The organism is Fontimonas sp. SYSU GA230001 (assembly GCF_040066175.1).
In the GTDB taxonomy this organism is placed as follows: domain Bacteria; phylum Pseudomonadota; class Gammaproteobacteria; order Nevskiales; family Nevskiaceae; genus Solimonas.
In genome coordinates this window covers 1-98,914 of the sequence record NZ_JBEAAM010000006.1, presented here as the reverse complement: position 1 = coordinate 98,914, position 98,914 = coordinate 1, and the positions used below count along the sequence as shown (strand labels likewise).

Below are 98,914 nucleotides of genomic sequence, written 5' to 3'. Positions count from 1 at the left end.
TCATCCTCCGATGATCCCGCCGCCCCGCCGGCCTTTCAGGCTCACTTCACGTTGGAATCACGCACCCCCTTCAGGCTCATGTGTCATTGGAAGAGGCTATTCCTTGACGGAGCGGGGTGTCGCGCGGACAATACGCGGCCCTTTCGGGGCCTCGTGCCCTGTCGGGACGGCGGAGGGGTACTCAAGCGGCCAACGAGGGCAGACTGTAAATCTGCTGGCTAACGCCTACGTAGGTTCGAATCCTACCCCCTCCACCAGTTGGCGATGTTTGGTAGAGAGTGCAGGGTTGCATCCTGAACGGAGCGACGCTGGCGGCGCGGCAGGATTCGAGCCTACGTCAATCATTGACCGGTTCGACGACTCCGCGCAGCGGGGTCGATCATCGGCGCGTAGCGGCGATGACCCGGAGGGCGAGCGGCGAGAGCCGCGAGTGATCCTACCCCCTCCACCAGTTGGCGAAGTAGAGCGCGTGAAGCGGGTGTAGCTCAATGGTAGAGCAGAAGCCTTCCAAGCTTACGACGAGGGTTCGATTCCCTTCACCCGCTCCAGTGGACGCCGCGAGGCGTCATCCCCGCGGAAGCGGGATCCAGTTTCAGATGTGCAGCGGTAGCGGTAAACGATAAGCCCACCTAGCTCAGTCGGTAGAGCACACCCTTGGTAAGGGTGAGGTCGCTGGTTCGATTCCAGTGGTGGGCACCAGATTTCGCGGCGTGGACACCGGCGGGGGCCGGTTTCCACGCATGGGTTTTTTCTTGGTCATAAAGTGGTCCACTGACAATCGGAGCCTGAGACATGTCGAAGGAAAAGTTTGAACGCAAGAAGCCGCACGTGAACGTGGGGACGATCGGGCACGTGGACCATGGCAAGACGACGACGACTGCGGCACTGACGAAGGTGTCTGCGGACAAGTTTGGTGGGACGTACGTGCCGTACGACCAGGTGGCGAAGGCGTCGGAGTCGCAGGGTCGTCGTGACGCGACGAAGATTCTGACGATTGCGACCTCGCACGTGGAGTACGAGACGGCGAACCGTCACTACGCGCACGTGGACTGCCCTGGGCACGCGGACTACGTGAAGAACATGATCACGGGGGCTGCGCAGATGGACGGCGCGATTCTGGTGGTGTCGGCGGTGGACGGTCCGATGCCGCAGACGCGCGAGCACGTGCTGCTGGCCAAGCAGGTGAACGTGCCCAAGATCGTGGTGTGGCTGAACAAGTGCGATCTGGTGGAAGACGCCGAGCTGCTGGACCTGGTCGAGATGGAAGTTCGCGACCTGCTGAACAAGTACGGTTTCGACGGTGACAACACGCCGGTGATCCGTGGTTCGGCGACCAAGGCGATCGCGGGCGATCCGGCGTGGGTGGCGAAGCTGGAAGAGCTGTACGCTGCGCTGGACACGTGGATTCCGGAGCCGCAGCGCGAGATCGACAAGCCGTTCCTGCTGCCGATCGAGGACGTGTTCTCGATTTCGGGCCGCGGCACGGTGGTGACGGGTCGTATCGAGCGTGGTCTGATCAAGGTGGGCGAGGAAGTCGAGATTGTCGGCATCCGTCCGACGCAGAAGACGACGATCACGGGCGTGGAGATGTTCCGCAAGCTGCTGGACCAGGGGCAGGCGGGCGACAACGTGGGGCTTCTGCTGCGCGGCACGAAGAAGGAAGACGTGGAGCGCGGGCAGGTGGTGTGCAAGCCTGGCTCGATCAACCCGCACTCGAAGTTCGAGGGCGAGGTGTACGTTCTGACGAAGGAAGAGGGCGGACGTCACACGCCGTTCTTCAAGGGCTACCGTCCGCAGTTTTACTTCCGCACGACGGACGTGACGGGGTCCGTGGAGATCAAGCAGGAGATGGTGATGCCTGGTGACAACGTGCAGATGACGGTGGAGCTGATCAGCCCGATCGCGATGGAAGAGGGCGTGCGCTTCGCGATCCGCGAGGGCGGCCGCACCGTCGGCGCCGGCGTCGTCACCAAGATCCTCGCGTAACGGCGGGCCTTTTTTGACTTGTGGGCGCGGATTCCATAGAATCCGCGCCCCTTTTTGGCTTTCCGCGGTACACACGCTAGGGCGGTAGCTCAACTGGTAGAGCGGCGGTCTCCAAAACCGCAGGTTGGGGGTTCGAAACCCTCCCGCCCTGCCACGCGTGCGAGCTTCCCCTTTGCGGGCCGCGGTGCCGGAACGAGTGCATGGACGTCCAAACCGCTGAACCAAAAGCCGCTTCTCCGCATCGGGATACGGCTCTGCTGAGCGTTGCCGCCGCTGCCCTGATCGGCGGCATGTTCGCCTTCTATTACTTCGAAGGCCAGTTCAACGCACTGCTGCGCACCCTGATGCTGCTCGCTGCCGCTGGCGTCGCAGTCGCGCTGGCCTACCAGACCGTGCTCGGCAAGACCATCTGGGGCTATGTCGTCGGCTCGCGGGTCGAGCTGCGCAAGATCACCTGGCCGACACGCCAGGAGAGCCTGCAGGCGACGTTGATGATCGCCGTGGTCGTGCTGGTCATGGCGCTGCTGCTGTGGGGGCTCGATTCGCTGCTGCTCTGGGGTGTCGAAACCCTGACCGGCCGGGGAGCCTGAACCGATGGCCATGCGTTGGTACGTCGTGCACGCCTATTCTCAGTACGAGAACAGCGTGATGAAGGCCCTCAAGGAGCGCATCGCGCGCGCCGGTCTGCAGGACCAATTCGGCGAGATCCTGGTGCCGACCGAGGAGGTCGTCGAGATCAAGGACGGCGTCAAGCGCAAGACCGAGCGCAAGTTCTTCCCGGGCTACGTACTGGTCCAGATGGAAATGAACGAGGACACCTGGCACCTGGTCAAGGCCACGCCCAAGGTCATGGGCTTCATCGGCGGCACCGCCGACAAGCCGGCGCCGATCTCCGACAAGGAGGCCGAGAAGATCCTCAACCGCGTCACCGAATCGGTCGAGAAGCCGCGTCCGAAGACGCTGTTCGAGCCGGGCGAGGCGGTGCGCGTCAAGGAAGGTCCGTTCGCCGACTTCAACGGCGTCGTCGAGGAAGTCAATTACGACAAGAACCGCCTGCGCGTCGCGGTCCTGATCTTCGGCCGGTCCACGCCGGTCGAACTCGAGTTCTCTCAGGTCGAAAAGTCCTGAAAGCGGTGATTGCGGCCGGACGGCCGCAATCGTGATTCCGGGGAGCCTGCAACAGGCGTTCGCACCCACCTAGGAGTAGTCATGGCAAAGAAAGTCACGGCCTACATCAAGCTGCAGATCCCTGCAGGCAAGGCCAATCCGGCACCGCCGGTCGGTCCGGCGCTCGGTCAGGCCGGCGTCAACATCATGGCGTTCTGCAAGGAGTTCAATGCAGCGACGCAGAAGCTGGAGCCGGGCCTGCCGACTCCGGTCGTGATCACGGTCTATTCGGACAAGAGCTTCACCTTCATCACGAAGACGCCGCCGGCGACGACGCTGATCAAGAAGGCGATCGGCCTGGAGTCCGGTTCGCCGACGCCGCATACCAAGAAGGTCGGCAAGATCAGCAAGAAGCAGATCGAAGAGATCGCCAAGATCAAGATGCCGGATCTCAATGCCGGCAGCATGGAGGCGGCGTGCCGCCTGATCGCCGGTTCCGCCCGCAGCATGGGCGTGGATGTCGTGGAGTAAGCCATGGCGAAGATCACGAAGCGTCAAAAGGCCGTTGCCGGCAAGGTCGTGCAGGGCAAGAACTATCCCCTCGACGAGGCCATCAAGCTCGTCAAGGAATGCGCCACCGCGAAGTTCAAGGAGTCGGTGGACATCTCGGTCAATCTGGGCGTCGATGCCAAGAAGTCCGACCAGAACGTGCGCGGCTCGACCGTGCTGCCGCACGGCTCGGGCAAGAGCGTGCGCGTCGCCGTGTTCGCGCAGGGCGCCAAGGCCGAGGAAGCCAAGGCGGCCGGTGCCGACGCGGTCGGCATGGATGACCTCGCCGCCGCGATGAAGGGTGGCGATCTGAGCTACCAGGTGGTGATCGCCGAGCCGGCCGCGATGCGTGTCGTCGGCGGTCTGGGTCAGGTCCTCGGCCCGCGCGGCCTGATGCCGAACCCGAAGACCGGCACGGTGACCCCGAACGTCGCCGAAGCGGTGAAGAACGCCAAGGCCGGTATGGCCAAGTTCCGCACCGACAAGGCCGGCATCCTGCACTGCTCGATCGGCGCCGCGGCGTTCGACGCCGACAAGATCAAGGAAAACCTGATCGCGGTCATGCGCGACGTGCGCAAGGCCAAGCCGGCGACGTCCAAGGGCGTGTTCATCAAGAAGCTGACCCTGTCGAGCACGATGGGGCCCGGCGTGCGCGTGGACGTCGGTACGCTGCCGGAGTGATTCAAGGACGGGGTCGCAAGACCCCGTTTGAAAGTGATTCGAAGTGTGTGGCGTCAGCCGCACGTCGAAGACCGTATGTGGGATGGAAGGGCTGCACGCGTCCGGACATTAAAGGCCGCGAGGCCGCATACGCAGACGGTGTGCTCAACGCACCGTAAAGGCGGGTCGGAGCCGCGAGGTGCCGGCCCATTTATGGAAAGAAGCAACTAGGAGTTCTGATGGCTCTCAGGCTGGAAGACAAGAAGGCCCTGGTTGCGGAAGTCAACGAAGTCGCCAAGCGCGCGCTCTCGGCCGTTGCGGTCGAGTATCGCGGCCTGTCGGCCGGCAAGTTCGACGAACTGCGCAGCAAGGCGCGCCAGAGCGGCGTGTACCTGCACGTGGTCAAGAACACGCTGGCCCGGCGGGCCGTGGAAGGCACCGAGTTCGAGTGCCTCAAGCCCGCGCTGGTCGGCCCGCTCGTACTGGGGTTCTCGCTCGAGGATCCGGGTTCGGTCGGCCGCCTGTTCAAGGACTTCGTCAAGGCGAACGAAGTGATGGTCGTCAAGGCCGTCGCGGTCGGCGGCACCCTCTACGGTGCCAAGGATCTCGACCGTCTGGCGACCCTGCCGACCAAGGAGCAGGCGATCGCCATGCTCATGGGCACGATGAAGGCCCCGGTCGGCAAGTTCGTTCGTACCTTGGCCGAGCCCACCGCCAAGTTCGTCCGCACGGTCAAGGCCGTGGCCGACAAACAGGGCGCGTGAACGCGTTGACTGACGTTACCAAAATTACGCTTTACACACTTTATTGGAGTTTTTGAAACATGGCTACGAAGGAAGAGATTCTTGACGCGATCGCGAAGATGTCCGTGATGGACGTCGTCGAGCTGGTCAAGATGATGGAAGACAAGTTCGGCGTCACCGCCGCGGCGCCGATGGCCGTCGCCGCCGCCGGTCCGGCCGCTGCTGCCGCCCCGGTCGAGGAGAAGACCGAGTTCACGGTGGTCCTGGCTGCGATCGACGCGGCCAAGAAGGTCGGCATCATCAAGGTCGTGCGCGAGCTGACCGGCCTGGGCCTGAAGGAAGCCAAGGATCTGGTCGAGGGCGCGCCGCAGACCGTCAAGGAAGGCGTCGACAAGAAGACCGCCGACGACATGAAGAAGAAGCTGGAAGAAGCCGGCGCGAAGGTCGAGCTGAAGTAAGTTGTCGGCTTTTTGCCAAGTCAGAGGTATTCCTGGCCGGGGGCGCGGTGCCCCCGGTCGGGTTTTCCGTTTTCGCGGGTCGAGAATGGGGAATCGGGAATTCTAGAAGCGCCGGCTTTGACGATTCCCGATTCCCGATTCCCGATTCCCAAGCTGTAAACCGAGGTTGAACTCATGGCCTACTCGTTCACCGAGAAGAAGCGCATCCGCAAGGACTTCAGCAAGCTGAAGGAAACGCTGGAGATCCCTTATCTGCTTTCGACGCAGATCGATTCGTATCTGCAGTTCCTGCAGGCCGACCTCCAGCCGTCCAAGCGCCGCGACGTCGGTTTGCAGGCGTCGTTCAAGTCGGTGTTCCCGATGGAGGCCTACAACGGCTCCGCGCGCCTGGAATTCGTCAAGTACCGGTTCGACGAGCCGCCGTTCGACGAAAAGGAATGCCGCGTGCGTGGCATGACCTACGCCGCGCCGCTGAAGGTCACCGTGCGCCTGGTGATCTTCGACCGCGAGTCGAAGGAGAAGCGTGTCAAGGACGTGCGCGAGCAGGAGGTTTATCTCGGCGAAGTGCCGCTGATGACCGATCACGGCACCTTCATCATCAACGGCACCGAGCGCGTCGTCGTCTCGCAGCTGCATCGCTCGCCGGGCGTGTTCTTCGACCACGACAAGGGCAAGACCCACAGCTCGGGCAAGCTGCTGTTCTCCGCGCGCATCATCCCGTATCGCGGCTCCTGGCTGGACTTCGAGTTCGATCCGAAGGACAACCTGTTCGCGCGCATCGACCGTCGCCGCAAGCTGCCGGTGACGATCGTGCTGCGCGCGCTGGGCTACAGCAACGAACAGATGCTGGCGCTGTTCCACGAGCAGAACACGTTCCGCCTCGAGGACGAGGGCGCCAGCCTGGAGCTGATTCCCGAGCGCCTCAAGGGTGAGAAGGCGCAGTTCGACATCACCGACGGCAAGAAGGTCCTGGTCGAGCAGGGCAAGCTGATCACGGCCCGTCACATCAAGCTGATCGCCGACGCCGGTCTCAAGCGCCTGCACGTCCCGGACGCCTATCTCGAAGGCAAGATCATCGCGCGCGATCTGGTCAGCAAGGACGGCGAGATCATCGCCGCGGCCAATGCCGAGATCACGGCCAATCTGCTGGCGAAGATCCGTGAAGCCGGCATCAAGGAGGTGCAGACCCTGTACGTCAACGACGTGGACAAGGGGCCGTACATCTCCACCACCCTGAACATCGATCCGACCAAGACCAAGCTCGAAGCGCTGGTCGAGATCTACCGCATGATGCGCCCCGGCGAGCCGCCGACGAAGGATGCCGCCGAGACGCTGTTCCACGGCATGTTCTTCTCGCCGGAGAAGTACGACCTGTCCGCGGTCGGCCGCATGAAGTTCAACCGCCGCCTGCGCCGCGACGGCGTCGAAGGGCCCGGCGTGATCTACGACGGCGAGCTGTTCTCGAAGTTCACCGACGATTTCTCCAAGGGCCTGTTTGCCAAGTTCGGCAAGGAGCACTCGGACATCATCGACGTGATCCGCGAGATCATCGCGATCCGCAACGGCGAACAGCAGACCGACGACATCGACCATCTCGGCAACCGGCGCATCCGCGCGGTCGGCGAGATGACCGAGAACGTGTTCCGCACCGGCCTGGTGCGCGTCGAGCGCGCCGTGCGCGAGCGCCTGGCGCTGGCCGAGGCCGAGAACCTGACGCCGCAGGATCTGATCAATGCCAAGCCGGTCAGCGCGGCGATCAAGGAGTTCTTCGGGTCCTCGCAGCTGTCGCAGTTCATGGACCAGAACAACCCGCTGTCGGAAGTGACGCACAAGCGCCGCGTCTCGGCCCTCGGACCGGGTGGCCTGACGCGCGAGCGTGCGGGCTTCGAAGTCCGCGACGTGCATCCGACGCATTACGGTCGCGTCTGCCCGATCGAGACGCCGGAAGGCCCGAACATCGGTCTGATCAACTCGCTGGCCTGCTATGCGCGCACCAACGAGTACGGCTTCCTCGAAACCGCCTACCGCAAGGTCGTCGATGGCAAGGTCACCGACCAGGTCGAGTACCTGTCGGCGATCGAGGAAGGCCGCTACGTCATCGCGCAGGCCAACTCCGAGCTGGACGCCAAGGGCCACTTCAAGCAGGACCTGGTCTCGGTGCGCTTCCAGAACGAGTTCACGATGATGGCGCCCGACAAGGTCCAGTACATGGACGTGTCGCCGCGCCAGATCGTGTCGGTCGCATCCGCGCTGATCCCGTTCCTCGAGCACGATGACGCCAATCGCGCGCTGATGGGTTCGAACATGCAGCGCCAGGCGGTGCCGACGCTGCGCTCGGAGAAGCCGCTGGTCGGCACCGGCGTCGAGCGCCGTGTCGCGGTGGACTCCGGCAACGCCATCCAGGCCAAGCGCGGCGGCGTCGTCGAGAAGGTCGATGCGGCGCGCATCGTCGTGCGCGTCAACGACGACGAGACGCAGCCGGGCGAGGCCGGCGTGGACATCTACAACCTGGTCAAGTACGTCCGTTCCAACCAGAACACGTGCATCAACCAGAAGCCGATCGTCAAGCCGGGCGACCGCATCGCGCGCGGCGACGTCGTCGCCGACGGCCCGTCCACCGACCTCGGCGAACTCGCGCTCGGCCAGAACATGCTGATCGCGTTCATGCCGTGGAACGGCTACAACTTCGAGGACTCGATCCTGATCTCGGAGCGTGTCGTCGAGGAGGACCGCTTCACGACGATCCACATCGAGGAGCTGACCTGCGTCGCGCGTGAGACCAAGCTCGGACCGGAGGAAATCTCCGCGGACATCCCGAATGTCAACGAGGCCGCGCTGCGCAAGCTCGACGAATCCGGCATCGTCTATATCGGTGCCGAGGTCAAGGCCGGCGACCTGCTGTGCGGCAAGGTCACGCCCAAGGGCGAGACGCAGCTGACACCGGAAGAAAAACTGCTGCGTGCGATCTTTGGCGAGAAGGCGTCCGACGTGAAGGACACCTCGCTGCGCGTGCCGGCCGGCATGGACGGCACCGTCATCGACGTGCGCGTGTTCACCCGCGAGGGCGTGAAGAAGGACAAGCGTGCGCTGGCGATCGAGGAGGCAGAGCTCGCCGCGGTGCGCAAGGATCTCGCCGACCAGCAGCGCATCTTCGAGGACGACATCTACGACCGTCTGCGCAGGATCCTGCTCGGCAAGGTGGCCGACGGCGGTCCGAGCAAGCTCAAGAAGGGCGCCAAGGTCGATGCCGCGTACCTCGACTCGATCGAGCGCGACAAGTGGTTCGAGATCCGTCTCGCCGACGATGACGCGCAGAGCCAGCTCGAAGCCGCCAACAAGCAGCTCAAGGACATGCGCTCGGAGTTCGACAAGCGCTTCGAGGACAAGAAGCGCAAGATCCAGTCGGGCGACGAGCTGTCGCCGGGCGTGCTGAAGATGGTCAAGGTGTACCTGGCCGTGAAGCGCCGCATCCAGCCGGGCGACAAGATGGCCGGCCGTCACGGCAACAAGGGCGTCATCTCGATGATCGTCCCGGTCGAGGACATGCCGCACATGGACGATGGTACTCCGGTCGACATCGTGCTCAACCCGCTGGGCGTGCCTTCGCGCATGAACATCGGTCAGCTGCTCGAAGTACATCTGGGCTGGGCGGCCAAGGGCGTGGGCAAGAAGATCGACGAGATGCTGCAGCAGCAGCGCGCCGTCTCCGAGCTGCGCAAGTTCCTCGACCAGCTGTACAACAAGACCGGCAAGGGCCAGTCCAAGGTCGATCTCGCCTCGCTGACCGACGGGGAGATCGTCAATCTGGCGAAGAACCTGACCGGCGGCGTGCCGGTCTCCACGCCGGTGTTCGATGGCGCCGACGAGGACGAGATCAAGCAGCTGCTGGAGCTGGCCGGCCTGCCGCAGTCCGGCCAGGCGGTCCTCACCGACGGTCGCACCGGCGAGCCGTTCGCGCGTCCGGTGACGGTCGGCTACATGTACATGCTCAAGCTCAACCACCTCGTCGACGACAAGATGCACGCGCGTTCCACCGGCCCGTACTCGCTGGTGACGCAGCAGCCCCTGGGCGGCAAGGCGCAGTTCGGCGGCCAGCGCTTCGGCGAGATGGAAGTCTGGGCGCTGGAAGCCTACGGCGCGGCGTACACGCTGCAGGAAATGCTGACGGTGAAGTCCGACGACACCAACGGCCGCACGCGCATGTACAAGTCCATCGTCGATGGCGATCACCGCATGGTCGCGGGCATGCCCGAGTCGTTCAACGTGCTGGTCAAGGAAATCCGCTCGATCGGTCTGAACATCGAGCTGGAGCAGAACCAGTAAGGCGTCCGGGCACAAGGAATCTCAGGAGTCACCATGAAAGATCTGTTCAACCTGATCCGCAACCCGGAAGAGGCCGAGGACTTCGATGCCATCCGCATCGGCCTCGCCTCGCCGGAGACGATCCGCTCGTGGTCCTACGGCGAAGTCAAGAAGCCGGAGACGATCAACTACCGCACCTTCAAGCCGGAGCGCGACGGCCTGTTCTGCGCCAAGATCTTCGGGCCGATCAAGGACTACGAGTGCCTGTGCGGCAAGTACAAGCGCCTCAAGCACCGCGGCGTGGTCTGCGAGAAGTGCGGCGTCGAGGTCACGGTGGCCAAGGTGCGTCGCGAGCGCATGGGCCACATCGACCTGGCATCGCCGGTCGCACACATCTGGTTCCTGAAGTCGCTGCCCAGCCGTATCGGTCTGCTGCTCGACATGCCGCTGCGCGCGATCGAGCGCGTGCTGTATTTCGAAGCGCACATCGTCGTCGATCCGGGCCTGACGCCGCTGGAGCGCGGCCAGCTGATGACCGAGGAGGACTACCTCAACGCGGTCGAGCAATACGGTGACGACTTCGACGCGCGCATGGGCGCCGAGGCGGTCCACGACCTGCTGAAGAACATCGATCTGCAGAAGGAGGCCGCGAAGCTGCGCGAGGAGCTGGCCGGCACCAACTCGGAAACCAAGATCAAGAAGTACGCCAAGCGCCTCAAGCTGATCGAGTACTTCATCGCCTCCGGCAACCGTCCCGAGTGGATGATCATGACGGTGCTGCCGGTGCTGCCGCCGGATCTGCGTCCGCTCGTGCCGCTCGACGGCGGCCGCTTCGCGACCTCGGATCTGAACGATCTGTACCGTCGCGTGATCAACCGCAACAACCGTCTCAAGCGCCTGCTCGAGCTGACGGCGCCGGACATCATCGTGCGCAACGAGAAGCGCATGCTGCAGGAGTCGGTGGACGCGCTGATCGACAACGGCCGTCGCGGCCGTGCGATCACCGGCACCAACAAGCGCCCGCTCAAGTCGCTCGCCGACATGATCAAGGGCAAGCAGGGTCGCTTCCGCCAGAACCTGCTCGGCAAGCGCGTGGACTACTCGGGACGCTCCGTCATCGTCGTCGGTCCGACACTCAAGCTGCACCAGTGCGGTCTGCCGAAGAAGATGGCGCTGGAGCTGTTCAAGCCGTTCGTGTTCTCGCGCCTGCAGCGTCTGGGGATCGCCACGACGATCAAGGCGGCGAAGAAGATGGTCGAGCGCGAAGAGGCCGTGGTGTGGGACTCGCTCGAAGAGTGCATCAAGGAGCACCCGGTGCTGCTCAACCGCGCACCGACGTTGCACCGCCTCGGCATCCAGGCATTCGAGCCGGTGTTGATCGAGGGCAAGGCGATCCAGCTGCATCCGCTGGTCTGCACCGCGTTCAATGCCGACTTCGACGGCGACCAGATGGCCGTCCATGTGCCGCTGTCGCTCGAAGCGCAGCTCGAGGCGCGCGTGCTGATGATGTCCACCAACAACATCCTCTCACCGGCTTCGGGTGATCCGATCATCGTGCCGTCGCAGGACGTCGTCCTCGGTCTGTACTGGATGTCGCGCGAGCGCGTCGGTGCGCCGGGCGAGGGCATGGTGTTCGCGGACGTGGCCGAAGTGCACCGCGCCTACGAGAACCGCCAGGTCGATCTGCAGGCCAAGATCAAGGTCCGTCTCAAGGACTACAGCGAGGACGGCAAGGAGCTGTTCCGTCTAATCGAGACGACCACCGGCCGCGCCCTGCTGTCCGAGGTGCTGCCGGCTGGCGTGCCGTTCAGCGTCATCAACAAGACGCTGACCAAGAAGGAGATCAGCCGCGTCATCAACTACGTGTACCGTCGCTGCGGCACGAAGGACACGGTGATCTTTGCCGACCAGATGATGTACACCGGCTTCCGCATGTCCACCAAGGCGGGTATCTCGTTCTGCCTGGACGACATCATGATCCCCGAGGAAAAGGCCAGGATCCTCGAGGCGGCGGAGGCCAAGGTCAAGGAAGTTGACGACGAGTACAACCAGGGTCTGACCACCGGTGGCGAGCGCAAGAACCGCGTCATCGACATCTGGTCGCGTGCCAACGACGACGTCGCCAAGGCGATGATGGCCAAGATCGGCAAGGAGAAGGCGAAGACGCGCGACGGCAAGGAGGTCGAGCAGCCGTCGTTCAACTCCGTGTTCATGATGGCCGACTCCGGTGCGCGTGGCTCTCAGGCGCAGATCCGTCAGCTCGCCGGCATGCGCGGCCTGATGGCCAAGCCGGACGGCTCGATCATCGAGACGCCGATCACCGCGAACTTCCGCGAGGGTCTGAACGTCCTGCAGTACTTCATCTCGACGCACGGTGCGCGCAAGGGTCTGGCCGACACCGCGCTCAAGACCGCGAACTCGGGTTACCTGACGCGCCGCCTGGTCGATGTCGCCCAGGACATGGTCGTCACCGGCGAGGACTGCGGTACCGAGCAGGGCCTGCTGATGATGCCGATCGTCGAGGGCGGCGACGTGCTCGAAGCGCTGCGCGACCGCGTGCTCGGCCGCGTGACGCTGCGCGACGCGCACAAGCCGGGGACCGACGAGGTCGTGATCCCGGCCGGCACGATGATCGACGAGAAATGGGCCGACGTCCTCGAGAAGAACTCGATCGACGAGATCTGGGTGCGTTCGCCGATCACCTGCGAGCTGCCGTTCGGTGTCTGCGGCAAGTGCTACGGTCGTGACCTCGCGCGCGGTCATCTCGTCAACATCGGCGAGGCGGTCGGTGTCATCGCCGCGCAGTCGATCGGCGAACCCGGCACGCAGCTGACGATGCGTACCTTCCACGTCGGCGGTGCCGCGTCGCGTGCGGCTTCGGCCGATGGCGTCGATGCGCGGGCGGCTGGCACGGTGCGCGTGCACAACATCAAGACCGTCAAGAACGCCGAAGGCAATCTGGTCGCGGTGTCGCGTTCCGGCGAAATCGGCCTGATCGACGCCAACGGCCGCGAGCGCGAGCGTTACAAGATTCCCTACGGCGCGACCCTGCTGGTCAAGGATGGCGACGAGGTCAATGGCGGTCAGCGCCTGGCCAAGTGGGATCCGCACACCCATCCGATCGTCACCGAGCTGGGCGGCTTCGTGAAGTTCCAGGACTTCCAGGAAGGCCTGACCGTGACCCGCGAGACCGATCCGCTGACCGGTGTATCGACACTGGTCATCACCGACGCCAAGTCGCGCGGTTCGGCGGCCAAGGACCTCAAGCCGACCATCATGCTGGTCGATGCCAAGGGCAAGCAGCTGACGTTCGCCGGCACGGACATCCCGGCTGCGTACGCACTGCCGCCCAAGGCGATCATCACCGTCGAGGACGGCGACGAGGTCAAGGTCGGCGGCACGATCGCCCGTATCCCGCAGGAAGCGTCGAAGTCGCGCGACATCACTGGCGGTCTGCCGCGAGTCGCCGACCTCTTCGAGGCGCGCAAGCCCAAGGAACCGGCGGTGCTCGCCGAGACCACCGGCACCATCAAGTTCGGTACCGGCACCAAGGGCAAGCAACGCATCAAGATCGTCCAGGCCGACGGCAACGAGGCCGAGATCCTGGTGCCGAAGTGGGTGGAGATCCGCGTGTTCGAAGGCGAACACGTCGAGAAGGGCGAAATCATCTCCGACGGCGAGCCGAGTCCGCACGACATCCTGCGCCTGCAGGGCGTGGTCGCGCTGGCGAACTACCTCGTCAAGGAGATCCAGGACGTCTACCGCCTGCAGGGCGTGAAGATCAACGACAAGCACATCGAGACCATCGTGCGGCAGATGCTGCGCAAGGTCGAGATCACCGAGCCGGGCGACAGCAAGTTCCTGCAGGGTGAGCAGGTCGAGATCTTCCAGGTGCTCGCGGAGAACAAGCGTCTGGCGGCCAAGAACGAGCGCGGCGCACGCTTCGAGCGGCAGCTGCTGGGCATCACCAAGGCGAGCCTTTCGACCGAGTCGTTCATCTCGGCGGCGTCGTTCCAGGAGACCACGCGCGTGCTCACCGAAGCCTCGGTGCGCGGTTCGCGCGACGAACTGCGCGGCCTCAAGGAGAACGTCATCGTCGGCCGTCTGATCCCGGCGGGCACCGGCCTCGCCTACCACGAGCAGCGGCGCAAGTCGCGCGGCGGCAGCCTGCTGGCCGATCTGCAGGCCTCCGTGCTGAGCGGTACCGGCGGCAGCTTCGAAGCCAATGCCGGCGAGCGCCTGGCGGCGCGCGCTGCGGCGGTGGACACCGGCAGCGACGAGGGCGACGAGGGGGGCGCCGACGAGGCAGCGGAGGAGGGTGGCGAGGAGTAGAGCCTCGACACGTACTCTGTGGTGATTCGAAACCCCGGCTTCGGCCGGGGTTTTTTGTGGTCGCTCGGTTTGGATGGACGGGCGTTGGTTTCGCCCCTGCCGGGGCGAGTTACTTTTCTTTGCTTGTGCAAAGAAAAGTAACCCAAAGAAAGCACACCCCGAGTCGGCGCCCGCTGCGCGGGTGCCCGCACTGCGCGGCGTGCTCGGCAGGCGGACCGACGGCACATCCCGGTGCCGGCGGTCCTTGCGCGGCATTCATGCCGCGCACAGCCTGCGCGCGCCGCTCCGTTCGGCGCTTCCTAGGGGGGCGAAAACGCCCCTCACCCTAACCCACTCCCCGCACGCGGGGAGAGGGAGTTTTCTTGGGCGGCGTAGCCGCTGCTGTTGATGTTGGGTCCCCTTTTGCGAGCGCCGGCCGCTGTGTCGCGCGCAGGGGTTGAGCGGCCATGGATGGCCGCGAAAGCGCCGTCACGGCAGGACGCCGTGTCGGCGCGGCCCCGAGCACGTCACTGCGGCCGGGGACCGGCGCAGCCGGCGATCGCGACAGGGGTGTCCTTTCTTTTCGCCTCTTTTCTTTGGACAAGCAAAGAAAAGGGGCTCGCCCCGGCAGGGGCGCAATCAAGGCCAGCGAGAGCCAAGAATCGTGCAAGTGAGCAATGCGCCATTTCAAACCGTAGGCACTTGATTTTTGCCACGCAATCGCCGTTGACTCTGCCCCCGCCGGCCATTATGATGCGCGCCCTTTCCCGACGGCCCTCAGCGGAGGGTGCGTCTTTTCTTTGTCAAGCCGGGAAGTTCTCAACGTGCCAACAGTCAATCAGTTAGTGCGCAGCGGCCGCAGCACCATCAAGGTCAAGAGCAAGGTGCCGGCGCTCACCGGCTCGCCGCAGAAGCGCGGCGTGTGCACGCGCGTCTATACGACGACGCCGAAGAAGCCGAACTCGGCCTTGCGCAAGGTCTGCAAGGTCCGCCTGACCAATGGTTTCGAAGTCATCTCCTACATCGGCGGCGAAGGCCACAACCTGCAGGAGCACTCGGTCGTCATGATCCGTGGCGGCCGTGTCAAGGATCTTCCCGGCGTCCGCTATCACACGGTGCGCGGCGCGCTTGACTGCGCCGGTATCGACAAGCGCCGCCAGGGCCGTTCCAAGTACGGCGCCAAGCGTCCCAAGGACGGCGCGGCTGCCGCGAAGAAGTAAACGGGCTTTGCCCGAGTAAGGCGCGGCGCCTGCCGCGCCTGAAGACCACCGAAGGAATCCATCATGTCCCGTCGTCGCAAACCGGAAGCCCGCAAGGTCCTCCCCGATCCGAAGTTCAAGAGCGAGCTGATCTCCAAGTTCGTCAACATGGTCATGGAGAGTGGCAAGAAGTCCGTCGCCGAGAAGATCGTGTACGGCGCGCTCGATCAGGTCGTCGCCAAGAAGAAGATCGAATCACCGGCCGAGTACCTGCAGAGCGCGTTCGACAACGTCGCGCCGATGGTCGAGGTCAAGTCCCGCCGGGTCGGTGGTGCCACCTACCAGGTGCCGGTCGAAGTGCGTGCGTCGCGTCGTACCACGCTGGCGATGCGCTGGCTGATCGAGGCCGCGAGCAAGCGCGGCGAACAGGGCATGGAAGACCGTCTCGCGGGCGAGCTGATGGACGCCGCCGAAAACCGCGGCGCCGCCGTGAAGAAGCGCGAAGACACCCACAAGATGGCAGAGGCCAACAAGGCCTTCTCGCACTTCCGCTGGTAACACCGAATCCGGGGCCGGGCCGCAGGGCTTGAGTCCCGCGGCCCTGACGCCCTTTCACCGAGTTCTCCTATGCCCCGCACGACGCCCATCGAGCGCTACCGCAACATCGGCATCTCCGCGCACATCGACGCCGGCAAGACCACGACGACCGAGCGCGTCCTGTTCTATACCGGCGTGAACCACAAGCTCGGCGAAGTGCATGATGGCGCCGCCACCATGGACTGGATGGAGCAGGAGCAGGAGCGCGGCATCACCATCACCTCCGCGGCCACGACGACGTTCTGGCGCGGAATGGCGAATCAGTTCGAGCAGCACCGCATCAACATCATCGACACGCCGGGACACGTGGACTTCACGATCGAAGTCGAGCGTTCGATGCGCGTGCTCGATGGCGCCTGCATGTTGTACTGCGCGGTCGGCGGCGTACAGCCGCAGTCGGAGACGGTGTGGCGCCAGGCCACCAAGTACGGCGTGCCGCGCCTGGCGTTCGTCAACAAGATGGACCGCACCGGCGCCGACTTCTTCAAGGTCTATCGCCAGATGAAGGAGAAGCTGCGTGCCAACCCGGTGCCGATCGTGATTCCGATCGGTGCCGAGGAAAACTTCAAGGGCGTGGTCGATCTGATCAAGATGAAGGCGATCATCTGGGACGAGGCGTCCCAGGGCATGAAGTTCGACTACACCGACATCCCGGCCGACCTCCTCGACCTCGCCAAGGAGTGGCGCGAGAAGATGGTCGAGTCCGCGGCCGAGGCCTCGGAAGAGCTGATGAACAAGTACCTCGAGGAGGGCGACCTCAGCGAGGCGGAGATCAAGGCGGCACTGCGTCAGCGCACGATCGCGCTCGAGATCGTCCCGATGCTGTGCGGTTCGGCGTTCAAGAACAAGGGCGTGCAGCGGATGCTCGACGCCGTCGTCGAGTTCCTACCGTCGCCGGTGGACGTGCCTGCCATCAAGGGCATCGACGCCAACACCGAGCAGCCGGTCGAACGTCACGCGTCCGACGATGAACCGTTCTCGGCGCTGGGCTTCAAGATCATGACCGACCCCTTCGTCGGTCAGCTGACCTTCATCCGCGTCTATTCCGGCGTGCTGAAGAAGGGCGACAGCGTCTACAACTCGCGCAGCGGCAAGTCGGAGCGCATCGGCCGTCTGGTGCAGATGCACGCGAACAACCGTGACGAGATCGAGGAAGTGCGCGCCGGTGACATCGCCGCCTGCGTCGGACTCAAGGAAGTCTATACGGGTACCACGCTGGCCGCGGCCGACAAGCCGGTCGTGCTGGAGCGCATGGAGTTCCCCGAGCCGGTGATCAGCCAGGCCGTGGAGCCCAAGACCAAGGCCGACCAGGAAAAGATGGGCATTGCGCTGAACAAGCTGGCCCAGGAAGATCCGTCGTTCCGCGTCAAGACCGACGAGGAAACCGGGCAGACGATCATCTCTGGCATGGGCGAGCTGCACCTGGAAATCCTCGTCGATCGCATGAAGCGCGAGTTCAAGGTCGAGGCCAACGTCGGCGCGCCGCAGGTGGCCTACCGCGAAACCATCCGCAAGTCGGTCGAGGCCGAAGGCAAGTTCGTCCGTCAGTCCGGCGGCCGCGGCCAGTACGGTCATTGCTGGCTGCGCCTGGAGCCGCAGGAGCCGGGCAAGGGCTATGAGTTCGTCAACGCCATCGTCGGCGGCGTCATTCCAAAGGAGTACGTCCCGGCGATCGACAAGGGTATCCAGGAGGCGATGAAGAACGGCGTCGTCGCCGGTTACCCGGTCGTCGATGTGAAGGTCACGGTGTTCGACGGCTCGTACCACGACGTCGACTCCAACGAAATGGCCTTCAAGATCGCCGGCAGCATGGGCTTCAAGGAGGGCGCCGCCAAGGCCAATCCGGTGATCCTCGAACCGATCATGGCGGTCGAGGCGGAGACGCCGGAAGACTACATGGGCGATGTCATGGGCGACCTCAACCGGCGCCGTGGCGTCATCCTGGGCATGGAGGACAACTACGGCGCCAAGATCATCAAGGCCGAGGTGCCGCTGTCCGAGATGTTCGGTTACTCGACGCAGCTGCGCTCGATGTCGCAAGGCCGCGCGACATACACGATGGAGTTCAAGAAGTACCAGGAGGCGCCGGCGAACGTGATCGCGGCGCTGACCAAGAAGTCCTGATTCAGTTAACCCGTAGGGCGGCTGCGGCCGCCGATTGATCGACGGCGGGCAACCCCCGCCCTACAACCGAGGTAGAGAGCGATGTCGAAGGAAAAGTTTGAACGCAAGAAGCCGCACGTGAACGTGGGGACGATCGGGCACGTGGACCATGGCAAGACGACGACGACTGCGGCACTGACGAAGGTGTCTGCGGACAAGTTTGGTGGGACGTACGTGCCGTACGACCAGGTGGCGAAGGCGTCGGAGTCGCAGGGTCGTCGTGACGCGACGAAGATTCTGACGATTGCGACCTCGCACGTGGAGTACGAGACGGCGAACCGTCACTACGCGCACGTGGACTGCCCTGGGCACGCGGACTACGTGAAGAACATGATCACGGGGGCTGCGCAGATGGACGGCGCGATTCTGGTGGTGTCGGCGGTGGACGGTCCGATGCCGCAGACGCGCGAGCACGTGCTGCTGGCCAAGCAGGTGAACGTGCCCAAGATCGTGGTGTGGCTGAACAAGTGCGATCTGGTGGAAGACGCCGAGCTGCTGGACCTGGTCGAGATGGAAGTTCGCGACCTGCTGAACAAGTACGGTTTCGACGGTGACAACACGCCGGTGATCCGTGGTTCGGCGACCAAGGCGATCGCGGGCGATCCGGCGTGGGTGGCGAAGCTGGAAGAGCTGTACGCTGCGCTGGACACGTGGATTCCGGAGCCGCAGCGCGAGATCGACAAGCCGTTCCTGCTGCCGATCGAGGACGTGTTCTCGATTTCGGGCCGCGGCACGGTGGTGACGGGTCGTATCGAGCGTGGTCTGATCAAGGTGGGCGAGGAAGTCGAGATTGTCGGCATCCGTCCGACGCAGAAGACGACGATCACGGGCGTGGAGATGTTCCGCAAGCTGCTGGACCAGGGGCAGGCGGGCGACAACGTGGGGCTTCTGCTGCGCGGCACGAAGAAGGAAGACGTGGAGCGCGGGCAGGTGGTGTGCAAGCCTGGCTCGATCAACCCGCACTCGAAGTTCGAGGGCGAGGTGTACGTTCTGACGAAGGAAGAGGGCGGACGTCACACGCCGTTCTTCAAGGGCTACCGTCCGCAGTTTTACTTCCGCACGACGGACGTGACGGGGTCCGTGGAGATCAAGCAGGAGATGGTGATGCCTGGTGACAACGTGCAGATGACGGTGGAGCTGATCAGCCCGATCGCGATGGAAGAGGGCGTGCGCTTCGCGATCCGCGAGGGCGGCCGCACCGTCGGCGCCGGCGTCGTCACCAAGATCCTCGCCTGACGTTTCGAGCTTTACTTTTCGCAGGGGCGCGAATAGAATTCGCGCCCCTTTTGTTCCACGCTCTTTAATCCGGAAGACACAGCATGGCCGCGACCAGCCAATCTATTCGCATCCGGCTCAAAGCGTTCGACCACCGCCTGATCGACAAGTCGGCGAAGGAGATCGTTGAGACCGCGAAGCGCACCGGTGCCGTCGTGCGCGGGCCGATCCCGCTGCCCACGCGCAAGGAACGTTTCACCGTTCTCGTTTCGCCGCACGCCGACAAGGATGCGCGCGACCAGTACGAGATTCGTACGCACAAGCGGCTCATGCAGATCGTCGATCCCACGGAGAAGACCGTGGACGCGCTCTCCAAGCTGGACCTGCCCGCGGGCGTCGAAGTCCAGATCTCGCTGAATTGAGGAGGCGGACATGACGATCGCAATCGTGGGCCGCAAGGCCGGCATGACCCGGGTTTTCACGGAAACCGGCACTGCCATTCCGGTGACGGTGATCGAGTGCACGCCCAATCGCGTGACTCAGGTCAAGACCGTCGAGAACGATGGTTACCGCGCGGTGCAGGTCACCGTCGGTGAGCAGAAGGCCAGCCGCCTGAGCAAGGCGCAGGCGGGCATTTACAAGAAGGCTGGCGTTGCGGCCGGCCGCGGACTGTGGGAGATCCGCCTCGACGACAACGAGGGTGCGGACCTGCAGGCCGGTTCGGAGATCAAGGTCGGTGCGTTCGACGGCGTCAAGGCCGTGGATGTCACCGGCGTCTCCAAGGGCAAGGGCTTTGCGGGCGTGCAGAAGCGCTGGAATTTCGGCGGCGGACGCGCGACGCACGGCAACTCGCTCTCGCACCGCGCCCCTGGCTCGATCGGTCAACGTCAGAGCCCCGGCCGCGTGTTCAAGGGCAAGAAGATGGCCGGCCACATGGGCTCCGACCGTGTGACGGCGCTGAATCTCGACCTGGTCAAGATCGATACGGAACGCAACCTCCTGCTGGTCAAGGGGGCTGTGCCGGGCGCTACGAATGGCGATGTCATCGTGCGCCCCACGGTGAAGGCGTAAGGCTCACTGGGGAAAAACGGCAATGGATATTCAACTGCACAACAGCACCGCCAAGCTTTCGGTATCGGACGCCGTCTTCGGCGCCGAGTACAACGAGCCGCTCATTCACCAGGTCGTGACCGCGTACCTCGCGGGCGGCCGCGCCGGCACCAAGGCGCAGAAGAGCAAGGCGATGGTTTCCGGCGGCGGCAAGAAGCCGTGGAAGCAGAAGGGCACCGGCCGCGCGCGCGCCGGCTCGATCCGCTCGCCCCTGTGGCGCGGCGGCGGCAAGACCTTCGCGGCCGTGCCGCGCGATTTCTCGCAGAAGGTCAACCGCAAGATGTACCGCGGCGCCATCCGCTCGATCGTCGCCGAGCTCAACCGTCAGGGACACCTGATCGTCGCGGAGTCGTTCCCGGTCGATGCGCCCAAGACCAAGTCCCTGGTCGAGCGTCTGAAGTCGATGTCGGCCGACGACATCCTGATCGTCACCGGCGAGCTGGACAAGAACCTGTTCCTGTCGGCCCGCAACATCCCGCACGTCGCCGTCTGCGACGTCGAAGCGATCAATCCGGTCGTGCTGCTCAGCCACGAGAAGGTGCTGATGACGGCGGACGCGGTCAAGAAGCTGGAGGCCTGGCTGCAATGAGCAAGTACAAGACCGCGACCGATCGCCTGCACCAGGTCATTCTAGGTCCCGTGATCTCGGAAAAGAGCACGCGCGTGGCCGAAAAGGCCAACACGGCGGTGTTCAAGGTCGCCCGCGACGCCGAGAAGCCGGAAATCAAGAGCGCCGTCGAGCAGCTGTTCAACGTCAAGGTGAACGACGTGCGCACGCTCAACGTCAAGGGCAAGAACAAGCGCTTTGGCCGCTTCGAAGGCAAGCGCTCCGATTGGAAGAAGGCTTACGTCACGCTCGCCGAGGGTCAGGAGATCGATTTCCTGGCCGGCGCGGCGAACTGAGAGGATACGGACCATGCCATTGGTCAAACTGAAGCCGACGTCGCCGGGCACGCGCCACCAGGTCAAGGTGGTGACGCCGGGCCTTTGGAAGGGTGCGCCGCACGCTGCGCTGCTGGAGAGCCAGAAGTCCACGGGTGGACGCAACAACAATGGCCACATGACCACGCGCCACAAGGGCGGCGGTCACAAGCAGCACTATCGTCTGGTCGATTTCAAGCGCACCAAGGACGGCATTCCGGCCAAGGTCGAGCGCGTCGAGTACGATCCGAACCGTTCGGCGCACATCGCGCTGCTGTGCTACGCCGACGGCGAGCGCCGTTACGTGATCGCGCCGCGCGGTGTCGCCGAGGGTGACGTCTTGCAGTCCGGTACGGACGCGCCGATCAAGCCGGGCAACGTGCTGCCGCTGCGCAACATCCCGGTCGGTTCGACGATCCATTGCGTCGAGCTGCGCCCCGGCAAGGGCGCCCAGCTGGCGCGTTCCGCCGGCGCCAGCGTGCAGCTGGTCGCCCGCGAAGGCCAGTACGTGACGATCCGCCTGCGTTCGGGCGAGATGCGTAAGGTGCTCGGTGAGTGCCGTGCCGCCATCGGCGAAGTCAGCAACAACGAGCACAACCTGCGCCAGTACGGCAAGGCCGGCGCCATGCGCTGGAAGGGTATCCGCCCAACGGTGCGTGGTGTCGTCATGAACCCGGTCGATCATCCGCACGGCGGTGGCGAGGGTCGCTCCGGTCAGGGCAACCCGCATCCGGTGACGCCCTGGGGGCAGCAGACCAAGGGCCTCAAGACCCGCAAGAACAAGCGCACGCAGAAGTTCATCGTGCGCAGCCGCCACTCGAAGAAGTAAGCAGGTAACGACATGTCGCGTTCCGTCAAGAAGGGTCCGTTCGTGGACCACCACCTCGCGAAGAAAGTCGAGGAGATGGCCTCGCAGCGCGTGAAGAAGCCGATCAAGACCTGGTCGCGCCGCTCGATGATCACGCCCGATTTCGTCGGCCTGACCATTCAGGTGCACAACGGCAAGCAGCACATGCCGGTGTTCATCACCGACAACATGGTCGGCCACAAGCTCGGCGAGTTCGCGCCGACGCGGACCTTCAAGGGTCACGCGGCCGACAAGGCGACCAAGTGAGGCCCGCCATGCAGACGCAAGCCATCCTCAAGTTCGTCCGCCTGTCGCCGAAGAAGGCGCGTCCGGTCGCCGATCTGGTGCGCGGCAAGAAGGTCGATGAGGCGCTGAACATCCTCAAGTTCTCGACGCGCAAGCCGGCCAAGGTCATCCGCAAGGTGCTGGAGTCGGCCATCGCCAACGCCGAGAACAACCACGGCGCCGATGTCGATGAACTCAAGGTCGCCGAGATCTTCATCGATCAGGGGCCGGTGCTCAAGCGCATCATGCCGCGCGCCAAGGGGCGGGCGGATCGCATCGTGAAGCCGACTTCGCACATCACCATCCGCGTCAGCGACGGGAACTGAAGCCATGGGTCATAAAGTCAATCCGAACGGGTTCCGCCTCGGCGTCACCACCAAGTGGACGTCGAACTGGTACGCGGAGCGCGGCGCCTACGGCGATACGCTGCTCAAGGACATGGCGGTGCGCGAGTTCCTGAGCAAGAAGCTGGCGCAGGCGTCGGTGTCGCGCATCCAGATCGACCGCCCGGCGAAGTCCGCGCGCGTCACGATCCACACCGCGCGCCCCGGCATCGTCATCGGCAAGAAGGGCGAGGACATCGAAAAGCTCAAGCAGGAGGTCGCCAAGATCATCGGGCTCAAGGCCGATTCGGTGCACCTCTCGGTCGAGGAAATCCGCAAGCCGGAACTCGATGCCAAGCTGATTGCCGACTCGGTCGCGCAGCAGCTCGAGCGCCGCATCATGTTCCGCCGTGCGATGAAGCGCGCGGTGCAGAACGCAATGCGTATCGGCGCCGGCGGCATCAAGATCCAGGTCGGCGGCCGCCTGAACGGCGCCGAGATCGCGCGCACCGAGTGGTATCGCGAAGGCCGCGTGCCGCTGCACACGCTGCGCGCCCACGTGGACTACGCGGTCGGCGAAGCACGCACGACCTACGGCGTGATCGGCGTCAAGGTGTGGGTGTTCACTGGCGAAGTGTTCGACGGCGACCGTCGCCATGATCGTAAGGACGAGGCCGCCGAGGCCGCTGCGGCCTAAAGACGGAGAAGACTGCAATGCTGCAGCCCAAGCGAACGAAATTCCGCAAGCAACGTAAAGGCACGAACACCGGCCTGGCGCTGACCGGCAACAAGGTCAGCTTCGGCGAGTGGGGTCTGAAGACGACCGAGCCCGGCCGCATCACCGCGCGCCAGATCGAAGCCGCGCGCCGCGTGATCACGCGCTACATCAAGCGCGGCGGCAAGGTCTGGATCCGCATCTTCCCGGACGTGCCGGTGACCAAGAAGCCGCTCGAAGTCCGCATGGGTTCGGGCAAGGGCAACGTCGAGTACTGGGTTGCGAAGGTGCAGCCCGGCAAGGTGCTGTACGAGATGGAAGGGGTGGACGAGACCACCGCGCGCGAGGCTTTCCGCTTGGCGGCTGCGAAGCTGCCGGTGAAGACCTCGTTCGTCAACCGGACGATCATGTGATGAAGGCCCAGGAATACATCAAGGCCCTGCGCGGCAAGGACGCGAAGGCGCTCGGCGAGGAACTGGCGGCGCTGCGCAAGGAGCAGTTCAACCTGCGCATGCAGCAGACCACCGGCCAGGGTGGCAAACCCCATCTGGTCAAGGACGTGCGCAAGAAGATCGCGCGTCTGAAGACCGTCATGGCCCAGCAGGTGAAGGCGTGATGAGCGAACAGACCGAAAAGAAGACCGAGCGCCGCATCGTCGGCCGCGTCGTCAGCAACAAGGCCGACAAGACCATCACCGTGCTCGTCGAACGCAGCGAGCGCCATCCGGTCTACGGCAAGATGCTGCGCCGTTCGACGAAGCTGCGCGCGCACGACGAGAACAACGAGTGCAACGAGGGCGATCTGGTCGCCATCGTCGAGACGCGTCCGCTGTCCGCGACCAAGCATTTCCGGCTGGTCGAGGTTCTGCAGAAGGCGAGCGCGCTGCAGCAGCAATCCGCCGGAGCCTGACGCCATGATCCAGCAGGAATCCTATCTGGTGGCCGCCGACAACAGTGGCGCGCGCGTGGTGCAGGTTATTCAGGTCAAGGGTTCGACCTACCGGCGCTATGCCGGCGTGGGCGATCTCATCAAGGTCACCGTCAAGGACGCGATCCCGCGCGGCAAGGTCAAGAAGGGCGAGGTGCACGACGCCGTCGTCGTTCGCACCAAGTTCCCGATCAAGCGCGCCGACGGGTCGGTGATCCGTTTCGACAGCAACGCCGCGGTGTTGGTGTCCAACAAGCTGGAGCCGCTGGGCACCCGCATCTTCGGGCCGGTGACGCGCGAACTGCGCGACCGGTTCATGAAGATCGTGTCGCTGGCTCCGGAAGTTCTGTAAGGGGCACGGGAATGAACAAGATCCGCAAGGGCGACGAGATCGTCGTCATCGCCGGCAAGGACAAGGGGCGCCGCGGCAAGGTGTCGCAGGTCCTGGCGAACGGCAAGCTCGTCGTCGAAGGCGTCAACGTCGCCAAGAAGCACCAGAAGCCGAATCCGAATGCCGGCATCGCCGGTGGCGTCGTCGAGAAGGAGATGCCGCTCGACGTGTCGAACGTGATGCTCTGGAATCCGAAGACCAGCAAGGGCGATCGCGTCGGCTTCCGCTTCGAGGGCGAAGGCGAGAAGCGCCGCAAGGTGCGTGTCTTCAAGTCCAGCCAGGAACTGGTGGACGGTTAAGGGCAGTCAATCATGGCCAATCTGCAAACCCTTTATCGCGAGAAGATCGCGCCGGAGCTCGGCAAGAAACTGGGCCTCAAGCCCATGGAAGTGCCGCGTATCACCAAGATCACGCTGAACATGGGCGTGGGCGAGGCGACGACCGACCGCAAGGTCATCGAGAACGCCGTTGCCGACATGACGGCGATCGCCGGCCAGAAGCCGGTCGTGACCAAGACGCGCATCGCCATCGCGGCGTTCAAGGTCCGCGAGAACTACCCGGTCGGCGTCAAGGTGACGCTGCGCCGGGAGCGCATGTACGAATTCCTGGAGCGCCTGATCAGCATCTCGCTGCCGCGCATCCGCGACTTCCGCGGCATCTCGGCGCGCGGCTTCGACGGCCGTGGCAACTTCAACTTCGGCATCACCGAGCAGATCATCTTCCCGGAGATCGACTACGACAAGGTCGATGCGCTGCGCGGCATGAACATCACCATTACCACGACGGCGAAGACCGACGAGCAGGGCAAGGCGCTGCTCGACGCATTCAGCTTCCCGTTCCGCAAGTGAGGCAGTAGACCATGGCCAAGACCAGCATGATCGAACGCGAGAAGAAGCGCGCGAGCCTCGCCAAGCGTTACGCGAACAAGCGCGCGAAGCTCAAGGAGATCATCTCCAGCACGACGGCTTCGATCGAAGAGAAGGACGCCGCCGTCGTCTCGCTGCAGAAGTTGCCGCGCGACTCGAGCAAGGCGCGTCAGCGCTCGCGCTGCGAGCTGACCGGCCGCCCGCGCGGCGTGTACCGCAAGTTCAAGCTCGGCCGCAACAAGCTGCGCGAAGCCGCCATGAAGGGCGAAATCCCGGGCCTGAAGAAGGCGAGCTGGTAACAGGGACTAGAACATGAGCATGACTGATCCGATCGCCGACTTCCTGACCCGCATCCGCAATGGTCAGCAGGCGCGCAAGAAGCAGGTGACCGTGCCTTCGTCGAAGGTCAAGGAAGCCATCGCCGCCGTGCTGAAGGAAGAAGGCTACATCGCCGATTTCAGCGTCATCGCCGACGGCGCCAAGAAGACGCTGACGCTGACGCTGAAGTACTTCGAGGGCAAGCCCGTGATCGAGCGCCTGGAGCGCATCTCGCGGCCGTCGCTGCGCGTGTACAAGGGCAAGGACGAGCTGCCGAAGGTGCTCGGCGGCCTCGGCGTCGCGATCGTCTCGACGCCCAGTGGCGTCGTCAGCGACCGCAAGGCGCGGGCGGCCGGGCAGGGCGGCGAAGTCATCTGCGTCGTCGCATAAGGAGACGGAAGAAATGTCCCGCGTAGCAAAGATGCCGGTACAGTTGCCGGCCGGCGTGCAGGTCAGCACGGCCGATGGCCAGCTGACGGTCAAGGGTGCGAAGGCATCCGTTACGGTCAACATCCCGGCGTCGGTGAAGATCGACGTGAACGGCAATGTGGCCACCATCAGCGCCGATTCGGTCAAGGCCAACGCGATGGCCGCCGGTACGACCCGCGCGATCCTCAACAATGCGGTGATCGGCGTGTCCAAGGGTTATGAGAAGAAGCTGACTCTGGTCGGTGTCGGTTACCGCGCCGCGACACAGGGCAAGAAGCTCAACCTGAGCCTCGGCTTTTCGCATCCGATCGAGTATCCGATCCCGGACGGCATCACGGTGGAGACGCCCAGCCAGACGGAAATCCTCGTCAAGGGCGCCGACAAGAAGATGGTCGGCCAGGTTGCGGCCGACATCCGCGGCTTCCGTCCGCCCGAACCGTACAAGGGCAAGGGTGTGCGTTACTCGACCGAGAAGGTCGTGATGAAGGAAGCCAAGAAGAAGTAATCGAGAGCTGCCATGAAAGACAAGAAGCTGACCCGTCTGCGCCGCGCCCGCCGCACGCGCGCACACATCCGCGAGCTCGGCGTGCATCGCCTGGCCGTGCACCGCACGTCGCAGCACATTTACGCGCAGATCATCGCGCCGGACGCCGCCCAGACCCTCGTCTCCGCTTCGACCGTCGAGAAGGAGCTGTCGGCCGGTCTGAGCAGCACCAGCAACGTCGATGCCGCCAAGAAGATCGGCGCCGCGATCGCCGAGCGGGCAAAGGCCAAGGGCATCAGCAAGGTCGCCTTCGACCGCGCTGGCTTCAAGTTTCACGGCCGCATCAAGGCGCTGGCCGACGCCGCGCGTGAAGGCGGCCTGGAGTTCTAAGACATGGCAAACCAGCAGATGAACTACGACGAAGCGCAGTCCGGCACCGAGCTGAAGGAAAAGCTGGTCGCGGTCAATCGCGTGTCGAAGACCGTCAAGGGTGGCAAGCAGTTCGCGTTCACCGCGCTGACGGTCGTCGGCGACGGTGCCGGCCGCGTCGGCTTCGGCTACGGCAAGGCGCGCGAGGTGCCGGCCGCGATCGCCAAGGCGATGGAGCAGGCGCGCAAGAGCATGGTCACCGTTCCGCTCAAGGGGCTGACCGTTCAGCACGAGATCTGGGGCCGGCACGGTGCGTCCAAGGTGTTCCTGCGTCCCGCCTCGGACGGTACCGGCGTGATCGCAGGTGGCGCGATGCGCGCGGTGTTCGAGGTTGCCGGCGTGCAGAACATCCTGGCGAAGTCGTTCGGTTCGCGTAACCCGATCAACCTGGTGCGCGCAACGATGGACGCGCTCACGGCCATGAGCCTGCCGTCGGAGATCGCCGCCAAGCGCGGCAAGACGGTCGAAGAGATTCTCGGTTAATCGGTGGACACGGTCATGACGGACACCAAGAAGGTCAAGCTCACGCTGGTGCGCAGCCTCGCCAAGAAGCTGCAGACCCACAAGGACTGCGTCCACGGCCTCGGCCTGCGGCGCATGCACCAGAGCGTCGTCGTTGCTGCTACGCCGGAGAACATGGGCATGGTGCGCAAGGCGTCGTATCTGCTCAAGGTCGAGGAAGTCTGATCTCCCGGCGATCGGGAATCGGCAATCGGAAATCGAGATATGAAACTGAACGACATCAAACCGGCCGCGGGCGCCAAGACCTCGAAGGTTCGCGTCGGCCGTGGCATCGGTTCCGGCCTGGGCAAGACCGCCGGCCGCGGCCACAAGGGTCAGCACGCACGCAAGGGTGGCTACCACAAGCTCGGCTTCGAAGGTGGCCAGATGCCGATCCAGCGGCGTCTGCCCAAGCGCGGCTTCAACTCGCCGCTCGCCGGCCTGACGGCGGAAGTGCGTCTGTCCGAGCTGGAGAAGATGAAGGCGACCGAGATCGATCTGGCGACGCTCAAGGCCGAGGGCGTGGTGTCGGCCAGTGCCCAGACCGCCAAGATCATCAAGTCCGGCGCGCTGAGCCGCAAGCTGGCGCTCAAGGGCGTGCTCGTGACCAAGGGTGCCCGCGAGGCGATCACGGCGGCCGGCGGCAGTATCGATTGACGTCGATGTGACGGCCGGGGCCATCCAGCGCCCCGACTCTCAGGACATACGGACCTCGCAATAGAAACATGGCGAAAGCACCTGGCATGCCGGCCGGATCGATGATCCCGGACCTCAGCAAAGTGGGCGAAGTCAAGAATCGCCTGCTGTTCCTGCTGGGCGCGATCATCGTCTTCCGCATCGGCAGCTACATCCCGGTGCCGGGCATCGATCCGGCGCAGCTCGCGGCGCTGTTCAACCAGAGCCGTGGCTCGATCCTGGACATGTTCAACATGTTCTCCGGCGGCGCGCTCGAGCGTCTGTCGATCTTCGCGCTGGGCGTGATGCCGTACATCTCGGCGAGCATCATCGTGCAGCTGATGACCGCGGTGGTTCCGCAGCTCAAGGAGCTGAAGAAGGAGGGGGAGTCCGGCCGGCGGCAGATCACGAAGTACACGCGCTACGGCACGCTGGCTCTGGCCCTGTTCCAGTCCTTTGGCGCCGCGCTGGCGTTGCAGCGGTCGGGCATCGCGATCAATCCGGGTTTCGCATTCGTGTTCACCGCGACCGTGTCGCTGGTGACCGGCACGATGTTCCTGATGTGGCTGGGTGAGCAGATCACCGAACGCGGCATCGGCAACGGCATCTCGATGATCATCTTCGCCGGCATCGTTGCCGGATTCCCGCGCGCGCTCGCGGGCACGGCACAGCTGGTCAGCGAGGGTTCGATCAGCGCGTTCACCGTCCTCGTCGTGCTGCTACTCGTGGCGGCAGTGACTTGGGGGGTCGTCTATGTGGAACGCGCGCAGCGCCGGATCCCGGTGCATCACGCCCGCCGCCAGCAGGGACGCAAGGTGTTCGCCGCGCAGACGCAGCATCTGCCGCTGAAGATCAACATGTCGGGTGTGATTCCGCCGATCTTCGCGTCGTCGCTGATCCTGTTCCCGGCATCGCTGGTGCAGTTTTTCGGCGACGACAGCGGCGGCGGCGGTGTGCTGCAGCGCATCTCGAACGCGCTGGCCCCGGGCCAGCCGCTGTACACGATGCTCTACGGCCTGCTGATCGTGTTCTTCTGCTTCTTCTACACGGCGCTGGTGTTCGACTCGCGCGAGACGGCGGAGAACCTGAAGAAGTCGGGCGCCTTCATCCCGGGCGTGCGGCCGGGGGCGATGACCGGCCGGTACATCGACCAGGTGCTGACCCGGCTGACCGTGATCGGATCGATCTACATCCTGGCGGTATGCCTGACGCCGGAAGTGCTGCGCTCCTTCGTGCCGAGCATTCCGTTCTATTTCGGCGGTACCTCGCTGCTGATTACCGTGGTGGTGGTGATGGACTTCATGGCGCAGTTGCAGGCCCATTTGATGTCGCACCAGTACGAGGGCCTGATGAAGAAGGCCAATCTGAAAACACTGAGCGGAGTGCCGGGCCGCTGAAGGCCGGCCGCAGATCCGATTAATTGATGAGGTTGAAGCGATGAAAGTCCGGGCTTCGGTCAAGAAGATGTGCCGCAATTGCAAGGTTGTCCGCCGCAACGGGGTGGTTCGCGTGCTGTGCACCGACCCGCGCCACAAGCAGCGGCAGGGGTGATTCGCTGCGCTTGCGAAGCCCTGCTTCGCGTGGCGAATCACCGGCAGTCAAGGATGGCTGCCCCGGGCTTCGCCGAAGCGCACGAAGTCGCGCCAGGGATGGCAGAAACATTTGGAATTTGAAGGATTCGACAGGTTTCACTACAATACCCGGCTTTTCCGCGCGGGTTTGAGCTGAGGTTTCGACTATGGCACGTATCGCGGGCGTCAACATCCCGGATCGCAAGCACACCGTCATCGCCCTGCGGGCGATCTATGGCATCGGCGCGACGCGCGCCAAGAAGATCTGCGCCGCTGCGGGTATCGACCCGACGGCACAGATCCGCACGCTGACGGAGGGCGAGCTGGATCGGCTGCGCGCCGAGGTCGGCAAGTACACCGTCGAGGGCGATCTGCGCCGCGAGGTGTCGATGAGCATCAAGCGCCTGGTGGACCTGGGCTGCTACCGCGGGCAGCGCCATCGGCGCGGCCTGCCGGTCCGTGGCCAGCGCACGCGCACCAACGCGCGCACCCGCAAGGGCCCCCGCCGCGCGACCATTGCGGCCAAGAAGAAAGTGTAATCATCCCGAGATCGATCCATGGCAACGCCGACCAACACCGCAGCCGCAGCGGCCAAGCGCAAGAAGGTCAAGAAGAACGTCACCGACGGGGTGGCGCATATTCACGCATCCTTCAACAACACCATCGTCATGATCACCGACCGTCAGGGCAACACTCTGGCGTGGAGTACGGCCGGTGCGGCCGGCTTCAAGGGTTCGCGCAAATCCACGCCGTTCGCTGCGCAGGTCGCTGCGGACAAGGCCGCGCAGGCGGCGATGGAGCACGGCGTGAAGAACGTCGAAGTCCGCGTCAACGGGCCGGGGCCGGGCCGTGAGTCGGCCGTGCGCGCGCTCAATGCCGCCGGCATCAAGGTCACCAGCATCACGGACGTGACGCCGATCCCTCACAACGGTTGCCGCGCGCCCAAGCGCCGCCGCGTCTAACGCGAGGACAACGAAAATGGCTCGTTACATTGGACCCAAGTGCAAGCTGTCGCGTCGCGCCGGCACGGATCTGCTGCACAAGTCGCGCGCCCGCGCGATCGACAGCAAGTGCAACATGGAGACCCGCCCGGGTCAGCATGGCGCCGCGAAGACGCGTCTGTCGGATTACGCCCTGCAGCTGCGCGAGAAGCAGAAGCTCAAGCAGATGTACGGCGTGCTCGAGCGCCAGTTCCGCAACTATTACAAGAAGGCCGCCGCGCGCAAGGGCGCGACCGGTCTGATGCTGCTGCAGCTCCTGGAATCGCGGCTGGACAACGTCGTCTATCGCATGGGCTTCTCGCGCACGCGCGCCGAGGCCCGCCAGCTGGTCGGCCACAAGGGCGTGCTGGTCAATGGCAAGCCGGTCAACGTGCCGTCGTACCAGGTGCAGGTCGGCGATGTCGTTTCGATCCGCGAGGGCGCCAGGAACCAGTCGCGCATCGCCGAGGCCCTGTCGATCGCTGCGCAGATCGGCCTGCCCGATTGGATCGAGGTGGACGAGAAGGGGCTCAAGGGCACCTACAAGTCCGTGCCGACGCGCGACCAGATCCTGCCCGACATCAACGAGGCGCTGGTCGTCGAGCTGTACTCCAAATAACGTCGGTGCTGCCCGCGGGGCTGCACTGACTCCGGCGGTTCGGGCCGACGCCGTGCGTGGCCCGACCGCCGCGCATCAATTCATCGCTTCAAGCGAGGTTTTTCATGAACGTAGTTGCCGATCTCCTCAAGCCGCGTCAGATCGAGGTGGAGACGCTGTCGCCGAATCGTGCGCGCGTCACGCTGGAGCCGATGGAGCGGGGCTTCGGACATACGTTGGGCAATGCGCTGCGCCGCATCCTGCTGTCGTCGATCCCCGGCGCCGCGATCACCGAAGTGCAGATCGAAGGCGTGGTGCACGAGTACAGCGCCATCGAAGGCGTGCAGGAGGACGTGCTCGACATCCTGCTCAACATCAAGAACATCGCCGTGCGCCTGCACGCACGCGACGAGGCGACCCTGCGCCTGGAGAAGTCGGGCAAGGGCGTGGTCACCGCGGCGGACATCGCGCTCGACCACGACGTCGAGATCGTCAACCCGGACCTGGTGCTCGCGCACCTGACCGGTGGCAAGCTGAACATGACCCTGAAGGTCACGCGCGGCCGCGGCTACGTGCCGGCGGTGAGCGCGGTGCGTGAGGAAGAGACCCGCGGCATCGGCGTGCTCAAGCTGGACGCCTCGTACAGCCCGGTGCGCCGTGTCAGCTACAGCGTCGAGCGCGCGCGTGTCGCGCAGCGCACCGACCTCGACAAGCTGATTCTCGATGTCGATACCAACGGCAGCGTCGATGCCGCCGAGGCCGTGCGCCTGTCCGCGCGCATCCTGCGCGATCAGCTGTCGGTGTTCGTCGATCTGGAAGCCGAGGCCGCGCAGGCGGCGCTGGCCCCGGGCAAGAAGGATCTCTCGCCGATCCTGTTCCGCCCGATCGACGATCTGGAGCTGACGGTGCGTTCGGCCAACTGCCTCAAGGCCGAGAACATCTACTACATCGGCGATCTGGTGCAGCGCACCGAGATGGAGCTGATGAAGACGCCGAACCTCGGCAAGAAGTCGCTCAACGAGATCAAGGAAGCGCTCAAGGCGCACGATCTCGATCTCGGCATGAAGCTCGACAACTGGTCGTCGCCGAAGGTTTCGGCCTGATCCGATTCAAGGAAACTGACCCATGCGCCACAAGATTTCGGGCCGTACCTTCGGCCGCACCAGCGCCCACCGCAAGGCCACGATGCAGGCGATCACCGTCGCACTGCTGCAGCACGAGCTGATCAAGACCACGCTGCCCAAGGCCAAGGAGCTGCGCCGTTTCGCCGAGCCGCTGATCACCCGCGCCAAGGAAGACTCGGTCGCCAACCGCCGCCTGGCGTTCTCGCGCCTGCGCGATCGCGATGCCGTGCAGAAGCTGTTCAACGAGCTGGGGCCGCGCTACAAGACCCGTCCGGGCGGTTATCTGCGCATCCTGCACTGCGGCTTCCGCGCCGGCGACGACGCGCCGATGGCCTATGTCGAGCTGGTTGACCGGCCGGCGCCGGCGGCTGCGACCGAGCAGGCGAGCGCAGCGTAAGTCAGGACAGGCTGTGAACGAAGACGGGCGCCCATGCGGCGCCCGTCTTTTTGATGGTGGCGGCCACGGATGGCCGTGGCCTGGCCAGGATCGCTATCGCGACAGCATGTAGCCGACGCCGATCCGCGTGATGCTGCGGTTGTAATCGGCGAGGCTCTCGCCGTAGCCATTCCAGACGTAGAAGTTCCAGTAGGCATAGTCCGACGCCGGCATGCTGTACACGGCTTCGATCGCGCCCTTTCCGGTGCTTGCATTGCCGCGCAGCATCAGCGAGAGCTGATGCTTGGCAGCGCCGGCCAGCTTCATCTGCACGCGCAGTTCGCCATGGCCGTAGTAGTCGGTGATATCGGGATTGTCGTCGCGCTTCGGATCTGCCGGGCTCCGGCCCTCGTCTTCGGGGATGCGGTACCAGACCCGCAGGTGCGTCAGCAGGCCCGCTGTCTCGTAGTACGCGGCGCCGATGATGCGGTTCCAGCTGCGTGAGTCGGGCAGCGTCTTGCCGTTGGACTCGTGGTCGGCGCCGATGTCGAAGCCCAGCCCCGGCAGTTCGGCCCAGTTCGGCTTCCAGCGATAGAACAGCTCCGGGTTGTAGTTGGTTTCGCGGAACGGCCGCGAGTCGTTGCCGTTGTAGAGCTGCCAGAACGAGCGCTGGGTGTAGCCGAAGAACAGGTTGCGGTTGAAAAGGCGCTGCTTCAGGCTGATCTGGAACAGCACCTCGGTCGTCTCCGCGTCGTACTCGCGGCTCCAGGTGAGCGGCATCGCGTACATCGGCTTGTGGAACGACAGGCCGCGGGTCTGGCTGACCAGCGTGAAGCGGTCGGCGTCCAGGCGCAGATTGTCGAACACGCCGCGGACCCGGGCTGGTGCCGGGGGCGCCGCTTCTGCAGCCGCGGGCGGCGTTTCCGGACCGACCACCTGATCCGGCGGCTCCTGTGCCGCGACGACGGCGGGCAGCAGAAGCACCGGCAGGTTCCAGTGGCGCATCGTCACCGGCCTGGTTCCGTCATGGCGGCAGCAGGGCGTCCACGTAGGGCTTCATGACCCGCTCCACCCGGCACAGCCGGGCGTAGTGCCACAGCTTGCGCAGATTGATCTCGCGTTCGGCCAGCGCCGAGCGCAAGGCATCGACCGCAATGTGCGGACCGATCTTGTTGCGGAACTTGAACAGGTCGGCCAGGGTTTTCTCCAGGCTGTAGATCGGGACTTTGACGTTCTCCAGCTGGTGGGTCTCGATGCCCTCGGTGAAGGCGGCGCCGCCCAGACGCGCGACGCGGATGTCCGGGAAATCGACCCTCGGCTTGGCGGCGCGCCGCTCGATCGCGACGTGGATCTCGTCCATGTCGAACGCCGCGAGTCCGTGGAACGCGAGTGCCGATTGCAGGCAGACGATGCCGTTGGGCACGGCGCGGGCGACCAGGGCGAGGGCCAAGTCGGGCGACAGCCGGGAATGTGCCGCGACGTAACTCCCACGTCCGAGCTTCTTCAACAGTCCGCGCTCACACAGGCGGCGCAGGTATTCCGCCTGTATTCCGTGCGGCAGCAGGTCCTTGGGGCGCAGGACGCCCCGTTTCTGGACCAGCTGTAAGATGCGCTCGGACTTGCTGTGTTCGTCCATCCTGTGAACAACCGCCGCCACTTCGAATATCTGTAGATATTTTGAAACGTGGCGATTGTCCGGGAAACCGCCAGCATCTTCAACGTATTGTTGAGGATGTAATGATATCTGTATGTTTTATATACTTTTTATTGTCTAGGTTCGATCCGGAGCCGGCACGTGCTCGCTGACATCGCGCTGTTCCTGGCCGCGGCCGTGCTGATCGTCCCGCTGTTCCTGCGTTTGCGCCTGGGTGCGGTGCTCGGCTACCTGAGCGCCGGCATCGCGATCGGCCCGCACGGTCTGAACCTGATCGGCGGGACGCAGGACGTCCTGCACTTCGCCGAATTCGGGGTCGTGCTGTTGTTGTTTATCGTCGGTCTGGAACTTCAGCCGAGCCGCCTGTGGACGCTGCGCCGCATGGTGTTCGGCCTGGGCGGCGCGCAAGTGGCCGTGACCGGTGCGCTGTTGTTCGTCGTGGTGCTGTGGATCGGCGTGGACTGGCGCGCCGCGACGGTCGCCGGCCTGGGGCTGGCGATGTCATCGACCGCCTTCGTGCTGCAGATGCTGGCCGAGCGCAAGGAGCTGGCCACGCATCACGGGCGTGCCGCGTTTGCCACACTGCTGTTCCAGGATCTCGCGGTGATTCCGATGCTCGCGCTGGTGCCCTTGCTGGCGAGCAGTGCCGAACTCGATGCCGCGTCTGGATGGTGGCAGACGCTGAAGATCCTCGTCGCCTTCGCGCTGGTGATCTTCAGCGGCCGCTACGTCGTGCATCCGCTGATGCGCGCAGTCGCCGCGGTACAGACTCCCGAGCTGTTCACGGCCGCGGCGCTGCTGATCGTCATCGCCACCGCGCTGGCGATGGATGCCGCGGGACTGTCGATGTCGCTCGGTGCGTTCCTGGCCGGCATGCTGCTGTCCGATTCGGAGTTTCGGCACCAGCTGCAGGCGGACATCGAACCCTTCAAGGGCATGCTGCTCGGCCTCTTCTTCATCGCCGTCGGCATGTCGGCCGACATCGGCCTGCTGTTGGCCGATCCGCTGCTGCTCCTCGAACTGACTGCCGGACTGATGCTGGCCAAGGCCTCGATTCTGTATGTGCTGGGCCGCGCCTCGGGTCTGGCGCCGGCGGCCGGTCGCGCCTACGCGGCGGCGCTGGCGCAGGGTGGCGAATTCGCCTTCGTGTTGTTCAGCGTCGCGGTCGGCGCCGGTGTGATGAGCCCGCAGACCGCGGCGCTGCTGGTCGTCGTCGTCACGCTGTCGATGATCGCCACGCCGCTGCTGTATGCGGCGCAGGCGCGTGTCCGGCGGCCGGATGCCGCGATGTCCTATGACACGATCGACGCCCCCGAGCGCACGGTGCTGATCGCCGGATTCGGTCCGGTGGGGCAGATCATCGCGCGCATCCTGCGCATCAAGCGCATCCCGTTCACCGTGCTGGACAAGGATTCGCAGCAGGTGGACTTCGTGCGCCGCTTCGGCAACAAGATCTTCTACGGCGATGCCGGACGACTCGATCTGCTGCGCGCGGCGCATGCCGACAAGGCCAGCCTGTTCGTGCTGACGATCCCGGACATCGAGGCTTCGCTGCAGGTCGCCGGCGTCGTGCGCCGGCATTTCCCGAACCTGCGCATCTTCGCGATTGCGGTCAACCGCCTGCACGCCCTGCGCCTGATGGATCTCGGCATCACGGACGTGGTGCGCCGCAGCTTCTTTTCGTCGCTGGAGATGTCGCGCGAGCTGCTGCAGGCGCTGGGCAGCAGCGAGGACGAGGCGCGTCACATCGTCGAGACGTTCCGCGAGCACGACGAGGCGACGCTCAAGCGCCAGCAGGCGGTGGCCCACGACGAGAAGCTGTTCATCCAGACCGCGCAGGACGCCGCGCGCGAACTGGAGCAGCTCTTCGAGCAGGACGCGAAGCGGCCATGAACGCGGCCCCGAACGTGGCGCCGGATCTGACCGCGCATCTGCTGGTTTCGCTGATCGCGCTGGGCATCGGCATCGCATTCCTATCCGCGGACCGCCAGTCGCCGGCCTCGCGGGCGCTGGCCGGCGGCTTTGCGTGTATCGGCCTTTCGATCTTCGGCAACGTGGTCCTACCGGCGCACCTGTCGATTGCGCCGTCGTGGGCCGGCCTGCTCGCCGTGCCCGAGATGCTGTCGATCTTCTTCGTGCTGGAGTGGATCCTGCGCGTGCGCCGCATGGTGCCGGTCGCGGCCGGCTGGAACACGCGCTTCGGCGACCGCGTGCTGCGCGCGGGTCAGCTGTCCGGCCTGGCCTACGGACTGTTCTCCGTGTTCTGGCCCGACGTGCGCGACGAGCACTTCATCCGCGCAGCGGCACAGCCGCTGATCATGCTGTCGCCCGGTTTCTGGATGTTCATGGGGCCGGTGCTGCTGGCGATGATGGCCGGCCTGGTCGGTATCGTGCTGCTGCTCAACCGCCGCCCCGAGCGCGGCGAGACCATCCGCGTGATCGCGATGGCGCTGGCCACGCCGTTCTTCGTTTCCGGCTTCGTGCTGCCGCTGCAGCAGGCGGCGATTGCCGTGGCGGTCGGCGAGGTGATCTTCCTGATCGGCGCGGTGCACTACCACGTGCTGCAGGGTCAGCGTGGCCAGTTCATGTCGCGCTTCCTGTCGCCGCAGGTCGCGCGCCTGGTATCGGAGCGCGGCCTGGATCAGGCGATGCGCGAGACCAGCCGCGAGATCTCGGTCGTCGCCTGCGACCTGCGCGGCTTCACCGCCTATGCGGCCGCGCATCCGTCGAGCCAGGTGCTTGCGGTGCTGCGCGAGTACTACGACGCGGTCGGTCGCGAGGTCGCCGCGTTCGGCGCGACGATCAAGGACTTCGCCGGCGATGGCATCCTGATTCTGGTCGGCGCGCCCTTGCCGGACACCGACCACGCACGCCACGCACTGGCCCTGGGCAGTCGCATCCGCGAAGTGGGTCTGGAACTGACCGCACGCTGGAGCCGTCCCGGCTATGCGCTGGGCATCGGTGTGGGCATCGCCACCGGCAACGTCACCGTCGGCGTGATCGGCTCGGCGTCGCGCCTCGAATACACTGCCGTCGGCTCGGCGGTGAACCTCGCCTCGCGCCTGTGCGAAGCGGCGGCCAGCGGTGAAGTCCTGGTCGATGCGCGCACAGCCGAGCTGGGTGGACCGGACGGATTCGATTCCCGTGCGCCGGTCGCCTTGAAAGGTTTCGCCGAGCCGGTGACGCTGTATGCCCGGGCCGCCGGGTGAATCCGGGCCTGCGGCTGTGACGTAGACGACAGGAACGATGGGGGCGCCGATGCGTGGCTCTTTTGCGCTGTGTCTGCTGGCGTGCGGGATCTGCGCAAGCGCGCCCGCGGCCGAGCCGGCGCTCGCCTTCGTGGCGGCGCTGCAGCCCCCGGTCTGGGTCGAGCGCGACGGTGCGCGACGCGCGCTCGCCGCAGGCGATGTCCTGCAGGCCGGCGACCGTTACGAGACCGGCACCGGCGGCCGCCTGCAGATCGGCCTGCGCGAAGCCAGCACCATCAAGCTGGGGGAGGAGGCGGACTTCGCCGTGCCGGTACTCGCGCAGGCGGACGACGGCAGCGACACCGGTGTGCTCAGGGGCGCACTCAAGGTGCTCAGAGGCGCATTCCGTTTCACGACCAGCGCCATTGGTGCGCTGCGGCGCCGCGAGCTGGACGTCGCCATCGGTCCGACCGTCACCGTCGGCATCCGTGGCACGGACGTCTGGGGCAAGTCCGACGCGCAGCGCGACCTGGTTTGCCTGATCGAGGGCCGAATCGATGTGTCCAGTCCGGGTGAACCGGTGCGACGCATGGATCGGCCCTTGAGCTACTACTACGTGCCGCGCGGAAAGCCAGCGCCGCCGATCGCGCCGGCACCACCCGCCGAGCTGGCGCAGTGGGTGCCGCAGACCGATCTGCGCGACGACCTGCCGGCGCTGTACGCCGACGGCCGCTACCGCGTTTCGCTGGTGTCCTACGCGCAGGAGAGCCGTGCCCACGACAAGGCGCAGCGGCTGTCCGAGCAGGGCTATGCAGCGACCGTCCAAGCGTATCCACACGGAGGCCGGATGCGCTATCGCCTCGTCGTCGCCGGCCTGCGCACGCAGGCCGAAGCGCAGCGCTTCGCCGATGCGATGAAGGTGCGCCTGCAGCTGCCGTATCCATGGGTGATGGCGCCGCCGTGAAGCCGCGTCAGAAGAAGCGCTCCAGGCTCAGGCTGAGCATGTCCTCGTCGGCGAGGAAGCTGGACAGCTGATCGCGCGGCACTGCCGAAAAATCGCGCCACTTGAGGTTGATCCGCCAGTCCTCGCCGAGGCGGCGATTGCCTTCGAGCTGGAACACGCGATCCTGGCCGCTGCGGTCGAACAGCAGGCCACCGAGCAGCATGGTGCTGGCGATGTCGTTGAGCTGCAGCCGCAGGCCGACGAAGCCGTCGTGGTCGTAGCGCGTGTCGAGCAGGCCGTCGCGGTCCTCGTACAGCAGCTCGGCGAGCAGGCCGACGTCCCAGCCGGTGTCGAAGAAACTGGACAGGCTGTACTCGAAGCCGCCGACGACGGCATTGCTGCTGCCCTTGCCGGCCTCGCGGTGCACGGCTTCGAGCTTCCACGCCCAGCCGCCGCTGAGGTACTGCAGATCGACGCCGAACTGGCGCAGGCGGTCGTAGTACGGCACCAGCACCAGATTGCGCTGCACGTCGGCGATGATCTGCTCGCGCACCGCGTCGTCGCTCGGCAGCAGACCGAGCTGCTGCAGCAGTCCGGTCAGCGCATCGGGCAGCGGTGACTGCGGCACCTGGATCGCGGACAGCAGGTCGCAGTTGGCCTGCGTCGCGGTACCGGCATAACCGCTGCCGCGGCGCAGGCAGGGCAGGATGTCCGGATCGCGCGCGGTGCCGTCGAAGTACGACAGGCCCAGATCCAGCGCGCCGAAGCTGGCCTGGTAGCGCAGCGCCGCGTCGAGATGGTGGCGGCTGCGCTTCGACGCATAGCGCGCCTCGTCCGGCTCGACCGGATAGGGCAGCTGCGGATGGCCGCGCGCGCCCGGGAACGTACGTTCGCGCTGCAGCGGCATCAGGAACAGCTCGATGGTGCCGGCGTCTCCCCGGATGAAGGCGACGTTGAGCATCGGCTGGCCGAGCTTGGTCTCGTTATCGAGATCCTCGACGAAATCCGACTGGTTGATGATGTCCACCAGATGCCGTGACTCGGTCACCCCCCAGTAGACATGGCGCCATCCGGCGCGGAACTCGACGTCCTCGCCGATCTGCGCGTAGTACAGCTCGCGGATGTCGGCGTGGCTGCGCTCGTCGTCCTGCGCATCGACGCGGCCGAACACTTCTCCGACGATGCGCTCGCGGCCGTCGTGCCATTCATGGAACAACCCGGCCGTGGCCGCCGCCGAGGGCGACCATGCGGCGACGTCGGTGTGATAGAACCAGCGGCCCTCGGCTTCGATGCGCAGGTCCAGCTTGCTTGCGTCGGCCAGCGCGGGCCACAGCGCCGCGAGCAGCGCGGCGGTGCGCCACTCAGTCCGCATCGTCGGGGCCCACGGCGACGTGCACGTTGCCGTCCGCGCCCATCCACGCGCGGTACATCGCCGTGGAGTTGAACGGCACGGCGATGTGGCCTTCGTGATCGACGGCGATGCAGCCGCCGCGTCCGCCGAGGCGGCGCACCTCTTCGAGCCCCTCGGCGCAGGCGCGTTCCAGGCTCCAGCCGCAGTAGCTCATGCGCGCATGCACCTCGTGGCCGAACTGCGCACGGATGAAGCACTCGCCGGTGCCGGTGCAGGACACGGCCGCGCTGCGGTCGTCGGCGAAGGTGCCGGCGCCGATGATCGGCGTGTCGCCGATGCGCCCCGGATGCTTGTTGGTCAGGCCGCCGGTGCTGGTCGCCGCGGCGAGATGGCCCAGCGCGTCGCGCGCCACCGCGCCGACCGTGCCGAAGCCGCCGCCGGCGCTGTCGTCGCCGGGGACGAAGGCCTTGCCCGCGGCCGCGCCGGGATCGAAGGCTGCAGCGTGGTCGAGCACGATCACGCCGCGCGCGCGCGCCTCCTTGAGCTGGTGGAAGCGTTCCTCGGTGATGAAGTAATCGGGCGTGACCTCGGGCAGCCCCAGCTCGCGGTTGAGCGCATCGGCGCCGGCGCCCATGAACATCACGTGCGGCGAGCGTTCCATCACGGCACGCGCCAGCCGTACCGGGTTCTTCGCGCGCATCACGCCGGTGACCGCGCCGCAGCGCCGGTCGTTGCCGGACATGATCGCGGCGTCGAGTTCCGGCTGGCCGTCGCGGTTGAGCACGGCGCCGACGCCGGCGTTGAACAGCGGGCATTCTTCCAGCAGCACGACCATACGCTCGACGACGTCGAGGCTGCCGGCGCCGGCCTGCAGCATCGCGCGGCCTTCGAGGGCGATGCGGCGCAGTGCGGCGCGGTACTCGCGCGTGTCGGTGCTTTCGGCGGCGAGGTCGCCGGCGCCACCGTGTATCGCCAGTCGGATCATGCAATGAAACTCGGCAGGGTTGAGAGTTGTCGCACAGCTGGAGCGCGCGGTTTCGCGCTAACTTAGCCTATCTCGTCCGCGGAGACTGCCATGCTGCGCAAATCCCTGTTGCTGTTCGCCGCCACCCTGCTCGGCGCCTGCGCCGCGCAGCCCACCGCCACCGTCGTGTCCAGCAGCGGGCCCGGCATCCGCAGCGCACAGCAGGAGCCGGTGGACGGGCCCAAGCCGCGCATCGCGGTATCCGCCTTCGAGTTCCGCGGCGAGCGCAAGGTCGGCGAGGGCATGGCCGACATGCTCACCGCGGCGCTGTTCAACTCCAACCGCTTCATCGTGCTCGAGCGCGCACGCATCGAGGACGTGAAGGCCGAGCAGGATCTGGCCGCGACCGGACGCTTCGACGTCTCCACCACCGCCCCGACGGGACAGCTCGAAGGCGCCGAACTGCTGATCCGCGGTACCGTGGTGCAGTTCGAACCGGACTGCGCCGGCGGCTCGGTGCTGCTGGCATCGACGCGCCAGGCCTGCATGGCGATCAACCTGCGCATCATCGACGTGCGTACCGGCCGCGTCGTCAACGCGACCACCGTCGAGGGCACCTCGCGCAACACCGGCGTCGGCTTCACCTACGCGCTGAGCGATCTGCCGATCGGACTCGGTGCCTACCGCAACACGCCGATGGAGCAGGCGATCCGCAACTGCATCGAGACCGCCGTCCAGCACATCGCCGCGACCAAGATGTGAGTGTGCGCCGTTCGGCTGCCGGAACGCGGATGCGCACAGCGCTGCTGCTGGCAGCGGCACTGCTGGCGGCCTGCGCGCCCACCGCGCAGGTCAGCCGCGGGGGCGGCGCCGGCATCGAGGCGGCACGCAGCCTGGATGCGCAGGCCCGGCCGCGCATCACCGTCGCCGCGATCGTCGATCGCACGGGCCGGAAGGATTCGCTCGCCAAGGCCGTCGAGATCGCCAACCGGCGCCTGCCGGCGGAGGCCGTGCTGACTCCGCAGGCGCTCCTGTCCGGCCTGCGCGACCTGCTGACGACAGAGCTGTTCGTCACCGACCGCTTCATCGTGCTCGAGCGCGCGGCGCTGGAGGACGTGCTGGCCGAGCAGGTGTTCGAGGCCCGGACCGGCGAGACCGCGGCGCTGCCGAGCGCGACACTCGAAGGGGCTGACCTGATCGTCGTCGGTGCGATCACGGCGATCGATCCGGGCGCCGACGGCGGCGCGCTGCCGATCCCGGTGCCGCTCGGACGCGACAACGGCTTCGGCATCCTCAACGTGCGCGCCGCGCGCGGCTACATCGCGATGGACCTGCGCGTGATCGACGCACGCACCGCGCGCGTGGTCAACGCCACTTCGGTCGAAGGCCGCAACTGGCGCTACGGCGTCGATTTCACCGGCTTCTTCGCCGTCGGCCACGATCTGATCAAGGTCCCCGGCATCCTGCGCGCGTTCGGCAACACGCCGCTGGAAGGCGCACTGCAGGAGATGGTCACCGCGGCGGTCGCGCGCATCGGCGAGGCGAGCGCGCGACCGGCGCAAGCCGGGTCCACCCTTGGCGTGGAGCCCCCAGACAAGCAATAGCGTGCGCCGCGGCTGCTATCCTGCGCCGCCGTGAATCTCGTCCTGATCTTCGTCCTCGGCTACATCGTCCTGCAGCTGGTCTTCGCTGCGTGGGCGTCGAAGCGCGTGCACGACGAGAAGGACTACCTGCTGGCCGGGCGCTCGCTCGGGCCGTGGATGGCGACGTTCACGGTATTCGCCACCTGGTTCGGCGCCGAGACCTGCATCGGCGCGGCCGGCGAGGCCTACGCCGGAGGGGTCGCCGCGGTGCAGACCGATCCGTTCGGCTACGCGCTGGGCATCGTGCTGATGGGCCTGGTGTTCGCGATTCCGCTGTGGAAACGCGGCATCGTCACGCTCGCCGACCTGTTCCGCCAGCGCTACGGCGCCGGCGTCGAGCGCTATGCCGCGATCATCATGATACCGACCTCGCTGATGTGGGCTGCCGCGCAGATCCGCGCCTTCGGCCAGGTGCTGGCGGCTTCGTCCGAGCTGGGCGTCACCGTCGCCATCACCTGTGCCGCGGCCGTCGTCATCATCTACACCGCCAGCGGCGGCATGTGGGCGGACGCGATGACCGACCTCGTGCAGGGCATCGTGCTGATCGCCGGCATCGTCGTCGTGTTCGCGCTGGTGCTGTTCGCCGACGGCGGCCTCGCGCACCTCGCGGCACTGCCGGCGGCGCAGCTGCACGTACTCGACCCCGCCGTGCCGTGGCTGAAGACGCTGGAGACTTTCGCGGTGCCGGTCTGCGGCTCAATCGTCGCGCAGGAACTGGTTGCGCGCGTGCTGGCGATCCGCGACCCGCAGCTGGCGCGCCGGGCGACGACCGGCGCGGGCTTGCTGTACCTCGCGGTCGGCCTGATGCCGGTGATGCTCGGGCTGATCGCCGTGCAGTACGTCGGCGCGCTCGACGAGCAGGAGCAGGTGCTGATGCACCTGGCGCAGACGCAGCTGCCGACCGTGGTCTATGCCCTGTTCGTCGGCGCGCTGGTGTCGGCGATCCTGTCCACCGTCGATTCGGCGCTGCTCGTCGCCGGTTCGCTGGCCGCGCACAACCTCGTGCTGCCGCTGCGCCCGCAGCTGTCGGAAGCCGCACGCCTGCGCACCAACCGCATCGCCGTCGTGTCCTTCGGCGTCATCGCCTATGGTCTGGCGCTGGCCAGCGACAATGTCTATGAACTGGTCGTCGAGGCGTCCAGCTTCGGTTCGTCGGGCCTGCTCGTGATCCTGCTGTTCGCGCTGTGGGGGCCACGCATCGGCGGCGCGGCGGCCGCCTACGCCGCGATGACCGCGGGACTGGTCGTCTACGTCGGCGCCGCCCATGTCGGCGCGGCGGACTATCCCTACCTGACTTCGCTCGCGGCGGGGCTGGCGGCCTATCTGCTGCTGGCGCCGGTCTCGCGGGTGCGAAGGCGGACGCAGGTGCAGCGCGCATGAGCCGGCGCAGCGCGCGAACGGACCGTTGACCACATGTAGGAGGTATCCTACATTGGCGCCGCGTGGTGCAAGGCCACGCGCACAAGACCAATCCGGAGGGTGGAGACATGAAGCGATTTCGTACCCTGCTGTGCATCGTTTCCGCGGCATTCGTACCGCTCGCTGCGCCCGCGCAATCCGCAGCCGACTATTGGCAGCTGAGCGTCACCGAACTCGTCACCGGCACGCAGTCCGATATCGTCGTGCCGGCGACGGGCGGCAGCGGCAGCCTCTCCGTTCGCGATCCGGTGGAGACTTATCGCTTCAAGCTCGTGCCCGGGGCATCGCCGACGGCGGCCGAGCTCGCCGTGTCCGGAACCGGATTCGTGCAGCCCCTGGTGGTGCCGCTCACGATCTCGTCGGGTGCCTACACCATCGCTTCCGCGCGCCTGTCCGTGGCGCTTTCGCGCGTGTCCGCCGCCGAACTGGAGCAGCGCCTGAGTCAGGCCAGGGCGCGCGTCCAGCGCGCCGTCGAGGCGGCCCGCGCCGCCGGTCTGCCGGTGGTCGATACCACGGCGGGCGCGCAGAACTGCCCGGTGGGCCCGTCCGGCGTGGACGGCGGGCTGCCGCTGCTGCCGGCGACGATGGACGGGCAATGCTGCGTCTGCTGTCAGACCGGATCATGGTGGACCTGTGCCTGCGGGCAGATCGTGGTGGCGGCCTGCGGCAGCTGCTCCGCGCCGTTCGACGACCTCAAGACACCCTGACGCGCCCTTGCGCAGCGCTCATTCGATCGCTTCGAGGACGATCTCGGGCGTCAGCAGCTGCGGCAGCACCCGGGGTTCGCCGCCGCGGAGATAGACCAGGTACAGCGGCACGCCGTTGCGGCCGAAGCGGGCGAGTTCGGCCGTGATCGCCGGATCGGAGCGGGTCCAGTCGCCGACGAGATAGGCGACGCGCCGGTCGGCGAAGGCGCGCTGCACACGCTCGGAGTGCAGGGCGACGCGTTCGTTGACCTTGCAGCTCAGGCACCAGTCGGCGGTGAAATCGACGAACACCGTGCGGCCGTCAGCGCGCAGTTCGGCGACGCGCTCGGCCGACCACGGTTCCGCTTCCTCGTAGCGGGCGGCGCTCTGGCCGATGCTGGCGACCGGCGCGACGTACACCAGCGCGACCGCGCCGGCGAGCGCGGACAGCTTGAGCACCGCGGCGAACGGGCCGCTGCGATGCCACAGCCACAGCGCGAACGCGATCAGCACCAGGCCCATCATCACGCGGCCGGTGGTCTGCGGATCGGTCTGCCGTGCCAGCACCCACAGCAGCCAGACCACGGTCAGGTACAGCGGGAAGGCCATCGCCTGCTTGAAGGTCTCCATCCACGCGCCGGGCCTGGGCAGCAGCCGCGCCAGCGCCGGGAACCAGCCGATCAGCAGGAAGGGCAGCGCCAGGCCCAGGCCCAGCGTCGCGAACACCAGCAGCGAGATGGCGGCGGGCTGCGTCATCGCATAGCCCATCGCCGTGCCCATGAACGGCGCGGTGCAGGGACTGGCCACCACCACCGCGAGCACGCCGGTGAAGAACGAGCCGGACAGGCCGGGCTTCTGTGCCAGCCCGCCGCCGAGATTCATCAGGCCGAGGCCGAACTGCGCCACGCCGGACATCGACAGGCCCAGTGCGAAGATCACGTAGGCCATCAGGCCGACGAAGGCCGGCGACTGCAGCTGGAAGCCCCAGCCGACCGCTGCGCCGGCGCTGCGCAGCCCGAGCAGCGCGATGGCGATGGCCACGCAGGACGCGATCACGCCGACGCTGTAGGCATAGACCTGGCGGCGGCGCTCGCCGCCGTCGCCGCCGTTGTGCTTGACCAGCGCCATCGCCTTGAGCGACAGCACCGGGAACACGCAGGGCATCAGGTTGAGGATCAGGCCGCCGAGGATCGCGAAGGCCAGCACCAGCAGCAGGCCGGGTGTGCCGGCGGACGCCGCGCCGGTGTCGTGCAGCAGCGGCGCGGCACGGACGCCGGCGTCGCCGCCGACGGCCTCCACGTCGCCCGGCCGTGCCTCGATCTCGAAGGCCTGCGTCCGGCCGTCGTGCTCGATCACGACGACGCCCTCGACCGACGCCGGCGCATCGACGAAGTACGGGCTCTGCGTCTGGCTCAGGCGCAGGCGCGGACCTTCGGCGGCGAGCCGCTGCGGCGCGGCGTGGTTGACCAGATCGTTGAGATACGGAAAGAACGCGACGCGCGTCGCGCCGTCCAGGAGCGGATTTTCGATACGCAGCGAGATGCTGTCGCCGGTGACCGCGAACTGCGCCGGCCAGTCGCGCGCCGGTACCGGCAGGGCGCGGCGCGCGGTGGCGAAGCTGGGCGCCCAGTCGGGGTCCGGCGCCGGGTTCGCGCTGACCGGCAGGCGCAGGCTCAGCTCGGCCTTGCCGGGGATGCAGATGTCCTTGCACGCGAGCCAGCTCGCGGTGGCCGCGAGCGTCAGCGGGCCGGAGCCGGCATCAGTGCCGACGCCGATCTGCACCAGATGCAGGGTTTCCTCGGCGTAGCCGTAATTGGTCAGCTCGCCGAGCGTCTCGGTGTGCGGGTAGGGCCACTGGATCTCGCCGGCGCTGACGCCGGGCGGCAGGCGCCAGTCGAGCCTGGTCGGGATGCCGGAGTCGCCGGGGTTGCGCCAATAGACGTGCCAGCCGGGTTCCGGGCGCAGGCGCAGCGCGACCCAGTTGTCGCCGGTCCTGAGACTCGTGTGTTCGGCGATCAGCTCGGCCTCGACCTCCGGCGTGCGCACCGGCTCGGCGTGGGCGAGGGATGCCGCCAGAGCGTTGGTCAGCGCGGCCAGGGCCAGCAACAGGATGCGTTTCATGCAGGATCGCGAATGGGATGGGGCGATAGACCGCGTGCCGTCCGTGGGGTTCACCACCAGACGGCGGCGTCGGCGCCACAGGATCGCAGATAGTCCTCGGCCTGTGGGCCGTGCAGCAGGGCCAGCGTGGACAGCACGCCGGCTTCGGTGCAGCTCGATGCGCGCACCGTCACCGTGTGCGGCCCGCCGGTGACGGCGCGTCCGCTGCGTGGATCGAGCACGTGTGGATAGCGTACGCCGTCCTTGAGCAGGTAGCGATGCGCGTCGCCGCTCGACGCCAGACCGCCGGCGCGTAGCGTCATCAGCGGGGTATCCGCACGGCCCGGGATCTCGACGCCGACCTGCCAGTCGGAGCCGTCCAGATGCGGGCCGCTCGCGGCCAGGTCGCCGCCGCAGTTGACCAGCACCGGCAGCGGTGTCTGCGCCCTGAGCAGCCCGAGCGCGCGGTCCACCGCGTACTCCTTGCCGATGCCGCCGAAGTCGATCTCCATGCCGGCCGGCATGCGCAGCCATGGCGACTGCCAGTCCACCTTCTGCCAGCCGACCAGCGGCAGGATGGCATCGATCTGGCGTGCGTCGGGCACGCGGTCGGAGCCGTCGAATGTCCAGATGCGGCGCAGCACGCCGCTGGTGACGTCGAACAGGCCGTCGCTGAACTGGTACAGATGCTGCGCGTAGTCGAGGAAGCGCGCCGTTTCCTCGTCCACCTTGACCGGCTTGCCGCCGGCGGTGTTGATGCGGTGGACGATGTTGTTCTTGCGATAACGGCTCCAGTGCGCCTCGATGCGCCAGACCTCGGCCGCGGCCAGATGCGCCAACTCGGCGGTCTGTGCCGAGCTGGCGCCATCGATCAGCACCTCACAGGGCGAAGCCATCGCGCGGAAACGTCCGGCGTGGCAGCGTCCGTGCAGGTGGGCAACGCCGACATCGCGGCCCTTCACGTCCGACGGGTCACCACTTGAAGCGGTACCCCACCGTGAACATCACCGCGCTCAGATCGGGCTGCAGGTCGAACTTCGACAGGCCGTCCGCGGCCTGCGCCGGCACGCCGGTCAGCTTCGACTGCTGCTGGTACCACTCCAGGCGTGCGCTCCAGTCGCTGCCGCTGTTCAGTGTGCCGCCGAGCTTGACGCCGGCGGTCCATGCGTCGAAGGCGCCCAGACGCGGATCGGCGCTGGCGTGCGCGACGGTCTGGTCCTCGCCGTCGTAGAGCGCGACGCGGTAGAAGTCGGCGGCGGTCTGGGTGTACCAGCGCAGGTGCGGTTCGAGGTAGTGGTGCGCGGCGAAGTTCCAGCGATAGGTCAGGTCGATGGTGCTCGACGCGATGCCCCAGTCGTCGGTCATGTAACGGTAGGACGCATCGACCACGTCGCGATTGAACGAGAACAGCTTGTAGCGCGCGAACAGGGCATGCTTCAGGCGGCTGTCGGGCCGCGACTCCCAGACGTAGTAGTCCGGCTCGCCGTCGCTGCCGACCACGGAGAGCAGCTTGTACGGGTCGTTCTGGTAGCCGCTCGATGCCGACAGCGAATAGTTGAGCTGCAGCAGGCTGCGCGGGCCCAGCACCTGGGTCAGGCCGAGCACCAGATCGGTGACGGTCTTGCTCTGGGTGCGACCCCCGCCGCCCTCGTTCTCGCCTTCGCCCTCGCCCTCGTCGTCACCGCCACCGCCGCCGCCGGTGGCGACGCGCGTCAGTGGCTCGGGGGCGCCGCCGACCGGATCGATCTGGTCGGCCTCGACGCTGAGGCCGACGCTGAGCGTGGTGTTGTTCTGGAACAGGTCGTGCGCGTAACGCAGGTTGGCGCCGGCGGACAGGAAGTCGTACTCGCTCGACACCGTGCCGCCGAAGCCCAGCGTGCCGTTCGCGCTGACCGGGAAGCTGTAGTCCAGAACGCCCTGCACACGGGTGTCCTTGAAACGGTCGTCCAGCGGTGTCTCGAACGCGGGCGTGACGCTGGCACGGCCGCCGCCGGATGCGCCGGTGAAGGTCTGCGGCGTCGATGCCGGCGTCGCGCCATTGGGCGACGCGCCGGTCAGCGAGTCGAACACCAGCTTGGCGGAGAAGTAGCGCTCGCCGCCCAGGTCGAGGGTGCCCTTGACGACCGGCTCGATGGCCTGCACGCGGCCGCCGCTCTCCGAATAGACCAGCACCGCACTGTCGATGTCCCAGCTGCGTCCATCGGCCTGCGCGCCGCCCGCCGCCGCCGTGCCGAGCAGTGTCAGCGTCGCTGCGGTCAGCGATTGCCGCCTGTTCTTCAGTTGCATCCGCAGCCTCCGCCGCCGAAGCCGCGGCCGCCGCTCGAGGCTTCCTTGCTGAAATAGATGTGGTCGTCGAGTCCGGCCAGGACCGGGTCGGCATCCACCTGCATGTCGGGACGCGCCAGTGCGCTGCGCTGCCAGGGTTTGGCGCCGATGCTGCTGCACGCCGACAGCGCGAGCGCGACGACGGTGATCAGGAGGGTCTGCCGCTTCATGGCGTGGCTCCGGCCCGGGCGGCGCCGGACAGCGCGCGCGTGATCGCGGCCTCGTATTCGGCGATGTCGCCGTTGCGGAAGCCGGAGTGCAGGTGCACGAGCGCACCGTTTTCGTCGAGGATCAGCGAGGTGGGCATGCCGGGGATGTCGTAGTGCGCGGCGAGTTCCCCCTTGGGATCGCGCAGGATCGCGAAGCGCGCCGGGTGGCGCTGCAGGAAGCGGTCCGCGTCCTTCTGGTTCTCATCGACATTGACGCCGACGACCACCAGACGGCTGCCGTACTTGTCCTGCAGCGTGTTGAGCCAGGGGAAGGACTCGGCGCACGGTGCGCACCACGACGCCCAGAAATCCACGTAAACGACCTTGCCCGCGAACTGCTTGAGCGCCTGCGGCGTGTCCTTGCCGCCGGGCGGCGCGGCCAGCGCCAGCGCCGGCATCAGCAGCAGGCCGACGAAGGCGGCCAGGAAACCTCTGCGCATGAAGACTCCGGGAGTTTGGCTATGCTGCATACCTTGCCTGTGCGATCGTTAACGAAAGGTCAATGCGGGCGTCGCGTCGCGGCCGCTCGGGCCCGTCGCGGCGCCGGCCGTCGGATTCGGAGAGTGTTTCATGACCGTGAAACCGCTGGTACTCGGAACGGCGTGTGTCCTGCTCACCGCCTGCGGGATGGGCGCATCCAACCTGCGGCCACAGGGCGAGGTCTTCGCGCCCTGCGAGAAGGCGCACTGCGTCAGCTCGCAGCAGCCGGGCACGCGCTATGCGATCGAACCTCTGCGCTATGCAGGCAGCCGCGAGGCGGCACAGGCGGCACTGCTGCGCGTCCTCGCCGGGATGCCGGGCGCACGTATCGAAACCGCCAGCGGCGACTATGTGCACGCCACGTTCACGAGTCCGATCATGCGTTACGTGGACGATCTGGAGCTGCGCTTCGCGGCCACCGAGCCGGTCGTGCACGTGCGCTCGTCGAGCCGGCTCGGCTACTACGACTTCGACGTCAACCGCAAGCGCGTCGAAGCGCTGCGCAGGTCTTTCGCGGCCACCCAGGGTTGAGAGGGACACGGGTATGATCGGCTCCCCGCAGCCAGCGCCCGGATGCCCATGGCCAAAGCCCGCGAGTTCGACATCGTCCTGTTTGGTGCGACCGGTTTCACCGGCCAGTTGACCGCCGAGTATCTCGCCCGGCACGGCGGCGAGCGCCTGCGCTGGGCGCTGGCCGGCCGTAGTTTGGAGAAGCTCCGGCTGGTGCGCGCGCGCCTGACCGACCAGGTTCCGGCCTGCCGCGCGCTGCCGCTGCTGCAGGCCGACAGCGGCGATGCCGGTTCGCTGCGCAGGCTCGCAACGGCGGCGCGCGTGGTCATCTCCACCGTCGGTCCCTATGCGCGCTACGGCGAGCCGCTGGTGCGCGCCTGCGCCGAGGCGGGAACGGACTACGTCGATCTGACCGGCGAGCCCGAATTCGTCGATCGCATGTGGCTCAAGTATCACGACCGCGCGCGCGAGTCGGGCGCGCGCATCGTCCATTGCTGCGGCTTCGACAGCATCCCGCACGATCTCGGCTGCTGGTTCACCGTGCAGCAGCTCCCGGAAGGCGTGCCGATTCGCGTCGAGGGTTTCGTGCGCGCCGGCGGCGAACTGTCCGGCGGCACGCTGCACTCGGCGGTCACCGCGTTCTCGCGTCTGCCGGAGTATCTGCGCGTCGCGCAGGCGCGCCGCCGCGAGGAAGGCCGGCCGCTCGACCGCAACATCGGCGCGATCCACCACGGCATCCGCCACCTTCCGGAGCTGGGCACCTGGACGCTGCCGATGCCGACCATCGACCCGCAGATCGTGCGGCGCAGCGCCGCGGCGATGGACCGTTACGGACCGGATTTCCGCTACGGCCATTTCCTGCAGGTCAAGAAGCTGACGACCGCGCTGCAGCTCGTGGCCGGCGCCGGTGCGCTGCTCGTCGGCAGCCAGTTCAAGCCGACGCGCGAGCGCCTGCTGGCGCTGCGCCAGCCGGGGGACGGACCCAGCGCGACGACGCGCGCGAAGGGCTGGTTCCGCGTGACCTTCCTCGGCGAAGGTGGCGGCAAGCGCGTCCGTTGTGAAGTCAGCGGCGGCGATCCGGGCTACGGCGAGACGTCGAAGATGCTGGCTGAATCGGCGCTGTGCCTGGCCTTCGACAAGCTGCCGAAGACCGCCGGTGTGATCACGCCGGCCTACGCGATGGGCAATGCGCTGATCGAGCGCCTGCAGCGCGCGGGCATCGCGTTCCGCGCCGTCGGCGCGCACTGACGTGGGCAAGGTCTTCCTGGTCATCGGCGCGGCCTACGGCCTGATCGGCGTGGCCCTGGGGGCGTTCGGCGCGCACGCGCTGCGCGCGCGTCTGCCCGCGGACCTGCTGGCGGTGTGGAAGACCGCCGTCGAATACCAGCTGGTGCACGCGCTGGCGCTGCTCGCCGTCGGCCTGCTGCTGCGCCAGCACGGCAGCGCGGGCCTCCTGCAGCCGGCCGGCGCCTGCTTCGCCGGCGGCGTGCTGCTGTTCTCCGGCAGTCTCTATGCGCTGAGCCTGAGCGGCGTGCGCGTGCTCGGGGCGATCACGCCGCTGGGCGGCGTGCTGTTCCTCGCCGGCTGGGCGCTGCTGCTGCTGGCCGCGCTCAGGACCTGAGCGCGCGGATCAGCGCTTCGCGGACTTCCTCGACCGCCTGCGCGCGCGTCTCGCGGATCGCCCGCGCCAGCTCCGCGGCGAACTGCTCGTGCGCCGTGCGCAGTTCGTGTTCGAACTGCCGGCGCAGGGCGTCGAGCTGTTCGGACTGCTGTTGCAGCAGACCGTCCTGCTGTTTGCGCAGCTTGGCCAGCTCGGTGCTGAGCCGCCGTTCGATCGCGGCCATGCGCGATTCCATCGCGGTGATGCGGGCGTCGAGTGCTTCGGCGGCCTGGACGCTGTCTTCGGCCAGGCGGTCGAGCTGTACGCGCAGACTCTCGGTGGCGGCCGGCGTCGCACGCAGCTCCACTTCCGCTTTCCCTGGCGCCGTTGCCGGGGTGGCGGCAGGCGCGACCGGCGCGGTCGCCGGTTCGGGCGGATGCGCGATTGCGATCGCCGATTCGATCTGGTCGAGCACGCGCTGCAGCTGTTCGGGCGTCGGCGGCTTCTGCAGCACGTCGGCGGCGCCCTGGCCGCGCGCCTCGGCGACGAAGGCGCTGCCTTCATTGGACGAGCAGATGATCACCGGGATCGCGGCCGTGTGCGGATCGGCCTTGAGATGGCGCAGCGCCGCGAAGCCGTCCTCGCCCGGCATCACATGATCGAGAAAGATCATGTCCGGCGTCTGCGTCGTCAGCCACTGGTAGGCGGCCGATGCGCTTTCCGCGGTTTCGACCTTGAACGCGTGGCTCTCCAGATGCTTGCGCAGCGCGAAGCGCGCAGAGCGGGAGTCATCGACGACCAGTGCTGTCCGCTGGGTCATATCCGCCTCGGCTGATCCGTAGCTGTCCTCCGCGCGAATCTAGCAGCCTGCGCCGCTGCCGCACACCCGGGCGGTGCGCGCGGCGGGTCGCTGGCGGGGGATTCCACCCGGTGGGCGTGTCGGAAACGTCCGACAGTGCGCGGTGGCTGCCGCGGGCACACTATGCGCGGGATTGATCTTGCCGCGCGCAGCGGCATGCGCGGCACAGGAATCGTGCCGCGCAGTTCGTCATGGTGCGGGTCCGCCCACGGAGGGTGCGGTCCGCAAATCAACAGGACATCTGGAATGGCATTGCGCAAGGCGCGGGTGTGGGGCGTGGCGGCCGTGGCTGCTCTCGGACTGGGGTTGGCTGCGGGGATGGCGCCGCAGTGGCGCGGGGCGGCCCTGCAGTGGCTGGGTGCGGCGGACTGTCCCGCGGGTTACGAGCAGGCCGACCCGGTGGCGGTGGCGGCGAAGATGAATCCAGGTTTTGCGCGCAGCCAGCAGGGCGAGATCCGCCGCCAGTTCGGCGAGCGCATCTGCGCCTGGCGCAAGCTGCCGGCGTCCTTCGCCGAGAAGCAGATCGAGGCGCGCGACATCGCCGGCATGCGCGGTCTGCCGCCGCCGGGCGCGCTGCGCCAGGCGGTGGAGCAGAAGGCGGCACTCAAGCTCAATCAGGCCAAGGTCGCCAATGCGGTCGGCCAGTGGGCCGAGTACGGCAGCGGTCCGCAGGTCTCGGACCCGGCCTATCCGGACGGCGCCAACGACGGCATTCCGGAGGTCGCGGGCCGCGCCGACAACTTCGCCTACGACCCGGTGGCCCAGCGCCTGTTCGTCGCGATCGGCAACGGCGGTATCTGGATGTCCCAGGCCGTCGGCGGCGATGTCGGCACCCTCGGCGACCAGTGGGTGTCGATCGGCGATCGTCTGCCGACGCTGGTCACCAGCGCGGTGGCGTGGACGCCGGCGCGCGGCGGGCGCGTGCTGGCCCTGACCGGCGAGCACGTGCAGGGCGGCAACACCTATGTCGGCCTGGGCGCCTACTGGTCGGACGATCTCGGCCAGACCTGGCATCACGCCAGCGGCGTGCCGGACGGCACCAACGCCTCGCGCCTGGCGGTCGATCCGAGCAATCCGGACATCGTCTATGCCGCGACCGGCATGGGCCTGTTCCGCTCCGAGGATGCCGGCGCTTCCTACCGGAACGTGGCGCTGCCGGTGTCCGCGGAATGCGCCGGCGTGACCGGGCTGGGGCCGTGCCAGCTGGCCAATTTCGTCACCGACGTGGTCGTCAAGGAGCCGGGCGGCGTGACCGACCAGCAGTGCTCGGCCGAGGGCTGCCCGGTGCTCGCGGCGGTCGGTTTCCGCTCCGGCGCGCTGCCGTACGCGGATGGCCGGCCGCAGTCACCGGGCAACGGTCTGTACCGCTCGGACACCGGCAAGCCGGGCACGTTCGCGCGTGTCGGTACCGCCACCGGGCAGATCCAGTCGGCGTCCGGCGGCCTCGTGCCGGTCGGCTTCGCGCCGCAGGCGCGCATCGGCCGCATCGAGCTGGGCCACGCCATCGGCCCGGCGCAGGACCACAACTACGTCTATGCGATCGTGCAGGATGCGGTGCTGCTCAACGGCGGCGTGCCGGTGCTGGATCTGCCGACCGACGACGGCCTGCCGTCGCTGCCGCTCGACTGCGAGGTGCTGCCCGAGGGCGATCCGCAGTTCGTCTGCGAGCTGGCGACACAGGGTTTCAGCCCGACCTCGATCAACGGCGTGTACGTCTCGCCGGACTTCGGCGACACCTGGATCCGTCTCGCCGACGACGTCGAACTGACCTACGCCGGCATCACCACCGGTTCCTCGCTCGCCGCGGTCGTCGCGCTGGGCATCGGTCCGGGCGTGCAGGCCTGGTACGACCTGTGGATCAAGCCCGATCCGACCGCGGCCGATCCGCTGCTCGGCGCGCCGACGCGCGTGGCCTTCGGCATGGAGGAGATCTGGAAGAACCGCGTCAATGCGCCGGTGACCGGGCTCGAACAGACGCCCAACGATTTCAAGGTGATCGGTACCTACTTCGCCGGCAACACCTGTCTGTTCCTGCTCGGCAACATCGATCTGGCCGGGCTGCTCGGCCTGCCGGTGCCGAACGGTCCGCCGGTCTGCCCGTTCCGCGACGGCCTGGTCACCAACATCACGACCACGCATCCGGACCAGCACGACGGCATCTTCATCCCTGACGAGCAGCGCGGCGGCGTCTGGCTGTTCGCCGGCAACGACGGCGGCGTGTACAAGCAGTACTCCGCGAACACGCTGTCCGACGATCTCGACAACACCAAGTGGGGCAGCGGCGCCAACCGCGGCTTCTACACGCTGATGAACTACGGCATCAGCGTCGCCAGGGACGGCACGGTCTACTACGGCCTGCAGGACAACGCCTCCGGCAAGATCGAGCCCGACACGCGCCGCCAGCTGCGCATCTACGTCGGCGACGGCATGTGGACCGCGGTCGATCCGGACAATTCCGACATCGCCTACTACCAGACGCCGGGGCTGGCGCTGGTGCGCACCACCGACGGCGGCAAGTCCAACGACTACATCGACGATTTCGACGTCGGCAGCGCGCACTTCCTCAGCCCGTTCCGCATGGACCCGCGCGATGCCAATCATCTGGTCGCCGCCGGCACCAAGGTCGCCGAGACGCTCGATGCCTCGACCGGCGCGAACTGGACCACGGTGTTCGATCTGGGCACCAACGAGGCCACCGGCGGTACCTTCCAGTCGCGCGGCGCGCTGGAAGTCGAGGGCGACGCCGTGTATGTCGGCGCCTGCGCGCCGTGCAACATCACCGCGAGCGGCGCGCAGTTCCAGAACCGACTGGCGACCAACGTCGGCGGCAGCAAGCCGCCGAAGAAGGGCACCTCGGATGGCTGGCACGTCGCCTCGGCCAATGGCCTGCCCAACCGCTACATCTACGACATCGAAGCCGATCCGACCGATCCGCGCACCGTCTATGTCGTGCTCGGCGGCTACTCGACGGCGCGCTGGCTGCCGGACGGCCAGTATCTCGACAGCAACCCCAACCGCGGCAGCGGCCGCGTGTTCAAGTCCACGGATGCCGGCGAAACCTTCGTCGATATCAGCGGCGACCTGCCCGACGTGATCACGACCGCGATCGTCAAGCGTGGCGAGCAGCTCATCGTCGGCACGGACATCGGCGTGTTCATCTCGTCGGACCTGCAGGGCAGCGCCTGGGCGCCGCTCGGCGATCTGCCGTCGGTGCCGGTCAACCAGCTCGTGCTCAAGCCCGGCGACGACCGCAAGCTGTTCGCCGCAACCTTCGGCCGTGGCGTCCAGGTCTATGACTTCGCCAAGGCGACGGACGGCGGCGGTTCGACCGGCGGACGCGCGCCGGACGCCGGGCGCTTCGGCGGCGCGATGCCGGCTGGCGGGTTGTTGCTGCTGCTGGCATTCGGTTTGCTGCGCCGACGACCCATGGTTTGAGCCGTGCAAACGCAAGCGGGGCGCCCAAAGGCGCCCCGCTCGTTTTTTCCGCCCCAACAAAATTGCGGCAGGTTCCCGACCGAACCTGCCGCAACGAGACTTCTTGCGGTAACTCTAGACTTACTTCTTCTTGGTTTTCTTCGCAGCCTTCTTTGTCGCCTTCTTTGCAGCCATGTTGACCTCCGGATTGCGAAAAGCAGCTGGCTCCGTAAACCCTGCGTCTACAGTCCGCCAACCACGACCCATAGTGTCATTTGATTTGTCAAGTCACAAGACGTTGTGGGATCGAGCCGACGAACGGTCATATTCGCGGGGGTCGGGACGATGACCGGCGCGCCCTTGTACGCGCCGCAGTGGCGGCTGGCGCTGGACGCGCTCACCGCGGTCGTGCGCGACGGCCGGGCCGCCGACCGTCTGCTGCAGCGCGCGTTCCGCGATCAGCCGCAGATGGGCGGGCGCGACCGCCGGCGCGTCAACGATCTGCTCTACGGCGTGCTGCGTGACCTGCGCCGGCTGCGCCGCATCGCCGGCAGCGACGTGCCGGCGGACTGGCTCGCGCTGCATGCGCTCGAATCCGGTCTGACCGATGCGGCCGGCCTGCACCAGCTCGGTGTCGAGCGCGCCGCGGTGCTGGCGGCCGCGCTGCGCGGCTTCGATGACGCACGGCTGACGCCGGCGGAGCGCGGCAACGTGCCGGATGCGATCCATGCGCAGTGGCAGGCGCAGCTTGGTGCGGTCGAGACGCTGCAGCTCGCCGAGGCGCTGCGCGCGCAGGCATCGGTGGACCTGCGCGTCAACACGCTCAAATGCACGCGCGCGCAGGCGCTCGCGGCGCTGCGCAGCGCCGGCTTCGAGGCAGAACCGACGCCGCTGGCGCCGCACGGCCTGCGCCTGAGAAAGCGCGCCGCGCTGCAGGCGCTGCCGGCGTTCCGCGACGGCTGGTTCGAGCCGCAGGACGAGGGCAGCCAGCTCCTCGCCCTGCTGGTGGCGGCCCGGCCCGGCGAGCGCATCGTCGATTGGTGCGCCGGCGCCGGCGGCAAGACCCTCGCTCTGGCGGCGCAGATGGAGAACCGCGGCGCGCTGCTCGCGCTCGACGCCGATGCGCGACGCCTGCGCGATCTGCCGCCGCGGCTGGTGCGTGCCGGCGTCCGCTGCGTGACCGTGCAGACGCTCGATGCCGCCGAGGCGTCGCGGCACGAAGCTGCGGCCGCGCGCGGCGCGGCGACTTTCGATGCGGTGCTCGTCGATGCGCCCTGTTCCGGCAGTGGCACCTGGCGGCGCCAGCCGGAAGCTCGGCTCAAGCCGCTCGATCTCGCGGCGCTGGCGGCGACACAGCGGCAGATCCTCGATCGCGCGGCGACATGGGTGCGTCCCGGCGGCCGGCTGGTGTATGCGACCTGCAGCCTGCTGCGCGCGGAGAACGAGGCCGTCGTCGAGGCGTTTCTCGCCACGCATGCCGACTTCGAGCTGCAGGACGCCGGCGCGCTGCTGCGCACCTCTGGCGTCGAGCTGCCGGGGCACTACCTGCAGCTGTATCCGCACCGCCACGGCACCGACGGCTTCTTCGGCGCCGGACTGCGCCGGCGCTGAAGCGCGCTACGGTCCAGCCGCGTCGCTGCCGAGCCCGTACTTCTTCAGCTTGTACCAGACCGAGCGCTCGCTGATCTGCAGCAGCTGCGCCGCACGCGCCTTGCTGCCGCCCGCCTGGCGCAGCGCCTCGCGGATCAGCCGGATCTCCAGCGCTTCCACCGCCGGCTCCAGGCGCAGGTCGAGCGGCGTGTCGGCGGCGTCCCGCGGGGCGCTGGCGCGCCGCGCCGCCTCCAGGGGGAAATGCGGGACATCGAGCGTCTGCCCGCCGCTCAGGATCAGCGCACGCTCGATCGTGTTGCCCAGTTCGCGCACGTTGCCGGGCCAGGCGTAGGCACGCAGGTGGTCCAGCGCCTGCGCGCTGATGCCGGGCATCGGTCCACGCGCCTCGGCCTGCGTGTGCAGAGCGATGAAGTGGCGGACCAGTCCGGGAATGTCCTCGCGCCGCTCGCGCAGCGGCGGCAGGTCGATCGCGAACACGTTGAGGCGGAAGTACAGATCCTCGCGCAGGCGGGCATCGCGGATCGCGTCCGCGGGCCGGCGGTTGGTCGCGGCGATGACGCGCACGTCGAGCTCGATGGACTGTTCGCCGCCGAGGCGCTCGACGCGTCCGTCCTGCAGCACGCGCAGCAGCTTGGACTGCAGCGTCACCGGCATCTCGGTGATCTCGTCGAGGAAGATCGTGCCCTGGTCGGCGAGCTCGAATTTGCCGATGTGCTGGCGCAGCGCGCCGGTGAAGGCGCCTTTCTCGTGTCCAAAAAGTTCGCTCTCCAGCATCTCCGCCGGGATCGCCGCGCAGTTGACCGGCACGAACAGGCGCTCGCGGCGCGGCGAGGCACGGTGGATCGCGCGCGCGACCACCTCCTTGCCGGTGCCGGTCTCGCCGGTCAGCAGCACCGACGCGCGCGTCGGTGCGACCTGCGCGATCTGCGTGCGCACCTGCTGCATCGCCGGACTGGTGCCGACCAGGCCCTCCCAGGCGTGGTCGAGCTGCGCGCGCAGATAGTCCTTCTGCTGGATCATCTCGCGCACGCTGAACACGCGGCTGATCGCCAGATCGAGCGTCTCGACGTCGAACGGGCGCAGCAGGTAGTCGCAGGCGCCCAGGCGCATCGCCTCGACGGCGCTCTCGATGCTGCCCTGCGCGGTGATCATCACCAGCGGCACCTCGTTGCCGGCTTCGCGCAACTTGCGCAGCAGTTCGATCCCGGTCATCTCCGGCATGCGCAGGTCACTGATCACCAGATCGACGGACTGGCTGCTCAGCAACTCGAAGGCGGCGCGGCCGTTGGCCGCGCTCAGCGTCCGGTAGCCACGGCGGCTGAGCATGATCTCCAGCACGCGGCGCATGTTGTCCTCATCATCGACGACGAGGACGCGCAAGTTTTTCATGTCGTGTGCGCCTCCTGAAGCGGCAGCCAGAAACGGAACAGCGCGCCGCCGAGCGGGCCGGCCTCGGCGACGACGTCGCCGCCGTGCTGACGCAGGATGCGGCGCACGACGGCCAGGCCCAGGCCGACGCCACCTTCGCGCCGGAACACGAAGGGTTCGAAGATCGCCTCGCGGTCCTCGGCGGCGATGCCCGGCCCGTCGTCGGCAACCTCGACGACCAGCCGCTGGGCCTCGTTGCGGGTGCTCACGCGGATGTGCCCGCCGCGCTGGAGCACCTGCAACGCGTTCATGATCAGGTTCAGCAGCACCTGGGTGATCTGTTCGGCGTCGCAGCTGACGATCGAGCGCTGCGCGGCGCACTGCAGATCGACCGTGACGCCGCGGCTGCGCAGCTGCGAGGCGAGCAGCGCCGCGCTGTGCGCGATCAGCGTGTGCGCATCGGTCGCCGCGAACTGCGGCGCGCGCGTGCGCGCGCTGTCGAGCATCGAGCTGACCAGCCGGTTCAGGCGCCCGGTCTCGCTGTCGATGATGCGCAGCAGTTCGCGTGATTCGTCGGACAGGCCGGTCTCGGCGCGCAGCATCTGCGCGGACGAGCGCAGGATGCCGAGCGGCGTGCGGATCTCGTGCGCGAGCAGTGCCGTGATCTCGCCCAGCGCGGCCAGCTTGGACGCCTGCACCAGGGTCTGCTGCGAACGGTCCACGCTGCGCATCATGCGCACGAAGCTGCGCGTCAGTTCGCCGATCTCGCCGGGGCCGGGCGGCGGTGGCGGGGGCAGCTCGCCGGGCAGGGTGTAGCGCCGCGCGTACTCGGTCAGCGCCACCACCGGACGCGCGATCAGTGCCGCGAGACCCCAGGCCAGACCGACGATCAGCAGGGCCGTCGCCGCGAGCAGCCCGGCGAAGGTCCAGGCCATGCGATCGACCGGCGCGAGTGCCTCGCGGCGCGACTGCAGCAGCAGCGTCGTCCAGCCGAAGCCGCGGAAATCGCCGAGGCCGCGCGAGCGCTGGTGGCCGGCGATCACGTCCTCGTCCATCAGCGGTGCGCCGGAACGCATCTCGACGCCACTGGGCGCGCGGCCCATGCCCCAGTCCCAGTAGGTCGCTTCCGGCGCGAGCGCGCGGGCGCGCAGCGCGGCCGACGCCGCCAGCAGGCGACCGTCGTGATCGAGCACGAGCACCTGCCGCGACGGGCCGGCACTGCGGTCGAGCAGGACCTGCAGCTGCGACCAATCGACGTCGAGGACCAGCTCGCCGATCGCGCCCGCGGTGAATTCGGACTCGATCGCGCTGCGCAGCCGCAGGCGCATGCCGCCGTCGCCCGCGGCCGGCTTCTCGATCACGATCCGGCCGCCGGGCAGGTCCGCGGTCAGCCAGGCGGCCGCCGCCGGCAGGCGCCGGTCGAGCAAGGCCGGGTTGCTGCTGCTGATGACATGGCCGTCCGGACCGACCGCATGCAGATCGAGATAAAAGCCGTTGTGACGGCGTTTCATCTCGGCGAGGAAGCCGGACAGGCGCTTGTCCACGTCGTGCAGGCGCAGGTCCTGCATGACTTCCAGGTGATTCCAGGTGCTGGCATTGAGCATGCGTTCGAGCAGCAGCGTATCGACGTCCTCGGACACCGCCGCCGCGGACCGCCGCACGCCGTCCTCGATCTCGGTGAGCATCGCCGCGCGGGACTGGCTGAAGGCGAGCACGGTCAGCAGCGTCGTCGGCAGCAGGCTGACCAGCAGCAGGCTCAGCAACAGGATGCGGCGGATGCTCAGGGCTTGCACCATTGCCTCATAGAATATCCTGCGGCCTGTTCCGCGGACGGAAGACGCCCGGTGCGCAACTCAGCGAAGTTTGGATGGATCGCCAGGATCTGCTCGGTCGTCGTGGCAGCGTGCTCCGCCGCGGCGTCCGGCTACGAGCTGGGGCACGGCTATCCGGTCGGCGACTTCACGCTGGGCGGTTATGCCGTCGCCGATTACGCGAGTGCCGACGGCGGCCAGCCGTGGCGCGCGTCGCTCGATCCGCTGAGCGCCTTTCTGTGGTGGGACGGCGGCGGACGCTGGCGCTTCTTCTCCGAGGTGGAACTCGACGATGCGCTGATCGTGGCGCCCGGCGCGACGACGACCGACGACGCGCGCGTCGTGCTCGAACGCCTGCATCTGGACTATGCCCATTCCGATGCCGTGCAGCTGCGCCTGGGCAAGTTCCTGACGCCGGTGGGACGCTGGAACGAGATCCACGCCGCGCCGCTGACCTGGACCACCTCGCGGCCGCTGATCACCGAGGCGACGTTCCCGACCAACGCCACCGGCGCGATGCTGCACGGCGTGCTGCCGCTGACGGCGGACGGCGTCGAGTACGCGCTGTACGCGTCGCCCGGCGAGGAGCTGTTCCCGGACAGGGAGATCGATACGTTCACCGAGGCCTGGGGACTGCGCGTCGCGGCGACCGTGCTGCCGCGCCTGCAGGTCGGCACCTCGGTCGCCAACTACCGCCAGGAGAGGGCTCCGGACCGCAAGACGCTGTGGGGCATGGACGCGCTGTGGGCCTGGCACCGCTACGAGCTGTCCGGCGAACTCGCGTACATCACGCGTGAGCTCGGCGACGAGCGCGCCGACGAGCGCGGCCATTACCTGCAGTTCGTCGCGCCTGTGACGGAACGGGTTTATGCGGTGCTGCGCTACGAGGGCTTCCGCGCGTCGGCGACCGTCGGTGATCTGAGCCTGTACCTCGGCGGCGTGACCTGGCGGCCGCGCTCCGGCCTGGCCCTCAAGGCCGAGTACGCCCGGGCCACCGACAACGACATCGGCCTGCGCGACGGCCTGCGCGCGTCGATCGCGGTGCTGTTCTGATGCGGCGGATCGGCGTGGGGGCGCTGGCGCTGCTGCTGCTCGGCTGGATGGCCGCTGTCGGGCCGGCGCCGGCCGCCGAGGCGGCCGGCGCCGGCGTGGTCGCGGTGATCGTCCATCCGCAGACCGCGACCGGCAAGGTCGATGCGGACGCGCTGGCGCAGATCTACAAGCGCCGCCGCCTGTACTGGCGCGACGGCGCGCGCATCCAGCCGGTCAACCTGCCGGCCGACCACCCGCTGCGGCGGCGCTTCTCGCAGGCCGTGCTGCACCAGCTGCCCGAGGCGATGGACGAATACTGGAACGAACAATACTTCCATGGCGCACTGCCGCCGCACGTCCTCGCCTCGGCGGCCGGCGTGCTGCGCTTCGTCGGCGCCACCGCCGGCGCCATCGGCTACGTCGATCCGTGCACGCTCGATGACTCCGTGCGGCTGCTGATGATCATCGGCGCCGACGGGCGCGTGCTGGCTGCGGATGCGGAGCGGCGCGCACCGTGCGCGGAGCCGGCGCGGTGATGCGGCGGGTTCTGCAAGCCTCGTCTGCAAAATTTGCAGCAACTGCAGGTTCCGCCGGCTTGCGCGCTGCCGGCTGCAGTACGGCCACCGAGCCTCTGGCGGTCTGAAATCAGCGACATAGCGCAGGCGTCCCGCGTCTGGGCGGGGTCGGCATCGGACTTGCCCGTCGTGAGCATCGCCTCATGGACGGACGCCACCGATGAACGCCACGCCGCTTGCACTGCACGCCGATTCGATCGACGCAAAGGCCGCCGACACGCGCCCGCCGGGCCGCTGGGCCTGGCTGCGGCCGCTGCTGACAATGGCCGTGGTCTATCTGCTGCTGTCGGCGGCGACGCGCCTGCTGCTGTGGGTGGTGTTCGGACGCGTCGATGGGGTGAGCGCAACTGCGCTGCCGGTGATTGTCGGGCTGGGGGCGATCAACGACTTCATGCAGGCGTTGTACCTGCTGATCCCGCTGTCGCTGTTCCTGGCGCTGGCGCCGCGGCCGACGCCGCGCGCGCGCCGCCTGCTGACCGTCGGCGCGTGGCTGATGATCGCCGGCATGCTGTTCATCGGTGCCTGCGAGTACTTCTTCTTCGAGGAGTTCGATTCGCGCTTCAACCTCGTCGCGGTCGATTACCTGATCTACCCGACCGAGGTCATCGGCGACATCCGCGACGAGTATCCCGTCGTTCCGCTGCTGGCGGCGATCGCGGTGCTCGCGGCGCTGGCGACCTGGGCGCTGCGTTCGCGCCTGCACATCCACCCGCAGGCGCAGACGCCGCGCGGGCATCACCGCCTGCTGCTGCTAGCCGGCCATGCCGGCGTGGTCGCCGCGGTGACGCTGTTCTGGACCGCCGACGCGCTGGCGGTGTTCTCCAACCGCGTCGCCAACGAGCTGACCGCGAACGGCCCGGCACGCTTCTTCGCGGCGCTCAACAGCAACCACATCGACTACCCGGTGTTCTATCGCAGCGGCGACGCCACCGCGATGTTCGAGCGGCTGACTGCGGACCTGGGCCGCGGCGGCGGCAGCTTCGTCGATCTGCCCGGCGGCGACCTGACGCGCCGCTTCGACGCGAACCCGGCCGGACTGGGCAAGCTCAACGTCGTCGTTCTGGTCGAGGAGTCGCTGGGCGCGGAATACGTCGGCGCCTACGGCGACACGCGCGGGCTGACGCCGGAGTTCGACCGGCTGTCGCGCGAAGGGCTGCTGTTCACGCGCGCCTATGCCACCGGCACGCGCACCGTGCGCGGGCTCGAAGCCCTGACCGCGTCGCTGCCGCCGATCCCGAGCGAATCGATCGTCAAGCGGCCCGGCAACGAAGGCATCGCCACCTGGGGCAAGGTCATGAACCAGCTCGGCTACCAGTCGAGCTTCCTGTATGGCGGCTACGGCGCGTTCGACAACATGAACCACTACTTCGGGTCGAACGGCTTTGCGATCCTCGACCGCTCGCAGCTGCCGCCGCCGCGCTTCGCCAATATCTGGGGCGTGTCGGACGAGGACCTGCTGCATGCCGCCGTCGAGCACTTCGACCAGCGTGCCGGCGACGGCCGGCCGTTCTTCGCGGTGATCATGTCCACCTCGAACCACAAGCCGTACACCTTCCCGGACGGCGTCGAAGGCGTCCCGCCGCGCGGCGGCGGACGCAAGGCCGGCGTGCGCTACGCCGACCATGCGATCGGCGAGTTCATGCGCGCGGCGGCGACGCGGCCGTGGTTCCGCGACACGCTGTTCGTGATCGTCGCCGACCACGATGCACGCGTGTACGGCCGTGCCGACATCCCGCTCAACACCTACGAGATTCCGCTGCTGATCTACGCGCCGGCGCACATCCGGCCGGGCCGCATCGACACGCCGACCAGCCAGATCGACGTCGCGCCGACCGTGCTCGGCCTGCTCGGGCTGCCCTACGAGGCGCCGTTCTTCGGCCAGGACGTGCTGGCCTGGCCCAAGGACCAGCCGCGCACGTTGCTGTTCAACCACAACCACGACGTCGCGGTGCTGTCGGGCGATCGCCTGTGCATCCTCGGCCTGCGCAAGGAGGCACACTGCCAGCGCTACGAGCGCCTGCCCGGTGCGCCGGGGGCGCAGACGACGCGCTTCGGCACGCTCGATGACGACCCCGAGGTGATCGACCTGGCGGTGGCCTACTACCAGACCGCCTACGACCTGTTCACCCAGCGGCGCTACCGCTGAGCGGCGGGCCGGCGTCCACGGCTGACGGATATGTCGCACACGCCGATGCACGGGTGCGTAAGTCGGGCGGCGGCTCTGCTGCTCGCGGTGCTGATCTTCTCCTGCGCGCCGCTCCGCGCGCAGGCCGAAGCCGAGGCATGGCCGGTGGTGCGCGAGATCGCGTTCCGCGGCAACGACACCACGCAGCCGCAGACGATGTTGCGCGAGATCGCCATTCATGTCGGTGATCCGGCCGACCCGGAGGTGATCGAGCACAGCCGTCAGTCGATCCTCGACCTGGGGCTGTTCCGCGCCGTCGATGCAGCGCAGGAGCCGCTGGCCGACGGTGTCCGCCTGGTGTTCACCGTGAAGGAGAAGTGGTACGTGCTGCCGTATCCGCGCCTGTCCGCGAACAGCGACGGCCAGAACGCCGCCGGCGCGGAGCTGCGCTGGAACAACATCGCCGGACTCAATCACAGTCTGCGCATGCTGGTCAGCAGCGCCGACCGCCGCGACGAAGGCCGCGGCCGCCAGCTCGGCTATTTGGCGAGCTACCGCGCGCCCTTCGTGTTCGGCACGCCGTACACGCTCGGCCTGAGCGGCTCGCATGCGACGACGCCGGTCGATGACGACAGCGGGTCCACCTACGACGAGATCATCGACGAGTTTCAGGTCATGGTCAGCCGCAAGTTCGGCGCGCGCGGCGCGCCCAGCCAGGGCTGGACGGCCGGCGCCGGATTGCTGTGGCGCAGCCAGAACACGGACGGCCCTGCGGCGCCCGAGCCCTGGGGCGACACCTACGCCCTGGTGACGCAGATCGGATACCGCGACCAGCGCGACCGCGTCTATAGCCAGATCGGTACCGACTTCGGCGCGCGCTACGAGTACGCCGCCGGAAACCTGTTCTCGGATTACGGCTATTCGCGCCTGACCGGACACATCCAGTACGCCCGCCCGCTCGGCGACACGCCGCATCAGACGCTCGAGTTCGCTGCCGAGATGGGGACCGCCAACGGCGGCCGCTCCGACACGCCGCCGTACTCGCTCGGTGGAACGCAGGGCCTGCGCGGCTATGCGCGCGGCGCCTTCGAGGGCAGTGCCTACTACCTGCTCAGCGCCAGCTACCTGCGGCCGATCGGCTGGGACTGGCTGCGCTTCGTGGCGACCATCGAGGCCGGCAACGTGTACGACGAGGCCGATCAGGCCGACCTCAACGTGCGCTGGAGCCTGGGCCTGGGCCTGCGCGTGCGGGTGCCGCGGCTGGTGGGTGTCGAGATCGAGGCCGGCATCGCGCTGCCGCTTGACCACGACAGCGCGCGCTTCTACGGCTATCGCAACGGCCTTTGATCGGTTCGTCCGGTGCCGCCATCCGGCACCGCTCCTATACTGGCAGCATGGAACTGTCGGTCATCCAGCGCCTGAGCTACGCGATCCGCACGCAGCGCGTCGAGCGCGAGTTCGGCATCGACGCGCTGAGCCGTGCGCTGGAAAGCTATCTGCCCGACCGCCAGGTCGCCGAGGTACGTCGCGCCGCCGAGTTCGCCACCAGCCTGCACGAGGGGCAGCGCCGCAGCTCGGGCGAGCCTTACGTCTATCACCCGCTGGCCGTCGCGCGCACGCTCGCCGAGATGCGCCTCGACCACACGACGCTGATCGCGGCGATCCTGCACGATGTCATCGAGGACACCGGCGTGTCCAAGGAGTCACTCGCGCTGGAGTTCGGGCAGGAGGTGGCGGACCTGGTGGATGGCGTCAGCAAGGTCACGCGCATCGAGGGGCATACCCGGGCCGAGATGCAGGCGCAGAGTTTCCGCAAGCTGCTGCTGGCGATGACCCAGGACCTGCGCGTGATCCTGATCAAGCTCGCCGACCGCCTGCACAACATGCGCACGCTCGGCGCGGTGTCGGTGGAGAAGCGGCGCCGCATCGCCCGCGAGACCCTGGAGATCTACGCGCCGATCGCGCAGCGCCTGGGCATCTATTTCATCCGCACCGAGCTGGAGGACCTGGCCTTCGCGGCGCTGTATCCGAAGCGCTACGCGGTGCTGCAGCAGACCGTCAACGCGCAGCTCGGCGACACCAAGAAGGTGATCCGCGAGGTCGAGCAGAAGCTGTCGACGACCCTGCGCGAGGAAGGCATCGGCGCCAGCGTGGTCGGCCGGCAGAAGAACGTGTACGGCATCTACCAGAAGATGCTGCGCAAGAAGCTCAAGCTGCTCAAGGTCATGGACCTGCTCGGCTTCCGCGTGATCGTGTCCAAGGTCGATGACTGCTACCGGGCGCTCGGCGTCGTGCATCACGTGTACAAGCCGGTGCCCGGCGAGTTCGACGACTACATCGCCAACCCGAAGACCAACGGCTACCAGTCGCTGCACACCGCGTGCATCGGCCCGAGCGGACACAAGATCGAGGTGCAGATCCGCACGCGCGACATGCATCACGTCGCCGAGAGCGGCATCGCCGCGCACTGGCAGTACAAGCAGGGTGCCCGCGACGGCAGCAGCGCGCCGCAGGCGCGGGCGCGCGAGTGGGTCGCCGGTCTGTTCGACGACTTCGGCGCGGCCAGCCCGATGGACTTCATCGAGAACGTCAAGGTCGATCTGTATCCCGACGAGGTCTATGTGTTCACGCCCAAGGGCGAGATCCGGCGCCTGCCCAAGGGTTCGACACCGGTCGATCTGGCCTACGCGGTGCACTCGGAACTCGGCGACCGCTGCGTGTCGGCGCGCCTCGACGGCCAGCTCGTGCCGCTGAGCACGGTGCTCGGCAACGGCCAGACCGTCGAGATCATCACCGCGCGGCGCGCGCGTCCCAACGCCGCGTGGCTGAACTTCGTCAAGACCGCGAAGGCGCGTTCGGCGATCCGCAACTACCTGCGCACGCAGCACGAGGACGAGGCGGTGCGTCTGGGCCGGCGTCTGCTCGAGATCGCGCTGCGCGAGCTGTCGGTGCCAGCGACGGTGCTCAAGGATGAAGCGCAGCTCGTTCCGGTCCTGCAGGCCTACAAGCTCGCCGACGTCGAGGAGCTCTTTGCGGCGATCGGCTCGGGCCAGCGCCTGGCCGCGCTGGTGGCGCGTCACTTCCTGCCCAAGGGAGCAAGCGACCCGAAGGAGGGACAGGCCGCCGCGCTGGCGATCGAGGGTACCGAGGGGCTGATCCTCGACTATGCGCGCTGCTGCTACCCGCTGCCCGGCGACGACATCCGCGGTCATGTCAGCGTCGGCCGTGGCATCGTCGTGCACCGCATCGAGTGCAAGCATGCCAAGGGCCGCGCGCAGGACTGGATCCCGCTGACCTGGTCGGACAAGGTGCAGGGCGATTTCCTCGCCGAGCTGCGCATCAACGGCTACAACAAGCGTGGCCTGCTGGCACGCATCACCGCCGAGATCGCCAACGCCGAGTCGTCGATCGAGAACGTGCAGATGCCGGACCGCGCAGGCGGCGAGGCGGTCGAGATGCGCTTCCTGATCACCGTGCGCGACCGCGTGCACCTGGCGCGCGTGCTGCGCCGCCTGCGCCGCATCGACGGCATCGAGCGCGTCTGGCGGGCGTAGCACACCGAAGAAGCGCGTGCAGGCCGCGGCTCGCCGGTTGCAGGACGGCGTGCTTTTCCGCAACCTGCGGCCTGCAATCCGCAACGGCTGACCGACAGACCCATGACCCGCAAGATCATCTCCACCGACCGGGCGCCCGCGGCGATCGGCACCTATTCGCAGGCGGTGGCCTGCGGCAATACCGTGTACCTGTCCGGCCAGATCCCGCTCGATCCGCAGACGATGACGCTGGTCAACGCGACGATCGAGGACGAGATCCACCAGGTGTTCCGCAACCTGCGCGCGGTCTGCGAGGCGGCCGGCGGGTCGCTGGCCGGCATCGCCAAGCTCAATGTCTTCCTGACCGACCTCGGCCACTTCGCCAGGGTCAACGAGATCATGGCGCAGTACTTCCAGGCGCCGTATCCGGCGCGTGCCGCGATCGGCGTCGCCAGCCTGCCGCGCGGCGCGCGCATCGAGGCCGACGGAATCCTGGTGCTTGGCTGAGCGGCGCGCCGCGCGCGGCGGCGTGCGGCCGCCGCTGACGCTCGATACCGAGATCACTTATCTCAAGGGCGCCGGTCCCGCGGTCGCGCAGCGCCTGCGCGCGCTGGACCTGCGCGTCGCGCGCGATCTGCTGTTCCATCTGCCGCAGCGCTACGAGGATCGCCGCGCGCACGTGCCGCTGGCGCGGCTGCGGCCGGACCAGGACGCGCTGGTGCGCGGACGCATCGCCGCGGCCGACGTGCGCTTCGGCGGCCGCCGCACGCTGCGCGTGGTCATCGACGATGGCACCGGCGGGCTGCTGCTGCGCTTCTTCCATTTCAACGAGGCGCAGAAGCAGGGGCTCGCGGTCGGCCGCTGGGTGCAGGCCTATGGCACGGTGCGCGCCGGCACCGCAGGTCCGGAAATGGTGCATCCCCAGTACCGCGTCGCCGATGCGGCCGAGGACTTGCAGCCGGACGCACACCTCGCCCCGGTCTATCCGCTGACTGCGGGCATCACGCAGCAGCGCCTGCGCGGCCTGATCGACCAGGTGCTGCAGATCGCGGCATCCGATGCCGAACTGCACACCGGACTGCCGGGCCTTGCCGCGCCGGATACGCTCGCCGCATTGCACCTGATCCACCATCCGCGGACCGATGCCGACGCCGCGGCGCTGCTGGAACACCGGCACGGCGCGCAGCAGCGCCTGATCCGCGAGGAACTGCTCGCACACCAGCTCGGCATGCGCATCCTGCGCGGCCGGCTCAAGTCCAAACCCGCAGCGGCGCTGCCTGGCGCCGCGCAGGCGATGGACGAGCTCATCGAAGCGCTGCCGTTCGCGCCGACCGGCGCGCAGCGGCGCGTGCTCGCCGAGGTGGCGCGGGATCTCGCCGGCGCGCGGCCGATGCTGCGGCTGGTGCAGGGCGACGTCGGCAGCGGCAAGACGGTGATCGCCGCCGCGGCGCTGCTCGCGGCGTATCGCGCCGGCCACCAGGCGGCGATGGTCGCGCCGACCGAACTGCTCGCCGAGCAGCATTTCCGCACGATCACGGCGTGGTGCGCGCCGCTGGACATCACGCCGCTGTTCCTCGCCAACCGGGTGAAGAAAGCCGAGCGCGAGCGCGTGCTCGCGGCACTGGCCGCGCCGCAGCCGGCGATCGCCATCGGCACGCACGCGCTGCTGCAGGACCCGGTCGTCTATGCGCGGCTCGCGCTGGCCGTCGTCGATGAACAGCACCGCTTCGGCGTGCAGCAGCGCCTGGCCTTGCGCGACAAGGCCGGCCGGCTCGCGCCGCACCAGCTGATCATGTCGGCGACGCCGATTCCGCGCACGCTGGCGCAGACGCTCTACGCCGATCTGGACGTCTCGGTGATCGATGAACTGCCGCCGGGCCGCACGCCGGTGGTGACGGTCGCACTGTCCAACGCCCGCCGCGACGAGGTGCTCGCGCGGATCAAGGCGGCCTGCGGCGGCGGCCGCCAGGTGTACTGGGTGTGCACGCTGATCGAGGAGTCGGAGGAACTCGACGCCGAGGCCGCCGAGGCGACCGCCGCGCGCCTGCGGGCCGAGCTGCCGGAGCTGCGCATCGGCCTCGTGCACGGGCGTCTGAAGGCCGACGAGAAAGATGCGCAGATGCGCGCGTTCAAGGACGGCCTGACCCAGGTGCTGGTGGCGACGACGGTGATTGAGGTCGGCGTCGATGTGCCCAACGCCAGCATCATGATCATCGAGAACGCCGAGCGCCTGGGCCTGTCGCAGCTGCACCAGCTGCGCGGCCGCGTCGGCAGGGGCAGCCGCGAGAGCCAGTGCGTGCTGCTCTACCAGCCGCCGCTGGGCGACCTCGCCCGCGCGCGGCTGGAGACGCTGCGCTCGACGACGGACGGCTTCGCGATCGCGCAGCGCGATCTCGAACTGCGCGGTCCCGGTGAATTGCTCGGTCGTCGCCAGACCGGTGACATCGGCATGAAGCTCGCCGACCCGGTGCGGGATGCCGCGCTGATTCCCGGATTGCAGAAACTGGCCGACGACTGGCTCGCGCGCGAGCCCGCGTTGGCGCAGCTGCTGATCCGACGCTGGGTCGGCGATCCCGAGCGTTACGCCCAGGTGTGAGCGCAGTGCACGCGACACTGGCGGCTGAACTCGTCACGGAGAGGCACTAAGCTTGCGCGCCATGACGACTCCGCTCCCCGGAAAATTCCGCGATTACCTGTTGTTGATGCGGCTCGACCGGCCGATCGGCATCTATCTGCTGCTGTGGCCGACACTGTGGGGGCTGTGGTTCGCGGCGCACGGCCTGCCGGACCTGCACGTGCTGCTGGTGTTTGTCGCCGGCACGGCGCTGATGCGCTCGGCCGGCTGCGCGATCAACGATTTCGCCGATCGCGACTTCGATCCGCACGTCGCGCGCACGAAGGACAGGCCGCTCGCCGCCGGGCGGGTGAAGCCGGACGAGGCGGTGCGGCTGTTTGTCGCGGTGTCGCTGATCGCGTTCGGGCTGCTGACCTCGCTGAAGAACACGCTGGCGATCGCGCTGGCGGTGCCGGCGGTGATCCTCGCTGCGGGATATCCGTTCATGAAGCGCTTCATCAGCATGCCGCAGGCGGTGCTGGGCCTGGCGTTCTCCTGGGGCATCCCGATGGCCTACGCCGCCGTGCGGCACGCGGTCGCGTGGACCGAGGTGTTGCCGCTGATGGTCGCCAACGTCTGCTGGGTCATCGCCTACGACACCTGGTACGCGATGGTCGATCGCGCGGACGATCTGAGGATCGGCGTGAAGTCCTCGGCGATCCTGTTCGGTCGCCACGACCGGCTGGCGATCGCGCTGCTGCAGGCGACCGCGCTGATTGCCCTGATCTGGCTCGGCACCGAAACCGGCCGCGGCGAGTGGTACTACGGCGGCATCGCCGTCGCCGCCTGGCTCGCGGTCTATCAGCAGTGGATCACGCGCGGCCGCGAGCCCGCGGCCTGCTTTCGCGCGTTCCTGCACAACAACTGGTTCGGGCTGGCGATCTTCGCCGGCCTGGCGCTGGACTACGCTCTCTAGTCCGGGCTGTGCCCGGGCTACCACTCACCCCGCCGCCACGCGCAGCAGCTGCCCGCACAGCCACGCGCCATAGGTGCCGAGCGCGTAGCCGAGCACCGCGAGCAGCACGCCGACCGGCGCCAGCGACGGATGAAACGCGCTGGCGACGACCGGCGCGCTGGCCGCGCCGCCGATGTTGGCCTGGCTGCCGATCGCCATGTAGAACACCGGTGCTTTCAGCAGGCGCGCGACGATCAGCAGCAGCGCCGCATGGAACGCGATCCAGGTCAGGCCGACGCCGAACAGGCCGGGGTTGCTGAACACCGCGCGCAGGTCCATGTGCATGCCGATGCTGGCGACGAGCACGTACAGCATCGCGCTGCCGATCTTCGATGCACCGGGTCCTTCGAGCAGGCGCGCGCGGGTGAACGACAGCAGCAGGCCGAAAGTCGTCGCCAGCACGACGATCCAGAAGAAGCTGCTCGACAGGCTCAGGCGCTGCGCCCACGCGCCCTGCGCGTCGAAGTAGGCGGCGAGCGGTGTCGCCAGCGCGTGCGCGAGTCCGGTGCAGCCGAAGCCGATCGCCAGCATGAACATCAGGTCGGGTAGTGCGGGAATGCGCGCGTGCTCGGCCTCGAAGCGCTGCATGCGCCGGCGCAGTTCGATCAGCGCCGCGGTATCGGCGCCGCGGCGCGCGTCGATGGTCTCGGCGCGTCCGGCGAGGAACAGCAGCACCGCCATCCAGATATTGGCGACGATCACATCGACCGCGACCATCATGCCGAACAGGTCGTTGCCGATCGCGAACACCTCCTTCATCGCCGCCTGGTTGGCGCCGCCGCCGATCCAGCTGCCGGCGATCGCGGTCATGCCGCGCCAGACCTCGCCCTCGACGATGGCCGGGTCGATCGCGTGCCAGACCAGCAGCGCCAGCGGGCCGCCGAGAATGACGCCGGCGGTGCCGGTCAGGAACAGGATCAGCGCCTTGGGCCCGAGCCTCAGGATCGCCTTGAGATCGATCGACAGCGTCAGCAGCACCAGCGTCGCCGGCAGCAGGTAGCGCGACGCCACCGGGTAGAGCTGCGAGTGCTCGCCGTCGATCACGCCCAGCGAGTTGAACAGTGCCGGCAGGAAATAGCACAGCAGCAGCGCCGGCACGACGCCGTAGAACCTGCGCCAGAACGGATGCGGACTCGACGAGGTCCAGAACACCGCGCCGAGCAGCAGGCTCAGCAGGCCGAGCACGACGGCGTCGTTGGTGATCAGCGGCGCAGGGCTCATGGTGTGCGCGCCGCAGCCCAGGCTTCGATGCGCGCAGCGCCGGCGATGCGGCAGGCGCGGGCGAGTTCGTCGAGGGTCGCGCCGGTGGTCATGACATCGTCGAGCAGCGCGACGTGCTGGCCGCGGAGATCGGCGCGCAGCGCGAAGGCGTCGCGCATGTTGCGGCGCCGCGCCGCGGCGCTCTGGCCGATCTGGTCCTCGGTCGCGCGCACGCGCTCGGCGGCGGACGCACCGACCGGGATCCCTAAGCGCCGTCCGACGATGCGCGCGATCTCCAGCGCCTGGTTGTAGCCGCGGCTGCGCAGGCGGCGGCGGTGCAGCGGCACCGGAATCAGCAGCTGCGGCAGCGGCCCTGCGCGCCGGGTCAGCCGCGCGGCCATCAGCTCGCCGAGCAGCCGCGCCTGCGCGAAGTCGGCGCGGTACTTGAGGGCGTGGACGAAATGCTGCACCGGCGCCTCCAGCCGGAACGCGGCCCAGGCCCCGTCGAACTGCGGCGGGCGCTGCAGGCAGTGCGGGCATGCGCCGGGTGCGTTCATGGGGCGGGCACAGCGCGCGCAGGCGCTGTCGTTCCACGGCAGGTCGGCCGTGCAGGCCGCGCACAACTGCCCGGTGACGAGCGCCGCGCCACAGGCGCGGCAGCGAGACGGAAGGACCAGGCCCAGCGACTTGTCAACCAGTTCGCCCATACGATGGTTGACAATGCTTCGAGCGCCACGAAAGACTGCGCGCGTCCGAGGCCATGCACCGTCGTGTTCTTGGATTGCCTTGTCTGCCATTAGTCAATCATTCATCACGGACCCGTTAGGTCCGTACAAGCCGGGGATCGCCATGCTGCCTGCCGAGCCGCGCCACGACTGGACCCGCGACGAAGTCGAGGCCCTGTTCCGCCTGCCGTTCAACGACCTGCTGTTCCGTGCGCAGTCCGTGCATCGCCGGCACTTTGAGCCGAACCGCGTGCAGCTGTCCACGCTGCTGTCGATCAAGACCGGCGCCTGCCCGGAGGACTGCGCCTACTGCCCGCAGTCGGTGCGCTACGACACCGGGCTGAAAAAGGAGGCGCTGATCGAGATCGAGGCCGTCGTCGCGGCCGCGCGCGAGGCGAAGGCCAATGGCGCGACGCGCTTCTGCATGGGCGCGGCCTGGCGCTCGCCCAAGGACCGCGACCTGGACAAGGTCGAGGCGATGGTGCGCGAAGTGAAATCTCTGGGCCTGGAAACCTGCGTGACCCTGGGCATGCTCAAGCACGAACAGGCCGAGCGCCTCGCCGGCGCCGGGCTCGACTACTACAACCACAATCTCGACACCTCGCCGGAGTACTACGGCCGGATCATCACCACGCGCACCTACGAGGACCGCCTGAACACGCTCGCCAATGTGCGCGACGCCGGCATCAAGGTCTGTTGTGGCGGCATCGTCGGCATGGGGGAAGGCCCCGCCGATCGTGCCGAGCTGCTGCGCCAGCTGGCGATACTGAACCCGCACCCGGAATCCGTGCCGATCAACAACCTCGTGCAGGTTGAGAACACGCCGCTGCACGGCACCGAGGAGCTCGACCCGATCGAATTCGTGCGCACCATTGCCGTCGCGCGCATCCTGATGCCGAAGTCGTACGTGCGCCTGTCCGCCGGACGCACCAGTATGTCCGACGAGATGCAGGCGCTGTGCTTCTTCGCCGGCGCCAACTCCATCTTCTACGGCGACCGCCTGCTGACCACCGAGAATCCGCAGAACGCCAAGGACCGCGCGCTGTTCGCGCGCCTGGGGATTCAGCCGGACGGCCGGCAATCGGGCATCGGGGATCGGGAATCGTCCTCCGTGTCCAGCCGCGAGAACGGGTGCACGGCACTGGCATGAGGGTGCTGGAGCGGCGTCTGGCGCAGCAGCTCGACCAGATCCGTGCCGCCGACCTGTACCGCGTGCGCCGCGTCATCGACGGCGCGCACGGCACGCGGATCCGCGTCGATGGCAGGGACTGCGTCAACTTCTGCAGCAACGACTATCTCGGGCTCGCGTCCGATCCGCGTATCGCCGCGGCGGCACAGCGCGCTCTGGGTGAATCGGGCACCGGCAGCGGCGCGGCGGCGCTGGTGTCGGGCTACAACCGCGAGCACCGCGCACTCGAAGAGGAACTCGCCGCGTGCCTGCAGCGTCCGCGCGCCTTGCTGTTCTCGACCGGCTGGGCTGCGAACCTGGGCGTGCTGCGCGCACTGCTGAACAAGGGCGACGTGCTGGTCGCCGACGAGCTCAACCACGCCTCGCTGATCGACGGCGGCCGCCTGTCCGGCGCGCACTACGTCAGGGTGAAACACGCTGATGTGGGCGCCTATCGCTGCGCGCTCGACGACTCGACCGACGATTCCCGGCTCCCGATTCCCGATGCCCGTCTTCGGCTGGTGGTCACCGACGGCGTGTTCTCGATGGACGGTGACCTCGCGCCGCTGCCCGAGCTGTCGCGCCTGTGCGCCGAACACGGCGCGGCGCTGATGGTGGACGACGCCCACGGGTTCGGTGTGCTGGGATCGAACGGTCGCGGCACGGTCGAGCATCTCGCCACGCAGGCGCCCGACATCCATGTCGCCACGCTCGGCAAGTCGCTGGGCTGCGCCGGTGCCTTCGTCGCCGGCAGCGAGGACCTGATCGAGTACCTGATTCAGCGCGCGCGCAGCTGGGTGTTCTCGACCGCGCCGCCGCCGGCGATTGCCGCGGCCGCGCGCGCGGCGCTGCGCATCGTCGCCGGAGCGGAGGGTGCAGAACGGCGCGATAGGCTGCGCGCCAACATCCAACGATTCCGGCGGGGCACGCAGCAGCTCGGCATTGCGCTGGCCGCCGACGACTCCGGATCCGCGATGGCCGAGTCCCGGTTTCTCGTTCCGATCCAGCCGCTGCTGATCGGCGCCGAGGCACCGACGCTGGCGGTGTCGAAAGCCCTGCTCGACGCCGGCCTGTGGGTCGCCGCGATCCGGCCGCCGACGGTGCCGCGCGGCACCTCGCGCCTGCGCATCACCCTGTCCGCGGCGCATACGGACGCGCAGATCGACCGGCTGGTCGAGGCGCTCGGTGCGACACTGCGCGACCGCTGACATGCACACGATCTTCATCACCGGCACCGACACCGGCGTGGGCAAGACGCGCGTCGCCTGTGCCTTGCTGCGCCGTGCCCGCGACCGCGGCCTGCGTGCGGCCGGCTTCAAGCCGGTCGCTTCGGGCAGCGAGCACACGCCGGCCGGACTGCGCAACGAGGACGCACAGGCGCTGCTCGCCGAGTCGGCGCCGGGTCTCGACTACGACGCGGTCAATCCGGTCACGCTCGAGCCGGCGATCGCGCCGCACCTCGCGGCGCGCGCGGCCGGTGTCGCGATCGATCCGCTCCGGCTCGACCGAGCCTACGAGTGTCTCGCCGCGCAGCACGAGCGCATCGTCGTCGAGGGCGCCGGGGGCTGGCGCGTGCCGCTGAATGATCGGACCGGTTTCGACGACTGGGTCGCGGCGCGGCGCTGGCCGGTGGTGCTGGTCGTCGGCATGCGCCTGGGCTGCATCAACCACGCGCTGCTGACCGCCGAGGCGGTGTCGCGCCGCACGCCGTTCGCCGGCTGGGTGGCGAACCTGCTGCCGCCCGGTCAGCCACACTGGGAGGAAAACGTCGAGACGCTGCGCCAGCGCATCGATGCGCCGCTGCTCGGCATCGTGCCGATGCACGCGTCCGTGGATGTGGCCGCCACGCAGCTGCGCTGGCCGGACGAAACCGCAGCTACTCCGTAGCGCGCTGCGGGATGAGCGCGAACTGCTCGCGCCGGTAGCCGGCCGCTTCGAGGCGCGCGAACAGCGCGTCCAGCGTCGCCGGATCGATCTGCGGACTGCGTGCGTAGATCCAGCCGTAGTCGCGGCTCGGATCGCCGATCAGCGCGTGCCGGTAGTCCGCATCGACGTACAGGATGTGGAACGACGCCCAGAACGGCCAGAAGAACTGCGCGCGCCAATGGGCGTTGCTCGCGGTATCGACGATCTCGGCGACACCGCGGCTCTGTTCGAGCGGTGCGTCCAGGCTGCCGTCGCGCGCGAAGTAGAAGTCGTCGATGCGGCTATCCGCACGGGGCCGGTATTCGACATAGCTGCCGACCTTGCCGCGTTCGAAGAAGTACGGAACGTTGGCGACGATGTACCAGCGGCCGAGGAAACGCTCGCGTTCGACGGCCGGGTCAGGCACCGGCAGCGGCGTCTTCGGCACGCTCGCGCAGGCACTCAGCAGCAGGATTCCGACCACAACGACGAGCGTGCGCATCGACGGGCTCCATCCGATTCAGTGCGGACGCGTCGGGTTCCAGAGTTCATCCAGCCTCTGGTCGCGGCCGCAGCTCCAGCGATAGTAGCGATAACGCACCGGATTCTTCCTGTAATAGTCCTGGTGGTAGTCCTCGGCTGGCCAGAAGCGTGTCGCGGCGACGATCTCGGTGACGATCGGCCCACGGTCCGGGAACTGTTTCTGCAGCGCGTCGCGGCTGCGCTCGGCGGCACGGCGCTGCGCATCGTCGTGCACGAAGATCGCGGTGCGATACTGCGAACCGTGATCGCAGAACTGTGCGGCGGGCGTGTACGGATCGACGCTGTGCCAGTAGATGTCGAGCAGCTGTTCGTAGCTGACGAGCGCCGGATCGAAGCGCACCTCGACCGCTTCGGCATGGCCGGTGCCGCCGGCCGAGACCTGCTGATAACTGGGATGCTCGACGCGGCCGCCGGTGTAGCCGGACACGACCGAGATCACGCCCGGCACCTTTTCGAAGTCCGATTCCGTGCACCAGAAGCAGCCGCCGGCGAAGGTGGCGACCGACTCGGCCGCGCGCGCAGCGGTGGACAGACACAGCGTCATTGCCGCGAAGGCGGTCATCCAGAGCGCGCGCCAGGGACCGGCTGCCCGCCGCAGCCTGCCCCCGGGTGCCGCAGTCGGGGGCGGGCATGACGGCAGACGAACCGCTCGCGGCAGGCTCATGAACGCAGCTCCGGCAGGACTTCGGCGGCCGGCACGAAGCGCAGCGCCAGGCCGTTGTTGCAGTAGCGCTTGCCGGTCGGCTGCGGGCCGTCGTCGAACACGTGTCCCTGATGGCCGCCGCAGCGGCTGCAGTGGTACTCGGTGCGCGGGTAGATCAGCCGGAAATCGGTCTTGGTGGCCACCGCATCGGGCAGCGCCGCCCAGAAGCTCGGCCAGCCGGTGCCGGAGTCGTACTTGGCGTCCGAGCTGAACAGGGGCTGGTGGCAGGCGGCGCAGATGAACGTGCCTGCGCGCTTCTCGCCGTTGAGCGGGCTGCTGAACGCGCGCTCGGTGTCCTCCTCGAATAGCACGCGCCAGGCCGCGGCTTCGAGCAGCGGCCGCCAGTGGCTGGCGGGCAGGTTCAGCGTGCCGAGCCTGCGCTCCGCCGCCTGCGCTGTGCGGCCGGCGGCCAGCAGGATGCCGGCCGCACCGGCGCCGAAGCTGAGAAGCAGAGTGCGACGGTTCATGGGCTCGACTCCTGGAGATGACGCCTCTTACCTTACGCCGCCGGAGGGTCGGCGGATGCGATGGCGCGCCGTGCCTTGACCCCGATCATGGTCCTGCGCGATTTTCTTCCCCGGACCTATGCTCTACAATTCCGCCGCTTCCGGGATCCCCATCGCCCCGCCTGTCGAAACCCGGCTCGTGATCGGCCCCAACGCTTCCCTCGATGCGAGGCAGGCGTGGCTGTTCATGGGCCTGAGCGCGTCTGTGGGGCTGGGCATCGGGATCTGGATGGCGCTGCTCGGCTTCTGGCCGGTGCTCCCCTTTGCGGGACTGGAGCTCGCGGCACTCGGGGCAGCGGTGTATGTGTCGGTGCGGCGCAACGCATACCGGGAGGTGTTGGTGTTCGAGGCGCGGCAGCTGCGGGTCGAGTTCGGGGTGATCGGGCGCGGCGCCGGTACGGTGATCCGGCTGTCGCGGCCGCTGACGCGCGTGCTCCTGGAGCCGGGCGCGCACCGGCACGATCCGACCCGGCTGACGCTGAGCTGCGGCGGGCAACGGGTGCGGATCGGTGCCTGCTTGACCGACGCGGAGCGCGGGCGGCTCGCCGCCCGGCTGAAACAGTTGCTGACGCCGGCGTGGAGTGCAACGCCGGCGGGAGCGGGCACGGGGCCCGCGCACGAATTGCCTTTGGGAGAGTGATGATGTCGAGACAGGGTTGGCGAACGCGGCAGCTGGCGCGTGCGGTGGCGGGTGCGGGTCTGGCGCTCGCGTCGCTCGCGGCGTCCGCGTACACCGAGACCAGCGGCGGCTACAACGTGCCGACCGGCGTGACCGAGATCAGCCGCGAGGTCCATGGCCTGCACATGGCGATCTTCTGGGTGTGCGTGGTCATCGGCATCGTCGTCTTCGGCGCGATGATCTGGTCGATCATCTTCCACCGCCGTTCGAAGCATCCCAAGCCCGCCGACTTCCACGAATCGACCACGGTCGAGATCATCTGGACGGCGATTCCGTTCGTGATCCTGATCGCCATCGCGGTGCCGGCGGCGGCGACGCTGATCAAGATGGAAGACACGCGCAACGCCGACCTGTCGGTCAAGATCACCGGCTACCAGTGGAAGTGGCACTACGACTACCTGGGCGAGAACGTCAGCTTCTTCTCGACGCTGTCGGCCGAGTCGAACAGGGCGCGCCAGCTCAAGTCCGGCATCGACGTCAACGCGGTGCCCAACTACCTCGTCGATGTCGATCAGCCGCTGGTCGTGCCGGTCGGCAAGAAGGTGCGCTTCCTGATCACCTCCAACGACGTCATCCACGCCTGGTGGGTGCCGGAGATCGCCGTGAAGAAGGACGCGATTCCCGGCTATGTCAACGAGATCTGGACGCGCATCGAGCACCCAGGCACCTATCGCGGCGTCTGCGCGGAGCTGTGCGGCCGTGACCACGGCTACATGCCGATCGTGGTCCGCGCGCTGCCGGAGGCCGAATACAAGGCCTGGCTGACCAAGGCCAAGGGTGGCGTCGTCGCCGCTGCGCCGGCCGTGGCGGTGACCGACGTGCCGGCCGATGCCGCGCCGGCCGCGGCCCCGACCGCCGCGCCCGCGCCGGCCGCCCAGGAAGTCGCCGCGGCCGCTGCGCCGGCGGCAGCGCCCGCCGCGTCGTCGAAGGATGACCTGATGAAGCAGGGCGAGGCGGTGTTCAAGGCCAACTGCATGGCCTGCCACCAGGCCAACGGAACGGGCCTGCCGCCGAACTTCCCGTCGCTGGTCGGCAGCGCGGTGGTCAAGGGACCGGCCGAAGCCCAGATCGCCCAGGTCATCAACGGCAAGAACCTGATGCCGCCGTTCAAGCAGCTGTCCGACGCCGACATCGCCGCCGTCGTCACCTACACCCGCAATGCCTGGGGCAACAGCAGCGGCGTCGTGGCGCCGTCCCAGGTCGCCGCGCAGCGCTAAGCGCACGTTTTACGGAGTTTCGCCATGGCTCAACACGACACGCACGCCGATCACACCCACGACGACCACCATGGTCCCGACAAGGGGATCATGCGCTGGATCAAGACGACCAATCACAAGGATCTGGGCACGCTCTATCTGTTCTTCGCGTTCACGATGTTCTTCATCGGCGGCCTGATGTCGCTGGTGATCCGCGCCGAGCTGTTCCACCCGGGCCTGCAGTTCGTCGATCCGGAGTTCTTCAACCAGATGACGACGATGCACGCGCTGGTGATGATCTTCGGCGGTGTCATGCCGGCCTTCGTCGGCCTGGCGAACTGGATGGTGCCGATGATGATCGGCTGCTCCGACCTGGCGCTGCCGCGCGTCAACAACTGGGGCTTCTGGATCCTGCCGTTCGCGTTCAGCCTGCTGCTGTCGACGCTGTTCATGGACGGCGGCGCGCCGGCCGGCGGCTGGACCATGTATCCGCCGCTGGTGCTGCAGACCGGCAACGCCTTCCCGTTCCTGATCTTCGCGGTGCACCTGATGGGTATCTCGTCGATCACCGGCGCGATCAACGTCGTGGTCACGATCCTGAACATGCGTGCGCCGGGTATGACGCTGCTGAAGATGCCGCTGTTCGTGTGGACCTGGCTGATCACCGCCTACCTGCTGATCGCGGTGATGCCGGTGCTCGCCGGCGCGGTGACGATGCTGCTGACCGACAAGTACTTCGGCACCTCGTTCTTCACCGCTTCCGGTGGCGGCGACCCGGTGATGTTCCAGCACATCTTCTGGTTCTTCGGTCACCCCGAGGTCTACATCATGATCCTGCCGGCGTTCGGCATCGTCAGCACGATCATCCCGACCTTCGCGCGCAAGGCCCTGTTCGGCTACGACTCGATGGTCTATGCCACCGCCTCGATCGCGTTCCTGAGCTTCATCGTCTGGGCGCACCACATGTTCACCGTCGGCATGCCGCTGGCCGGCGAGCTGTTCTTCATGTTCGCGACGATGCTGATCGCCGTGCCGACCGGCGTGAAGGTGTTCAACTGGGTCGCGACGATGTGGAAGGGTTCGATGACCTTCGAGACGCCGATGCTGTTCGCGCTCGGCTTCGTGTTCCTGTTCACGATCGGCGGCTTCTCCGGCCTGATGCTGGCGATCACGCCGGTGGACTTCCAGTACCACGACACCTACTTCGTCGTTGCGCACTTCCACTACGTGCTGGTGCCGGGCGCGGTGTTCTCGATCATCGCCGCCGTGTACTACTGGATCCCGAAGTGGACCGGCCGCATGTACAACGAGTTCTGGGGCAAGACGCACTTCTGGCTGTCGGCGATCTTCATCAACCTGACGTTCTTCCCGCAGCACTTCGCCGGCCTCGCCGGCATGCAGCGGCGCGTGCCGGACTACGCGGTGCAGTTCACCGACTGGAACGTGATGTCGTCGATCGGCGCGTTCGGCTTCTTCGTCAGCCAGTTCATCTTCATCTTCAACATGCTGGCGAGCTGCTTCGGCTGGTTCGGCCGCAAGCAGGGCCTGCCGGACCGCGTCTGGGAAGGCGCGCACGGCCTGGAGTGGACCGTGCCGTCACCAGCGCCGTACCACACCTTCGAGGATCCGCCGCAGATCGCCGACGCCGAGCTGACCGCGGTCCACGACGAGTCGGACGCGCTCGATCACCACAAGCTGGCCTGAGTCCGTGGCGAGGGGACTGACGATGGCAACGGATGAACAGCGGCGCCGCACGCGCAACCTGCTGCTGTTCGCCGTGCATGTCGGCCTCGCGCTGGCGATCCTCGGCTGGTTCGTCTGGTCGGTGACGCACAAGTGAGCGTCGCCGCGCGCCGTCGCCACTCGCTGCGCCTGCTGGCGGTGACCGCCGGCATGTTCGGTTTCGGCTTCGCGCTGGTGCCGCTCTACAACATGCTGTGCGACGCGATCGGACTCAACGGCAAGGTCGAGATGCGTGCCGCCCAGGCCGCCGCGATGCCGGATCTGGACCGTACCGTGACCGTGGAGTTTCTGACCACGGTCAACGGCGGGCGGCCGTGGAAGTTCCACGCCGAGCAGCCGAGCATCGAGGTGCATCCGGGCCAGCTGTACACGGTGAACTTCTCGGTGACCAACACCGAGGACCACGCCATCGTCGCGCAGGCGGTGCCGCAGGTCACGCCGTGGGAAGCCGCCAAGCATCTGAAGAAGACCGAATGCTTCTGCTTCAACAACCAGCCGTTCACGGCGGGCGAGCAGAAGACGATGCCGGTGGTGTTCATGCTGGATCCCGAGTTGCCCAGGCACGTTGACCGGGTGACGATGCTGTACACGTTCTTCGACGTCACCGACGTCGCCATGAAGCAGAATTGAGAGAACCTTAGGAGCTGAACATGGGGAGCCCCGCCGCTCACGATTCGCAACGCTACTTCGTCCCGGCGCCGAGCGCCTGGCCGTTCATGCTGACGGTCGGCCTGGCCGCGCTGGTGATCGGCGTCGCCGGCTACCTGGAGCACTCGCACGTGGGCCCGGTGCCGATCTGGCTGGGCGTCGGCCTGTCCGTGTACATCATCTTCCGCTGGTTCCAGGGTGTCGCGCGCGAGAGCGAGACCGGCCAGTACAGCGCGCAGGTCGATCGCACCTACCGCTGGGGCATGTCCTGGTTCATCTTTTCCGAAGTGATGTTCTTCGGCGCGTTCTTCGGTGCGCTGTTCTACGCGCGCAGCCTGTCGCTGCCGTGGCTGGGCGGCGAAGGGGCGAAGCTGGCCACGCACGTGACCCTGTGGCCCGGTTTCGAGGCGGTGTGGCCGTCCAACGGTCCCGCCAACCTCGGCGGTGAGTTCCAGACGATTCCGGCTTTCGACGTCCCGCTGCTCAACACCATCATCCTGCTGACCTCGGGCTTCACGATCACGATGGCGCACCACGCGCTGAAGGCCGGCAAGCGCACTGCGTGCATCCTCTGGATGTGGGCCACGGTCGCGCTCGGTGCCTCGTTCCTCTATTTCCAGGCTGCGGAGTACATCCACGCCTACCACGAGCTGAACCTGACGCTGCACTCCGGCATCTACGGCTCGACCTTCTTCATGCTGACCGGCTTCCACGGCATGCACGTGACGCTGGGCACGATCATGCTGCTGGTCATCACGCTGCGTCTGATGGCCGGCCATTTCAAGCCGGATTCGCACTTCGGCTTCGAAGGCGTGGCCTGGTACTGGCACTTCGTGGACGTGGTCTGGATCGGGCTGTTCATCGTCGTGTACTGGTTGTAGCGCGCGTCCGGCGCAAGCCCGGGCCAGCCGTGGCCCGGGCTCTCCATCGGGACAACAGGGCGGGCGACCTCAAGGGGCGCCCGCTTTTTGGTTTCAGTGGGCAGGCGTGGTCGGCGCGGCGCGCGGCAGCAGCGCGTGCGGATGGATCCAGCCCTGCTGCCAGGACAGCAGCACGAACAGCAGCAGCGTGATCGACAGGGCGACGCGGATCTTCAAGCCGGTGAGGGTGCGCCGACGCTGGCTGTCGTCGCGCACCAGGAACACCATGCTGGTCATCAGCGAGGCGACGATGGCGATCAGCAGTCCGACGATGATGAACTTGACGAGCATGCAGGCGGCGCAAGGGCTGAAAATGCGGGCATCATATCGCCTTGCGGAGCGACATAGACCGACAGGGGGACACGATGGCGAAGAAGCGTTTCAGGCCGGCCTGGTGGGCGGTCGTGCTGGTGCTGGTCGGTGTGGGCACGACGGTGGGGCTCGGCATCTGGCAGTTGCAGCGCGGCCTGGCCAAGGCGGCGCTGATCGAGCATTACCGCACCGCGGACACGATGCCGCCGCGGCAGGTCACCTCGGGCGCCTGGGCGGATCCCGATGCGGTGCAGCGCGGTTGGGCCGTCGGCCGCTTCGACGCGGACATGCAGCTCCTGCTCGACAACCAGAGCCGCAACCGCGTGCCGGGCTATCACGTCTGGACGCCGCTGCGCCTCCCCGACGGCGGCACCGTGCTGGTCGATCGCGGCTGGATCCCGGCCGACGGCGACCGCTCCAAGCTGCCGGCCCTGCCGGCGCCGACCGGCGAGATGCGCGTCGAGGGCTACTGGAAACCCCTGCCGAGGCCGGGCATGCGCCTGGACGTCGATAACTGCGCCGGCGGTCCCTGGCCGCGCATCGTGCAGTATCCGACGGTCGAGGAGCTGCGCTGCCTGTACGGCAACTTCGTGCCGGACGGCATCCTGCTGCTGGATCCGGGTCTGCCCGGCGGCTTTGCACGTGACTGGGCCGCCGGCCCGGAGATGTCGCCGAGCAAGCACTACGCCTACGCCGGACAATGGTTCGTATTCGCCCTGCTGATCCTGGGCATCTTCGTCAAGTTCAGTTTCCGATCGCCCGAATGAACGAGGTCCGCGTGCGCGGCCGGCAGCAGTTCCTGCTGCTGGCCGCCCTGTTTTTCGCGCCACTGCTCGCCGCGGTGCTGCTGTATTTCGTCTTCCCCGACTGGGTGCCCCGCGGGCACACCAACTACGGCCAGCTCGTCGAGCCCGCGCGCCCGCTGCCGCAGGCCAGCCTGCGCGATGAGCGTGGTGCCGATGCCGGTCCCGGGGCGCTGCGCGGCAAGTGGAGTTTCGTGTATCTCGGCAGTGGCGCCTGCGCTGCGGCCTGCGCCGCCAGGCTCCACCAGATCCGGCAGGTGCGCACGCTGCTCAACGAGAAGCGCCTGCGCGTGCAGCGGGTTTACCTCGGCGCCGATGCCGCCGAGCTGGCCGCGGTGCGCGCGCAACTGCAGGCCGAGCACCCCGACCTGCACTACTTCGCCGACACGCCGGACGCCGCGTATCGCCGCTTCTTCGGCGGCACCGATCCGCAGGCGCTGTACCTGGTCGATCCGCTCGGCAACTGGCTGATGGTCTATCCGGCCGGCGCGGAATCCAAAGGCATCCTCGGCGACATCAAGAAACTGCTGCGGATCTCGCAGATCGGGTGAGCCGGCGCGTGCGTGGGGCGCCGCCGTCGCGCCCGGGATGGCCGCCGGATGTCGGATAAAATACGCGCCCGCGGAGACTGCACCCGGCCGTCTCCGCTTTCTTTCGTCCGCTGCACGATGTCCACGCCATGGTCTGGTTCCGTCGTCTCAATCTGCTGACACTGCTGCTGTGTTTCGGTGTCATTGTCTTCGGCGCCTACGTGCGGCTGTCGGACGCCGGCCTGGGCTGCCCGGACTGGCCCGGCTGCTACGGTCATCTGACCGTACCCGACGCGGAACACGAGATCGCGCGCGCCGAGCAGCGCTATCCGCAGCGGCCGGTCGAGGCACCCAAGGCGTGGAAGGAGATGATCCACCGCTATCTCGCCTCGACGCTGGGGCTGCTGATCGTGGTGCTGGCCGCGATGTCGCTGCGCCTGCGCGCGGCCGGCGCGCCGCGGGTGCTGCCGTGGGTGCTGGTCGCGCTGGTGATCTTCCAGGGCATCCTCGGCATGTGGACCGTCACCTGGCAGCTCAAGCCGCTGGTCGTGACCGGCCATCTGCTCGGTGGCATGACGACGATGTCGCTGCTGTTGTGGATGTTCCTGGCGACGCGCCCGCGCCCGCTGGCGGTGCAAGTGCACACGCGTGAACGCGAATACCGCAGCGAGCGCCATCTGGCCTTCGAACTGCAGCGCGAGGTCACCGCGGTTGCGGAGGACGTGTCCGATCCGCCGCCGGCCGGCTTGCGCCCGTTCGCGGCGCTGGCGCTGCTGCTGGTGGCCGTGCAAATCTTCCTCGGCGGCTGGACCAGCACCAACTACGCGGCGCTGGCCTGCCCGGACTTCCCGACCTGCCACGGCAGCTACCTGCCGCAGACCGATCTGCGCACCGCGTTCACGCTCTGGCACGGCCTGGGCATCAACTACGAATACGGCATCCTCGATGCGCGCGCGCGCGTGACGATCCACTACGTACACCGTGTCGGTGCGCTGGTCGTCGCCACCGTCCTGAGCCTGCTGGCGCTGTTCCTGGTCCGGCGCGGCGGTTCGCCGGGCTGGCGACGCTACGGACTGGCCGTGCTCGGGGCGGTCGCGCTGCAGATCGGCATCGGCATCGGCGTCGTCCTGCTGCAGTTCCCGCTGTGGCTGGCCGACGCCCACAATGCCGGCGCCGCACTGCTGCTCGCCGTGCTGGTGGCGCTCAATCATGCCGCCTGGACACGACGCTGACATGGCACTGGCGATCGACAGCACCAAGCCGCTGAGCCCGCGGGCGCGGCTGCACGAGTACTACGAGCTGTGCAAGCCGCGCGTCGTGATGCTGATCGTGTTCACCGCGATCGTCGGCATGTTCCTCGCGGTGCCGGGCCTGCCGCCCCCCGGCCCGGCGCTGTGGGGCACGCTCGGCATCGCGCTGCAGGCAGCGTCCGCCGCCGCGGTCAACCAGATCATCGATCGCAACATCGACGCGCGCATGGCACGCACCTGCGGCCGACCGCTGGTCACCGGGCGCCTGACGATGACCGAATCGATCGCCTTCGCCACGCTGATCGGCCTGGTCGGCTTTGCCGTGCTGTGGCTGTTCGTCAATCCGCTGACCGCGCTGCTGACCCAGTTCACGCTGATCGGCTATGCCGGTATCTACACGCTCTACCTGAAGCGCGCGACGCCGCAGAACATCGTCATCGGTGGCGCCGCCGGGGCCGCACCGCCGGTGCTCGGCTGGGCGGCCGTGACCGGCGAGGTGCATGCCCATGCGCTGATCCTGTTCGCGATCATCTTCGTGTGGACTCCGCCGCATTTCTGGGCGCTGGCGATCGACCGCCGCGACGACTACGCCAAGGCCGACATCCCGATGCTGCCGGTGACGCATGGCATCGACTTCACGCGCACGCAGGTGCTGCTGTACACGATTCTGCTGGTCGCCGTGACCGTGCTGCCTTACGCCACCGGCATGTCCGGCCTGCCGTACCTGTCCGGCGCCCTGGTCCTGGGCGGCATCTTCCTGTACTACGCCGTGCGCCTGAAGTGGTGGCCGGCCCCGGGCCTGCCGATGAAGACCTTCGGCTATTCGATCGTGTACCTGATGGGCATCTTCACGCTGCTGCTCGTGGACCACTACCTCGCAGTGTTGCTGCGAGCTTAGTCGTTCGTCGCCCGGACCCGGCAACGCGCTGCCCCCCGGCTGCGTCCGGGCTACGGTGTGATTGTCTTGAGAGTCGGGGCCAAGGACGGCCCCGGCTTGCGCAGGACGCGCATTACGCCTCGATCGCCTTGCGCAGCTTCTTCATCGCCGCCGCCTCGATCTGGCGGATGCGCTCGGCCGAGACGCCGTACTCGTCGGCCAGTTCCTGCAGGCCGGCCTTCTCGCCGTCGGTCAGCCAGCGCCGCATCAGGATGGTGCGGGCGCGGTCGTCGAGGCTGGCGAGCGCGGCGCGCATCTTGGTCTCGCGCTCCTCCTGCCATTCGAGCTGCTCGAGGTCGGCGATGGCGTCGCCGCCGTCGGCCAGGTAATCCTCGGGCACGTAGCTGTCCTCGCCATCGGCCGGTGTCGCGCTGAACGACACGTCGCCGCCGCCCATGCGCTGCTCCATCTGCAGCACGTCTTCCGGCTTCACGTTCAGGTCCGCGGCGATCGCCTCGGCCTGCTCGCGGTTGAGCCAGCCGAGCTCGCGCTTGGCCGAGCGCAGGTTGAAGAACAGCTTGCGCTGCGCCTTGGTCGTGGCGATCTTGACGATGCGCCAATTCTTCAGCACGTACTCGTGGATCTCGGCCTTGATCCAGTGCACCGCGAACGAGATCAGGCGCACGCCGACCGTCGGGTCGAAGCGCTTGACCGCCTTCATCAGGCCGATGTTGCCTTCCTGGATCAGGTCGGCGAATGGCAGCCCGTAGCCCAGATAGCCGCGGGCAATGTGCACGACGTGACGCAGGTTCGACAGCACCAGCTGCTGAGCGGCGGCCAGATCGCCGTCGTCGCGCAGTTTCTCGGCCAGGCGCTTCTCGGCGTCGGCGTCGAGCGCCGGGATCTGATTGACGTGCGCGATATAGGCATCGAGGTTGCCGGCGAGCGGTACCAGCGGGGCCGTGGGGCGCAGAACCAGGGCAGTCGCGTCGGTCATCGAAGTATCTCCCATGCGTCGAATCTTAGCACTCGCGGGAATAGAGTGCTAAGGCCGGCCGGAAGTTCCGCTGATCTGCGTCAACTCGCTGAAAATCCGTGTAGATATAAACAACTACCGCGCCCGCACCCTTAGCGCGGCTCGATCTGGGCCAGGCGGCGGGTCACGGTGACGAAGGCTCCGGCCCAGCCGAGCACGATGCCTGCGGCGATCAGCGACAGGCCGTCGCCGATGCCCAGCCCGGCGATGCGGAAGCTGCTGCCGTACAGGGCCGCCAGCTCGGCGCTGGGCGCATCCAGCATCGAGGTGGCGATGCCCACCAGGATCCAGGCGAGCACGCCCCCGCCGAGCCCGAACCAGAAGCCGCTGTACAGGAACGGGCGGCGCACGAAGCTGCCGGGCGCGCCGATCAGCTTCATCACCTCGATCTCCTCGCGCCGCGCCTCGATGTCGAGGCGGATGGTGTTGCCGATGATGACCATCACGGCCAGGCCCAGCAGCAGCGCGACGATGCCGACGGCACGTTCGGCGATGGCGAGGATCGCGTAGAGCCGCTCCAGCCACTGCTGGTCGAGCTTGGCCAGTTCGACCTCGGGGAGGGCCGACAGCCTGGCCGCCAGCGCCGCGACGCGATCCTTGCCCAGCTCGCGCTGTGGGGTCACGGCGATCACCGCGGGCAGCGGATTGTCCTGCAGCAGGTCGAGCGCCTCGCCGAAGCCGGACAGCTGCCGGAACTCGGCCAGCGACTGCTCGCGCGAGATGTAGCCGGCGCGGGCGACGTCCTTCTCGGCGCCGATCTCGCGCGCCAGCGCCAGGCCGCGTTCGGGCGAGACACTGTCCTTGAGGAACAGCGAGACCTGCAGCGACTCCTGCCACGAATAGCCGATGGTCGAAAGATTGCGCACCGCGACGAACAGGCCCGCCGGCAGCGCCAGCGCGATGCCGATCACCAGCGCCGTCAGGCCGGCGGCGAGTGGTGCGCGCGCGATCTTGCCCAGCGAGAACAGCAGCACGCGCAGGTGTTCCTTGGACCAGCGCGACAACCAGCGCGGCCGGTCCAGCCCGGCTTCAACGAAGGCCATCGGCAAGAACCTCCTCGCGCAGCCGTGACGCGGCGGTGGGCCGCTTGTCGGTGATGTGTCCGTGTTCCAGGTGGATGATGCGGCGCGGCAGGGCCTCGATCAGGTCGATCGCATGCGTGGCGATCAGCACGGTCACGCCGGCGTCGTTGAATCGCGCGAAGCCGCGCATGACTTCCAACGCCATCTCCGGGTCGAGATTGCCGGTCGGTTCGTCGGCGAGGATCAGCGCCGGCTTGGTGACGATCGCGCGGGCGATGCCGACGCGCTGCTGCTCGCCGCCCGACAGCGTCAGCGGCATGACCCGCTCCTTGCCGAGCAGGCCGACCGAGTCGAGCGCCGCGCGCACGCGCCGGCCGATGTCGTCGTAGGCGTAGCCGCGGATCACCAGCGGCAGCGCGACGTTGTCGAACACCGTGCGGTCGTTGAGCAGGTTGAAGTTCTGGAACACCATGCCGATGCGCTGGCGGAAGGCCGGGATCTGGCGTGCCTTGAGTGCCGACAGGTTCTGGCCCATGACGACGAGCTGGCCGCGGTGGGCGCGGCACAGCGAGGCGATCAGCCGCAGCAGCGTGGTCTTGCCGGCGCCGCTGGGGCCGGTGATGTAGCACATTTCGCCCTGACCGACCGCGAAGCTGACATCGGCGAGCACGTCGTTGCCGCCCGGATAGCGGTAGCCGACGCGGTCGAAACGGATGAGGTCGGTCATTCCCCGATCAAGGCCTCTGCGTATGCCTCGGCGTCGAAGGGCTGCAGGTCCTCCACCGCCTCACCGATGCCGATGAAGCGCACGGGCAGGGCCATGCGACGCGCGATGGCCAGCAGGATACCGCCCTTGGCGGTGCCGTCCAACTTGGTGATGGCGATGCCGGTCAGGCCGATCGCCTCGTGGAACTGCAGGGCCTGCACCAGCGCGTTGCCGCCGGTGGTGGCATCGACCACCAGCAGCACCTCGTGCGGCGCGTAGGGATCATGCTTCTGCACGACGCGCTTGATCTTGCGCAGTTCGTCCATCAGGTGCGCCTGCGTGTGCAGACGGCCGGCGGTGTCGGCGATGACGACATCGATGCCGCGCGACTTGGCCGACTGCACCGCGTCGAAGATCACGCTGGCCGAATCCGCGCCTTCGCCCTGCGCCAGGATCGGCACGCCGGCGCGTTCCGACCAGGTCTTGAGCTGTTCGACCGCGGCGGCGCGGAAGGTGTCGCCGGCGGCGAGCAGCACGCTCTTGCCCTCTTTCTTCAGGCGCAGCGCGAGCTTGCCGATGGTGGTGGTCTTGCCGACGCCGTTGACCCCGGCGACGAACAGGATGTACGGGCGGATGAAGTCGGGGATCTGCAGCGGCCGGGACACCGGCGCGAGCAGTTCGACCAGCGCCTTCTTCAGCGCCGCGCGCAGCTGCTGCGGATTCTTCACGCGGCCGGCGTTCATCTCGGCGCGCAGCCGGTTCATCAGCCACTCGGTGGCTTCCAGCCCGGCGTCGGCGGTCAGCAGCCGCGTCTCGATCTCGTCGAGCGCGTCCTCGCTGAGCTTGTCGTTGCTGAAGAACGTGCCGATGTCGCGCGTCAGCCAGGAATCGCCCTTGTTCAGGCGCGCGCGCAGCTTGGCGATGAAGCCCTGGTCGGGCGGACGGTCGGACATTGCGGGAGGAGTCAGGGGGCCGGAGCATCCGCTGCGGCCGGGGGCGCCAAGGATAACAGCCACACTTCGCCGCGCGCCTGGACAGCGACGCCGCTCAGGCCGGCGAGCAGTTCGCCGACGGGTGGGTCGATGGTGCCCACCGGATAGCGCAGCACCGTGTACAGGCTGCGCGGCGCGACGCGCGTGAGGGTGCCGATCCACACCGGCTCGCCGCTGCCCAGGCGCAGGCCGGACGGCCACAGACGCAGAATGTCCTCGTGCGTGTCGTCGAGCACGCGGCGCATGCTCAGCGCCGGATGGCGGCCGGCGTGCAGCTGCGGCAGGATCGGCAGCTCCGCGACCGGGCCCTCGCGCGTCAGCCAGCGCAGGGCCGTGCTGCCGCCCAGCGCTGGCGGCATCGTCCAGCCGGCCGCGCTCAGGCGTTCGGCGATGCCGTCGAGGTCACCGGCCCACTGCAGGTTCAGCGGCTGCTGGATGCGCCCGGCGAAATCGACGCGGTAACGCGGCAGCTGCTGCCAGGCGCGGTCGAGCCACGCGCTGCGCGACACGATCTGCTCCGCGCTGGCCAGATGGACGATCGGCGGCGGACTCGACCAGACCCATGCCGTGCCGGCCAGGAAGGCGGCAGCGACCGGCAGGACGACGCGCCGCGTCGGCAGCCGGTCCGGCCGGTGGCGGCGGTAGCCCAGGCCGAGCAGGCCGGCCCAGACGCTGCCGACCACGACCGACAGCAGTTCCACGCTGAACCACTGCGCGCCGACATACAGCCGCGCCAGCAGCACCAGCATCAGCACCACCACGGCGGTGCCGTACAGCGCGCGGCGCTGGCGGACACTGCGGCCGGTGGCCAGCAGCACCGGCAGAAAGGCGTAGATCGCCGTGGTCAGCACCAGGTCGCGCGCCGTCGGTGCGAGCATCGGCAGCGCGTCGAAGTAGGCATGGGGTGGCGGCAGCGTCGGGATCAGCCGCAGCCCGCCGGTCAGCAGCGCGGCGAGGCCGATGGCGGCGACCCAGTGCGCCGCCGCGCGCGGGGCGCGCAGCGCGATCAGGCAGACGAAGGTCGTCACCGCGACCGGCGCGTACACCGTCACCGTGCCCAACTGCAGCAGGCGATGGGCCAGCGCCAGCCCCCACGGGCTGTGCAGATCGCGCAGCGACTGGAACACCGCGGCATCCACCGTCCACGGATGGCTGCGCAGCCCGCTGCCGGCGGCCAGCCACAGGCCGAGCCCGCTGACGACCAGCAGCACGACCGCGAGGAATGCCAGCACCGGCGTCTCCGGCTGCGCCGGATCGGCCAGCGCCGCGCCGAACTTGCCGAGCCGGCGATGGCGGCGGCTCCAGTCGAGCAGGCGGCCGATCCAGGCTTCGGCGTGACGCTGCGTGCCGCGGATCGCAGCCGCGCTGAGCCACACGGTCAGCGTCACCGCCAGCAGCAGCACCAGCAGCAGGATCGCCAGGCGGCCCGCCACTTCGGCCGCGAGTCCGAGCGAGGCGCCGAACGCCACGCCCGGGATCACGAACAGGAAGGCCCAGGCGCAGGCCGAGATCACGTCGGCGGTGATGAAGGCCGGGATCCCGAGGCCGGCGGCGCCGGCCAGCGACGGCACGATCGCGCGCATCGGCCCGAGAAAGCGCGCGAGCGCGACGCTGAACGCGCCGTGCCGCTCGAAGAAGCGGCGGCCATTGAGCAGGATCTCCGGGTAGCGTCGCATCAGCGGGCCGCGGAACAGGCGCTCGCCGTAGCGGCGGCCGAGCCAGAACGACAGGCTGTCGCCGATCACCGCCGCCGCGGCCGAGGTGACGACCGCCTGCCACAGCTCCAGGGAACCGAGCGCGACCAGCGCGCCGGCCGCGAACAGCGCGACGCCCGCCGGCACGAAGGCGCCGATGATGAACAGCGAGTCGAGAAACGCGGCGACGAACAGCAGGATCAGCGCCCAGTGCGGGTGCTGGTGGATCCAGTCGAGCGACTGCTGCAGCGCGGCGATCATGCGATCGCGGCGAAAGCTTCCCGTGCGGCGGCCAGCGTGTGCCCGATCTCGGCTTCCGCGTGCGCCGCCGAGACGAAGCCGGCCTCGTAGGCCGACGGCGCGAGGTACACGCCGCGGTCGAGCATCGCGTGGAAGAAACGCTTGAAGGACTCGACGTCGCAGCGCGTGACGTCGGCGAAGCCGCGCGGCACGCCGTGCTGCGTGAAGTACAGTCCGAACATGCTGCCGACCTGCGTCGTCGCGAACGGCACGCCGGCCTGCGCCGCCGCCGCTTCCAGCCCGCGCAGCAATTGCGCGGTGCGCTCGGCCAGCCGCGCGTAGAGCGCGGCGTCGTCGAGCTGGCGCAGCAGCGCCAGGCCCGCGGCCATCGCCAGCGGATTGCCGGACAGCGTGCCGGCCTGGTACACGGGTCCGATCGGCGCGAGCCGGGACATGATCGCGCGGCGGCCGCCGAAGGCACCGACCGGCAGGCCGCCGCCGATGATCTTGCCCAGCGTGGTCAGGTCCGGCGTGATGCCGTACAGCGCCGAGGCGCCGCGCGGGCCGACGCGGAAGCCGGTCATCACCTCGTCGAAGATCAGCACGCTGCCGTGACGGTCGCACAGCGCGCGCAGGCCTTCGAGGAAGCCCGGCGCCGGCGGCACGCAGTTCATGTTGCCGGCGACCGGCTCGACGATCACTGCGGCGATGCCGTCTGCATGTGCGGCGAACAGGGACTCGACCGAGTCGAGATCATTGAACTGCGCGGTCAGCGTGTACTTGGCCAGATCCGCGGGCACGCCGGGCGAGGTCGGCACGCCGAAGGTCAGCAGGCCGGACCCGGCCTTGACCAGCAGCGCGTCGCCGTGGCCGTGGTAGCAGCCCTCGAATTTCAGGATGTAGTCGCGTCCGGTGTGGCCGCGCGCCAGGCGCAGCGCCGACATCGTCGCCTCGGTGCCGCTGTTGCACATGCGCACCATGTCCATGCCCGGTACGCGCGCGCACAGCAGCTCGGCCATCTCGATCTCCAGCTCGGTCGGCGCGCCGTAGGACACGCCGACGTCGAGCTGCGCGTGCAGCGCCGCGCTCACCGCCGGATGCTGGTGCCCGAGGATCATCGGACCCCAGGAGCCGACGTAATCGACATAGCGCCGGCCGTCGGCATCGGTCAGCCACGCGCCGGCCGCCGAGGCGATGAAGCGCGGCGTGCCGCCGACCGCGCGGAACGCGCGCACCGGCGAATTGACGCCGCCCGGGATGCTTTGCTGCGCACGGACGAACAGGGCCTCCGAACGATCGCTCATCGGTGGCCTCTGCGCGGGGCGGCGTCAACAACGGAGCTTGGCTTGGCGGGCGCGCGAGCGCGCCCGCGGCCGCCCGGGATGCTTTGCTGCGCGCGGGCGAACAGTTCTTCGGATCGGTTCATGGCTGCGCAGTTTCCGGTTTCCGCTTTCCGGTTTCCAGTCAGGTGAAGCATTTTGCGTAGGCGCGCGCCGCGGTTTCGACGTCCGCTGCGTCGAACACGCCGGCGATCGCCGCGACCAGGTCGGCGCCGGCTTCGATCAGCAGCGGCACATGGTCCGGCGAGACGCCGCCGATCGCGCACAGCGGCACGTCCAGTTCGGCGCGCGCTGCGCGCAGCGTCGCCAGTTCGGCCGGCGGTGCGTCGGGCTTGGTCGTGGACGGGAAGAAGCGGCCGAAGGCGACGTAATCGGCCCCGGCGGCGACCGCCGCGCGTGCGCGTTGCAGGGAGTTGCCGCAGGTTGCGCCGATCAGCGCGCGCCGACCGAGCAGGCGCCGCGCCTCGTCCAGCGCGGCGTCGGCCGCGCCCAGGTGCACGCCATCGGCGCCGGTGGCCCGCGCCAGCTCGGCATCGTCGTTGACGATCAGCGGCACGCCATGCGCGCGGCACAGGGGCAGCAGGCGCCGCACGTGCCGTTCACGCACCGCCGCCGGATTCCACTTGTCGCGGTACTGCAGCAGGCGCACGCCGCCGCGCAGCGCCGCCGCGACCGCGCCGAGCAGGCGCCCCGGCTCGGTGACGACCGCCTGCGAGGTGATCGCGTACAGCCCGCGCAGCCGGGATTCGCCCGCGCTCATGCGTGGCCGCTGCGGCGGGGGATCGCGCGCCCGCGGCCGATGCGCAGCGGGTGGTCGAGACTGGCCTGCACGTAAGCCTGTGCGTGCCGCAACGCGCGGGCGAGGGCTTCACCGTGCGCCAGGCGCGCGGCGAGCGCGGCGGCGAGCGTGCAGCCGGCGCCGTGAAAGCCGCCCGGCCGGCGCGGCCAGACGAACCGCTGTGGGGCCGCACCGGGCCGATGCCAGCTGTTGACGACGTCGGCGGTGGGTTCGTCGCCGCCGGTGACCAGCAGGTTGCGGCAGCCGCGGGACAGCAGTTCGGCGGCGCAGGCGTCGAGATCGGAGTGGCCCGGCGCGAGCCGCCGCGCCTCGGCGGCGTTGGGTGTCGCCACCGTGACCCGTGGCAGCAGCTCGTCGAGCAGCGCCTGCGTGGTCGCGTCGCCGGCGAGGCGGCTGCCGCCGCCGGCGCGCAGCACCGGGTCGAGCACCGCCGGCACCGCACAGCGTTCGATGGCGGTGCGGATGAGCGCGACTTGAGCGGCGTCGCCGACCAGGCCGATCTTGATCGCGTCGATGCGGCAGTCTGCCAGCAGCACGTCGAGCTGTTCGGCCATCTGCGCCACCGCGACCGGCACGACGCGGCGCACATCGACCGTGTCCTGCACCGTCAGCGCGGTGATCACGCCCAGCGCGTGCGCGCCCTGCGCGGCGACGGCCTCGACGTCGGCCTGCAGGCCGGCGCCGCCGGTCGGGTCGTGGCCGGACAGGCACAGCACCACCGGGATCTGCGGGGCGGTGTCCATCGCGTCCCCGTCAGGCGCGCGGCGCGGCGCGGCCGCGCGCTGGACGGGGCCGCATCCGCGGGTTCCGCCGCCGTTCCTTATGCACAATGCCGGCGCAACGCCGGCGCAGCCCGCGGAATTGCGACATTTTTCCGAAAGAATTCCGCAAGAAATCCGTAAGCGATTGATTCATATAGACAATGGTCGGATGGACAGAAATGCTCCGGAGCGCACAAAGCACGTCGCGGCGGGCATTTCCGGGCCGCGAGGCACCGGCTGTCCACACGCTTATCCACAGACGATGTGGGCAACGGGGCGGTTTTCTTTCCATCTCTGCAAGTTAGCTCAGGTTCTTCAAGTTCCGGATGGGGTCGGGTAAGACGCATTGTCCGAGGAATCGGCACTGCCGCCGTCGCCGTCCGCGGACGCCGGGTCGGCGGCGGGTTCCGGCACCGCGGCCGTGTCGTCACGGTAGCCCATCTGGCGCAGGATCCAGGCGCTGCGCTCGCGCACATAGGGGCCGGGATCGCGCGCGTTCCAGCGCCGCGGGCTCGGCAGCACCGCGGCCAGCCGCGCCGCCTCCTCGGCGCTCAGGCGCGCCGCCGGCTTGCCGAACAGCCGCTGCGCCGCCGCCTCGGCACCGTAGATGCCGGGCCCGAACTCGGCGATGTTCAGATACATCTCGAGGATGCGCGCCTTGGGCCACAGCGCCTCGATCAGCACCGTCAGCCCGGCTTCCAGCCCCTTGCGGAAGTAACCGCCGCCGGGCCACAGGAACAGGTTCTTCGCGGTCTGCTGGCTGATCGTCGAGGCACCGCGCCGGCGCGCGCCGCGGCGGTTGCGCTGCGCGGCCTCCTCGATCGCGTCCAGATCGAAGCCGCGGTGCACGTAGAACTTCTGGTCCTCCGATGCGACCACGGCGCGCTGCAGGTGGCGCGAGATGCGTTCTGCCGGCACCCAGGTATGGTGGACCGGCCGTACCGGACTCTGCAGCATGAAGGCCGTGGTCGGCGGCGGCAGCCAGCGCAGGACGAGCACCGTGGTGACGACCAGCGCGAGCGCGCCGCCGGCGCCGCGCAGGAGCCACGCCAGCAGTGCGGGCCGCCGGCGCGCCCGCGCGCGCCGGCGTGGCGGTGCGTGCAGCTCCGGGACGCTCACCGGCGTTCGCTCAGCGTGAACACCGGCAGCGTCAGGTTCCACGCGATCGCGGCGATGCGCAGGCCGGCGATCGTGGCCATGCCGGCCGCCGCTGCCCACGGTCGCGCCAGCCCGGCATCCTGCAGCACCACGTACAGCGACGCGCCGGCGATCGCCGCGGTGGCGTAGATGTTGCCCTTACGCAGGATCATCGGGATCTCCGCGCACAGCACGTCGCGCAGCACGCCGCCGAACACGCCGGTGATCGTGCCCATCACGACGGCGATCAGGCCGCCCAGGCCGCTGGATTCGGCGATCTGCGCCCCGGCGATCGAGAACAGCGCCAGGCCCAGCGCGTCGGCGTACTGCAGGGCCTTGTCCGGCGGGCGGCGGAAGCGCACATAGACGACCGTGAACAGCGCCGCGCCGATGATCGTGACCAGATAGCGCGGATCGGCGATCCAGAACGCGGTGCGGTCCAGCAGCAGGTCGCGCAGCGTGCCGCCGCCGATCGAGGTGACGATGGCGATGACGACGACGCCGAGCAGGTCCAGCGACTTGCGCCCGGCGGCGAGCGCGCCGGACACGGCGAACACGGCGACGCCGGCGAAGTCGAGGAAGTGGAGCAGGGACGATGGGCTCATGCGCGGCGTAGCCTGCAGCGCACCGGCATCGCGGTCAATGCAGCGTCGCGCGGCACAGCGGACAATCGCCGCATCCGTCCGCGGAGACCGCATGGATTACCTCACGCTGCGTGGCATTCACATCGGCTGCGTGATCGTCAGCGGCAGTCTGTTCCTGCTGCGCGGCGTGTTCGTGCTCGGCGCGGCGCGGGCGGCGCGCTGGCGGCTGTGGCGCTGGCTGCCGCACCTCATCGACACGGTTCTGCTGGTCAGCGCGGCCGCGCTGGCCTGGACGATCCGCCAGTACCCGTTCGTGCACGCCTGGCTCACGGTCAAGGTGCTGGCGCTGCCGCTCTACATCGCGCTCGGCTCGATCGCGCTCAAGCGCGGACGCACGCGCCGCGCGCGGGCCGCCGCGTTCGTCGCCGCGCTGGCGGTGTTCCTGTTCATCGTCTCGGTCGCGCGCCGCCACGACGCCTGGGGATGGTTCGCGGGCCTCGCGCGCTAGTCGATCGGCGGCGGCGCGAGCAGCGTGCGGGCCCCCGCGCAGCGGGGTGCTAGCGTGGCGAGTCGGCGCCGGGGCCGGGGCCGGGGATTGGCATGGGCAATCCCAGATTCTTCCACAGGCGCAGCGTCGGTTCGGCCTGGTTGAGGGTGTAGAAGTGGAGGCGGCGGCGCGAGCAGCGTGCGGGCCCCCGCGCAGCGGGGTGCTAGCGTGGCGAGTCGGCGCCGGGGCCGGGGCCGGGGATTGGCATGGGCAATCCCA

102 protein-coding genes and 4 tRNA genes are annotated in these 98,914 nt (G+C 67.9%); 78 read left to right on the top strand and 28 right to left on the bottom strand.

What is annotated here, in order from left to right; translation table 11 throughout:
- The first annotated feature begins 171 nt into the window (after window positions 1-171).
- From AAG565_RS03895 to rplQ, 45 genes are all read left to right on the top strand, one after another.
- A tRNA-Tyr gene (locus tag AAG565_RS03895) sits at window positions 172-257 on the top strand.
- 217 nt (window positions 258-474) lie between these two features.
- Window positions 475-548 (top strand) — tRNA-Gly (locus tag AAG565_RS03890).
- A gap of 75 nt (window positions 549-623) precedes the next feature.
- Window positions 624-699 (top strand) — tRNA-Thr (locus AAG565_RS03885).
- Window positions 700-792: 93 nt separating this feature from the next.
- The gene (gene tuf / locus AAG565_RS03880) at window positions 793-1,986 is read left to right on the top strand and encodes an elongation factor Tu (protein ID WP_348818227.1); all 1,194 of its coding nucleotides are present in this window, start codon (window positions 793-795) and stop codon (window positions 1,984-1,986) included.
- A gap of 78 nt (window positions 1,987-2,064) precedes the next feature.
- Window positions 2,065-2,140 (top strand) — tRNA-Trp (locus AAG565_RS03875).
- Window positions 2,141-2,276: 136 nt separating this feature from the next.
- Window positions 2,277-2,576 carry a preprotein translocase subunit SecE gene (gene secE / locus AAG565_RS03870; protein ID WP_348818238.1) on the top strand — a complete coding sequence of 100 codons (300 nt, stop codon included), beginning with the start codon at window positions 2,277-2,279 and terminating at the stop codon, window positions 2,574-2,576.
- A 4-nt stretch (window positions 2,577-2,580) separates the two neighbouring features.
- The gene (gene nusG / locus AAG565_RS03865; protein WP_348818237.1) at window positions 2,581-3,114 is read left to right on the top strand and encodes a transcription termination/antitermination protein NusG; all 534 of its coding nucleotides are present in this window, start codon (window positions 2,581-2,583) and stop codon (window positions 3,112-3,114) included.
- Between the two features lie 81 nt (window positions 3,115-3,195).
- Window positions 3,196-3,624 carry a 50S ribosomal protein L11 gene (rplK, locus tag AAG565_RS03860; protein ID WP_348818236.1) on the top strand — a complete coding sequence of 143 codons (429 nt, stop codon included), beginning with the start codon at window positions 3,196-3,198 and terminating at the stop codon, window positions 3,622-3,624.
- 3 nt (window positions 3,625-3,627) lie between these two features.
- Window positions 3,628-4,323: a 50S ribosomal protein L1 gene (gene rplA / locus AAG565_RS03855; RefSeq protein WP_348818235.1), complete on the top strand. Its 696-nt coding sequence runs from the start codon at window positions 3,628-3,630 to the stop codon at window positions 4,321-4,323.
- Window positions 4,324-4,541: 218 nt separating this feature from the next.
- Window positions 4,542-5,066 (top strand): 50S ribosomal protein L10, encoded by a 525-nt coding sequence (gene rplJ / locus AAG565_RS03850; RefSeq protein WP_348818234.1) that lies wholly within the window; start codon window positions 4,542-4,544, stop codon window positions 5,064-5,066.
- A 59-nt stretch (window positions 5,067-5,125) separates the two neighbouring features.
- A complete protein-coding gene (rplL, locus tag AAG565_RS03845; RefSeq protein ID WP_348818233.1) occupies window positions 5,126-5,503 on the top strand; it encodes a 50S ribosomal protein L7/L12 in 378 nt (125 codons plus the stop codon).
- A 174-nt stretch (window positions 5,504-5,677) separates the two neighbouring features.
- Complete coding sequence (gene rpoB / locus AAG565_RS03840) at window positions 5,678-9,826, top strand: DNA-directed RNA polymerase subunit beta (protein ID WP_348818232.1); 4,149 nt, start codon at window positions 5,678-5,680, stop codon at window positions 9,824-9,826.
- 33 nt (window positions 9,827-9,859) lie between these two features.
- On the top strand, window positions 9,860-14,137 hold the full coding sequence (rpoC, locus tag AAG565_RS03835) for a DNA-directed RNA polymerase subunit beta' (RefSeq protein WP_348818231.1): 4,278 nt from the start codon (window positions 9,860-9,862) through the stop codon (window positions 14,135-14,137).
- An 803-nt stretch (window positions 14,138-14,940) separates the two neighbouring features.
- Window positions 14,941-15,336 (top strand): 30S ribosomal protein S12, encoded by a 396-nt coding sequence (rpsL, locus tag AAG565_RS03830; RefSeq protein WP_348818230.1) that lies wholly within the window; start codon window positions 14,941-14,943, stop codon window positions 15,334-15,336.
- A 63-nt stretch (window positions 15,337-15,399) separates the two neighbouring features.
- Entirely contained in the window at window positions 15,400-15,873 is a 474-nt protein-coding gene (gene rpsG, locus AAG565_RS03825) for a 30S ribosomal protein S7 (RefSeq protein WP_348818229.1), read from the top strand.
- Between the two features lie 69 nt (window positions 15,874-15,942).
- Complete coding sequence (fusA, locus tag AAG565_RS03820; protein WP_348818228.1) at window positions 15,943-18,036, top strand: elongation factor G; 2,094 nt, start codon at window positions 15,943-15,945, stop codon at window positions 18,034-18,036.
- An 81-nt stretch (window positions 18,037-18,117) separates the two neighbouring features.
- Window positions 18,118-19,311 (top strand): elongation factor Tu, encoded by a 1,194-nt coding sequence (tuf, locus tag AAG565_RS03815; protein ID WP_348818227.1) that lies wholly within the window; start codon window positions 18,118-18,120, stop codon window positions 19,309-19,311.
- Between the two features lie 83 nt (window positions 19,312-19,394).
- Entirely contained in the window at window positions 19,395-19,712 is a 318-nt protein-coding gene (gene rpsJ, locus AAG565_RS03810) for a 30S ribosomal protein S10 (RefSeq protein ID WP_348818226.1), read from the top strand.
- A 10-nt stretch (window positions 19,713-19,722) separates the two neighbouring features.
- The gene (rplC, locus tag AAG565_RS03805; RefSeq protein ID WP_348818225.1) at window positions 19,723-20,361 is read left to right on the top strand and encodes a 50S ribosomal protein L3; all 639 of its coding nucleotides are present in this window, start codon (window positions 19,723-19,725) and stop codon (window positions 20,359-20,361) included.
- Between the two features lie 22 nt (window positions 20,362-20,383).
- Window positions 20,384-20,989, top strand: a complete 606-nt coding sequence (rplD, locus tag AAG565_RS03800; protein ID WP_348818224.1) for a 50S ribosomal protein L4 — start codon at window positions 20,384-20,386, stop codon at window positions 20,987-20,989.
- Window positions 20,986-21,303 carry a 50S ribosomal protein L23 gene (gene rplW / locus AAG565_RS03795; protein ID WP_348818223.1) on the top strand — a complete coding sequence of 106 codons (318 nt, stop codon included), beginning with the start codon at window positions 20,986-20,988 and terminating at the stop codon, window positions 21,301-21,303. The genes rplD and rplW overlap by 4 nt, the downstream gene beginning before the upstream one ends.
- Before the next feature lie 13 nt (window positions 21,304-21,316).
- Window positions 21,317-22,150, top strand: coding sequence for a 50S ribosomal protein L2 (gene rplB / locus AAG565_RS03790; protein ID WP_348818222.1), 834 nt, complete (start codon window positions 21,317-21,319; stop codon window positions 22,148-22,150).
- Between the two features lie 12 nt (window positions 22,151-22,162).
- Entirely contained in the window at window positions 22,163-22,435 is a 273-nt protein-coding gene (rpsS, locus tag AAG565_RS03785) for a 30S ribosomal protein S19 (RefSeq protein WP_348818221.1), read from the top strand.
- An 8-nt stretch (window positions 22,436-22,443) separates the two neighbouring features.
- Complete coding sequence (gene rplV / locus AAG565_RS03780) at window positions 22,444-22,779, top strand: 50S ribosomal protein L22 (RefSeq protein WP_348818220.1); 336 nt, start codon at window positions 22,444-22,446, stop codon at window positions 22,777-22,779.
- 4 nt (window positions 22,780-22,783) lie between these two features.
- Window positions 22,784-23,473, top strand: coding sequence for a 30S ribosomal protein S3 (gene rpsC, locus AAG565_RS03775; protein WP_348818219.1), 690 nt, complete (start codon window positions 22,784-22,786; stop codon window positions 23,471-23,473).
- A 17-nt stretch (window positions 23,474-23,490) separates the two neighbouring features.
- The gene (rplP, locus tag AAG565_RS03770) at window positions 23,491-23,904 is read left to right on the top strand and encodes a 50S ribosomal protein L16 (protein ID WP_348818218.1); all 414 of its coding nucleotides are present in this window, start codon (window positions 23,491-23,493) and stop codon (window positions 23,902-23,904) included.
- A complete protein-coding gene (rpmC, locus tag AAG565_RS03765) occupies window positions 23,904-24,107 on the top strand; it encodes a 50S ribosomal protein L29 (RefSeq protein WP_348818217.1) in 204 nt (67 codons plus the stop codon). Before rplP ends, rpmC begins: the two co-directional genes overlap by 1 nt.
- Complete coding sequence (gene rpsQ, locus AAG565_RS03760) at window positions 24,107-24,400, top strand: 30S ribosomal protein S17 (protein WP_348818216.1); 294 nt, start codon at window positions 24,107-24,109, stop codon at window positions 24,398-24,400. Before rpmC ends, rpsQ begins: the two co-directional genes overlap by 1 nt.
- A 4-nt stretch (window positions 24,401-24,404) precedes the next feature.
- Window positions 24,405-24,770, top strand: coding sequence for a 50S ribosomal protein L14 (gene rplN / locus AAG565_RS03755; protein ID WP_348818215.1), 366 nt, complete (start codon window positions 24,405-24,407; stop codon window positions 24,768-24,770).
- Window positions 24,771-24,781: 11 nt separating this feature from the next.
- Entirely contained in the window at window positions 24,782-25,108 is a 327-nt protein-coding gene (rplX, locus tag AAG565_RS03750; RefSeq protein WP_348818214.1) for a 50S ribosomal protein L24, read from the top strand.
- A 12-nt stretch (window positions 25,109-25,120) separates the two neighbouring features.
- Entirely contained in the window at window positions 25,121-25,657 is a 537-nt protein-coding gene (rplE, locus tag AAG565_RS03745; RefSeq protein WP_348818213.1) for a 50S ribosomal protein L5, read from the top strand.
- An 11-nt stretch (window positions 25,658-25,668) separates the two neighbouring features.
- Window positions 25,669-25,974 carry a 30S ribosomal protein S14 gene (gene rpsN, locus AAG565_RS03740; RefSeq protein ID WP_348818212.1) on the top strand — a complete coding sequence of 102 codons (306 nt, stop codon included), beginning with the start codon at window positions 25,669-25,671 and terminating at the stop codon, window positions 25,972-25,974.
- Window positions 25,975-25,987: 13 nt separating this feature from the next.
- Window positions 25,988-26,383, top strand: coding sequence for a 30S ribosomal protein S8 (rpsH, locus tag AAG565_RS03735; protein WP_348818211.1), 396 nt, complete (start codon window positions 25,988-25,990; stop codon window positions 26,381-26,383).
- 13 nt (window positions 26,384-26,396) lie between these two features.
- On the top strand, window positions 26,397-26,927 hold the full coding sequence (gene rplF / locus AAG565_RS03730) for a 50S ribosomal protein L6 (RefSeq protein WP_348818210.1): 531 nt from the start codon (window positions 26,397-26,399) through the stop codon (window positions 26,925-26,927).
- Between the two features lie 12 nt (window positions 26,928-26,939).
- Window positions 26,940-27,296: a 50S ribosomal protein L18 gene (gene rplR / locus AAG565_RS03725; protein WP_348818209.1), complete on the top strand. Its 357-nt coding sequence runs from the start codon at window positions 26,940-26,942 to the stop codon at window positions 27,294-27,296.
- 18 nt (window positions 27,297-27,314) lie between these two features.
- Window positions 27,315-27,818: a 30S ribosomal protein S5 gene (gene rpsE, locus AAG565_RS03720; RefSeq protein ID WP_348818240.1), complete on the top strand. Its 504-nt coding sequence runs from the start codon at window positions 27,315-27,317 to the stop codon at window positions 27,816-27,818.
- Window positions 27,819-27,833: 15 nt separating this feature from the next.
- A complete protein-coding gene (gene rpmD / locus AAG565_RS03715; protein ID WP_348818208.1) occupies window positions 27,834-28,022 on the top strand; it encodes a 50S ribosomal protein L30 in 189 nt (62 codons plus the stop codon).
- 39 nt (window positions 28,023-28,061) lie between these two features.
- Window positions 28,062-28,493 carry a 50S ribosomal protein L15 gene (gene rplO / locus AAG565_RS03710; RefSeq protein WP_348818207.1) on the top strand — a complete coding sequence of 144 codons (432 nt, stop codon included), beginning with the start codon at window positions 28,062-28,064 and terminating at the stop codon, window positions 28,491-28,493.
- 68 nt (window positions 28,494-28,561) lie between these two features.
- Entirely contained in the window at window positions 28,562-29,908 is a 1,347-nt protein-coding gene (secY, locus tag AAG565_RS03705; protein ID WP_348818206.1) for a preprotein translocase subunit SecY, read from the top strand.
- A 40-nt stretch (window positions 29,909-29,948) separates the two neighbouring features.
- Window positions 29,949-30,062, top strand: coding sequence for a 50S ribosomal protein L36 (gene rpmJ / locus AAG565_RS03700; RefSeq protein WP_348818205.1), 114 nt, complete (start codon window positions 29,949-29,951; stop codon window positions 30,060-30,062).
- A gap of 187 nt (window positions 30,063-30,249) precedes the next feature.
- Window positions 30,250-30,621: a 30S ribosomal protein S13 gene (gene rpsM, locus AAG565_RS03695; RefSeq protein WP_348818204.1), complete on the top strand. Its 372-nt coding sequence runs from the start codon at window positions 30,250-30,252 to the stop codon at window positions 30,619-30,621.
- Window positions 30,622-30,639: 18 nt separating this feature from the next.
- Window positions 30,640-31,044, top strand: coding sequence for a 30S ribosomal protein S11 (gene rpsK / locus AAG565_RS03690; RefSeq protein ID WP_348818203.1), 405 nt, complete (start codon window positions 30,640-30,642; stop codon window positions 31,042-31,044).
- A gap of 16 nt (window positions 31,045-31,060) precedes the next feature.
- Complete coding sequence (gene rpsD, locus AAG565_RS03685) at window positions 31,061-31,681, top strand: 30S ribosomal protein S4 (RefSeq protein WP_348818202.1); 621 nt, start codon at window positions 31,061-31,063, stop codon at window positions 31,679-31,681.
- A 104-nt stretch (window positions 31,682-31,785) separates the two neighbouring features.
- Window positions 31,786-32,763: a DNA-directed RNA polymerase subunit alpha gene (gene rpoA, locus AAG565_RS03680; RefSeq protein ID WP_348818201.1), complete on the top strand. Its 978-nt coding sequence runs from the start codon at window positions 31,786-31,788 to the stop codon at window positions 32,761-32,763.
- A gap of 22 nt (window positions 32,764-32,785) precedes the next feature.
- Window positions 32,786-33,181, top strand: coding sequence for a 50S ribosomal protein L17 (rplQ, locus tag AAG565_RS03675; protein WP_348818200.1), 396 nt, complete (start codon window positions 32,786-32,788; stop codon window positions 33,179-33,181).
- Between the two features lie 93 nt (window positions 33,182-33,274).
- On the opposite strand, the gene AAG565_RS03670 is transcribed toward rplQ, so the two are convergent.
- Both AAG565_RS03670 and AAG565_RS03665 read right to left on the bottom strand, forming a co-directional pair.
- Entirely contained in the window at window positions 33,275-34,165 is an 891-nt protein-coding gene (locus AAG565_RS03670; RefSeq protein WP_348818239.1) for a phospholipase A, read from the bottom strand.
- 19 nt (window positions 34,166-34,184) lie between these two features.
- A complete protein-coding gene (locus tag AAG565_RS03665) occupies window positions 34,185-34,796 on the bottom strand; it encodes a type IV toxin-antitoxin system AbiEi family antitoxin domain-containing protein (protein ID WP_348818199.1) in 612 nt (203 codons plus the stop codon).
- Between the two features lie 159 nt (window positions 34,797-34,955).
- Here AAG565_RS03665 and AAG565_RS03660 point away from each other — a divergent pair, with 159 nt between their 5' ends.
- From AAG565_RS03660 to AAG565_RS03650, 3 genes are read left to right on the top strand one after another with little or no spacing between them, the layout of a single operon-like run.
- On the top strand, window positions 34,956-36,707 hold the full coding sequence (locus tag AAG565_RS03660) for a monovalent cation:proton antiporter-2 (CPA2) family protein (protein ID WP_348818198.1): 1,752 nt from the start codon (window positions 34,956-34,958) through the stop codon (window positions 36,705-36,707).
- Window positions 36,704-38,023 carry an adenylate/guanylate cyclase domain-containing protein gene (locus AAG565_RS03655; RefSeq protein ID WP_348818197.1) on the top strand — a complete coding sequence of 440 codons (1,320 nt, stop codon included), beginning with the start codon at window positions 36,704-36,706 and terminating at the stop codon, window positions 38,021-38,023. The genes AAG565_RS03660 and AAG565_RS03655 overlap by 4 nt, the downstream gene beginning before the upstream one ends.
- Before the next feature lie 49 nt (window positions 38,024-38,072).
- The gene (locus AAG565_RS03650; protein WP_348818196.1) at window positions 38,073-38,966 is read left to right on the top strand and encodes an SPOR domain-containing protein; all 894 of its coding nucleotides are present in this window, start codon (window positions 38,073-38,075) and stop codon (window positions 38,964-38,966) included.
- 7 nt (window positions 38,967-38,973) lie between these two features.
- On the opposite strand, the gene AAG565_RS03645 is transcribed toward AAG565_RS03650, so the two are convergent.
- Both AAG565_RS03645 and AAG565_RS03640 read right to left on the bottom strand, forming a co-directional pair.
- Window positions 38,974-40,317 carry a hypothetical protein gene (locus AAG565_RS03645; protein WP_348818195.1) on the bottom strand — a complete coding sequence of 448 codons (1,344 nt, stop codon included), beginning with the start codon at window positions 40,315-40,317 and terminating at the stop codon, window positions 38,974-38,976.
- The gene (locus AAG565_RS03640; protein WP_348818194.1) at window positions 40,307-41,281 is read right to left on the bottom strand and encodes an isoaspartyl peptidase/L-asparaginase; all 975 of its coding nucleotides are present in this window, start codon (window positions 41,279-41,281) and stop codon (window positions 40,307-40,309) included. The genes AAG565_RS03645 and AAG565_RS03640 overlap by 11 nt, the downstream gene beginning before the upstream one ends.
- Before the next feature lie 90 nt (window positions 41,282-41,371).
- On the opposite strand from AAG565_RS03640, the gene AAG565_RS03635 reads away from it, so the two are divergent.
- From AAG565_RS03635 to AAG565_RS03620, 4 genes are all read left to right on the top strand, one after another.
- Entirely contained in the window at window positions 41,372-42,022 is a 651-nt protein-coding gene (locus AAG565_RS03635) for a CsgG/HfaB family protein (RefSeq protein ID WP_348818193.1), read from the top strand.
- A gap of 29 nt (window positions 42,023-42,051) precedes the next feature.
- On the top strand, window positions 42,052-42,864 hold the full coding sequence (locus AAG565_RS03630; RefSeq protein WP_348818192.1) for a CsgG/HfaB family protein: 813 nt from the start codon (window positions 42,052-42,054) through the stop codon (window positions 42,862-42,864).
- A 30-nt stretch (window positions 42,865-42,894) separates the two neighbouring features.
- Window positions 42,895-44,283, top strand: a complete 1,389-nt coding sequence (locus AAG565_RS03625; RefSeq protein WP_348818191.1) for a sodium:solute symporter family protein — start codon at window positions 42,895-42,897, stop codon at window positions 44,281-44,283.
- A 107-nt stretch (window positions 44,284-44,390) separates the two neighbouring features.
- Window positions 44,391-45,029, top strand: a complete 639-nt coding sequence (locus AAG565_RS03620; protein WP_348818190.1) for a hypothetical protein — start codon at window positions 44,391-44,393, stop codon at window positions 45,027-45,029.
- Between the two features lie 18 nt (window positions 45,030-45,047).
- Here AAG565_RS03620 and AAG565_RS03615 read toward each other — a convergent pair whose 3' ends face one another.
- The 5 genes from AAG565_RS03615 to AAG565_RS03595 all read right to left on the bottom strand — a co-directional run bounded on the left by AAG565_RS03615 (window position 45,048) and on the right by AAG565_RS03595 (window position 50,082).
- Window positions 45,048-47,129 (bottom strand): thioredoxin family protein, encoded by a 2,082-nt coding sequence (locus AAG565_RS03615; protein WP_348818189.1) that lies wholly within the window; start codon window positions 47,127-47,129, stop codon window positions 45,048-45,050.
- A gap of 50 nt (window positions 47,130-47,179) precedes the next feature.
- Window positions 47,180-48,004 (bottom strand): FAD:protein FMN transferase, encoded by an 825-nt coding sequence (locus AAG565_RS03610; protein WP_348818188.1) that lies wholly within the window; start codon window positions 48,002-48,004, stop codon window positions 47,180-47,182.
- 76 nt (window positions 48,005-48,080) lie between these two features.
- Window positions 48,081-49,394: a DUF3570 domain-containing protein gene (locus AAG565_RS03605; protein ID WP_348818187.1), complete on the bottom strand. Its 1,314-nt coding sequence runs from the start codon at window positions 49,392-49,394 to the stop codon at window positions 48,081-48,083.
- Window positions 49,385-49,603: a DUF4266 domain-containing protein gene (locus AAG565_RS03600; RefSeq protein WP_348818186.1), complete on the bottom strand. Its 219-nt coding sequence runs from the start codon at window positions 49,601-49,603 to the stop codon at window positions 49,385-49,387. The genes AAG565_RS03605 and AAG565_RS03600 overlap by 10 nt, the downstream gene beginning before the upstream one ends.
- Window positions 49,600-50,082 carry a TlpA disulfide reductase family protein gene (locus tag AAG565_RS03595; protein ID WP_348818185.1) on the bottom strand — a complete coding sequence of 161 codons (483 nt, stop codon included), beginning with the start codon at window positions 50,080-50,082 and terminating at the stop codon, window positions 49,600-49,602. Before AAG565_RS03595 ends, AAG565_RS03600 begins: the two co-directional genes overlap by 4 nt.
- Before the next feature lie 130 nt (window positions 50,083-50,212).
- On the opposite strand from AAG565_RS03595, the gene AAG565_RS03590 reads away from it, so the two are divergent.
- From AAG565_RS03590 to AAG565_RS03580, 3 genes are read left to right on the top strand one after another with little or no spacing between them, the layout of a single operon-like run.
- On the top strand, window positions 50,213-50,653 hold the full coding sequence (locus AAG565_RS03590; RefSeq protein WP_348818184.1) for a DUF1499 domain-containing protein: 441 nt from the start codon (window positions 50,213-50,215) through the stop codon (window positions 50,651-50,653).
- A 48-nt stretch (window positions 50,654-50,701) separates the two neighbouring features.
- Window positions 50,702-51,880 (top strand): saccharopine dehydrogenase NADP-binding domain-containing protein, encoded by a 1,179-nt coding sequence (locus AAG565_RS03585; RefSeq protein WP_348818183.1) that lies wholly within the window; start codon window positions 50,702-50,704, stop codon window positions 51,878-51,880.
- Window position 51,881: 1 nt separating this feature from the next.
- Window positions 51,882-52,253: a DUF423 domain-containing protein gene (locus AAG565_RS03580; RefSeq protein WP_348818182.1), complete on the top strand. Its 372-nt coding sequence runs from the start codon at window positions 51,882-51,884 to the stop codon at window positions 52,251-52,253.
- On the opposite strand, the gene AAG565_RS03575 is transcribed toward AAG565_RS03580, so the two are convergent.
- Window positions 52,243-53,052 (bottom strand): response regulator, encoded by an 810-nt coding sequence (locus AAG565_RS03575; RefSeq protein WP_348818181.1) that lies wholly within the window; start codon window positions 53,050-53,052, stop codon window positions 52,243-52,245. The genes AAG565_RS03580 and AAG565_RS03575 overlap by 11 nt on opposite strands.
- A gap of 285 nt (window positions 53,053-53,337) precedes the next feature.
- Between AAG565_RS03575 and AAG565_RS03570 the strand changes: the two genes are divergently transcribed.
- Together AAG565_RS03570 and AAG565_RS03565 are read left to right on the top strand one after the other, a co-directional pair.
- A complete protein-coding gene (locus AAG565_RS03570; protein ID WP_348818180.1) occupies window positions 53,338-56,526 on the top strand; it encodes a hypothetical protein in 3,189 nt (1,062 codons plus the stop codon).
- A gap of 324 nt (window positions 56,527-56,850) precedes the next feature.
- Window positions 56,851-58,116 (top strand): RsmB/NOP family class I SAM-dependent RNA methyltransferase, encoded by a 1,266-nt coding sequence (locus AAG565_RS03565; protein ID WP_348818179.1) that lies wholly within the window; start codon window positions 56,851-56,853, stop codon window positions 58,114-58,116.
- 6 nt (window positions 58,117-58,122) lie between these two features.
- On the opposite strand, the gene AAG565_RS03560 is transcribed toward AAG565_RS03565, so the two are convergent.
- Both AAG565_RS03560 and AAG565_RS03555 read right to left on the bottom strand, forming a co-directional pair.
- Window positions 58,123-59,505: a sigma-54 dependent transcriptional regulator gene (locus AAG565_RS03560; protein ID WP_348818178.1), complete on the bottom strand. Its 1,383-nt coding sequence runs from the start codon at window positions 59,503-59,505 to the stop codon at window positions 58,123-58,125.
- On the bottom strand, window positions 59,502-61,277 hold the full coding sequence (locus AAG565_RS03555; protein ID WP_348818177.1) for an ATP-binding protein: 1,776 nt from the start codon (window positions 61,275-61,277) through the stop codon (window positions 59,502-59,504). Before AAG565_RS03555 ends, AAG565_RS03560 begins: the two co-directional genes overlap by 4 nt.
- A gap of 102 nt (window positions 61,278-61,379) precedes the next feature.
- Here AAG565_RS03555 and AAG565_RS03550 point away from each other — a divergent pair, with 102 nt between their 5' ends.
- The 8 genes from AAG565_RS03550 to ubiA all read left to right on the top strand — a co-directional run bounded on the left by AAG565_RS03550 (window position 61,380) and on the right by ubiA (window position 72,090).
- Window positions 61,380-62,348 carry a hypothetical protein gene (locus AAG565_RS03550; protein WP_348818176.1) on the top strand — a complete coding sequence of 323 codons (969 nt, stop codon included), beginning with the start codon at window positions 61,380-61,382 and terminating at the stop codon, window positions 62,346-62,348.
- Window positions 62,348-62,863 (top strand): hypothetical protein, encoded by a 516-nt coding sequence (locus tag AAG565_RS03545; protein ID WP_348818175.1) that lies wholly within the window; start codon window positions 62,348-62,350, stop codon window positions 62,861-62,863. Before AAG565_RS03550 ends, AAG565_RS03545 begins: the two co-directional genes overlap by 1 nt.
- Window positions 62,864-63,062: 199 nt before the next feature.
- Window positions 63,063-65,048, top strand: coding sequence for a sulfatase-like hydrolase/transferase (locus tag AAG565_RS03540; RefSeq protein WP_348818174.1), 1,986 nt, complete (start codon window positions 63,063-63,065; stop codon window positions 65,046-65,048).
- Window positions 65,049-65,093: 45 nt separating this feature from the next.
- Complete coding sequence (locus tag AAG565_RS03535; RefSeq protein WP_348818173.1) at window positions 65,094-66,374, top strand: BamA/TamA family outer membrane protein; 1,281 nt, start codon at window positions 65,094-65,096, stop codon at window positions 66,372-66,374.
- A gap of 47 nt (window positions 66,375-66,421) precedes the next feature.
- Window positions 66,422-68,581 carry a bifunctional (p)ppGpp synthetase/guanosine-3',5'-bis(diphosphate) 3'-pyrophosphohydrolase gene (locus tag AAG565_RS03530; protein ID WP_348818172.1) on the top strand — a complete coding sequence of 720 codons (2,160 nt, stop codon included), beginning with the start codon at window positions 66,422-66,424 and terminating at the stop codon, window positions 68,579-68,581.
- Window positions 68,582-68,683: 102 nt separating this feature from the next.
- Window positions 68,684-69,067, top strand: coding sequence for a RidA family protein (locus AAG565_RS03525; RefSeq protein ID WP_348818171.1), 384 nt, complete (start codon window positions 68,684-68,686; stop codon window positions 69,065-69,067).
- Window positions 69,060-71,156: an ATP-dependent DNA helicase RecG gene (gene recG, locus AAG565_RS03520; protein WP_348818170.1), complete on the top strand. Its 2,097-nt coding sequence runs from the start codon at window positions 69,060-69,062 to the stop codon at window positions 71,154-71,156. Before AAG565_RS03525 ends, recG begins: the two co-directional genes overlap by 8 nt.
- Window positions 71,157-71,217: 61 nt before the next feature.
- A complete protein-coding gene (gene ubiA / locus AAG565_RS03515; RefSeq protein ID WP_348818169.1) occupies window positions 71,218-72,090 on the top strand; it encodes a 4-hydroxybenzoate octaprenyltransferase in 873 nt (290 codons plus the stop codon).
- Between the two features lie 24 nt (window positions 72,091-72,114).
- On the opposite strand, the gene AAG565_RS03510 is transcribed toward ubiA, so the two are convergent.
- Together AAG565_RS03510 and AAG565_RS03505 are read right to left on the bottom strand one after the other, a co-directional pair.
- The gene (locus AAG565_RS03510) at window positions 72,115-73,350 is read right to left on the bottom strand and encodes a DUF819 family protein (protein ID WP_348818168.1); all 1,236 of its coding nucleotides are present in this window, start codon (window positions 73,348-73,350) and stop codon (window positions 72,115-72,117) included.
- Window positions 73,347-74,036, bottom strand: a complete 690-nt coding sequence (locus AAG565_RS03505; RefSeq protein WP_348818167.1) for a ComF family protein — start codon at window positions 74,034-74,036, stop codon at window positions 73,347-73,349. The genes AAG565_RS03510 and AAG565_RS03505 overlap by 4 nt, the downstream gene beginning before the upstream one ends.
- A gap of 142 nt (window positions 74,037-74,178) precedes the next feature.
- Here AAG565_RS03505 and bioB point away from each other — a divergent pair, with 142 nt between their 5' ends.
- Genes bioB through bioD form a run of 3 tightly spaced genes read left to right on the top strand, consistent with a single transcriptional unit; the run spans window position 74,179 to window position 77,109 of the window.
- Complete coding sequence (gene bioB / locus AAG565_RS03500; RefSeq protein ID WP_348818166.1) at window positions 74,179-75,204, top strand: biotin synthase BioB; 1,026 nt, start codon at window positions 74,179-74,181, stop codon at window positions 75,202-75,204.
- Window positions 75,201-76,430: an 8-amino-7-oxononanoate synthase gene (bioF, locus tag AAG565_RS03495; RefSeq protein ID WP_348818165.1), complete on the top strand. Its 1,230-nt coding sequence runs from the start codon at window positions 75,201-75,203 to the stop codon at window positions 76,428-76,430. The genes bioB and bioF overlap by 4 nt, the downstream gene beginning before the upstream one ends.
- Before the next feature lies 1 nt (window position 76,431).
- Window positions 76,432-77,109, top strand: coding sequence for a dethiobiotin synthase (gene bioD, locus AAG565_RS03490; protein ID WP_348818164.1), 678 nt, complete (start codon window positions 76,432-76,434; stop codon window positions 77,107-77,109).
- Here bioD and AAG565_RS03485 read toward each other — a convergent pair.
- The 3 genes from AAG565_RS03485 to msrB all read right to left on the bottom strand — a co-directional run bounded on the left by AAG565_RS03485 (window position 77,099) and on the right by msrB (window position 78,840).
- Window positions 77,099-77,629: a lipocalin family protein gene (locus AAG565_RS03485; protein WP_348818163.1), complete on the bottom strand. Its 531-nt coding sequence runs from the start codon at window positions 77,627-77,629 to the stop codon at window positions 77,099-77,101. The genes bioD and AAG565_RS03485 overlap by 11 nt on opposite strands.
- 18 nt (window positions 77,630-77,647) lie before the next feature.
- A complete protein-coding gene (gene msrA, locus AAG565_RS03480; protein ID WP_348818162.1) occupies window positions 77,648-78,232 on the bottom strand; it encodes a peptide-methionine (S)-S-oxide reductase MsrA in 585 nt (194 codons plus the stop codon).
- A gap of 98 nt (window positions 78,233-78,330) precedes the next feature.
- A complete protein-coding gene (gene msrB / locus AAG565_RS03475) occupies window positions 78,331-78,840 on the bottom strand; it encodes a peptide-methionine (R)-S-oxide reductase MsrB (protein ID WP_348818161.1) in 510 nt (169 codons plus the stop codon).
- A 118-nt stretch (window positions 78,841-78,958) separates the two neighbouring features.
- Here msrB and AAG565_RS03470 point away from each other — a divergent pair, with 118 nt between their 5' ends.
- The 5 genes from AAG565_RS03470 to AAG565_RS03450 all read left to right on the top strand — a co-directional run bounded on the left by AAG565_RS03470 (window position 78,959) and on the right by AAG565_RS03450 (window position 84,026).
- Window positions 78,959-79,519, top strand: a complete 561-nt coding sequence (locus tag AAG565_RS03470; RefSeq protein ID WP_348818160.1) for a DUF2244 domain-containing protein — start codon at window positions 78,959-78,961, stop codon at window positions 79,517-79,519.
- Window positions 79,520-79,521: 2 nt separating this feature from the next.
- Window positions 79,522-80,775 (top strand): cytochrome c oxidase subunit II, encoded by a 1,254-nt coding sequence (coxB, locus tag AAG565_RS03465; protein WP_348818159.1) that lies wholly within the window; start codon window positions 79,522-79,524, stop codon window positions 80,773-80,775.
- A 24-nt stretch (window positions 80,776-80,799) separates the two neighbouring features.
- Window positions 80,800-82,458 carry a cytochrome c oxidase subunit I gene (gene ctaD, locus AAG565_RS03460; RefSeq protein WP_348818158.1) on the top strand — a complete coding sequence of 553 codons (1,659 nt, stop codon included), beginning with the start codon at window positions 80,800-80,802 and terminating at the stop codon, window positions 82,456-82,458.
- Window positions 82,459-82,590: 132 nt separating this feature from the next.
- Window positions 82,591-83,127 (top strand): cytochrome c oxidase assembly protein, encoded by a 537-nt coding sequence (locus tag AAG565_RS03455; protein ID WP_348818157.1) that lies wholly within the window; start codon window positions 82,591-82,593, stop codon window positions 83,125-83,127.
- 20 nt (window positions 83,128-83,147) lie between these two features.
- Window positions 83,148-84,026: a cytochrome c oxidase subunit 3 gene (locus AAG565_RS03450; RefSeq protein WP_348818156.1), complete on the top strand. Its 879-nt coding sequence runs from the start codon at window positions 83,148-83,150 to the stop codon at window positions 84,024-84,026.
- A 93-nt stretch (window positions 84,027-84,119) separates the two neighbouring features.
- On the opposite strand, the gene AAG565_RS03445 is transcribed toward AAG565_RS03450, so the two are convergent.
- Complete coding sequence (locus AAG565_RS03445; RefSeq protein WP_348818155.1) at window positions 84,120-84,356, bottom strand: DUF2909 domain-containing protein; 237 nt, start codon at window positions 84,354-84,356, stop codon at window positions 84,120-84,122.
- 74 nt (window positions 84,357-84,430) lie between these two features.
- On the opposite strand from AAG565_RS03445, the gene AAG565_RS03440 reads away from it, so the two are divergent.
- The 4 genes from AAG565_RS03440 (at window position 84,431) to cyoE (ending at window position 87,858) form a co-directional block, all read left to right on the top strand.
- Complete coding sequence (locus AAG565_RS03440; protein WP_348818154.1) at window positions 84,431-85,144, top strand: SURF1 family protein; 714 nt, start codon at window positions 84,431-84,433, stop codon at window positions 85,142-85,144.
- On the top strand, window positions 85,141-85,731 hold the full coding sequence (locus tag AAG565_RS03435) for an SCO family protein (protein ID WP_348818153.1): 591 nt from the start codon (window positions 85,141-85,143) through the stop codon (window positions 85,729-85,731). Before AAG565_RS03440 ends, AAG565_RS03435 begins: the two co-directional genes overlap by 4 nt.
- A 128-nt stretch (window positions 85,732-85,859) precedes the next feature.
- Complete coding sequence (locus tag AAG565_RS03430; protein WP_348818152.1) at window positions 85,860-86,942, top strand: COX15/CtaA family protein; 1,083 nt, start codon at window positions 85,860-85,862, stop codon at window positions 86,940-86,942.
- A 1-nt stretch (window position 86,943) separates the two neighbouring features.
- Window positions 86,944-87,858: a heme o synthase gene (gene cyoE / locus AAG565_RS03425; protein WP_348818151.1), complete on the top strand. Its 915-nt coding sequence runs from the start codon at window positions 86,944-86,946 to the stop codon at window positions 87,856-87,858.
- A 112-nt stretch (window positions 87,859-87,970) separates the two neighbouring features.
- Here cyoE and rpoH read toward each other — a convergent pair whose 3' ends face one another.
- The 10 genes from rpoH to AAG565_RS03375 form a co-directional block, all read right to left on the bottom strand.
- Window positions 87,971-88,834 (bottom strand): RNA polymerase sigma factor RpoH, encoded by an 864-nt coding sequence (gene rpoH, locus AAG565_RS03420; protein ID WP_348818150.1) that lies wholly within the window; start codon window positions 88,832-88,834, stop codon window positions 87,971-87,973.
- A gap of 131 nt (window positions 88,835-88,965) precedes the next feature.
- Window positions 88,966-89,916 carry a permease-like cell division protein FtsX gene (gene ftsX / locus AAG565_RS03415; RefSeq protein WP_348818149.1) on the bottom strand — a complete coding sequence of 317 codons (951 nt, stop codon included), beginning with the start codon at window positions 89,914-89,916 and terminating at the stop codon, window positions 88,966-88,968.
- On the bottom strand, window positions 89,903-90,622 hold the full coding sequence (gene ftsE, locus AAG565_RS03410) for a cell division ATP-binding protein FtsE (protein WP_348818148.1): 720 nt from the start codon (window positions 90,620-90,622) through the stop codon (window positions 89,903-89,905). The genes ftsX and ftsE overlap by 14 nt, the downstream gene beginning before the upstream one ends.
- Complete coding sequence (gene ftsY / locus AAG565_RS03405; RefSeq protein WP_348818147.1) at window positions 90,619-91,554, bottom strand: signal recognition particle-docking protein FtsY; 936 nt, start codon at window positions 91,552-91,554, stop codon at window positions 90,619-90,621. The genes ftsE and ftsY overlap by 4 nt, the downstream gene beginning before the upstream one ends.
- A gap of 11 nt (window positions 91,555-91,565) precedes the next feature.
- Window positions 91,566-93,548, bottom strand: coding sequence for a VTT domain-containing protein (locus AAG565_RS03400; protein WP_348818146.1), 1,983 nt, complete (start codon window positions 93,546-93,548; stop codon window positions 91,566-91,568).
- Window positions 93,545-94,831: a glutamate-1-semialdehyde 2,1-aminomutase gene (hemL, locus tag AAG565_RS03395; protein ID WP_348818145.1), complete on the bottom strand. Its 1,287-nt coding sequence runs from the start codon at window positions 94,829-94,831 to the stop codon at window positions 93,545-93,547. Before hemL ends, AAG565_RS03400 begins: the two co-directional genes overlap by 4 nt.
- Before the next feature lie 160 nt (window positions 94,832-94,991).
- A complete protein-coding gene (gene thiE / locus AAG565_RS03390) occupies window positions 94,992-95,627 on the bottom strand; it encodes a thiamine phosphate synthase (RefSeq protein ID WP_348818144.1) in 636 nt (211 codons plus the stop codon).
- A complete protein-coding gene (locus AAG565_RS03385) occupies window positions 95,624-96,409 on the bottom strand; it encodes a hydroxymethylpyrimidine/phosphomethylpyrimidine kinase (protein ID WP_348818143.1) in 786 nt (261 codons plus the stop codon). Before AAG565_RS03385 ends, thiE begins: the two co-directional genes overlap by 4 nt.
- 333 nt (window positions 96,410-96,742) lie before the next feature.
- Complete coding sequence (gene mtgA / locus AAG565_RS03380) at window positions 96,743-97,546, bottom strand: monofunctional biosynthetic peptidoglycan transglycosylase (protein ID WP_348818142.1); 804 nt, start codon at window positions 97,544-97,546, stop codon at window positions 96,743-96,745.
- Window positions 97,543-98,169, bottom strand: a complete 627-nt coding sequence (locus AAG565_RS03375) for a trimeric intracellular cation channel family protein (protein WP_348818141.1) — start codon at window positions 98,167-98,169, stop codon at window positions 97,543-97,545. The genes mtgA and AAG565_RS03375 overlap by 4 nt, the downstream gene beginning before the upstream one ends.
- Window positions 98,170-98,260: 91 nt before the next feature.
- On the opposite strand from AAG565_RS03375, the gene AAG565_RS03370 reads away from it, so the two are divergent.
- Window positions 98,261-98,656 carry a SirB2 family protein gene (locus tag AAG565_RS03370; protein WP_348818140.1) on the top strand — a complete coding sequence of 132 codons (396 nt, stop codon included), beginning with the start codon at window positions 98,261-98,263 and terminating at the stop codon, window positions 98,654-98,656.
- Window positions 98,657-98,914: the final 258 nt, after the last annotated feature.

Bases quoted from the DNA above. Each gene is read 5' to 3' on its own strand.
- tuf (WP_348818227.1), top strand. From the start codon at position 793: ATGTCGAAGGAAAAGTTTGAACGCAAGAAGCCGCACGTGAACGTGGGG.
- secE (WP_348818238.1), top strand. From the start codon at position 2,277: ATGTTCGCCTTCTATTACTTCGAAGGCCAGTTCAACGCACTGCTGCGC.
- nusG (WP_348818237.1), top strand. From the start codon at position 2,581: ATGGCCATGCGTTGGTACGTCGTGCACGCCTATTCTCAGTACGAGAAC.
- rplK (WP_348818236.1), top strand. From the start codon at position 3,196: ATGGCAAAGAAAGTCACGGCCTACATCAAGCTGCAGATCCCTGCAGGC.
- rplA (WP_348818235.1), top strand. From the start codon at position 3,628: ATGGCGAAGATCACGAAGCGTCAAAAGGCCGTTGCCGGCAAGGTCGTG.
- rplJ (WP_348818234.1), top strand. From the start codon at position 4,542: ATGGCTCTCAGGCTGGAAGACAAGAAGGCCCTGGTTGCGGAAGTCAAC.
- rplL (WP_348818233.1), top strand. From the start codon at position 5,126: ATGGCTACGAAGGAAGAGATTCTTGACGCGATCGCGAAGATGTCCGTG.
- rpoB (WP_348818232.1), top strand. From the start codon at position 5,678: ATGGCCTACTCGTTCACCGAGAAGAAGCGCATCCGCAAGGACTTCAGC.
- rpoC (WP_348818231.1), top strand. From the start codon at position 9,860: ATGAAAGATCTGTTCAACCTGATCCGCAACCCGGAAGAGGCCGAGGAC.
- rpsG (WP_348818229.1), top strand. From the start codon at position 15,400: ATGTCCCGTCGTCGCAAACCGGAAGCCCGCAAGGTCCTCCCCGATCCG.
- fusA (WP_348818228.1), top strand. From the start codon at position 15,943: ATGCCCCGCACGACGCCCATCGAGCGCTACCGCAACATCGGCATCTCC.
- tuf (WP_348818227.1), top strand. From the start codon at position 18,118: ATGTCGAAGGAAAAGTTTGAACGCAAGAAGCCGCACGTGAACGTGGGG.
- rpsJ (WP_348818226.1), top strand. From the start codon at position 19,395: ATGGCCGCGACCAGCCAATCTATTCGCATCCGGCTCAAAGCGTTCGAC.
- rplC (WP_348818225.1), top strand. From the start codon at position 19,723: ATGACGATCGCAATCGTGGGCCGCAAGGCCGGCATGACCCGGGTTTTC.
- rplD (WP_348818224.1), top strand. From the start codon at position 20,384: ATGGATATTCAACTGCACAACAGCACCGCCAAGCTTTCGGTATCGGAC.
- rplW (WP_348818223.1), top strand. From the start codon at position 20,986: ATGAGCAAGTACAAGACCGCGACCGATCGCCTGCACCAGGTCATTCTA.
- rplB (WP_348818222.1), top strand. From the start codon at position 21,317: ATGCCATTGGTCAAACTGAAGCCGACGTCGCCGGGCACGCGCCACCAG.
- rpsS (WP_348818221.1), top strand. From the start codon at position 22,163: ATGTCGCGTTCCGTCAAGAAGGGTCCGTTCGTGGACCACCACCTCGCG.
- rplV (WP_348818220.1), top strand. From the start codon at position 22,444: ATGCAGACGCAAGCCATCCTCAAGTTCGTCCGCCTGTCGCCGAAGAAG.
- rpsC (WP_348818219.1), top strand. From the start codon at position 22,784: ATGGGTCATAAAGTCAATCCGAACGGGTTCCGCCTCGGCGTCACCACC.
- rplP (WP_348818218.1), top strand. From the start codon at position 23,491: ATGCTGCAGCCCAAGCGAACGAAATTCCGCAAGCAACGTAAAGGCACG.
- rpmC (WP_348818217.1), top strand. From the start codon at position 23,904: ATGAAGGCCCAGGAATACATCAAGGCCCTGCGCGGCAAGGACGCGAAG.
- rpsQ (WP_348818216.1), top strand. From the start codon at position 24,107: ATGAGCGAACAGACCGAAAAGAAGACCGAGCGCCGCATCGTCGGCCGC.
- rplN (WP_348818215.1), top strand. From the start codon at position 24,405: ATGATCCAGCAGGAATCCTATCTGGTGGCCGCCGACAACAGTGGCGCG.
- rplX (WP_348818214.1), top strand. From the start codon at position 24,782: ATGAACAAGATCCGCAAGGGCGACGAGATCGTCGTCATCGCCGGCAAG.
- rplE (WP_348818213.1), top strand. From the start codon at position 25,121: ATGGCCAATCTGCAAACCCTTTATCGCGAGAAGATCGCGCCGGAGCTC.
- rpsN (WP_348818212.1), top strand. From the start codon at position 25,669: ATGGCCAAGACCAGCATGATCGAACGCGAGAAGAAGCGCGCGAGCCTC.
- rpsH (WP_348818211.1), top strand. From the start codon at position 25,988: ATGAGCATGACTGATCCGATCGCCGACTTCCTGACCCGCATCCGCAAT.
- rplF (WP_348818210.1), top strand. From the start codon at position 26,397: ATGTCCCGCGTAGCAAAGATGCCGGTACAGTTGCCGGCCGGCGTGCAG.
- rplR (WP_348818209.1), top strand. From the start codon at position 26,940: ATGAAAGACAAGAAGCTGACCCGTCTGCGCCGCGCCCGCCGCACGCGC.
- rpsE (WP_348818240.1), top strand. From the start codon at position 27,315: ATGAACTACGACGAAGCGCAGTCCGGCACCGAGCTGAAGGAAAAGCTG.
- rpmD (WP_348818208.1), top strand. From the start codon at position 27,834: ATGACGGACACCAAGAAGGTCAAGCTCACGCTGGTGCGCAGCCTCGCC.
- rplO (WP_348818207.1), top strand. From the start codon at position 28,062: ATGAAACTGAACGACATCAAACCGGCCGCGGGCGCCAAGACCTCGAAG.
- secY (WP_348818206.1), top strand. From the start codon at position 28,562: ATGGCGAAAGCACCTGGCATGCCGGCCGGATCGATGATCCCGGACCTC.
- rpmJ (WP_348818205.1), top strand. From the start codon at position 29,949: ATGAAAGTCCGGGCTTCGGTCAAGAAGATGTGCCGCAATTGCAAGGTT.
- rpsM (WP_348818204.1), top strand. From the start codon at position 30,250: ATGGCACGTATCGCGGGCGTCAACATCCCGGATCGCAAGCACACCGTC.
- rpsK (WP_348818203.1), top strand. From the start codon at position 30,640: ATGGCAACGCCGACCAACACCGCAGCCGCAGCGGCCAAGCGCAAGAAG.
- rpsD (WP_348818202.1), top strand. From the start codon at position 31,061: ATGGCTCGTTACATTGGACCCAAGTGCAAGCTGTCGCGTCGCGCCGGC.
- rpoA (WP_348818201.1), top strand. From the start codon at position 31,786: ATGAACGTAGTTGCCGATCTCCTCAAGCCGCGTCAGATCGAGGTGGAG.
- rplQ (WP_348818200.1), top strand. From the start codon at position 32,786: ATGCGCCACAAGATTTCGGGCCGTACCTTCGGCCGCACCAGCGCCCAC.
- AAG565_RS03670 (WP_348818239.1), bottom strand. From the start codon at position 34,165: ATGCGCCACTGGAACCTGCCGGTGCTTCTGCTGCCCGCCGTCGTCGCG.
- AAG565_RS03665 (WP_348818199.1), bottom strand. From the start codon at position 34,796: ATGGACGAACACAGCAAGTCCGAGCGCATCTTACAGCTGGTCCAGAAA.
- AAG565_RS03655 (WP_348818197.1), top strand. From the start codon at position 36,704: ATGAACGCGGCCCCGAACGTGGCGCCGGATCTGACCGCGCATCTGCTG.
- AAG565_RS03650 (WP_348818196.1), top strand. From the start codon at position 38,073: ATGCGTGGCTCTTTTGCGCTGTGTCTGCTGGCGTGCGGGATCTGCGCA.
- AAG565_RS03645 (WP_348818195.1), bottom strand. From the start codon at position 40,317: ATGCGGACTGAGTGGCGCACCGCCGCGCTGCTCGCGGCGCTGTGGCCC.
- AAG565_RS03640 (WP_348818194.1), bottom strand. From the start codon at position 41,281: ATGATCCGACTGGCGATACACGGTGGCGCCGGCGACCTCGCCGCCGAA.
- AAG565_RS03635 (WP_348818193.1), top strand. From the start codon at position 41,372: ATGCTGCGCAAATCCCTGTTGCTGTTCGCCGCCACCCTGCTCGGCGCC.
- AAG565_RS03630 (WP_348818192.1), top strand. From the start codon at position 42,052: ATGCGCACAGCGCTGCTGCTGGCAGCGGCACTGCTGGCGGCCTGCGCG.
- AAG565_RS03620 (WP_348818190.1), top strand. From the start codon at position 44,391: ATGAAGCGATTTCGTACCCTGCTGTGCATCGTTTCCGCGGCATTCGTA.
- AAG565_RS03615 (WP_348818189.1), bottom strand. From the start codon at position 47,129: ATGAAACGCATCCTGTTGCTGGCCCTGGCCGCGCTGACCAACGCTCTG.
- AAG565_RS03610 (WP_348818188.1), bottom strand. From the start codon at position 48,004: ATGGCTTCGCCCTGTGAGGTGCTGATCGATGGCGCCAGCTCGGCACAG.
- AAG565_RS03605 (WP_348818187.1), bottom strand. From the start codon at position 49,394: ATGCAACTGAAGAACAGGCGGCAATCGCTGACCGCAGCGACGCTGACA.
- AAG565_RS03600 (WP_348818186.1), bottom strand. From the start codon at position 49,603: ATGAAGCGGCAGACCCTCCTGATCACCGTCGTCGCGCTCGCGCTGTCG.
- AAG565_RS03595 (WP_348818185.1), bottom strand. From the start codon at position 50,082: ATGCGCAGAGGTTTCCTGGCCGCCTTCGTCGGCCTGCTGCTGATGCCG.
- AAG565_RS03590 (WP_348818184.1), top strand. From the start codon at position 50,213: ATGACCGTGAAACCGCTGGTACTCGGAACGGCGTGTGTCCTGCTCACC.
- AAG565_RS03585 (WP_348818183.1), top strand. From the start codon at position 50,702: ATGGCCAAAGCCCGCGAGTTCGACATCGTCCTGTTTGGTGCGACCGGT.
- AAG565_RS03575 (WP_348818181.1), bottom strand. From the start codon at position 53,052: ATGACCCAGCGGACAGCACTGGTCGTCGATGACTCCCGCTCTGCGCGC.
- AAG565_RS03570 (WP_348818180.1), top strand. From the start codon at position 53,338: ATGGCATTGCGCAAGGCGCGGGTGTGGGGCGTGGCGGCCGTGGCTGCT.
- AAG565_RS03565 (WP_348818179.1), top strand. From the start codon at position 56,851: ATGACCGGCGCGCCCTTGTACGCGCCGCAGTGGCGGCTGGCGCTGGAC.
- AAG565_RS03560 (WP_348818178.1), bottom strand. From the start codon at position 59,505: ATGAAAAACTTGCGCGTCCTCGTCGTCGATGATGAGGACAACATGCGC.
- AAG565_RS03545 (WP_348818175.1), top strand. From the start codon at position 62,348: ATGCGGCGGATCGGCGTGGGGGCGCTGGCGCTGCTGCTGCTCGGCTGG.
- AAG565_RS03540 (WP_348818174.1), top strand. From the start codon at position 63,063: ATGAACGCCACGCCGCTTGCACTGCACGCCGATTCGATCGACGCAAAG.
- AAG565_RS03535 (WP_348818173.1), top strand. From the start codon at position 65,094: ATGCACGGGTGCGTAAGTCGGGCGGCGGCTCTGCTGCTCGCGGTGCTG.
- AAG565_RS03530 (WP_348818172.1), top strand. From the start codon at position 66,422: ATGGAACTGTCGGTCATCCAGCGCCTGAGCTACGCGATCCGCACGCAG.
- AAG565_RS03525 (WP_348818171.1), top strand. From the start codon at position 68,684: ATGACCCGCAAGATCATCTCCACCGACCGGGCGCCCGCGGCGATCGGC.
- ubiA (WP_348818169.1), top strand. From the start codon at position 71,218: ATGACGACTCCGCTCCCCGGAAAATTCCGCGATTACCTGTTGTTGATG.
- AAG565_RS03510 (WP_348818168.1), bottom strand. From the start codon at position 73,350: ATGAGCCCTGCGCCGCTGATCACCAACGACGCCGTCGTGCTCGGCCTG.
- AAG565_RS03505 (WP_348818167.1), bottom strand. From the start codon at position 74,036: ATGGGCGAACTGGTTGACAAGTCGCTGGGCCTGGTCCTTCCGTCTCGC.
- bioB (WP_348818166.1), top strand. From the start codon at position 74,179: ATGCTGCCTGCCGAGCCGCGCCACGACTGGACCCGCGACGAAGTCGAG.
- bioF (WP_348818165.1), top strand. From the start codon at position 75,201: ATGAGGGTGCTGGAGCGGCGTCTGGCGCAGCAGCTCGACCAGATCCGT.
- bioD (WP_348818164.1), top strand. From the start codon at position 76,432: ATGCACACGATCTTCATCACCGGCACCGACACCGGCGTGGGCAAGACG.
- AAG565_RS03485 (WP_348818163.1), bottom strand. From the start codon at position 77,629: ATGCGCACGCTCGTCGTTGTGGTCGGAATCCTGCTGCTGAGTGCCTGC.
- msrA (WP_348818162.1), bottom strand. From the start codon at position 78,232: ATGACCGCCTTCGCGGCAATGACGCTGTGTCTGTCCACCGCTGCGCGC.
- msrB (WP_348818161.1), bottom strand. From the start codon at position 78,840: ATGAACCGTCGCACTCTGCTTCTCAGCTTCGGCGCCGGTGCGGCCGGC.
- AAG565_RS03470 (WP_348818160.1), top strand. From the start codon at position 78,959: ATGCTCTACAATTCCGCCGCTTCCGGGATCCCCATCGCCCCGCCTGTC.
- coxB (WP_348818159.1), top strand. From the start codon at position 79,522: ATGTCGAGACAGGGTTGGCGAACGCGGCAGCTGGCGCGTGCGGTGGCG.
- ctaD (WP_348818158.1), top strand. From the start codon at position 80,800: ATGGCTCAACACGACACGCACGCCGATCACACCCACGACGACCACCAT.
- AAG565_RS03450 (WP_348818156.1), top strand. From the start codon at position 83,148: ATGGGGAGCCCCGCCGCTCACGATTCGCAACGCTACTTCGTCCCGGCG.
- AAG565_RS03445 (WP_348818155.1), bottom strand. From the start codon at position 84,356: ATGCTCGTCAAGTTCATCATCGTCGGACTGCTGATCGCCATCGTCGCC.
- AAG565_RS03440 (WP_348818154.1), top strand. From the start codon at position 84,431: ATGGCGAAGAAGCGTTTCAGGCCGGCCTGGTGGGCGGTCGTGCTGGTG.
- AAG565_RS03435 (WP_348818153.1), top strand. From the start codon at position 85,141: ATGAACGAGGTCCGCGTGCGCGGCCGGCAGCAGTTCCTGCTGCTGGCC.
- AAG565_RS03430 (WP_348818152.1), top strand. From the start codon at position 85,860: ATGGTCTGGTTCCGTCGTCTCAATCTGCTGACACTGCTGCTGTGTTTC.
- cyoE (WP_348818151.1), top strand. From the start codon at position 86,944: ATGGCACTGGCGATCGACAGCACCAAGCCGCTGAGCCCGCGGGCGCGG.
- rpoH (WP_348818150.1), bottom strand. From the start codon at position 88,834: ATGACCGACGCGACTGCCCTGGTTCTGCGCCCCACGGCCCCGCTGGTA.
- ftsX (WP_348818149.1), bottom strand. From the start codon at position 89,916: ATGGCCTTCGTTGAAGCCGGGCTGGACCGGCCGCGCTGGTTGTCGCGC.
- ftsE (WP_348818148.1), bottom strand. From the start codon at position 90,622: ATGACCGACCTCATCCGTTTCGACCGCGTCGGCTACCGCTATCCGGGC.
- ftsY (WP_348818147.1), bottom strand. From the start codon at position 91,554: ATGTCCGACCGTCCGCCCGACCAGGGCTTCATCGCCAAGCTGCGCGCG.
- AAG565_RS03400 (WP_348818146.1), bottom strand. From the start codon at position 93,548: ATGATCGCCGCGCTGCAGCAGTCGCTCGACTGGATCCACCAGCACCCG.
- hemL (WP_348818145.1), bottom strand. From the start codon at position 94,831: ATGAGCGATCGTTCGGAGGCCCTGTTCGTCCGTGCGCAGCAAAGCATC.
- thiE (WP_348818144.1), bottom strand. From the start codon at position 95,627: ATGAGCGCGGGCGAATCCCGGCTGCGCGGGCTGTACGCGATCACCTCG.
- AAG565_RS03385 (WP_348818143.1), bottom strand. From the start codon at position 96,409: ATGGACACCGCCCCGCAGATCCCGGTGGTGCTGTGCCTGTCCGGCCAC.
- AAG565_RS03375 (WP_348818141.1), bottom strand. From the start codon at position 98,169: ATGAGCCCATCGTCCCTGCTCCACTTCCTCGACTTCGCCGGCGTCGCC.
- AAG565_RS03370 (WP_348818140.1), top strand. From the start codon at position 98,261: ATGGATTACCTCACGCTGCGTGGCATTCACATCGGCTGCGTGATCGTC.